Raw genomic sequence first — 94,051 nt, 5'->3', positions numbered from 1 at the left:
AGAGCATCCTGAAAAAAATTCTGACATACTTTACGGGCAGGCATAGCGGTGATCCCATTGAATTTGTGGAAGAATCAGTAGATCACATCTTGCTATGTCTGTCTCATTTTTGTGGGGATTCGTCAGGGCCATGCCCCATTTGGTCAGCCGATAAATATGTTGGTTTTGCAGGCGTAACGCTTCACCCATTTTGCTGTTAAATTCAAACTGATCGCGGTAACTGTTTTTTAGCTGGGTGATGGCGCCGCCAATGCCTTCATCATCACTTAACAGCGCCAGGCTGCGTTCATTCTGATGTGCCCGGGAAGCCGTGAGAAATGCCGGAAGATTTTGTTTAACGGCATCGATTAGCCGCAATGACTTTTCTGTCATCACCCGATCGTCGTCGTTGGTAATATCGTTATCGAAATAATATTTCGTCAGTGTCGAAATGTCCTCAATGCGTTTTTAAATAACCGCTTCGAGACTGGCCAGCTTGCCGCTCTCATCCTCTGTCTGATGACGATATAACGCCACAGAGAGGCGATTACTTTCATCCACCAGCCGGTTTAATACCTTGAGCGAATCAATCGTGTTTACCTGCACATATTCAAATCGCGCCTGAAAACCGGCGAGAAGTGAGAGCGTTACGATCCCCAGAATAATTAATGAACCTGCTAAAAGCGAAAAAGCCAGAGAAAGTCTTTGCGTCATATTCATTAAACCGAGCTCCTTTCTTTCCTCCGAGCCTATTCCCGAAGGAAGCCAGAAATTAATCGGCAATAATAAATAAAAATTTATTTCAATTTTTTTAAACCTGAATTCGATTTCAAGTTTAAATTAATTATTCATTGCAAAAACTTATCGGAATTAAATAAATGACCGGATGAAAACAATAACAAAATAAACTATATTTTTTTGAATAGTAAATTTTTGGTGATACGTCAAAAAGAGACGTAATACCCTTGGGGCCAGCATAAAGGAGAAAAGCGGAACCGCGGGGACAGCGCGCCCCGCGGTTGTTGCATCAGGTGCGGGAAGACGGACGCCACAGCCACAGGAGGGTAATCGCCAGCGCGAACAAGGCGCCAAAGCCAATGCCGGTCGCCACGGCGGGCGCACCGGCGCGAATAGCCAGCGTATACAGCCCCAACATGATGAGCATGGCAGTGTTTTCAATCAGGTTCTGCACTGCAATCGCATTGCCCGCGCCGACGCTCTGTTGACCGCGTTCCTGAAGCAGCGCGTTGAGGGGTACAACAAAGAAACCGCCCAGTACGCCGATGATCATCAGCAGCAGGTAAGCATTCAGCAGGGTATGTTGCAGGGCGAAAATCACCACCATCACGCCGATCAGAACGCCCGCGGGCATACAGCGGAGCACGGTTTCCAGCGTCACCAGCTTTGCCGCCAGTGCCGCGCCCACCACAATCCCTACCGCGACCATAGCATTCAGCATGGTCGGCGTTTTGTTATCGCTGATGCCCAGCGCCACGGGTACCCACAGCACCAGCAGAAAACGCAGCGTTACACCTGCGCCCCAAAACAGACTGGTACCGAGCAGAGAAAATCGGGTTTCGGCATTGTTCCACAGCAGGCGCGTCGCGCGGAGAAAACGGCCCAGCATGGCCGCCACATTCCAGCTCTGCCCCGGACGCGCGGCGCGCAGTCTGGGAATAAACAGGTTCGCCACCACCGCCACCGCATAGGTCAGAGCACAGGCGGCCAGTGCGGCAACCAGATGCCAGTCAGACAGGATGCCGCCCGCCACCGAGCCCAGCAGAATAGCCGCAATGGTGGAGGCTTCCATCAGCCCGTTGGCTTTAACCAGCTTTTCGCCATGCGCAATTTCAACCAGAATGCCATACTTCGCCGGGGAGTACGCGGCAGCCCCGATTCCCACCAGGGTGTAACCCAGGAAAGGATTAAAACCAAAGCAGATCACCATCGCACCGAGCAACTTCAGGCTGTTGGCAAACATCATGGCCCGGCCTTTGGCGATGCTGTCTGCCATCTGGCCGACAAAGGGCGCAAGCAGAATATAAGTGGCAACAAACAGCATCTGCAGTACCGGCTGGCTCCAGTCGGGATAGAACTGGTTTTTCAGCAACGCCAGCGTGGCAAACAGCAGGGCGTTATCGCCGAACGCGGAGAAAAACTGCGCCACGATTACCGCTATCATGCCGCGCGACAGTAACGGCGCATCACGTTCTGGGATCATGCCTGGTCCTCTTCCGCCATTTTCTTCAGGGTGACATAGTCAGGTTTGCCACTGCCCAGCAGCGGCAGCTGTTTGACCACACGGATATCGCGCGGTACGGCCAGATCCGCGGCACCCAGCGACCGGGCCGCCTTTTGCAGATCCTCACGCGCTAAGGCGCTGTCGGTAGTAAACAGCACTAATGCTTCACCCCGATTACCGTCGGGCCGCAGCGAGGCCGCGTGCTGTTTATCCGGCGACGCGCTCAGGGCGATCTGCTCGACCACTTCCAGCGAGACCATTTCCCCGGCAATTTTGGCAAAGCGCTTCGCCCGGCCCTGGATCTAGCAGAATCCGCCGTCATCAAAGCTGACGATATCGCCGGTATCGTACCAGCCCGCTTCCATCTGCCCTTCCCCGTTGTCCGCAGCCGGGGTTTCCAGTACGCCGGGATTCTCCACCCGCAGGTAGCCTTTCATGATATTTGGACCACGCAGTTGCAGCCGCCCGCCCTGTTCAATGCCCGGCACGGACATCAGGCGCGAATCCATTCCCGGCAGAATACGACCTACCGTGTGCGCTTTGGCGGCCATGGGCACGTTGATGGCGACAACAGGCGCGCATTCGGTGACGCCATAGCCTTCCAGAATCCGGATGCCGTATTTTTCCATGTACAGCTGGCGCGTGTTCTCCTGCAGTTTTTCTGCCCCCGCGACCACATAGCGCAGACGGGCAAAGTCATAAGGTTGCGCAAAACAAGCGTAATTCCCCAGGAAGGTTGAAGTGCCAAACAGCACGGTACAGTTGCGGTCGTACACCAACTCAGGCACCACGCGGTAGTGCAGCGGACTGGGATACAGAAAGACCTGCGCCCCGGTCATCAGCGGCGTAAACAGCCCCACAGTCAAGCCGAAGGCATGGAACAGCGGCAACGCTGACATAAAGCGATCGCGTGGCGTAAAGTCGGCCACCGTGCGAATCTGCTCAACGTTCGCCAGCAGGCTTTTATGAGAATGCACCACGCCTTTTGGATGCCCTTCGGAGCCAGAGGTAAACAGCACCATCGCGGCATCTTCCGGCTGTTGCGTCACCTGCGCCTGACGCGGCACCAGCAAATGCGCAAGTATCCAGAGCTTATCCTTCAACGTGACGGTATCTTTCAGATCTTCCAGATAGATCCACTGCACCTCGGTCAGCGCCTGCGGCAGATGCCACAGGTTGCCTTTATCCAGGAACTGCCGCGACGTGAACACGGTCTTTACCTGTGACGCAGTCAGCGCCGCGCGCAGGCCCGTTACGCCCGCAGAGTAGTTCAGCATGGCGGGCACGCGCCCACGTAATGATGCGCCCAGGATCGCCGCCGCCGTGACCGTGGCGTTGGGCAGCAGCAACCCGACGTAATCGCCAGGCTGGCTGTACCGTTCCAGAATGCGTCCAACGCCCAGCGCTTTTTTCAGCAGGCCGGTATAGCTGTCGGGTTTGAAATTCACGTCTTCGATGCACCGCTTAAACGCGCCATAGCGCTGACGGGCACTCAGGAAAGCCTCATACAGGGTTTCCCTGGGTCGTACCGCCATGCGTGCTTCCATCATAATATGGTGCAGGTGCTCTCCGGCCAGCACGCGACGGTCGCGGGCGCGCTTCGCCTCGGGCATCGGAATGTGGGTGCCGGGTAAAATGCTCAGGGTAATACGGGGAAACAGGCGACGCTTGAAAACGCCCGCCAGGCGACCGAACGGCGTAAATTCTGCCCCTTCAATGCGCATCGGCACCACGGTCGCGCCGGATTTTGCTGCGACAAAGCCCGCGCCGCTGTAAATCTTCATCAGCGATCCGGTTACGGTAATGCGGCCTTCGGGGAAAATAACCACCGGGCGGCCGCTGTCGATGAGCCGCACCAGCTGCTTCAGCGCCATCGGCTTCATAGGATCGAGCGGCACGAAATCCGCATAGGGTTTTATCAGGCGTAAAAACCAGTGTTCGCTAATAGACGAGTAGATTGCAAATACTGGCTTAACGGGCAGAAACAGCGCCAGTAGCGCGCCATCCAGGAATGAGGTGTGATTGGGCGTAATCAACACTTTCTGCTTGCGCAGCTCAGCGGTATCGCCCCGCAGTTCAACCCGCCACAGCAGGCGAAAAAGCAGACGGAAAAAAGTGAATAACATGCCGGCTCCTTAGCATGGTGAAAACAGCCACTCACGATGCAGGATTTAGCGGTAATCGACAACTGATTATTGGCGGATGCGCCGGAGAAAGCTGACGCAGATCATGACAAGACCAGGCCAGATTTCAGGCAAAAAAAACCCACGCATCTGCGTGGGTCGGTGTAATAACGACTGGCCTTGCCGGAGCAGTGCCCGTTTTCACACCCATCAATACCTCTGGGATTTCTATCCTCTCACCCTTTAGTCGATCAGAGACAGATGAAAAAAGAAAATGAATTCGCCGAAATGAAACGAGGTGTAAAAACATCCACACCTCGCTTACAGTTTGATTTGATTAGGATTTATCTGAACCGTTATCCACAGGCTTACTGTAGATAGCATCGGGGGCGATATTCATGTGCTTCAGCACCGGCCCCATGATGTTGCCGAATACCGGCGCGGCCACGGAGCCACCAAAGTGATCGCCAGCGGTCGGGTGGTTAATCATGACGACCAGCGCCACTTCAGGATGGCTGGCGGGAGCAATACCAGCGGTGTAGTTCACATAGCCGCCGTCATATTTACCGCTGCTGCCCATTTTCTCCGCTGTCCCGGTTTTGGTAGCCAGACGATAGCCGGGTACCGCCGCCTTCACCCCGGTCCCGCCCGGTAAGACGTCACTTTCCAGCATGTGCACCACTTCTTTCACCGTTTCAGGATTGGCCACCTGCTTGCCCAGCACGGGTGGCGTGACCTTGGTGATCGACAGCGGACGATAAACCCCATAGGAACCCAGCGTGGCATATTCCCGGGCAATCTGTAGCGGCGTCACGCGTAAACCATAGCCGAAGGAGAAGGTCGCGCGTTCGATATCGGCCCAGCGCGTGCGGTGCAGCGGGAAGTAGCCGACGCTTTCGCCGGTTAAGCCCAGTCCGGTGGGTTTACCGAGGCCAAAGGCATAGTAGGTGTTCACCAGGGCTTCCGCAGGCATTGCCAGGGCAATATGCGAGACGCCGATATCGCTCGATTTTTGCAGGATGCCGGTCATCGTCAGACGCGGCCAGTGCCCGACGTCACGGATCAGGTGGCCGTTCACGCGATAAGGCGTGGTATCCAGTACAGAATCCGGTCGCACCAGGTGGCGCTCCAGCCCTTCCATCACTACCAGCGGTTTCACTGTCGAACCCGGTTCATAACTGTCGTTGATGGCGGTATTGCGCATCTGTGCCGGTGTGGCACCCTGGTAGTTGTTGGGGTTGAACGACGGATAAGAGGCCATCGCCAGAATCTCGCCGGTATCAATTTTGACCAGCACCGCCGCACCGGAGTCGGCCTTGTTGAGCAACACGCCGTCACGCAGTTTGCTGTACAGCGTGTACTGGCTGAATTTATCAATGCTGAGCTGTACCGTCGGCGGCTGCGTCGGCGGCTGATAGCTAATCATCGAAATGATATTGCCGGCCGCATCCTGGCGATACACTTCTTTGCCCGGCTGACCCTGCAGCACTTTATCGAAGCCTTTTTCCAGGCCGTTCAGACCGGTGTTGTCAGCACCGACGATGCCGATAAGCGGTGCCGAGGCTTCACTCATCGGATAGAAGCGGCTGTCGTCATAGACCTCACTGATGCCCTTCAGCTTGAGATCTTTGATGTCTTTGGCGATCCCCAGCTCCACTTTACGTCCCAGATAGAGAAAACGACGTTTAGGATTCGCAGTGATCTGTGACGCGACCTCTTCGGGCCGCATGCCCAGCGCCGCCGCCAGATAGGCCCATTTGGCGCTGGTAAAGTCGGGGTTACTTTCCAGTACGCGCTGCGGATCGGCGATCACGTCACGCGAGGGCACACTGAGTGCCAGTGCCTCATCATTGCGATCCAGTAAGGTGCCCCGGCTGGTGGGCAGCGTCACGGTACGCAGAGAGCGCTGATCCGCCTCATGCTCCAGCATCGGCTGATTCAGGAACTGCAAATCGGCCACGCGCGCCAGCAAAACGACCATGCAGGCAAATACGCCCAGACAAATCAGGCGAAAACGAAACGGGTTAAACGGGGCTTTTATCTGGTCTTTACCCAGTAATTTTTTTATCCGGGGCATAGCAATCCGCTGCGCTTAAAAAAAAGAGGTCAATCCAGCAGTTATAATCAAAGCGCGGGTGAAAACACAGGAAAACTGTGTATCAGTTCGTTATTGATCGTTTTCCTCGGGGCAAAAAAAACCTGCGTATCTACGCAGGTAGGTGTAATCAAAAAAATCAGTTGATGTTCACCCATCAATACCTCTGGGATCCTGACTGTAGCAAGCGGCGATCCCGTTCTGCCACGACAGAAACGCAACAGTTACCTGCAAAATGTAACCAGCCGTGTGATCCTTACGTATTTGTGCAAACGACATGTTTTTTGATGTCCACGAGGCAACTCATGGCGTTCGGCCCCTGGGTCAGTGACGAGGTGCCGATATCCAGCGTTAAGACATTGGGATTGCCCGCCCGATCAAACGGCTGCCAGGCGTTGCCAAAGCCGGGATCAAACCAGGCACCGGTAGAGATGATCACCACGCCCTGCTTCAGGCCATCGGTTAAACGCACCCCAGCCAGAATCCTGCCGCGCGCATTGCTGACTTCAATCTCGTCACCATCGACAATGCCGCGCGCGTTCGCATCCTCAGGATGCATGTACAGCGTTTCATGGCCGGCGGTTTTATTGCCCTGCACGGTGGCGGTGGCATCCAGCTGACTGTGCAAGCGATCCGAGGGCTGAATAGAGATCATATGCAGTGGATAGTCCTGACTTGCCGGCGCTCCCAGCCATTCCCGCGGCTCACGCCATTCCGGGTGACCGGCCATATCCTCCAGCTGATAATCCGCAATGGTCTGGCAGAACAGCTCAATTTTGCCGCTGGCGGTCTGGATCGGATGCGCGAGGGGATCGGCGCGGAAGTCCGCCATAAAGACGTAGGGTTTACCGCCTTCGGGGATTTCAACGAAGCCGCGCTGCCAGAACGCCTCAAATTCGGGGAAAGCAATGCCGCGACGACCATGGGCGACGGCGCATTGTTGGTAAAGATGCGCGATCCACTGCATCTCGTTGCGCCCTTCCGTGAAGGTATCCCGATAGCCCAGTCGCTCGGCCAGATCCGCAAAGATATCAAAGTCGTTACGTGCCTGATGCTGGGGTTTAATCGCCTGATGCATCGCCAGCACAAAGCGATCGCGCGACGAGCCGCCGATATCATTGCGCTCCAGCGTGGTGGTTGCCGGCAGTACGATATCGGCCATCTGTGCAGCCGGTGTCCAGACGATATCCTGCACCACGACGGTATCCGGCTTTTGCCAGCCTTCCACCAGCCGGTTCAACTGCTGATGATGGTGGAACGGGTTGCCGCCCGCCCAGTGCACCATGTGAATGTCCGGGTAGTGCAGGGTTTCGCCCTGGAAGCTATAGGGCTGGCCGGGGTTAAGCAACATGTCACTGATGCGCGCCACGGGAATAGAGAGGCCAGACGGATTGGGCCCGGTACTCATCATCGGCGCGGGCCCTTCCTGGCGCGGATTGCCCACGCTGTTCATGGAGCCGTGACCAAATGAGAAGCCCGCGCCTGGCAGGCCTGGCTGTCCGAGCATGGAGGACAGCGCGATCATCATCCAGTAGGGCTGTTCGCCGCGATGAGCACGCTGGACAGAGTAGGAGCAGGTGATAAAACTGCGTTTGCCGATCAGCTGCTGCGCCAGTTGCACAATGCGCTCCGCCGGGACCGCGGTGATCCGGCTCGCCCAACCCGCCGTTTTGGCGATGTCATCGCTTTCGCCCAGCAGATAAGCACGCAGCTGCGGCCAGCCGGTGCAGTGACGGGCAAGGAAATCCTCGTCGGTCGCACCGCGCTGATAAATTTCATAACCGAGCGCCAGCATCAGCGCCACATCGGTATTCGGCCGGATCGGGATCCAGTCGGCGCGAACAAATTCAGGGCAGTCGTCGCGCATGGGGCTGATGTTGATGACGGGCGTGCCTTTCGCGGCCAGCTGTTCCAGCGCCGGTTTCAGGCTGTGCTGACCTGCGCCGCCGGAAGCCACCTGGGCATTTTTTAGCGCCAGTCCGCCAAAGGCGACAAAAATCTCGGCGTGTTCCACCACCTGCGGCCAGTCGGTGACGCGCCCGGTGAGCGGCATGTAGGTGCCCATGACATAAGGGAGGAAAAACTGCGCTGCGCCCCAGCTGTAGTTGCCTTGCTGATCGACACCGCCGCCGCCCTGAAAATAGAAACGCCGTACCAGCGTGCGCGCATGGTTGACGCGCCCTGCCGATGACCAGCCGTAAGAGCCATTAAAAATGCCGGAGGCACCGTAGCGTTCACGAATGCGGCGATTTTCCTCAGCCACCAGATCCAGCGCCGTATCCCAGTCAACGGCGACAAAATCTTCGCGTCCACGCAAGGTGCGATCGCTGTTCTCGCGGGAGGTTAACCACGAACGCCGCACCATAGGTTGGCGGATGCGTTTATCCGAGTAGACCAGTTCAGGAATGGTGTTGAGCATGGGCGACGGATCGGCGTCGGCAAAAAAAGGTTCGCAACCGATGAGACGGTCGTTTTCGCTTACCGCGGTAAAGGCGCCCCAGTGCGCCAGATGTGGCACTTTTATTTTCATGGTCATCGCTTCGGCAGGTGTTGGGATAAGCAGCATATCACGGGCTGTGACCGTAGCAGAAGGCATCACCCCTCGTCTGATTTTGCCCTGTTTGCGACCGCACTGGCATTCTGTTGGCTTGATGTGCGTACGCTTTTCCGTAACACTGGAGCGATGTGTAAACGTTTCCCCAAAATCAGGTAAACCCATGGCTACCATTAAGGATGTTGCCCGGCTGGCGGGTGTTTCTGTCGCCACGGTTTCCCGCGTGATCAACAATTCGCCTAAGGCCAGTGACAGTTCGCGCCAGGCAGTGAATCAGGCCATGGAATCGCTCCAGTACCATCCAAACGCCAATGCACGGGCGCTGGCACAGCAGTCAACCGAAACCCTGGGGCTGGTGGTGGGCGATGTATCCGACCCGTTCTTTGGCGCGATGGTGAAAGCGGTAGATGAAGTGGCAGGTCAGACAGGCAACTTTTTGCTGATTGGTAACGGTTACCATAATGAGCAAAAAGAGCGTCAGGCTATCGAACAACTGATGCGTCATCGCTGCGCGGCGCTGGTGGTTCACGCCAAGAAAATCTCCGACAGCGAGCTGGAAGTGTTGATGAAGCAGATGCCCGGCATGGTATTAGTGAATCGCCTGCTAAAGGGGTTTGAACAACGCTGTATTGCGCTTGATGACCGCTACGGTGCCTGGCTGGCCACGCGCCATCTGATTCAACTGGGCCATCAAAATATCGCGTTTATCTGTTCCACTCACACCATTTCGGATGCGGAAGACCGCCTGCAGGGCTATTACGATGCCCTGGAAGAGCACGGCTTGCCCTGTAACGACAGGCTGGTCGCCTGGGGCGAACCGGATGAAGTCGGCGGCGAGCAGGCGATGACGGAGTTACTGGGACGCGGCAGAAACTTTACCGCCGTAGCCTGCTATAACGACTCCATGGCCGCCGGGGCGCTGGCGGTCTTAAGCGATAATGGCGTACAGGTTCCCGAAGCGATGTCCCTGATCGGTTTTGATGACGTGCTGGTTTCCCGCTACGTTCGCCCGCGCCTGACGACGGTGCGTTATCCCATCGTCACTATGGCGCAGCAAGCCGCCGAACTGGCGCTGGCGCTGGCTCACCACCAGCCCGTTCCTGAAGTGACCAATATGTTCAGCCCGACGTTAGTCCGCCGCCACTCGGTCAGCGGCCCGGCCCCCTCATCCTGAGTTCCTGCTTTGGCGCGGCATATGTTGATGGTGCAGGATGATACCCACCATTTTTTGCATCTTTTCTCTCTCTGCCTGTTCTGCGAAATAAGCCGGGCCTTCGCGCTGCAGGAAGGCGGCAAGATGAGTCATCCCCGGGAACTTACTGTTGTCAGTGACCGTGATGGCGAACCGCTGACAATGCGCCTGCTGTGCGCAGGTCGCCAGCTTATTTGAAAGCATGGAGGAGGCGTTCAAGCGGCCGTACGAGTGCAATGACCGTCTCATTCTGCACCTGTGCCGCTGCATCCAGCTTCGCCTGCATCTGCGCCACCTCGCCCGCCCCAAAGGCCTGGTTACGTACATAGGCATCCACCATCGCCATGCCCATCACGCTCAGTGCATCAACCTGCATGGCGCTGCCCGCCAGCGCATGGAGCGGCTGGGTGGCATTCAGTAGCGGCTGAACCTGCGAATAATTTTCGTGCCAGCGTTGTAACTGTGCACGAATCGCCGTCGCGGCGGCAGGATCGGTCCGGTCTTCAATCAGCAGGGCAACCTGCTTCTCCAGCGCCCGGACAGTATCACTTTCAGCCGGTAAGACGTCCGCCAGGCGATTCAGCGGTTCAAAGTAGTTGTAATGCCCGGCCTGAAACTTGAGATGCTGACGCGTATAGTACTGTGCCGGTTCCAGCGCCTGGGCCAGGACGCGCAGCGACTCGATATGGGTACTGTTGGCCAGCCGCATCATCTGTCGTTCCGTCTGATCGTGCTGTTGCAGGCCGACGGAGATCGTTGTCCAGCGATCCATCGCCGCCAGCCGTTGATACATGCTGTCAGGGTCGGTCACGTTCTGCGCTGACCATAACCGTTCGGCCACCACAAAAGCGCGCGGCCAGAGTTTGGTATCAATGATCGTGCTGTTGACGTTTTCAGCCCACAGCGCGGCCTCGCCGCCCAGCAGGTTTTGCTGCTTCTGCCGCGCATCGGGTAGCACCGGCTGAATACCGGCTGGCACGGCATCAAGGCGTCGGCCTTCGGTGGCATAGCGTACGTTCCCCACCCGCATATACCCGCTGAGCTGGTTACCGGTCAGCGTCACCACGGGCTGGAACGGTCCCATCCACGTATCGACCTCGAACGTCAGACGATCGGGTGCCAGCCACGCAATCCCTTTCACCAGACGGCGCGACTTACCCGCGAAATCAATAAACCCGCGCCAGCCGTCACGACCTTTAATCAGCGTAAAGCTGCCCGTCACCGGACTGCCTTTTAACCGCGGCATAGAGAACGACCAGCTCTGCGCCTGGTCACCCGGCTGAATGACATCTTTGCCCTCAAGCCCCTGGGGATAGATTTCATTGCGATAGTGATAGCTGGCCGGTTGCGGCTGATCCAGATAGAAACCGGTGGAGAGAATGCCGCGATAGCCATTTTTGGCGACGGTACCCAGCGCATCCTGGCCCTGCCAGGACTGGATCAGAATGCTGTGGGGCAGATCCGGATGGGCGATCTCATCCCAGCCCACCATGTGTCGTTGATGTTTTTCGAGAATTTTTTCAAGGCGCTGATTAAAGTACGCCTGAAGCGCGTGACTGTCGGCAAGACCACGATCGTGCATAAATTGCTGAATGCGGGATGATGCCTGCCACTGGCTGGGATCGACCTCATCGCCGCCAATATGCACATACGGATCGGGAAAAATGGCGGCGACCTCCCCGATTAGCGCATCAATGACCTGGTAAACCTGCTCATTACTGGGATCCAGCAGCGGCTTAAAGACACCCCAGCCGCGCTCCATCCGATAAGGACCGGGGGCGCTGATCAGTTCCGGCATCGCCACTGCCAGCGCAGAGGCATGTCCGGGAAAATCGAGTTCCGGCACTACGCGCACGCCACGTTCCGCCGCATACTGCACCACATCGCGCATCTCTTCCTGGGTATAGAAAAGGCCGTCGCTGGCGTTTTGTTGTAGCTGAGGATAGCGGCTGGAGGCGAAACGCCAGCCCTGATCGTCCGTCAGATGCCAGTGCAGCACGTTCATCCGTGCCGCCGCAATGCCATCAATCTGCCGCTTAATCGTTCTGATCGGCATGAAATGGCGGGCACTGTCGATCAGGATGCCGCGCCACGCAAAGCGCGGTTTATCCTGGATCGTCACCCAGGGAATGCGGGTGCCTTCGGGCGTGTTTTCAATCAGTTGCAGCAGTGTTTCCATGCCGCGCATCGCGCCAAAACGGGTAGTGGCCCGTAGCAGAACGCCATCACTGTTGACGTTAAGCTGGTAGCTTTCATCGCTGTCTGGCTGCGGAATGGGATCGGTGACCGTTGCAATCTGCACGCGAATCGTAGGCGGGGTCACGGCCTGATCGATGGGCAGTAAAGGCCAGCCGGTTTGTCGGGCAATGCGTGACAACCAGCGCGTTTCGGCACCGGGTAACCTGTCCCCCTCGATGCGCAAGGTGAGCTGTGGCGTCAACGTCAGCCAGCCTGCGTTGGCAGGTTGCTCTACCTGCTGTGGCCATGGCATTAACGGCAACGTGTCCGCTGCGGCAGAAAAGGACAAAGCACAACAACAGATAAGCACATTTCGGCGTAGCGACATTGGCACGGTACCCTGCAAGTCGATGGCAAAAAAGGTCGGTCACCAGAGTAATGTCATTTTGCGTGGCTGATCAAATCAGTCCGTCCGAAAAGGCGACCCCGGGGCGATTTTTTTGTCGTGCTGATTTTCTGCGCGTGTTTACGGCTTCTTTGTTTCAGGTCAAAACGAGACGAATTAATTCGCTGCAGTCACTACATGTTGAGCCTAAAATCCGAAACAACACCTATATGTAGTTAACGGAGAGAACATGGCAACGGTGGTGATAAAGCGCGACGGATGCCGCGTAAGCTTTGATGCACAACGTATCGCAGCGGCCGTTATGGCGGCTGCGCGGGCAGCGAACGTCGACGATGCCGCCTGGTGCGACGCGGTGGCCGGACAGGTTAGCGCACAACTGGTTGATCGTCAGGACGTCGACATTCAGGATATTCAGTGTGCGGTGGAAGAGACGCTGATGGCCGGACCTTATCCACAACTGGCACGGGCTTATATTGCCTATCGTCACGATCGTGACGTCGAGCGCGAACGCCGCAGCCAGCTGCATCATGCCATCCGTGGCCTGGTCGATCAGACCAATGCCGCCCTGCTTCATGAAAATGCCAATAAAGACAGCAAAGTGATCCCGACCCAACGCGATTTGCTGGCCGGGATTGTGGCGAAACATTACGCCCAGCAGCAAATCCTGCCTCGTGATGTGGTTCAGGCGCATGAGCGCGGCGAGATCCATTATCACGATCTCGATTACTCGCCTTTCTTCCCCATGTTTAACTGCATGCTGATCGATTTGAAAGGCATGCTGACCAACGGTTTTAAAATGGGTAACGCGGAGATCGAGCCGCCCAGGTCGATTGCTACCGCCACTGCGGTGACCGCGCAAATCATTGCCCAGGTTGCCAGCCATATCTATGGCGGAACCACGCTGAATCGAATTGACGAGGTGCTGGCACCCTATGTTGAAAAAAGTTTTGCCCGGCATAAAGAGGTAGCGCAGCACTGGAATATCCCGCAGGCGGAAGCCTATGCCCGCCAGCGTACCGAAAAAGAGTGTTATGACGCCTTTCAGTCGCTGGAATATGAGGTGAACACGCTGCATACGGCAAATGGTCAGACACCGTTTGTCACGTTTGGGTTCGGGTTGGGGACAAGCTGGGCCGCCCGTCTGGTGCAGACATCCATCTTGCGTAACCGCCTGGCAGGACTGGGTAAAAATCGCAAAACGGCCGTCTTCCCGAAGCTGGTGTTTGCGATTCGGGAAGGCGTTAACCGTCGTCCGGGCGATGTGAACTATGACATTAAGCAACTGGCGCTGGCCTGTGCCAGCAAACGAATGTATCCCGATATTCTCAATTATGATCAGGTCGTTAAGGTTACCGGCTCCTTTAAAACGCCGATGGGCTGTCGCAGTTTTCTGGGCGTTTACGAAGAAAATGGCGAGCAGATTCATGAAGGGCGCAACAATATCGGCGTCATCAGTCTGAATCTGCCACGTATCGCGCTGGAAGCACGGGGTGATGAGGCGCGTTTCTGGGCGTTACTGGATGACAGGCTGATGCTGGCGAAACGGGCATTGATGACGCGTGTTGCCCGGCTGGAAAAAACCAAAGCCCGGGTTGCGCCCATTCTTTATATGGAAGGTGCCTGCGGCGTGCGTTTGCAGGCAGACGATGAGGTGGGTTCGATTTTCCGCAATGGCCGCGCCTCCTTGTCTCTCGGTTTCATCGGCTTGCACGAAACACTGAATGCGCTGAGCGGCGCCTCAGTCCATCCTTTTGATGATGCAACCCTGCGCGCCAAAGGCGTGGCTATCGTGGCACGTCTGCGCGCGGCGACCGACGCCTGGAAAGCGGAAACGGGCTATGGCTTTAGCCTCTACAGTACACCCAGCGAAAACTTATGTGACCGTTTCTGCCGTCTGGATGCGGCTGAATTTGGTGTGGTAAAAGGCGTGACCGACAAAGGTTATTACACCAACAGCTTCCATCTGGACGTTGAGAAAAAGGTGAATCCTTACGAAAAAATCGATTTTGAGGCCCCCTATCCGCCACTCTCCAATGGCGGTTTTATCTGTTACGGCGAATATCCCAATGTGCAGCACAACCTTAAGGCGCTGGAAGACGTCTGGGATTACAGCTACGACCGCGTGCCTTACTACGGCACCAACACGCCAATTGACGAATGTTACGACTGTGGCTTCAACGGGGAATTCACCTGTACCAGCCGCGGATTTACCTGCCCGAACTGCGGCAATCACGATCCTGCACGGGTTTCGGTCACACGGCGGGTTTGTGGCTATCTGGGCAGTCCGGACGCGCGCCCGTTTAATGCGGGAAAACAACAGGAAGTGCAGCGTCGGGTGAAACATCTTACTAGCGGCCAGCTGGAATGATGCGCATCCATCGTTACTACGATGTCGATATCGTGAACGGCCCCGGCACCCGCTGTACGCTGTTTGTCTCTGGCTGCGAGCACCAGTGCCGCGGCTGTTACAATCAACGTACCTGGCGGCTGGATTCCGGGGTGCCGTTTACCCTGGCGATGGAAGAACAACTGCTGGCCGATCTTAACGACACGCGCATCCCACGACAGGGCTTATCGTTAAGCGGCGGCGATCCCCTGCATCCAAAGAATGTGCCGCATATTCGTCGTCTGGTGAAACGCGTCAAACAGACCTGCCCGGGCAAAGATATCTGGCTATGGACCGGCTATGAAATGGCGTCACTGACGTCCGCGCAGCGTGAAGTGCTGCCCTGGATTGACGTTCTGATCGACGGGCGCTTTGAAGAGGCCGAAAAAGACGCCACCCTCTTATGGCGCGGCAGTCGTAATCAGCACATCTGGTATTTACGCTGAAGAGCGGGGAATCGCCCCGGATTCAATGATGGTGACGCCGGCTTTATCCATGAAGGCCTGCTGATGCAGACAGCGGGCTACATCCTGTGCTGACACTGCACGCCAGTTGCCGGGCAACCAGGAAAACAACGGTGCCATCAGGCTTTCTCCGCGGCGTTTCTCTTTTCTTTCACCGAGCAATAAAGATGGCCGGACGAAAACCAGGCGTGCCCAGTTCTGGTGGCGCAGCGTATTCTCCATCTCACCTTTTACGCGGCTGTATAATAAGGGCGAATGGCGATGCGCGCCGTGCGCACTCACCGCCAGCATCTGCGTGGCACCCAGTCGTAAGCCATTCAAGGCGGTGTCCACCACCAGCGTGTAATCCACATGAATAAAGGCCGCTTTACTGCCTGCCTGTTTGCGCGTGGTGCCCAGACAGCAAAATACCGTGGTCAGTGGCCCATCCAGGGGCTGAAGCACATCGGTCAGATCGTCCTCAACCGGATTGATCACCTTGTTCATAACAGGCAACGCGCGGCGCGTCGGGGCGATAATCTCATCGATGCGAGGATCATCAACCAGTAAACGCAGCAGATATGACCCGACTAATCCGGTTGCGCCGGTCACTAATACGCGATTCATCTCAGAATTGTCCCTGTTTCATCACCAGCCGTGCAAAATCTGGTCAATGTGCGCCGTCTGGCTTGCTTTCCTGATGTCGGCAGCCAGGCTTAATGCGTATCAGGATAGCGCATTAAGCGCCTAACATGCCTACAGGAGGGTAAAGATGAGCACCAAAATTGCGGTATTGATCACCGATGAATTTGAAGACTCTGAGTTTACCTCGCCAGCGGAAGTGTATAAACGTGCTGGCTACGAGGTGGTGACCATTGAGGAGCAGGCGGGTAAAACCGTTAAAGGCAAACAGGGTGATGCGGAAGTGAAGATTGACCGCAGCATCGACGATGTCAGTGCGGCTGAGTTTGACGCGCTACTGCTGCCTGGCGGCCATTCACCTGACGCCCTGCGCGGCGACGACCGCTTCGTCGCTTTCACCAAAGACTTCGTGGCAAGCGGCAAACCGGTGTTTGCGATCTGCCACGGGCCACAGTTGCTGATCAGTGCCAATGGCGTCCGCGGCCGAAAAATGACCAGCGTAAAAGCCATTGCGGTCGACCTGATTAATGCCGGGGCTGATTTCCGCGATGAAGAAGTGGTGGTGGACAGTGACAAGCTGGTAACCAGCCGCACCCCGGCTGACCTGCCTGCTTTTAACCGTGAGTCCCTGCGCATTCTGGAAGCGCTGTAACGCGTTGGCGCCCTTTTCCGTCAGGGATCAGGGCGCACTACTCTTCCCGCAGCCAGGCAATCTTTTTGCCAAATCCCAGCGAGTTATCGGTCATTTTCAGCTCATCGAGAGTGATTTCCCACAGCGGTGCAGACACGCTGCGTGACATCGGGAAACGTCGCTGATAGGCATGGCGAGCTTCAACCGCCTCCTCCTCACGCAGTTGCCTGATGCGTCCACGATACTGCACCCCTTTTATCAGTAAGACCGTTTTCGGCTGACCATTGATCGTTCCGGCCACGTGAGGATTTTTGCTGGCCAGAAGGCCATGACGTGTATCCGGTTCCGTCATCAACCAGAATGCCATACGTGCCTCATCAAACACGTAGTAACAGTTTGCACACCACAGTTCATTTCCGGCACTGCAGCACAGTGACAGGACATGTTGCTTCTTCAGGTAGCGAATAAGATGGGAAAGATCAGACACAATCAACTCCGGATAAGGGCAACGGATAGCGCACGATGGGGAAGCGCGTTACACTGCCGGGCAGGCATTTCTGGGACAGATTATGAGTCAGCACTGGCAACTTTACCTGATAAAAACGGCCGCCGGTCTGTTATATACCGGCATCACGACCGACGTCACGCGCCGCCTTGCGCAACATGAGTGTGGTCGTGGAGCCCGGGCCCTGCGCGGAAAAGGCCCACTGGCGCTGGTTTATGCCTGCGCGGCAGGTGACCGCGCGCAGGCATCCAGGCTGGAATATCAGGTCAAGCAACTTCCCCGGCAACGCAAACTGCAACTGGTTGCCGAGCAACCGCAGAGTCTCGAGACCTGGCTTAGCGCAGTGCGTTAAAGGGAGCTGCATACTCAATGCGCCCTTCCGCGTCGTCGAAGGCATTATCGGCCAGACGGTAAACCTGGAAAGCGGCTTCACTGTCCGGCCAGCGACAGTGCAATCCCCGGCGCGCCGCAGGTTCAAATCCCAGCGGATCAAACAGCGCAGGCTCGCCAAGTACGACTACCGCGCTGTAACCAAACTCATTGAGCGTATCCAGACCTTCGTAAATGAGGCGTTTCGCAATGCCCTGTCCCCGTAAAGGTTCATCAACGGCCAGCGGCGCAAGGCCGACCCAGCCGCGATCCTCGCCCTGCATCGTGACCGGACTAAAGGCAGCATAACCCAGCACTTGTCCTTCATCATCGGTTGCCACGACGCCAAGCGTTAACAGGCCATCTTCGCGCAGTGCCTGTGTCAGTTCCGCCTCGGCCGATGTAGGGAAACAACGTCGGAGCAGTACATCGATTCCGGCGGCGTCAACGCCAATTTCCGTTCGTATTAACATGAAACACCTGCGCGTGCCTGTGCGGCGTTCGCGTCCTGTTGCATCGTTGTTTCCACAATCGCAGCCATGTGCTGAATGGCGGTACGTAACCCTACGGGCATGGTGTCGAGTTCTATTGCATCCATTACGTTCTTAACCTCCAGTCCCAGTTCAGTATCCCCTTCAATCAGCAATCGACGCTGAAAGAAAAGCATATCAGGATCCGCTTTACGCGCGGCTACCAGCAACAAATCATTGGCATTGCCCCGGAACCAGACATCTGCTTCGGCATGCTGCAACACCTTCAGTCGGCCATCCTCTAGCGTGGTCATCCAGGTGAGATGCATATCAAGGATCTCAATGCCTAAAAAGCGTCCCTGAAGGAAGTCTAACTCACCTTCAGCCAAAACATGACGAAATTGCCAGTTTAAGAGTTGCTGCAAGAGGGGCTTCTTCAAGGTAAACGGGGCAATCTTCGCCGGTAAACCAATAATTTTAGGGCCATTTTTCACTAAACTGGCTGAAAACCGCTGAAGCACGCTCGTCACTCCTGTTAAAAAAATTTTAGCTATATTGCCACAGACACCGGTTATCGCCGTCGGTGAGATCAATAAAACCAACAGCTGACCGATTAAAAATACGCCAGCCTCACGCATCAAAACGGCTTTCACTGCCCCAAATCAAGATTTGCGCAACGCGGCATGACTAGACTCGGGCTCCATCTGTATGTCGAGAGGATTGGGTATGGAGTTGCTGTGTCCCGCCGGGAGCCTGCCAGCCCTGCGCGCCGCCGTTGAGAATGGGGCCGATGCGGTCTATGTCGGGCTAAAAGACGATACCAATGCGCGTCATTTTGCCGGGCTAAACTTTACGGATAAGAAATTACGTGAAGCAGCCTGTTATTTACATCAGCATCGTCGCAAACTGCACGTTGCCATTAATACCTTTGCACACCCTGATAGCGTGCATCGCTGGCAGCGGGCCATTGATGTGGCGGCGGACTGTGGAGCGGATGCGCTGATACTGGCCGATATCGCCACGCTGGCCTATGCCCGCGAACGCTATCCACACATAGCGCGACACTTGTCCGTTCAGGCCTCGGCCACCAATCTGGAAGCCATCCGTTTTTATCACCGTCATTTCACTTTGCATCGCGTAGTGCTGCCCCGTGTTTTATCCCTTCATCAGGTAAAACAACTGGCGCGCAGTACGCCAGTCCCGCTGGAAGTATTTGCCTTTGGCAGCCTGTGTATTATGGCCGAAGGTCGCTGCTATCTGTCCTCCTGGCTCACAGGGGAATCGCCAAACAGCAAAGGCGCCTGCTCGCCGGCGAAGTTTGTGCGCTGGCAGCAAACGCCTGCCGGGATGGAGGTGCGCCTGAATGACGTATTGGTTGACCGTTACGGTGCGGATGAAAGCGCGGGTTATCCCACCTTGTGTAAAGGGCGTTACGAGATTGACGAACAGCGCTACCACGTGCTGGAAGAGCCCACCAGCCTGAATACCCTAGAACTGCTGCCTGAGCTGCTGCAGGCGGGCATTGCCTCTGTGAAGATTGAAGGCCGTCAGCGCAGCCCCGCCTATATTTCTGAGGTGGCGCGCGTCTGGCGTCAGGCGATCAATCGCTGTCAGGCCGCGCCGGATAGCTTTGATGTCAGCGAGAAATGGATGCAGACATTAGGGGCGCTGTCTGAAGGAACGCAAACCACGTTAGGTGCTTACCATCGTGACTGGCAATAAGGAGGCAGCATGAAATATTCCCTTGGCCCGGTGCTGTGGTACTGGCCTGGCGACACACTGCAACACTTTTACCATCTCGCCGCTCAAAGCAGTGCCGACATCATTTACCTGGGCGAAACCGTATGCAGCAAGCGCCGCGCAACCTCGTTTGCCGCCTGGATGGATTTAGCGCGTGAGCTGGCTGCCAGCGGCAAGCAGGTTGTCGTGAGCACGCTGGCGCTGCTGCAATCTCCATCCGAACTGAAAGAGTTACAGCGTTATGTCGAAAATGGCGAGTTTCTTATCGAGGCCAACGATATGGGGACGGTCAACATGGCGGCGGAGCGCAAGCTGCCCTTTGTCGCCGGTCCTACCCTGAACGTTTATAACGCTGACACCTTACATCTGCTGGTGAAAGAAGGTATGACGCGCTGGTGCCTGCCCGTTGAAATGCCACGAGACTGGCTGTTACCTCTGCTGGCGCAGTGCGAAACACGCGGTATTCGCGAACAGTTTGAAGTCGAGGTGCTGGCCTATGGGCATTTACCGCTGGCTCTGTCAGCGCGATGCTTTACGGCCCGCTCGGAGAATCGCGCTAAAGATGACTGCGAAACCTGCTGCCGTCATTATCCGAACGGACGCAGGGTGCTTTCGAAAGAGCAACAACAGGTTTTCGTTCTGAACGGTATTCAGACGCTGAGTGGCTACTGTTACAACCTGGGCAACGATCTGGTAAGCATGCACAACTGTGTCGATATTGTGCGACTTTCACCACAAAGCGTGGAAACCTTAAGCCTTGTTGACCGTTTTCGCGACAACGAAGCGGGCCAGGCCCCGTTAGCGATCGAGAAAAACCGGGACTGCAATGGATACTGGCGTAAACTGCCGGGGATGGTTTTACAGACCACCGACTGAAACGCACATACAGGCAACAGAGAGTGGGCGTAAAGCGTTTTAATATAGCGAATGTTGCGCAATACTTAATAGTGCAGGGTATGAAACCTGCGCTATAACCTCTGGAGTACCCATGTCTGAGAAAAAAAACGTTCGCCTCTCTGTACTCGATCTTGCCCCTGTTCCTCAGGGCGCTACGCCACGTGATGCGTTTCAGAATTCACTTGCGCTGGCACGTCAGGCCGAAGCCCTGGGATTTGAACGTTACTGGTTAGCTGAGCACCATAATATGACCGGCATCGCCAGCGCCGCCACAGCCGTGTTAATCGGCTATCTGGCCGCAAACACCACGACGCTGCGTCTGGGCTCTGGCGGCATTATGTTGCCCAATCACGCGCCGCTGGTGATCGCAGAACAGTTCGGCACCCTGGCATCGCTGTATCCCGATCGCATCGATCTGGGATTAGGCCGTGCGCCAGGATCGGATCAGCGCACGATGCTGGCTTTACGTCGCAACCTGTCAGGCATGCAGGCCGATACGTTTCCGGATGATGTGGCCGAGCTGATTCACTGGTTTGATGCAGAAGCTGGCGCACAGCCGCCTGTTCAGCCGGTACCTGGTTTAGGGATGAAAATTCCCGTCTGGTTACTGGGTTCCAGCCTGTACAGCGCCCAGCTCTCGGCCAAAATGGGGCTGCCGTTTGCGTTTGCCTCGCATTTCGCACCGGACCAGCTGTTCCAGGCTCTGCATGTTTATCGTGAAAACTTTACACCGTCAGCCCGCCTTGCTGAACCTTATGCTACCGTCTGCATTAACATCGTGGCGGCGGACACGGAAAGCGACGCCCGTTTTCTGTTTACCTCAATGCAGCAGCAGTTTATTAATTTGCGTCGCGGCAAGCCCGGTCCGTTACCTGCCCCGGTGCAGAATATGGACAGCCTCTGGTCGCCGTCAGAACAGTATGGCGTCCAGCAGGCTCTGAGCATGTCGCTGGTCGGGGACGTGGATAAAGTGCGTCACGGTCTGGCCTCGCTGCTGCGTGAAACGCAGGCCGATGAGATCATGGTTAACGGTCAGATTTACGATACCGATGCACGTCTGCACTCCTTTAAGCTGGCGATGGAGGCGGCACGCGGGCTGTAAACGCCTCGTTCTGTTTCGCGCCAGGTAAAAGGCAAAGACAAAAAGGGAAGCCTGCTGGCTTCCCTTTACTTATCTTGCTTCCCCGCTGTCTCAGCCGGTCTGCCCTGACATGGATTTACCGCAAGGGCAAAAAAAAGGGAAGCCAGCAGGCTTCCCTTTTTATCATGCGAAATCGTCTCGCTTATGCGTCACGACGACGAGGTGCAGCAGCACCGTCTTCACGACGTGGACCATGACCGCCTTCACGGTTAAAGCTGCGTCCACCTTCACGACCACCTTCACGGCGCTCAGAAGAGAAACGACGGCCCTGACCTTCAGGACGAGGACCACGACGCTCGCCAGAACCTGAACGACGCTCACCACGGCCACTTTCATGCGGCTGTGCATCACCCAGCAGTTGCATATTCATCGGCTTGTTTAGAATACGCGTACGGGTAAAGTGCTGCAGGACATCGCCCGGCATGCCTTTCGGCAGTTCGATCGTCGAGTGCGTACCAAACAGTTTGATGTTACCGATGTAACGGCTGCTGATGTCGCCTTCGTTAGCAATCGCGCCAACGATGTGACGAACTTCAACACCGTCATCACGGCCCACTTCAATGCGATACAGTTGCATGTCGCCAACATCGCGACGCTCACGACGTGGACGATCGCCATCACGGCTGTCACGTGGACCACGGCTGTCGCGACGATCATCACGCTCACGGAATTCGCGGCGCGGAGGACGCGGTGCGTCAGCAGGTACGATCAGCGGACGCTCACCCTGTGCCATTTTCAGCAGGGCGGCAGCCAGCGTTTCGATATCCAGCTCTTCTTCAGGCTGCATTTTGGTCAGCAGTGCACGGTACTGTTCCAGATCGCTGCTTTCCAGTTGCTGCTGAACTTTCGCGGCAAACTTAGCCAGACGACGCTGACCCAGCAGCTCTGCGTTTGGCAGCTCAACTTCCGGAATAGTCAGCTTCATGGTGCGTTCGATGTTGCGCAGCAGACGACGCTCGCGGTTCTCAACGAACAGCAGTGCGCGCCCCGCACGACCCGCACGACCCGTACGGCCAATACGGTGAACGTAAGATTCGGCGTCCATCGGGATATCGTAGTTAACAACCAGGCTGATACGCTCAACGTCCAGGCCACGAGCCGCAACGTCAGTCGCGATCAGGATGTCCAGACGACCATCTTTCAAACGCTCCAGCGTCTGCTCACGCAGGGCCTGGTTCATATCACCGTTCAGGGCCGCGCTGTTGTAACCGCTACGCTCCAGCGCTTCAGCGACTTCCAGAGTGGCATTTTTGGTACGAACGAAGATGATCGCCGCATCAAAATCTTCTGCTTCCAGGAAGCGAACCAGTGCATCGGTTTTACGGCCGTAAGCCGTCCAGTAGCTCTGGCTGATGTCAGGACGCGTTGTCAGGCTCGACTGAATACGCACTTCCTGCGGATCTTTCATGAAACGCTTGGTGATACGACGAATCGCTTCTGGCATGGTGGCAGAGAACAGCGCGGTCTGATGACCTTCCGGGATCTGCGCCATGATGGTTTCAACGTCTTCGATGAAGCCCATACGTAACATTTCATCTGCTTCGTCCAGCACCAGACCACGCAGATTAGACAGATCTAACGTGCCACGCTTCAGGTGATCCAGCAGACGACCTGGGGTTCCCACAACAACCTGGGGTCCCTGGCGCAGAGCACGCAGCTGCACGTCATAACGCTGGCCGCCGTAAAGGGCAACTACGTTCAGACCGCGCATGTGCTTAGAGAATTCGGTCATCGCTTCAGCAACCTGAACCGCCAGTTCGCGGGTAGGAGCCAGCACCAAAATTTGCGGTGCTTTAATAGTCGGATCAATGTTGTTTAACAGCGGCAGAGAGAACGCTGCCGTTTTACCACTCCCGGTCTGCGCCATGCCTAACACGTCACGGCCCGCCAACAGGTGAGGAATACACTCAGCCTGGATTGGGGATGGCTTTACGTAGCCCATGCCGTTCAGTGATTCAAGGATGTCGGCGTTCAGGCCAAGGTCTGCAAAAGTGGTTTGAATATCAGTCATGTAGTACACGTGCCTCGTTGATTGCGGCGGCCAGTCTACATAACTCGTCGTGAAAACTTTCAGTCATTTTCATCAAAAAGTGTGAACCGGCTCAAATTAGAAGTTTTGACGAACAGAAAAGCCCTCATCCCTGAAGATGATGACTTGACAGGTTTACAGGCAAAAAAGTTCGTCAGCTATTGCTGGTCAGATTCTGATAAATCGTCTTGTGCCTGGCCGAGTAGCGCCAGTTCCAACAATGCGTATCGGTGTTCAACAAAGTTATTCACGTTGTTGGCGACCGCCAGTTTGAACAACGCTTCTGCGTTGTCCTTCTCCCCCAGACTTAGGTAATACTTACCTAAATAGAAGTTGGTTTCACTGAGATGTTCAGCGAGCGAGGTGTTATCCGTTGCGTCCGCCTTGAGACGTTCCATCAGTGTTGCTTCGCTGATGTCGCCCAGGTAGAACTCGACAATATTCCATCCCCATTGGTCCTTAACCGCTTTATCGTAACGCTGTTTAAGCGCCACTTTTGCTTTGGCTGCGTCCATCTTGCTTTCAACAAGATAGAGCCACAAGCTACGGAAAGGATCGTTAGGATCGTCTTGATAAAACGCCAGCAGATCATCTTGCGCTAACTTGTATCGACCACCGTAATAGAGGGCGATACCACGATTTAAATGCGCATAGTTGTAAGTTGGATCAATCTCAAGTACAGAATCAAACGCTTCATAGGCGGCATCATAGTTGCCCGCCTGCGTTAAGTATATACCAAGATAGTTAAACACTTCTGGCATATCAGGTCTTATAGACAGCGCTTGCGAAAAATCGTTCCGCGCTAATGCCCTCAGACCCAAACTATCATACAACACTCCGCGCTCATATAACAGCTGTGCGCGTTCATCATCGGTAAGGGCTCGACTGGCAAGAATTTGTTCCATGCGAGCCAGAATCACTTCCTGCTGCAGTGTGGGCTGTAAAGGTACTGCAAGAACTTCGTTCTTACGCCAATTGGAGTTGCTGCATCCTGCCAGCGTCAAAGCTGTCGCAACAAAACACCAGCGCAAAAAAGGCTTCATTTCCAACTCCCGAATACAAACATTGGGACAACCGTCCTGTTATCCGCCTGCTGTGCACAAGGATTCCTGCCCTCGCGATGACACAAAAGCCTCCCCCTGCCAGGCAAGGAGAGGCAAATCAGGAAAGACTTATTCAGCGTCAGGTGCGCTCTCAGCTGCAACAGCCTCAGGCTTGGTTTCTGTCGCTTCTTTGATGCTCAGACGAACACGGCCCTGGCGATCCACTTCCATCACCTTCACCGGTACTTCCTGACCCATCTGCAGATAATCCGTCACTTTCTCAACGCGCTTATCAGCGATTTGTGAAATGTGCACCAGGCCTTCTTTACCGCCGCCGATAGCAACGAAAGCACCGAAATCGACAATGCGCGTGACTTTACCGCTGTAAATGCGGCCCACTTCGATTTCAGCGGTGATCTCTTCGATGCGACGAATCGCTTCTTTCGCTTTCAGGCCATCAGTTGCCGCGATTTTTACGGTACCGTCATCTTCGATTTCGATGGTGGTGCCGGTTTCTTCGGTCAGCGCACGGATAACAGAACCGCCTTTACCGATCACATCTTTGATCTTATCTGAACTGATCTTGATGGTGTAAATGCGCGGTGCGAACTCAGAGATTTCCTGACGCGGCGTGCTGATAGCCTGCTCCATCACGCCCAGAATGTGCAGACGTGCACCTTTGGCCTGATTCAGCGCTACCTGCATGATCTCGCGGGTGATGCCTTCAATTTTGATGTCCATCTGCAGCGCGGTGATACCGTCACGGCTACCCGCCACTTTGAAGTCCATATCACCCAGGTGATCTTCATCACCCAGAATGTCAGACAGAACAACAAATTTGTCGTCTTCTTTTACCAGGCCCATCGCGATACCGGCAACAGACGCTTTAATAGGTACGCCCGCGTCCATCAGCGCCAGAGAAGCACCACAGACGGAAGCCATAGAAGATGAACCGTTTGATTCAGTGATTTCAGACACGACACGAACGGTGTAAGGGAAATCTTCCACTTTTGGCATTACGGCCAACACGCCGCGCTTCGCCAGACGACCGTGACCAATTTCACGACGCTTAGGCGAGCCCACCATACCGGTTTCACCTACTGAGTAGGGAGGGAAGTTGTAGTGGAACAGGAAGCTGTCGGTACGCTCACCCATTAGTTCATCCAGGTTCTGCGCATCACGGGTGGTACCCAGCGTTGCGGTCACCAGCGCCTGTGTTTCACCACGGGTGAACAGGGCTGAACCATGGGTACGCGGCAGTACGCCGGTCCGCACGTCCAGACCACGAATCATGTCTTTTTCACGGCCATCGATACGCGGCTCGCCGTTCAGAATACGGGTACGAACAACCGTCTTCTCCAGGCTGTGCACGATATCACCGATTTCAGCCGCATCCAGGGATTCGTCTTCCGCCAGCAGCGCCGCGATGGTTTCGTCTTTGATGGCGTCAACCTGGGCATAACGCGCTTGCTTGTCAGTGATACGGTACGCATCGCTGATACGCGCTTCAGCCAGGGCCGCGACACGTGAAATCAGTGCGGTATTGGCCGCTTCTGGCTGCCAGTCCCAACGCGGTTTGCCCGCTTCAGCGACCAGTGCATTAATGTTTTCAATCACCACCTGCTGCTGATCGTGGCCGAACACCACAGCACCCAGCATTTGTTCTTCAGACAGGATTTCTGCTTCAGATTCCACCATCAGAACGGCGTTCTGCGTACCAGCAACCACCAGATCCAGACGTGACGTTTTCAGTTCGTCAGCCGTTGGGTTCAGTACGTACTGGTCATTGATATAACCCACACGCGCCGCACCGATTGGGCCATTGAAAGGCAGACCCGACAGCGCCAGCGCGGCAGAGGCACCGATCATCGCAACGATGTCTGGGTGAACCTGTGGGTTGACCGAAACAACGGTCGCAATCACCTGAACTTCGTTAACGAACCCTTCCGGGAACAGAGGACGCACCGGACGGTCAATCAGACGTGAAATCAACGTTTCACCTTCGCTTGGGCGACCTTCGCGACGGAAGAAGCTGCCCGGGATACGACCAGCAGCGTAAGTACGCTCCTGATAGTTAACGGTCAGTGGGAAGAAGTCCTGGCCTGGTTTGGTTTTTTTCTGGCCAACAACGGTGACAAAAACAGCGGTGTCATCCATGCTCACCATAACGGCGGCAGTCGCCTGGCGAGCCATCATGCCGGTTTCCAGCGTGACGGTATGTTGACCATATTGGAATTTGCGTACGATCGGATTAAGCAAAATCAAAGTCCTTAACATCGGGGCAGTGCTATCTTGAGCCTGCCATTAATTACCGATCTCCGTTGCATCCTCGCGACTAATGACAACCCTTAACCGCCCCTGCGGTAAAGCCTCTCATTAGCCGCGCGAACCTCTGCAAACAAAGATCACACCCAACAACAATACATGAGTTTGCTCAGGATTGCTGCGCATTGCTCGAAAAAAGGGGCCATAAAGGCCCCCTTTTCATGAAACTCGCACAAATCTGATCGCCAAAGGGGTTTTAGCACACATTTGTGGCATCCCGGACGATCCGATTTTAAGACTTAGCGACGCAGACCGAGGCTTTCGATCAGGCTGCTGTAGCGTGCAACGTCTTTACGCTTCAGGTAGTCCAGCAGCTTACGACGCTGAGATACCATGCGCAGCAGACCGCGGCGGCTGTGGTGGTCTTTTTTGTGCTCAGAGAAGTGGCCCTGCAGATGGCTGATCTGCGCGGTCAACAGTGCAACCTGAACTTCAGTTGAACCGCTGTCGTTAGCACCACGACCATATTTAGCAACGATCTCTGCTTTAGCTTCTACGCTTAGAGACATAATAAACTCCAGTTAAATGAATGTATGGGCGCCGATCTCTAATTCAGCATCCCGCTTTAAAGCCGCGCTATTCTACTCTTCGCCAGAAGGCAACGCAAATGCCCTTAATGAAAAGCGCACAACTTAATTCTGATACTCAACCACTAAACGGCGTGGAGCAATCCGGCCATCGTCGGCCACTTCTGCCATACCGATAAACTTGCGTGTTTCACCTTCGGTGACGCGAACCAGCCCCTGGTCAGGTGCCTGACTTGCATGCACCGGCTGGCCCTGTTTAAAGTAGGCCGCCACATCCGCTGACAGGTTGACCGCAGGAAAATCCGCAGCCGGACTGTCCATGGGCAGCAGCAGAGGATCGAGCTGTAACGCCAGATCGTCGCCTGAGGCGTTCGCCTCTGCCTGCAACGCCTGAAGCTGCTCCAGCGTGACCATTCTTTCGAAGGGATAGCGTGCTACCTGCAAACGACGCAGCATGATGACATGCGCACCGCAGCCCAGCTTTTCACCCAAATCGTCAATAATGGTACGGATGTACGTACCTTTAGAGCAGTGAATTTCCAGCTCAAGCTCACTGCCCTGCCAGCGAATAAACTGCAAGTCATACACGGTGATCGGCCGGGGCTCACGTTCGATAGTGATGCCTTCGCGGGCATATTCATACAGTTTCCGGCCCTGATGTTTCAATGCTGAAAACATCGACGGCACCTGCATAATGTCACCACGAAAACTGTCCAGTGCGGTATCCAGATCGGCCTGGGTAAAGGTCACGGGACGGGTTTGTACCCGGTTCCCGTCCGCATCGGAGGTATCGGTACGTTCACCTAACCGGGCAATCACGCGATAACGCTTATCGGAATCCAGCAGATACTGCGAGAACTTGGTGGCTTCACCCAGACAGATCGGCAACATGCCGGTTGCCAGCGGATCAAGTGCACCGGTGTGTCCTGCACGGTTAGCGTTAAAAATGCGTTTCACCTTCTGCAGAACATCGTTAGACGACATGCCTTGTGGCTTATCCAGCAACAAAACGCCATGGACGTCGCGACCGCGACGACGAGGACGACTCATTACGCCTCCTCGTCATCATCCGTGGTTTCTGGACCACGACGCTCAACGTCTTTTTTCACCACGTTAGTCACGAGGTTGGACATGCGCATCCCTTCAATCAACGAGTTATCGTAGAAGAAGGTCAGTTCAGGCACGATACGCAGGCGCATGGCTTTACCCAGCAGCGTACGGATATAACCCGAGGCTTCTTTCAACGCTTTCAGGCCATTTTTTACGGCTTCTTCATCTTGATCGTTGAGGAATGTCACAAACACTTTGGCGTAAGCGAGGTCACGTGATACCTCAACACCCGAAACGGTCACCATCATGCCAAGGCGTGGATCTTTAATCTCACGCTGCAGAATCATCGCAATCTCTTTTTGCAGCTCCTGTGATACACGCTGCGGACGGCCAAATTCTTTCGCCATTTTTATTTCTCCCAAATAATTCGGGAGGCCAGCGGCCTCCCAAATTGCATCATCAACGCCAGGACTTAAGCGATGGTGCGTTTAACTTCAATCACTTCGAAGACTTCGATCATATCGCCGACACGAACGTCATTATAGTTCTTCACGCCGATACCGCACTCCATGCCGTTACGCACTTCGTTAACGTCATCTTTAAAGCGACGCAGTGATTCAAGCTCACCTTCGTAGATCACCACGTTATCGCGCAGGACGCGGATTGGGTTGTGACGCTTGATGTTACCTTCCGTCACCATACAACCTGCGATAGCACCAAATTTCGGTGATTTGAACACGTCACGCACTTCAGCCAGACCGATGATCTGCTGTTTGTACTCTGGTGCCAGCATACCGCTCATTGCGGCTTTCACTTCGTCAATCAGGTTATAGATGACGGAGTAGTAACGCAGATCCAGGCTTTCAGCGTCGATGACGCGACGCGCAGATGCGTCCGCACGGACGTTAAAGCCAAGGATAATCGCGTTAGATGCGGCTGCCAGCGTCGCGTCGGTTTCGGTGATACCACCTACGCCTGAACCCACAATCTTCACCTTCACTTCGTCGGTGGAGAGTTTGAGCAGGGAGTCGGAGATCGCTTCCACAGAGCCCTGAACGTCGGCTTTCAGCACGATGTTCAGTTCAGATACTTCGCCTTCGGTCATGTTAGCAAACATGTTTTCCAGCTTAGATTTCTGCTGACGTGCCAGTTTCACTTCGCGGAATTTGCCCTGACGATACAGTGCCACTTCACGGGCTTTCTTCTCGTCACGCACCACGGTCGCTTCATCACCTGCCGCCGGAACACCGGACAAGCCGAGGATCTCAACCGGGATAGACGGGCCCGCTTCCATGACTTCACGTCCCAGTTCGTCACGCATTGCACGAACACGGCCGTATTCAAAGCCACACAGAACGATATCGCCTTTGTTCAGCGTACCTTCGCGTACCAGAACGGTCGCAACCGGACCACGACCTTTGTCGAGGAACGATTCGATCACAACGCCGCTGGCCATACCGGCACGAATGGCCGTCAGCTCAAGCACTTCTGCCTGCAGCAGAATCGCGTTCAGCAGATCGTCAATACCGGTACCCGATTTCGCAGAGACGTTGACGAACATGTTTTCGCCGCCCCACTCTTCCGGAATGATGCCGTACTGTGTCAGTTCATTTTTAACACGATCCGGATCGGCTTCTGGCTTATCGCACTTGTTGACAGCAACCACAACCGGCACTTTCGCGGCTTTGGCGTGCTGAATCGCTTCGATGGTTTGTGGCATCACACCATCATCTGCCGCCACCACGAGGATAACGATATCCGTTGCCTGCGCACCACGTGCACGCATCGCGGTAAACGCGGCGTGGCCCGGGGTATCCAGGAAGGTGATCATACCGTTGTCGGTTTCGACGTGGTATGCACCGATGTGCTGTGTAATCCCGCCCGCTTCGCCAGAGGCGATTTTGGTCGAGCGGATGTAATCCAGCAGTGAGGTTTTACCGTGGTCAACGTGGCCCATAATGGTCACGACCGGCGCACGCGCTTCCTGCGCTGCATCGGTATCACGATCGTCCATTACCGCTTCTTCCAACTCGTTTTCACGACGAAGGGTCACCTTGTGGCCCATTTCTTCGGCAACCAGCTGTGCGGTTTCCTGGTCGATAACCTGGTTGATGGTCGCCATAGCGCCCATTTTCATCATCGCTTTGATGACCAGTGAACCTTTAACGGCCATTTTGTTAGCCAGTTCAGCAACGGTGATGGTTTCGCCAATCACCACATCGCGGTTAACCGCCTGTGCTGGCTTGTTGAAGCCCTGCTGCAGAGCGCTTGGCTTACGATGCTTACCACCTTTACCACCACGAACCTGCGCACGGGCTTCTTCGCGGTCGGTTTTGGCTTCTGAATGCTTGTTGCCTTTTTTCACCGGACGCGCGGCTTTAGCACTGCGCGTGCGGGCACGACCCGCTTCGACCTGACGATCGTTCTCGTCTTCGGCCTGACGGGCATGTGTTGAGGTGGTGACGTGATAGTCGCCCTTATCCTCTTCTTCAGGCTTTTCCCATTCAGCCGCTTTTTCTTCGGCTAAACGGCGGGCTTCTTCCGCGGCGAGGCGGGCAGCCTCTTCCAGCTTACGACGCGCTTCTTCTTCCGCTTTACGCTTCAGTTCAGCGGCTTCAGCTTCACGACGTGCTTTATCGGACTGGGCGGCCTTGGTCACTTCGTCGGTAGGTTGATTAGTCACTTTCTCATTTTCCGCTGCTGCACGCTTAGCCTTTTCAGCGGCTTCGCGCCTGGCTTTCTCTTCGGCTTCACGTTGCGCTTTTTGTTCCGCTTCACGACGCGCCTGTTCAGCGGCCTCGCGTTGCGCCTGCTCTTCCGCTTCACGCTGCGCCTCGGCTTCTGCTTCTGCCTGAGCTTGCTCAGACTCTGCATCACCTTTTACATACGTGCGCTTTTTGCGGACTTCGATTTGCACCGATTTACTTTTACCCCCGGTGCCAGGAATATTCAAGGTACTACGCGTTTTGCGCTGCAGGGTCAGTTTGCCTGAACCGGCCTGACCATGCTTCAGGTGAGACAGTAAGGTTTCTTTCTCATGCTGGGTCACCGCATCATTTTCAGACTTTGGGATCCCCGCATCAGCAAACTGCTGTACCAGGCGATCGACCGAAGTCTGAATTTCTGCTGCCAGCGATTTTACGGTTACATCTGTCATGCTGTTCCTTCCTGTTATTACGCGTCATCGCCGAACCAGCAGATATTGCGTGCGGCCATAATCAGCGCGCCAGCTTGCTCATCAGTCAGCCCTTCAATATCAGTCAGATCGTCAACACCTTGCTCAGCAAGGTCTTCCAGCGTGCAAACGCCTTTGGATGCCAGGCGGAAAGCCAGTGCACGATCCAGACCCTCAAGATTCAAGAGGTCTTCTGCAGGTTCCTGATTCCCCAGACTCTCTTCTTTAGCCAGTGCCAGGGTGGTTAACGCATTTTTTGCTCGTTCACGCAGGGCTTCAATGGTCTCTTCGTCGAGGCCGTCGATTTCCAACAGCTCGTTAATTGGCACATAGGCCAGTTCTTCCAACGATGAGAAGCCCTCTTCCACCAGAATGGTGGCGAACTCTTCGTCGATGTCGAGATGTTTAGTGAACATATCGATCGCTGCATGGGCTTCAGCCTGATGCTTCGCCTGCAGATCATCGACGGTCATCACGTTCAGCTCCCAGCCACTCAGCTGTGAAGCCAGACGCACGTTTTGGCCATTACGGCCGATCGCCTGGGCCAGATTGCCAGCCTCAACGGCGATATCCATCGTGTGGTTGTCTTCATCAACCACGATTGACGCCACATCAGCCGGAGCCATGGCGTTAATAACAAACTGTGCCGGGTTGTCGTCCCACAGCACGATATCGATACGCTCGCCGCCCAGTTCACTGGACACGGCCTGAACACGCGCACCGCGCATACCGACGCAGGCACCCACCGGATCAATACGTTTGTCGTTCGTTTTTACTGCAATTTTAGCGCGTGAACCCGGATCGCGGGCTGCGGCTTTAATTTCAAGCACTTCTTCGCCAATTTCTGGTACTTCAATGCGGAACAGTTCGATCAGCATTTCTGGCTTTGAGCGGGTCACAAACAGCTGTGCACCACGCGCTTCCGGGCGAACGGCATACAGAACACCACGAATACGGTCACCAGGGCGGAAGTTTTCGCGCGGCAGCATATCCTCACGCAGGATTACCGCTTCAGCATTGTTGCCCAGATCCAGTGAAATATTGTCACGATTAACTTTTTTCACCACGCCGGTGATGATTTCGCCTTCCTGCTCACGGAACTGATCCACGACCATTGCGCGCTCGGCTTCACGTACTTTTTGCACGATAACCTGTTTTGCGGTCTGGGTAGTAATGCGGTCAAAGGTGACAGATTCAATCTGATCTTCAACGTAGTCGCCCAGATTGAGGGACTCATCTTCGTAGCGAGCCGCATCCAGCGTGATCTCACGCGTTGGCTGAGTGACCTGCTCTACGATTTCCCAACGGCGGAACGTATCAAAGTCGCCACTTCTGCGGTCGATGCTGACGCGGACGTCAATTTCCTGCTCGTACTTTTTCTTGGTCGCAGTCGCCAGCGCGCTCTCCAGCGCTTCGAAGATTTTCTCACGCGGCAGGGCTTTTTCGTTAGAAACGGCTTCTACAACAGCTAAGATCTCTTTGTTCATCCTGGTTAGCCTCAATCCGGACTTTTAAAAGTGGGGGACCAGGTTCGCTTTCTGAATATTACTCAGCGCGAACACCTCGTCATTACCCTCAACGTTTACCGTTATCATCTCGCCTTCTACAGACTTGATGATTCCCTGCCATTTACGGCGGTTTTGAACGGCCATACGCAGCACCAGGCTCACCTCATCGCCGGTAAAGCGTGCATAATGTTCTGCAGTGAACAGAGGACGGTCGAGCCCCGGTGAGGACACTTCAAGGTGGTAAGGGACGGTGATGGGATCTTCCACATCCATCACGGCACTCACCTGGTGGCTGACGTCCGCGCAATCGTCAACATTGATGCCATCTTCACTGTCAATATAGATGCGCAGGGTTGATGTGCGACCACGAACGAATTCAATTCCGACCAGTTCGTAGCCGAGCGCTTCTACCGGAGCAGATACCAACTCTGTCAATTTTTGCTCTAATGTGGACAAGCCCACCCCCAAGACATAAAAAAAGGGCCTATAGCCCAGTATTACGATTCGCTAATAACAAAAAACCCCGAATAGTCGGGGCTTTTTATCACTGGACCCTGTATGCCGCATTGCGGCCCGGACGCCCATCCAAAAGAATTTTTTTCAAAATTCGCTGCTAATGCGCCCGTCGATGCATACAGTATATTTGAAAAAGAACTCTAAGGGAAAGTGGTTGCGGGGGCCGGATTTGAACCGACGACCTTCGGGTTATGAGCCCGACGAGCTACCAGGCTGCTCCACCCCGCGTCCGAAAACGCGGCGAATGTTACTCCGATCATGCATAAAATGCAAGTCTAACTAAGATTTGGTACCGAGGACGGGACTTGAACCCGTAAGCCCTTTCGAGCACTACCACCTCAAGGTAGCGTGTCTACCAATTTCACCACCTCGGTACTGCACTGACTGCGACGCTGAACTGCCGCTTATGACGCTTAACGCTATTAATGCGGGATATCGTTGCCCGGCGTAGCCGGTTTAGCTGGCTGAGTCTGCTGTTGAGACTGAGCTGGCGCAGTGAGGTTATCCCACTCACTTCCTTTGGCTGTTTTATTACTGTTCAGGTTACCCAGAATCAAGCTGATGACGAAAAACAGCGTAGCCAGTACGGCGGTCATGCGAGTCATGAAATTACCTGACCCGGTTGAACCGAACAGCGTACCTGACGCGCCTGCACCGAATGATGCACCCATATCAGCGCCTTTGCCTTGCTGCAGCATGATAAGACCCACAAGGCCAATTGCTACAATAAGGAAAACAACCAACAGAGCTTCGTACATAATCAACCTGTTTCCTTGCGCGTAATCCGCACAGTTAAAGCTTCAACCAATTTGACGGGGAGTTTCTTCATCACCCATCAGAAGCGGGTGTGAATACTAACCAATGGCGCATACCTCTGCAAGTGCAATTTACATGCGGCACGCTGATTGCAGAAAAAAGCGCCAGTGCGATGATTTTGCAGGCAGGTTCACTGCGATGTCCCCGCCTGCCAGCTGCCTCAGACGGCTTTAACCGCATCGGCAATTCGATTCGCCAGCGCCGTCACCTGGGTTTCATCCTCACCCTCTACCATTACGCGGATTAGCGGTTCCGTGCCCGATTTACGCAGCAGCACGCGTCCTTTTCCGGCCAGGGCTTTTTCCACGTCCTCGGCTACCGCTTTAACGGCATCGCTTTCCAGCGGATCGTGCTCGCCGGCGAAGCGGACATTTACCAGCACCTGAGGCAGCATTTTCATGCCGGTGCAGAGATCGTGCAGGCTCATATGGTTACGAACCATAGCTGTAAGTACTTGCAAACTTGCAACGATGCCGTCACCCGTAGCGATCTTATCCAGCAGGATCACATGACCGGAGTTTTCCGCTCCCAGGCGCCAGCCTTTTTCCTGCATTTTTTCCAGTACATAGCGGTCGCCCACTTTTGCACGAACAAACGGAATACCCAGCTGTTTCAGCGCCAGCTCCAGGCCCATGTTGCTCATCAGCGTGCCGACCACACCACCGCGCAACTGTCCCTGACGCAGACCTTCGCGGGCGATGATATACAGAATCTGGTCCCCATCCACTTTCTTGCCAAGGTGGTCGACCATCATGATGCGATCGCCGTCACCGTCATAGGCCAGACCGATGTCCGCTTTTTCAGCCAGTACGCGTTCCTGCAGCATCCTGAGATCGGTCGCACCGCATGCTTTATTAATGTTCATGCCATCAGGCTGGACGCCAACTGCAATCACCGTCGCACCGAGTTCACGCAGGACATTAGGCGCAATGTGATAAGTGGCACCGTTTGCACAGTCGACGACAATTTTCAGGCCACTGAGGCTGAGTTCGCTGGGGAACGTACCTTTACAAAATTCAATGTAACGCCCGGCCACGTCAACAATACGGCTGGCACGCCCCAACTGGGCGGATTCCACGCAGGTAAGCGGTTTTTCCATTTCCAGTTCGATCGCCTCTTCCACGTCATCGGGCAGTTTCGTCCCTTCGGCGGAGAAAAACTTAATGCCGTTATCATCAAACGGATTGTGCGACGCGGAAATCACGATGCCGGCTTCGGCACGGAACGTGCGGGTCAGATAGGCAATAGCGGGCGTGGGCATTGGGCCGGTAAACGCCGCGGACAACCCTGCGGCTGCGAGACCGGCTTCCAGCGCGGATTCCAGCATATAGCCTGAAATGCGCGTGTCTTTACCAATGATAATTTTTTTGGAGCCGTGACGGGCCAGTACTTTACCCGCCGCCCAGCCGAGCTTTAATACAAAGTCAGGGGTAATCGGTGACTCACCGACTTTGCCGCGAATCCCATCGGTACCGAAATATTTACGTTCGCTCATCCTCTTCATCCTTTCGCTCTTTGTGTCGCTTCAACCACCCGCATCGCTTCGACGGTTTCTTTTACATCGTGGGCGCGAATAATGTGCGCGCCCTGCATGGCGGCAATAACCGCACAGGCCAGGCTGCCCGTCAGGCGCTGGGAAGGCCCCACATTCAGCAGTTGTCCAATCATTGATTTGCGTGACATGCCAACCAACAGCGGCAGCGCAAAACGGTGAAATTTACTGAGGTGGGCCAGCAGTTCATAATTGTGGCTGAGATTCTTACCGAAACCGAAGCCCGGGTCGAGTAACAGATTTTCTTTTTTTATTCCTGCGGCTTCGCAGCGGGCCAGTTGTTCAACGAAGTAAGTGTCCACTTCGCTTACAATATCCTTATAGGCTGGTGCCTGCTGCATCGTACGCGGTTCGCCCTGCATATGCATCAGACAAACCGGTAAGCCCGTTGCCGCTGCCGCTGCCAACGCGCCAGGCTCAGACAGCGAGCGCACATCATTGATAATGTGAGCCCCTGCGCTGGCGGCTTCACGAATCACGTCGGCTTTGGACGTATCGACTGATATCCATACCTCAAAGCGTTGAGCGATAGCTTCGACCACCGGAATCACCCGTTCAAGCTCCTCCTCAACGCTCACTTCATCAGCGCCCGGACGCGTGGACTCGCCCCCCACGTCAATGATTGTTGCGCCAGCGTTCACCATCTCGTTAGTGTGCGTTAACGCATCGACCAGCGCATTGTGTTTACCACCATCGGAAAAAGAGTCCGGCGTGACGTTGAGAATGCCCATCACATGTGGAAATGACAAATCGAGATGGGAATCACGGGCGAACAGTTTCATGGTGAAAAACTCCTTGTGGTTCAATGTATAGATGTAAAAAACCCCGGACCAGCCGGGGTTTTATTAAAAGACCTGACGTCTTATTTGTCGAACTGTTCTGACATGGTATTGCCTGGATTCGGCGTACGCGGTTCATCGACCGGACGCGGGGCCTTTTGCGTACCGTTACTGTCTGAATTGCTGCTGCCCGGATCTTCCCAGCCTGCTGGCGGACGCACTTCACGGCGTGCCATCAGGTCGTCAATCTGCGGTGCATCAATGGTTTCATACTTCATCAGCGCATCTTTCATCGCGTGAAGAATGTCCATGTTTTCGCCCAGGATCTGGCGAGCGCGCTGATAGTTCGTATCAATCAGGTGTTTAACTTCCTGGTCGATAATACGGGCAGTTTCATCTGACATATGCTTGGCTTTTGCCACTGAACGGCCCAGGAACACTTCACCGTCTTCTTCAGCATACAGCAGCGGGCCCAGTTTCTCAGAGAAGCCCCACTGGGTAACCATGTTACGGGCCAGGTTGGTTGCCACTTTGATATCGTTAGAGGCACCGGTAGAGACATGTTCTGCACCGTAGATGATCTCTTCCGCCAGACGACCGCCGTACAGGGTCGAAATCTGACTTTCCAGCTTCTGACGGCTTGCGCTAATCGCATCGCCTTCAGGCAGGAAGAAGGTCACACCTAATGCACGACCGCGCGGGATAATGGTCACTTTGTGCACCGGATCGTGTTCCGGTACCAGACGACCAATAATCGCGTGGCCGGCCTCATGGTAAGCCGTAGACTCTTTCTGTGCTTCGGTCATCACCATGGAACGGCGCTCTGCACCCATCATGATTTTGTCTTTGGCTTTTTCGAATTCCACCATCGACACAACGCGTTTATTGCTGCGTGCAGCAAACAGCGCCGCTTCGTTCACCAGGTTCGCCAGATCGGCACCGGAGAAGCCTGGCGTACCGCGCGCAATGATGGCCGCATCAATGTCGGTTGCCAAGGGTACACGACGCATATGCACTTTCAGAATCTGCTCACGACCACGTACGTCTGGCAAGCCCACGACAACCTGACGGTCAAAGCGGCCAGGGCGCAGCAGCGCAGGGTCAAGTACGTCTGGACGGTTTGTCGCGGCAATCACGATGATGCCTTCGTTACCTTCAAAGCCATCCATTTCAACCAGCATCTGGTTCAGAGTTTGTTCACGCTCATCGTGCCCTCCCCCTAAACCGGCACCACGCTGGCGACCAACGGCATCGATCTCATCGATGAAGATAATGCACGGTGCCGCTTTCTTAGCCTGTTCAAACATGTCACGGACGCGAGACGCACCCACACCGACGAACATTTCAACAAAGTCAGAACCTGAAATGGTAAAGAACGGTACTTTCGCCTCACCGGCAATGGCTTTCGCCAGCAGGGTTTTACCGGTACCCGGCGGGCCGACCATCAGAACGCCTTTCGGGATTTTACCCCCCAGCTTCTGGAAACGGCTCGGTTCACGCAGGTATTCGACCAGCTCACCGACTTCCTCTTTCGCTTCGTCACAGCCTGCTACGTCAGCAAAAGTGGTTTTAATCTGATCTTCCGTTAGCATGCGGGCTTTGCTCTTACCAAAGGACATTGCGCCTTTGCCGCCACCGCCCTGCATTTGCCGCATGAAGAAAATCCACACACCAATCAGCAGTAACATTGGGAACCAGGAAATGAAGATCGACGCCAGCAGGCTCGGCTCTTCAGGCGGCTCACCAACCACTTTAACGTTCTTGGTCAACAGGTTATCGAGTAACTTGGGATCATTGACAGGAATGTAGGTGGTGTATTTATTACTGTCTTTTTTGGTTACGTTAATTTCACGCCCGTTAATACGTGCCTCGCGGACCTGATCCTGGTTCACTTCCGACAGGAAGGTTGAATAATCAACCCTACGGCCATTTGACTCGCTGGGCCCAAAGCTCTGGAAGACTGACATCAGTACAACCGCGATGACTAGCCAGAGAATCAGGTTTTTCGCCATGTCACTCAAGGGATTAACCTCATATTACAACGGTGTTAACAGATAGCGTAGGGTACTATAGATCCTTCGTACATGGAATCGCAGCGGGAAGGCTGGATGATCCACCACGTTGGCTACAGCTTGCGCCCAGTCGCCACAATATAAACTTCACGTGAACGTGAACGTGAAGCGTCAGGCTTACGTATTTTCACTTTCGTGAACAGGGATCGAATTTCACGCAGGTATTCATCAAAGCCATCCCCTTGGAACACTTTCACTACAAAACTCCCGCCGGGAGCCAAAATGTCACGACACATCTCTAACGCCAGCTCAACCAAATACATCGACCGGGGAATATCTACGGCAGGTGTACCACTCATATTCGGTGCCATATCAGACATGACGACCTGGACTTTCTGATCGCCCACACGCTCAAGCAACGCGTTAATCACCGATTCTTCACGAAAATCGCCTTGAAGAAAATCGACACCAACAATAGGATCCATAGGCAGGATATCACATGCAATGACACGCCCTTTGGACCCAATTTGCTGTACCACATATTGCGACCAGCCACCGGGTGCAGCACCCAGATCTACCACGGTCATACCGGGTTTGAAAAGCTTGTCACCCTGTTGTATTTCATCAAGTTTAAACCAGGCGCGCGAACGCAACCCTTTTTTCTGTGCCTGGAGCACGTATTTATCGCTAAAGTGTTCCTGTAGCCAGCGGCTGGAGCTGGCTGAACGCTTTTTACCGGTCATAAAATTTCCAACTAAATCGTCATCGTAGCGATAAATCTGCACGCAGTAGGTTGCGTCGATTTGGCGATATACCCGAGATGGCGGTAGAATGAACCGTTTTCAATCCCCGAGTAAGTAAATAATACGATGAATCTAAGTACCAAACAAAAACAGCACCTGAAAAGCCTCGCCCATCCGCTCAAGCCAGTCGTCATGCTCGGAGGCAATGGCCTGACCGAAGGTGTGCTGGCAGAGATCGAACACGCGCTGGGACACCACGAGTTAATCAAGGTGAAAGTCGCCTCTGAAGATCGTGAGACCCGGCAGCTGATCGTCGACGCTATCGTACGTGAAACTGGCGCCGTCAACGTTCAGTTGATAGGTAAAACGCTGGTGCTGTATCGCCCCGCTAAAGAGAGCAAGATTTCTCTGCCACGTTAAGTGGGCAAAGAAAGTGCCATGCTCTTACATGGGATAAAAGGCCGCAGCGCGGCCTTTTTCCTTTCTTTACATTGTACTGCAACCCGTTACAAAAGGTTGCCACCTGTCAGATGTATTCCACCTTCAGGATTTCGTACTCCACATCGCCGCCCGGCGTTTTGATAATCGCTACGTCATCGGCTTCTTTCCCCACCAGGCCACGCGCCATTGGCGAGTTAACAGAAATCAGATTTTGCTTAAAGTCTGCTTCATCGTCACCTACGATGCGGTACGTAAACTCTTCATCCGTATCCACATTCAGGACCGTCACCGTCGCGCCAAAAATGACGCGGCCGGTTTTAGGCATTTGGGTGACGTCGATAACCTGCGCATTAGAGAGTTTGGCCTCAATCTCCTGAATACGTCCCTCACAGAACCCCTGTTCTTCACGCGCAGCGTGGTATTCGGCATTCTCTTTCAAATCGCCGTGCTCGCGGGCCTCCGCGATGGAGGCAATAATGCGCGGGCGTTTCACCGTTTTCAGCTCATGCAGCTCTTCGCGCAGCCTTTCAGCGCCTCTTAACGTCATCGGAATCTGGTTCATTTTAGCTCCTCGTCATCAATCCTGTTTCACGGTGCATCCTGACCGGTGACTGCAGAAAAAAGCGTTCTGCGGCGCCATGCCTCATTTTGCAAATAAAAGAAGACTGACCCGGAAATGTTCCAGGCCAGAAAAGGTTTTGCAATTTGATACGTATTTTACCCCAGAGTTCCCTGCGGGTCATCGTTTACTTTGCACCGTCCAGGGACGTAGTATTGTCGCCTTCACCTGTCAGTTGCCGCGAGATTATGCGATTTTCACGACTTGTTACCGGATTAACCTGTGCGTTTATGCTGCAGGCACAAGCAGCACCCGTTGATGAATACATGCAGTATCTGCCAGATGGTGCCAACCTGGCTTTACTGGTGCAAAAAGTGGGCGCAACTACGCCGATCATTGATTACCACGGGAAACAGATGGCGCTTCCCGCCAGTACCATGAAAGTCATCACCGCGCTGGCGGCATTACTGGAACTGGGCGGTGATTATCGTTTTCAAACGACCTTTGAGACCAAAGGTGCGCTGATCGATGGCACACTGAATGGCGATCTTGTTGCCTGTTTCGCTGGCGATCCCACGCTGGGCCGCCAGGATCTGCGTAATATGGTCGCAGCCTTAAAAAAACAAGGCATCACGCATATCAAAGGCAATCTGGTCATTGATACCTCGGTGTTTGCCAGCCATGATGCGGCGCCGGGTTGGCCGTGGAACGATATGACGCAGTGCTTTAGCGCACCGCCCGCTGCGGCTATCGTCGATAAAAACTGTTTCTCCGTGTCGCTCTACAGTGCGGATAAGCCCGGCGAAAACGCCTTCGTGCGCATCGCCTCTTATTATCCGGCGCACATGCTGAGCCAGGTGCGCACCATTGGGCGCAACAGTGGCGAGGGTCAGTATTGCGAACTGGATGTGGTGCCGGGTGAGCTGAACCGCTATACCCTGACCGGCTGTCTGCGTCAGCGTAGCGATCCCCTTCCGCTGGCCTTTGCCGTTCAGGATGGTGCCGCCTGGGCCGGCGAGATTCTGAAATCTGAACTGCGTTCCGCCGGTATTGATTACAGCGGACATCTGCTGCGCCAGACACAGGTCACTGAGCCGGGCACCGTGCTGGCCTCAACCCAGTCTGCGCCGCTGCATACGCTGCTGCATATGATGCTGAAGAAGTCCGACAATATGATCGCCGACACGGTGTTCCGCACCATTGGCCATCATTACTTTAATGTGCCGGGCACCTTCCGCGCTGGGTCAGACGCGGTGCGCCGTATCCTGCGTGAAAAAGCGAATATCGATTTGGGTAACAGTATCCAGGTTGATGGTTCCGGCTTGTCGCGCCACGATCTCATCTCTCCTGCCACCATGATGCAGGTGCTGCAGTACATTGCGCAAAATGACAGCAAGCTGGATTATATTTCCATGCTGCCCCTGGCGGGTCATGACGGCACGCTGCAATATCGCGGCGGCCTCCATGAAGCCGGTCTGGATGGCAAAGTCTCTGCCAAAACGGGTTCACTGCAGGGCGTTTACAACCTTGCCGGTTTTATCACCACGTCCAGCGGGGCGCGCGTTGCGTTTGTGCAGTTCCTGTCCGGCTATGCTGTACCGCCTGAAGATCAGCGCACGCGCCGTATTCCACTGGTGCGGTTCGAAAGTCGGCTCTATCGCGATATCAACAAGAACTACTAACTGATGTCGATAAAAGCGCAGTGGGATTAACGCCGCTGCGCTTTTTTATTGGCCTGACAGGCGTTCACCCTTCCCCTTTGCCTCACTGTTTTATTCTTATTGCCATCGCGTTAGTGACGTTCCTCTGACTGACGCCACGGGCCATTAAACACGCCGTGAGCCGCGATACGTTAGCCACGTAAGTGAACCTCAGGCTTTTATGCGAAGGAGGGAAAGCATAGTGAGATATAGGCTGTATGAAGAAACTGGCAGACATACGCCAGGGCTGCGCGGGTGAACCCAGCGCCTGCCCGCTGGATTTCGGCGTATACGTCGAAGCGGGTAGCAGGAGGTTTGTCCCCTGCCTGCGGCATTTGAGTTATCAACGGCAAGGCGTGATAGCGGGCAAAGACAGGCCGGAAAGAAAACTGCCCCCATTCCGGCAGAAGGGGTCAGCAAAGTGTGTTAACGCTGATAAATGATTTCGACGCCTTCGTCGTCATCTTCATCCCAGTCGTCATCCCACTCTTCATCGTCTTCAACAGCCGCGTTCTCGAGGGCTTCTTTGTGGTAGTCGTCCCACATGAATTCCACTTTCTCAGGCTGTTTTTCTTCAACGTCCGCTTCTTTCGGATTGGCGTTGATAAAGCTCATCACATCCCAGCACAGGTCGGTCACGCCCTGACGGCTGGCCGCCGAAATAAGGTAGTACTTCTCTTCCCAGCCCAGCGCCTCAGCAATGGCTTTTGCGCGCGCCTGTGCTTCTTCTTCATCAATCAGATCGACTTTGTTAAACACCAGCCAGCGCGGCTTGTTGAATAACTTATCGCTGTATTTTTCCAGCTCACCCAGAATAATACGGGCGTTCTCAACCAGATCGCTCTCGTCAATCGGGGCGATGTCAATCAGGTGCAACAGAACACGGCAGCGTTCCAGATGTTTCAGGAAGCGAATCCCCAGACCGGCGCCTTCTGCAGCACCTTCAATCAGTCCCGGAATATCGGCGACGACGAAGCTCTGCTCGCTGTCCATACGTACAACGCCCAGGCTGGGTACCAGGGTGGTAAAAGGATAATCAGCCACTTTCGGCTTGGCAGCGGAAACCGCACGGATAAAGGTGGATTTACCGGCATTCGGTAAGCCCAGCATGCCCACGTCAGCCAGCAGCATCAGCTCCAGTTGCAGGTCACGTTTCTCGCCTGCGGTGCCCATGGTTTTCTGCCGTGGAGTACGGTTGACCGAGGATTTAAAACGGGTGTTACCCAGACCGTGCCAGCCGCCTTTTGCCACCATCAGCGTCTGCTGGTGACGCGTCATATCGCCCAGTGTCTCGCCCGTTCCCTGGTCAATAACGCGGGTTCCGACGGGGACTTTAATCGTAATATCTTTGCCGCGTTTACCGGTACAGTCGCGACTCTGACCATTCTGACCACGCTCAGCGCGGAAAGATTTTTCGAAACGATAATCGATCAGGGTGTTAAGGTTTTCGTCAGCGACTAAGTATACGTCACCGCCATCACCACCATCACCGCCGTCCGGGCCGCCTTTTGGGATATATTTTTCACGGCGGAAACTGACACAGCCATTACCGCCATCACCTGCGACGACCAAAATTGTCGCTTCATCAACAAACTTCATTTTCTTTCTCCGTCACACAATCGTCTGCAACAGGCTGCAAACGGGTCCGCCAGGGTCGTTCTGCGCTGACCAGCGGCGGATAAATCAAAACTGGCTCTCGCCAGCATGTACATAAAGTGTACAACACGCAGCCAGGCTATGTCGCCTGTCTGGCGACAGGTCGCAGAATGTAAAAAGCCCCGCAAGAGTTGCGGGGCCTTCAATTCGTGCGTTCAGACGGTAGCCGTCTGCGTCACGACAACCTTACTCAGCAACGATGCTGATGTATTTACGGTTGTTCGGACCTTTAACTTCGAATTTTACTTTGCCGTCTGCGGTAGCAAACAGAGTGTGGTCACGACCACAACCTACGTTGTTACCGGCGTGGAATTTGGTACCACGCTGACGAACGATGATGCTGCCTGCCAGAACAGATTCACCACCGAAACGTTTTACACCCAGACGTTTTGCATTGGAGTCACGACCATTTCGAGTCGAACCACCAGCCTTTTTATGTGCCATTTGTCAGATCTCCTCTTACGCCGTGATACCAGTGATTTTCACATCAGTAAACCACTGGCGATGGCCAGCTTGCTTACGGTAGTGCTTACGACGACGAAACTTAACGATTTTAACTTTCTCGCCACGACCATGAGCAACAACTTCTGCCTTGATCACACCGCCTGAAACCAGTGGCGCGCCGATTTTCACGTCTTCGCCATTTGCAATCATCAGAACCTGGTCAAACTCGATGGTTTCACCGGTTGCGATGTCCAGCTTTTCCAAGCGAACGGTCTGACCTTCGCTTACTCGGTGTTGTTTACCACCACTTTGGAAAACCGCGTACATATAAAACTCCGCTTCTGCGCTTGCCTTTTAGTTCATCAGGCGGCGCGCTAAATATTCACAATAGGGCGCGAATTCTACGCAAAACTCAAACAGAAGACAAGAGCACTTTGCACACTCTTGCAGAAAAAAAACACAGGCTCAATGCAAACGTTTCTCAACCTGAAAATTCAAGTACAATCAGTAACAGATTACTGAACGCTGGCTGGGTAAAACCGCTTACCATGGCAGAGAAACGAGTCATAGCTGAAAAGACGAATGAACTTAGAACAGATTAACGAATTAACCGCACAGGACATGGCTGCCGTTAACCAGACCATACTCGACCAGCTGAATTCAGATGTCTCGCTCATCAACCAGCTGGGTTATTACATCATCAGTGGCGGCGGTAAACGCATCCGGCCCATGATTGCCGTGCTGTCTGCTCGCGCCATGGGTTACCAGGGCGATTTACACGTGACCAACGCGGCGCTGATCGAATTTATCCACACCGCCACGCTGTTGCATGACGATGTCGTGGATGAATCCGATATGCGCCGTGGAAAAGCCACCGCGAACGCCGCATTTGGTAACGCGGCCAGCGTACTGGTCGGTGATTTTATTTATACCCGCGCTTTCCAGATGATGACCAGCATGGGCTCGTTGCGCATTCTGGCGCTGATGTCCGAGGCGGTGAACGTGATCGCTGAAGGAGAAGTGCTCCAGCTGATGAACGTCAACGATCCCGACATCACCGAAGAGAGCTATATGCGGGTGATATACAGCAAAACCGCGCGCTTATTTGAAGCCGCCTCTCAGGCCTCGGCGATTCTGGCGGAAGCGACGCCAGCGCAGGAAAAAGCGCTGCAGGATTACGGACGTTATTTGGGAACGGCTTTCCAGTTAATCGATGACTTACTGGACTACAGTGCCGATGGTGAAACCCTGGGCAAAAATACCGGTGACGATCTCAGCGAAGGTAAACCCACGCTGCCTCTGCTTCATGCTATGAACAACGGATCGCCTGAACAGGCTAAAATGATCCGTGAGGCGATTGAACAGGGGAACGGCCGCCATTTACTGGCTCCCGTTCTGGAAGCGATGAACCAGTGCGGCTCTCTGGAATGGACGCGCAAGCGTGCTGAGCAGGAAGCGGATAAGGCCATCGCGGCATTACAAATCCTGCCTGAAACCCCATGGCGCACAGCGCTGGAATCTCTGGCTCACATGTCGGTTCAACGCGATTTCTAATCGCTGACGGGGCCTGACGGCCTCGTCTTCTTTCTTTCCCCCGCCGCGGTTGCAGTCATTACCATCCTTTTGCGTCAGGCCGCGCAGTTCTGTCTGCTTACGGAAATATTACTGGAACCTTATGGAAATTTTCTGATATAAACCACCATAAGTTTCCAGATGTATTTTAAAGCACGTCAGAATCCCCCCGCGCGCTTCGCACTGACAAGGAGAAAACAGTAATGCAAAAAAGGACAGAGGACTGGCATCCTGCCGATATTATTGCCGCACTGCGCAAACGTGGTACAACGCTGGCGGCATTGTCCCGCCAGGCAGGATTAAGCTCATCAACACTGGCTAACGCCCTTTCACGGCCATGGCCAAAAGGGGAATGGTTGATTGCTGATGCGATCAATGTCCACCCATCAGAGATATGGCCAAGCCGCTATTACGATCCTGAAACGAACAGCCTACTGGATCGAAAAAAACGTGTGCGATCGTCCGATCAGACGACCAAAAACTAACATCGGGTTAGTGCCAGACGAAAAAAAACCAGCCCGTATGCCAGGCTGGTTTTTTACAGGCCTGTCCGAAACATTATTCGCCGCTGACGCGCTCGATGTTTGCGCCCATCGCTTTTAGCTTATCTTCGATATGCTCGTAACCCCGATCGATGTGGTAAATGCGATCGACCAGCGTTGTGCCTTCCGCTATACACCCTGCCAGCACCAGGCTTGCCGATGCACGGAGATCCGTCGCCATCACCTGCGCGCCCGACAAGGTTTCCACACCGTGACAGATTGCGGTATTGCTCTCAATTTCCGCGTGAGCACCCATACGAATCAGTTCAGGGATGTGCATAAAACGGTTTTCAAAAATGGTTTCGGTGATTAGCCCCGTGCCTTCCGCGACCAGATTCAGCAGGGTGAACTGCGCCTGCATATCGGTTGGGAAACCCGGATGAGGAGCGGTACGCACGTTGACCGCTTTAGGGCGCTTACCGTGCATATCCAGGCTGATCCAGTCTTCACCGGTTTCAATGTCTGCACCGGCATCACGCAGTTTCGCCAGCACTGCGTCCAGAGTGTCAGGCTGCGCATTGCGGCACAGCACTTTCCCCCCCGAAATAGCAGCCGCCACCAGGAAGGTGCCGGTCTCAATACGGTCTGGCAGGACGCGATAAACCCCACCGCCCAGACGCTCAACGCCTTCAATGGTGATTTTATCCGTGCCTGCGCCCGAAATTTTTGCACCCAGCGTATTAAGGAAATTGGCGGTATCCACGATTTCAGGTTCACGCGCCGCGTTCTCAATCACCGTGGTCCCGGTTGCCAGCGTCGCGGCACTCATAATGGTCACCGTCGCGCCTACGCTGACTTTATCCATCACGATCAGCGCCCCTTTCAGGCGACCGTTAACTGAGGCTTTTACATAGCCTTCTTCCAGCTTAATCTCGGCACCCAACTGCTCAAGACCCGAGATATGCAGGTCTACCGGGCGCGCACCGATGGCGCAACCGCCGGGCAGTGAGACTTCGCCCTGACCGAAACGGGCCACTAACGGACCAAGCGCCCAAATAGAGGCACGCATGGTTTTCACAAGGTCATAGGGTGCACAAAAAACGTCTACGCCGCTGGCATCGACGTGAACAGAACCGTTGCGCTCAACCTTCGCACCTAACTGGGTTAACAGCTTCATAGTGGTGTCGATGTCACGCAGCTTCGGCACATTCGTAATCTCAACCGGCTCTTCGGCCAGTAAAGCTGCAAACAGAATTGGCAGTGCGGCGTTCTTCGCCCCGGAAATGGTGACTTCACCACTTAAACGGGTGGGGCCTTGCACACGAAATTTATCCATTAACACGGTTCTCAATTAACTGGCTATTAAACGGTCGCGCAGGTGGCGCAGCCCTTGCGGGGATCAGAAACCGTTCAGTTTACGGTCACGCGCCCACTCTGCAGGCGTGTAGGTTTTGATGGATACCGCATGAATGCGGTTATCCGCAATGAATTCCATCAGCGGCGCATAAACAGCCTGCTGTTTCTTAACGCGGCTTAACTCACCAAACAGTTCGCCCACGGCGATCACCTGGAAATGGCTGCCATCGTTGCTCATGACATGAACTTCTTCTAAAGGCAGTGCTGCCATCAGCACAGCCTGAATTTCACTGTTTTCCATTGCTCTTAACTTCACTTAATAATAATAAGGCTGACATAGTAGAGGAAAGTGCCTGATTCTTAAATACGCAAAAGCCCCTGTCGGCGACCGGGGCTAAGGCTGAGAAGGCGAATAGAGCGCTTTAATCCGCAGAAACAATAATTTGTTGCAGGTTGTAAAGGGTGATCAACGACTGCAGTTTGTCACCGATGCCAACAAACTGCAGCGCGCCGCCCTGCTGCGAGACGATTTCCCGCAGGTGGACCAACAGCGCCAGGCCTGAGGTATCCACCCGTTCCAGAGCTGAAACGTCGATCAGCGTCGCCCCGCTAATCAACGTTTCACGCTGCTCCCAGAGATCCAGCAGCGTGTCACGATCCAGCTCACCTTCCAGCCGTAGCGTGTTCGCCTCGCGGCTCCAGTGCAGTGAGGGCTGCATTATTTGTTTTGATCCAGTGTGATTGGCTGTTTCGCTGACGCTTCAAGTTGCGCAGTCAGTGCATCAATCCCTTTCGTACGTAACAGATCGCCCCACTCATTTTGTTTCGTGGTGATCATGCTGACCCCTTCTGCGATCATATCGAACGCCTGCCAGTTACCGGTCTGGCTGTTTTTACGCCACTGGAAATCCAGGCGCACTGGCGGACGGCCCTGAGGATCGATGATCGTCACACGGATGGCGACAATATTGGCGTTGCCCAGCGGTTTCGCAGGTTCAATCTGGTAAGTCTGACCGTGATAAAGCGCTAACGCCTGGCCATAGGCCTGAGCCAGATAATCACCAAAAGCCTTAAAATAGGCTTCGCGCTGTGCCGGTGTGGCTTCCCGATAGAAACGGCCCAGGACTAACGCCCCCGCATATTTAATCTGCACATAAGGCAGCAGCTCCTGGCGGACGATATCACGCAGGTAGTTGGGATCCTGCTTGATTTTCGCCTGCTCGCTTTTCAGGCGGGTAAAAGTTTTATTAGCCGCTTCATTCATCAACGTATAAGGATTGCTTTGATCGGCTGCTGTCGCCGCCAATGGCGCGATCGCCAGCATGGCAATCATCAGAAAACGTTTAAACATCATGTTATCCCTCTGTTAAGGTTGAGCGGCTGCGGGAGCGGCAGTATCGCCACCCTGCGCATCCTTACTGTCACCGGTTTGCTTGTTACCTTTGTTGTCGCCGCTTTTATACAGGAACTGGCCTATCAGGTCCTCCAGTACCATCGCCGACTTGGTATCACGTATCGTGCCACCATCGTTTAACATCGCCGAGCCAAGCTCAGGATCGTCAAAGCCAACGTTTAACGACAGAAACTGCTCGCCCAGCAAGCCCTGAGTACGGATGGCCAGCGAACTGGTGTCCGGAATCTGGTTGGCATACTTGTCGCTGATATCCATCGTGACGCGTGGCAGTAATGTTTTCGGTTCAAGTGAAATATCTGTCACCCGACCAATCACGACACCACCAATTTTAACAGGCGAACTGACTTTCAGGCCGCCGATATTATCGAAGGTGGCATACAGCTTCCAGGTGGGTTCTGTCCCCAGCGATTTAAGATCCGCCACGCGCAGGCAAAGGAACAGCACCGCTAACAGTGCCATGATCATAAAAACGCCAACCCAAATTTCGCTTTTTTTGCTTTGCATCGCATCAATTCCCAAACATCAGTGCTGTCAGCACAAAATCTAAACCGAGGACCGCCAGTGATGCATGCACCACGGTGCGCGTCGTGGCGCGACTAATACCTTCAGAGGTCGGAATCGCATCGTAACCATTAAACAGCGCGATCCAGGTAACCGTGACGGCAAAAACGGCGCTTTTAATAATGCAGTTAACCACATCGCTACGAAAATCGACGGCATTTTGCATCGCCGACCAGAAGAAGCCAGGGTCAATACCTTTCCAGCTCACGCCCACCAGCGCGCCGCCGGTAATCCCTACGGCGGTGAAGATGAGCGCCAGCAGCGGCATGCTGATAAAACCTGCCCAAAAACGTGGTGAGACAACACGGCGCAGAGGATCGACCGCCATCATCTCCATGCTGGACAGCTGTTCCGTGGCCTTCATCAGCCCAATCTCAGCCGTTAACGCCGACCCTGCCCGACCTGCAAACAGCAGGGCTGTGACAACCGGCCCCAGTTCACGTAGCAATGACAGTGCCACCAACATGCCCAGGCTGGTTTCTGCACCATAGGTGTTTAATACCAGATAGCCCTGCAACCCCAGCACCATGCCGATAAATAACCCGGAGACCACAATGATCACCAAAGACAGGACGCCAATGCTGTAGAGTTGTTTGACTAACAGCGGGAAGTGTTTGCGAAACGCGGGTTTACCGACCAGCGCATGAAAAAGCATCAATCCGGCACGCCCAAAGCTGGCGCAGGTTCCAATCCCCCGACGTCCTAATGACGCCAGTGCTTTTAACAACATCAGCTTAGCTTCTCCCTGACCCGGTTAAATCGGCCAAATAATCGCCCGCCGGAAAACGAAACGGTACGGGCCCGTCCGCGATGCCGTCGATAAACTGGCGCACGCGTGGGTCATTGTTGGCACGCAAATCGGGCGTGGTCCCGTGCGCGATAATTTTTTGTCCCGCAACGATATAAGCATAATCGGCAATACTTAACACTTCAGGCACGTCATGCGACACCACAATGCATGTCAGTCCCAGTGCATGGTTAAGCTCATCAATCAGTTTAACCAGTACGCCCATGGTAATAGGATCCTGACCCACAAACGGCTCATCGAACATAATTAACTCGGGCTCCAGAGCAATAGCCCGAGCCAGGGCCACCCTGCGCGCCATTCCGCCCGAAAGCTCCGCAGGTTTCAACTGCGCGGCACCCCGTAACCCCACGGCTTCCAGCTTCATCATGACGGTGCTGTGCAGAAGCGCCGCCGGCAACCGTGTGTGTTCACGAAGCGGCCAGGCCACATTTTCGTAGACGGTTAAATCGGTAAAAAGTGCACCGGACTGAAACAGCATGCTCATCTTTTTACGCGCTTCATACAATCGGGTGCGCGACAATGTCGGAATGTTCTCGTCCCGGAACCAGATCTCGCCGCTGTCAGGCTGAAGTTGCCCGCCAATCAAGCGCAGCAGCGTTGTTTTCCCGATCCCTGACGGCCCCATGATCGCCGTCACTTTGCCTTTGGGTACCGTAAGGGAAATATCGTCGAAAATTTTGCGATCGCCACGTGAGAAACTCACGCCACGAACCTCAACCAGGTTCGTTTTTTGTTGGATCATTATCACCTCTATTACGGATCGGGCGTAAACATAGGGTACGATGGTACCCTGTTAAGGTTAAACGCACGATAGCTTTACAGAAACTTAATGCAAAGATTTGGCGAAAACGGTCATAAAATTTACTTTTGTCGCTCGGACGGTCAAAATCAGCGCCTGTTTTGTCACATCGAACCTGAAGGCAAGCCAACAGGGGTTTTAAGCAAGGATTTTTCATGTTCGTCGCAACCGCACTGCTGATTATCGGACTGCTTTTACTGGCTTATGGTGCCGATCGTCTGGTGTTTAGTGCTGCAATACTTTGCCGATCGTTCGGGATCCCACCGTTAATCATCGGCATGACCGTCGTCAGTATCGGTACCTCGCTTCCGGAGATCATCCTTTCCTTCTCCGCTGCGCAGTATGGCCAAATGGATCTGGCGGTGGGCACCGCGCTTGGTTCGAACATCACCAATATACTTTTGATTCTCGGCGGCGCGGCGCTGTTGCATCCGCTCAGCATCCATTCCAACTTAATTCGCCGTGAACTGCCGCTGATGGTGCTGGTCTCATTACTGAGCGGTATTACGCTGTTTGATAACTATCTTAGTCGACTGGACGGTATCGCCCTGATTGCCATCGCCGCGATTTATCTGATTGTGACTATTCGCATCGCGCGTAAAGCAGAAAATGACAATAACGATACGCTGACGCGTGAACAACTGGCTGAGCTGCCACGCGAAGAGACGGGTAACACCGTGGCCTTTCTCTGGCTGGCTGTCGCCCTGATTATCCTGCCCATGTCAACACACATGGTGATTGATAATGCGACGGTCTTTGCCGACTACTTTGGCGTGAGTGAACTGGTTATGGGGCTGACGCTTATCGCCGTCGGCACCAGTCTGCCGGAGCTGGCCACGGTCATCGCCGGTGCGTTGAAAGGCGAAGATGATATTGCGATAGGTAACCTGATTGGGGCCAATATTTATAACCTCGCTATCGTGTTGGGCCTGCCGGCACTGATTCACCCCGGCAGCGTCGATTATCACGCTTTTGCACGCGATTACTGGATAATGCTTGGCGTAAGCGTACTGTTCGCCATGCTTTGTCTGTTGCGCCACCGCCGCATTGGCCGTACGGCGGGGACGCTTTTACTCTGTGGTTTCTTCGTCTGGGTAACGTTGCTGTGGCTACAGCCAGCGTTTATGGGCGGCTAAAAAGGACAGATTTGCCATGTCACATCAGCAACCAACGGTAGAGTTTGATTTTCAGCGAGCCGGTAAAACGGTTCTGCGCATTGAGCGCGAAGGCCTTGAGCAGCTTGACCAGTATATCAACGAGGCTTTTTCCGACGCCTGCGCCATGATTTATGCCTGTAAGGGAAAAGTGGTGGTTATGGGGATGGGCAAGTCAGGTCATATTGGTAAAAAAATGGCGGCGACCTTTGCCAGCACCGGCACGCCGGCTTTCTTTGTGCATCCAGCGGAAGCCAGCCACGGCGACCTGGGAATGGTGGGTAAAGACGACGTGGTGCTTGCCATTTCCAATAGCGGCGAATCCAGCGAGATTCTGGCGCTGATTCCGGTGGTGAAACGCCAGCAGATTAAACTGATCTGTCTGACCAGTCGACCTGAAAGCGCCATGGCCCGGGCGGCCGATATCCATCTTTGCGTCAAGGTGCCGCAGGAAGCCTGTCCAATGGGCCTGGCCCCTACAACCAGTACCACCGCAGCTTTGGTGATGGGCGATGCACTGGCGGTCTCGCTGCTGGAGGCACGCGGCTTCACGCCTGAAGATTTCGCGCTGTCGCATCCGGGCGGTGCGCTGGGCCGTAAACTGCTGCTGCACGTGAGCGACATCATGCACAGCGGTGATGAGTTACCGCACGTCACGCGGGATGCATCATTGCGGGATGCGTTGCTGGAGATAACCCGTAAAAATCTGGGCCTGACCGTGATTGTTGACGATTTGATGAAGATTGAAGGCGTTTTTACTGATGGTGACCTGCGCCGCATCTTTGACATGGGCATCGATTTTCAAAAAGCGACCATCGCAGAAGTCATGACGCGTGGCGGCATCCGCGTACGTCCGAACGTGCTGGCCGTCGATGCGCTGAATTTAATGCAAACCAAAAACATTACCTCCCTGCTGGTAGCCGATGACGACCATCTGCTGGGTGTGGTACATATGCATGACATGCTGCGCGCAGGCGTAGTGTAAACAGGAAGACACAATGCAGTCTGAGATTGCCGCTATAGAAACATGTTACGGCCCGGTCAGTGCCGACATTATGGCCCGTGCCGGGCACATTCGCCTGCTGATTTGCGATGTGGACGGCGTGATGTCTGATGGCCTGATCTACATGGGTAACAGTGGAGAAGAACTGAAAACCTTTAATGTGCGCGACGGTTACGGCATTCGTTGCCTGCTGACCTCGGACATTGAAGTGGCTATTATTACCGGCCGCACGGCCCGGTTACTGGAAGACCGCTGCAAAACGCTGGGGATTCGCCATCTTTATCAGGGGCAATCAGATAAGCTTTTGGCCTATCGCGAACTTCTGGATACACTGTCGCTCTCTGACGAGCAGGTGGCTTATATTGGTGACGATCTGATCGACTGGCCAGTTATGGCAAAAGTAGGGCTCAGCGTAGCGGTGGCCGATGCGCACCCGCTGCTGTTAGCGCGAGCGCGTTACGTCACACGTATTGCCGCTGGGCGCGGCGCAGTGCGTGAACTGTGCGATCTCATTTTGATGGCGCAAAATAAATTTGAGGATGCCAAAGGGCAATCAGTATGAGTAAAAGCAGGCGTTGGATAACGTTGGGGCTGGCCTTGATTGCGCTGGTGCTCATTGGCTGGAATTTCACTAACCGGGACAGCGACGATGGCGCACCGGTAATGAATAATGATCAAACGCCAACCTACACCAGTGCCAATTCGCATACCGTAGTTTACAACCCTCAGGGTGGCCTGGCTTATAAGCTAATCTCGGACAAAGTTACGTATTTCGAAAATACGGGAACCAGCTGGTTTGATAATCCGGTCATGACAACCTACGACGAGAATAAAATGCCGACCTGGACGGTACGTTCAGATAAAGCAAAGCTCACTAAAGATCGTATGCTGTATTTATATGGTCATGTTGAGCTGAATGCGCTGGCGCCAGATTCTGAACTGGAGCGCATCAAAACGGATAACGCTCAGGTCAATCTTGTCACTCAGGACGTCGCCTCGGACGATCAGGTGACGTTATATGGCCGCAGTTTTAACTCTACCGGCATGAAAATGCGTGGAAATTTACGGACAAAGCAAGCCGAGTTACTCGAAAAGGTCAAAACCTCTTATGAAATTCAAAATGAACAAAAACAGCATTAAGTTTTTACTGGCCAGCCTGCTGCTTGCAGCCAGCCTGCCGGCGCTGGCGCTGACCGGTGACTCGGACAAACCCGTTAATATCGACTCTGAAAATCAGTCGCTGGATCTGCAAGGCAACGTCGCGACCTTTACCGGTAATGTGGTCGTAACTCAAGGGTCGATCAAGATTACGGCAGATAAAGTCGTGGTGACACGTCCGGGCGGCGACAGCAAAAAAACTATCGTTGATGCTTACGGCAATCCGGCGACCTTCTATCAGATGCAGGACAACGGTAAACCGGTACAGGGACACGCGTCCAAACTGCATTACGAGCTTGCTAATCACTTTGTTGAGCTGACGGGCAATGCGTACATTGAGCAGTTGGACAGCAATATTAAAGGCGACCGCATTACTTACCTGGTCAAAGAGCAAAAAATGCAGGCTTACAGCCAGGGCCAGAGCAAGCGCGTGACCACAGTTCTGGTGCCGTCGCAGTTGCAGGACAAGCCCGCGTCAACCAATAGCGAAAAAAAGAGTAACTGATCACTATGGCCACATTAATCGCAGAGAACCTGGCGAAGGCGTACAAAGGCCGTCGCGTGGTTGAAGACGTCAGTCTGCAGGTAAAATCCGGTGAAATCGTCGGCCTGCTCGGCCCAAACGGTGCCGGTAAAACCACCACCTTCTATATGGTGGTCGGGATTGTTCCGCGCGATGCGGGCCGCATTGTCATCGACGATGAAGACATCAGTATTCTGCCGCTCCACGCGCGTGCGCGTCGCGGTATCGGCTACCTGCCCCAGGAAGCGTCAATCTTCCGGCGTCTGAGCGTTTACGACAACCTGATGGCCGTGCTGCAAATTCGTGATGATTTAACCGAAGAACAGCGACAGGATCGGGCGAATGAGCTCATGGATGAGTTCCATATTGCACATCTGCGCGACAATATGGGACAGTCACTGTCGGGCGGTGAACGTCGCCGTGTGGAAATTGCCCGTGCGCTGGCCGCAAATCCCAAATTCATTCTGCTGGATGAGCCTTTTGCCGGTGTTGACCCGATTTCCGTTATTGATATCAAAAAGATTATTGAACATCTGCGCGACAGTGGGCTTGGCGTGTTAATCACTGACCACAACGTGCGTGAAACGCTGGCGGTCTGTGAACGGGCCTATATTGTCAGCCAGGGCAACCTGATTGCTCACGGTACGCCGAATGAAGTCCTTGCAGATGAGCAGGTTAAACGTGTTTATTTGGGTGAAGAGTTCAGACTCTGATAAGGTGTCGTTAATACTGATGGTTACCCGGGAATATTCATCCTGTCTATGAAGCAAGGTTTACAACTCCGGCTCAGCCAGCAACTGGCGATGACCCCACAACTGCAACAGGCGATACGTCTGTTGCAGCTTTCTACGCTTGAACTTCAGCAAGAGCTACAGCTGGCCCTGGAAAGTAATCCCCTGCTTGAACAGACTGAACAGCATGAAGAAATAGACGCAAAAGAGTATCAGGAAGGCGAAGCGGGACTTGATACGCGTGAAGCGCTGGAACAAAAGGATATGCCCGAAGAGCTGCCGCTCGACGCGACCTGGGATGAAATCTATACCGCGGGAACGCCATCAGGAACCGGTACGGACTATCAGGATGACGAACTGCCCATCTACCAGGGCGAAACCACCCAGTCGCTGCAAGATTATCTGATGTGGCAGGTTGAGCTGACGCCGTTTAGCGATACCGATCGGGCGATCGCGACGTCTATCGTCGATGCCATTGACGATACGGGTTATCTTACCGTTTCGCTTGAAGACATTCTCGACAGTATCGGCGATGATGAGCTGGAAATGGACGAAGTTGAGGCCGTTTTAAAGCGCATTCAACATTTTGATCCGATCGGCGTAGGTGCACGTGATTTGCGTGATTGCCTGCTGGTACAGTTGTCGCAGTATGCGCCTGAAACGCCAACGCTCTCTGAAGCCCGCCTGATCGTCAGCCATCATCTTGATCTGCTGGCCAACCATGATTTCCGCAGCCTGATGCGCGTCACGCGTTTAAAGGAAGACGTACTGAAAGAGGCAATGCTGCTGATTCAGTCGCTCGATCCACGTCCGGGCCAGTCGATCAATACTGGCGAACCTGAATACGTTATTCCTGATGTGCTGGTCCGTAAAGCTGCGACGCGCTGGACGGTGGAACTTAATACCGACAGTCTGCCGCGGCTTAAAATCAATCAGCACTATGCCGCCATGGGCGGTGCTGCGCGTAATGACAGTGACAGTCAGTTTATCCGCAGTAATTTGCAGGAGGCGCGCTGGCTGATCAAAAGTCTGGAAAGTCGCAATGAGACGCTGTTAAAAGTCTCACGCTGCATTGTTGAACAGCAACAGGCCTTTTTTGAGCAGGGCGAAGAGTTTATGCGTCCGATGGTGCTGGCCGATATTGCCCAGGCGGTGGATATGCATGAATCCACGATTTCCCGCGTCACCACGCAAAAATATCTTCACAGCCCGCGTGGCATTTTTGAACTGAAGTATTTTTTCTCCAGTCATGTTAATACTGAAGGAGGAGGCGAAGCCTCATCTACTGCGATACGGGCACTGGTAAAAAAATTAATCTCGGCGGAAAATCCCGCTAAGCCCTTGAGTGACAGTAAACTGACCTCCATGTTATCTGATCAAGGGATCATAGTGGCACGTCGTACCGTTGCAAAATATCGAGAGTCTTTGTCCATACCGCCTTCAAACCAACGTAAGCAGTTGGTTTAACAGAGAGAAGGAAGACCTATGCAGCTGAACCTTACCGGGCAAAATGTTGAAATCACCGAGCCACTGCGTGAATTCGTCACGGCGAAATTTGCCAAACTGGAACACTACTTTGATCATATCAACCAGGTATATGTTGTCCTGAACGTTGAGAAGGTGACACAGGTTGCTGATGCCACATTGCACGTTAACGGGGGCGAGCTGCACGCCACATCGGAAGCGGAAGATATGTATGCGGCAATTGACGGGCTGATTGACAAGCTGGCCCGTCAACTGACCAAATATAAAGACAAGTTAAAAAAACACTAACCTTCACGCTGGCAGGCGCGCCGGGCGCGCAGAGCTGAAAGGATGGGGCGGATTAACCGCCCCGTTTTGTCATCTGTGCCAGCGCCATGATTCCGCTACGTGATTACCGCGTACCGGTTTACTGGCTAAGTGAACTCGCAAGTGAAACGAAAATGAACAATGATTTAACACTGGAACTGAGCACAGTGCTTTCGCCAGACTGCACCCGCAGCAGCGTACACTGCCAAAGCAAAAAACGGGCGCTGGAAATTATCAGTGAACTGGCCGCTAAGCAGCTCAACCTGCCGCATCAAACGCTGTTTGAAGCGATACTGACCCGCGAGCGCATGGGAAGTACCGGTATTGGCAACGGTATTGCTATTCCGCATGGCAAGCTGGAGGAGGATACGTTACGTGCCGTCGGTGTCTTTATCAGCCTTGAGCAACCCATCGCATTTGATGCCGTGGATAATCAGCCTGTCGATCTCCTTTTTGCGCTCCTCGTGCCCGCGGACCAGTGTAAAACTCACTTACATACACTGTCGTTAGTCGCCAAACGGCTGACGGATAAAACGGTTTGCCGCCGTCTGCGTGCTGCGCAGAGCGATGAAGAGCTGTATGCCATCATTACCGAAGAACAAACAGAGCAATAAAGCGCGTGATTTACCGGCGTGAGCCGGCTTTAAAACGGGAGAGAAGGTCATGGTGCTGATGATCGTCAGCGGTCGGTCAGGCTCAGGAAAATCAGTGGCGCTGCGCGCGCTGGAAGACATGGGTTTTTACTGCGTGGATAACCTGCCGGTCGTGTTGTTGCCTCAGCTGGCAGAATCACTGGTTGAGCGCAATATCTCTGCGGCGGTGAGTATCGATGTGCGTAACATGCCTGAGTCGCCTGAAATTTTTGAAACCGCGCTCAATAATCTGCCTTCCGGATTCTCGCCCCAGTTGCTGTTTCTTGATGCCGACCGCAATACGCTGATCCGCCGTTACAGTGATACGCGTCGCCTCCATCCCCTGTCCAGCAAAAATCTGTCGCTGGAAAGCGCGATTGATGAAGAGAGTGACCTGCTCGAGCCGCTGCGCTCGCGGGCCGATTTGATCATTGATACGTCAGAGATGTCGGTGCATGAACTGGCTGAGATGTTGCGTACCCGCTTACTGGGTAAACGCGAGCGGGAGCTGACTATGGTGTTTGAGTCGTTTGGCTTCAAACATGGTATCCCCATTGATGCGGACTACGTCTTTGACGTGCGTTTCCTGCCCAATCCACACTGGGATCCCAAACTGCGCCCGATGACGGGGCTGGATCGTCCCGTCGCGGCTTTTCTGGATCGTCATACCGAAGTCCATAACTTCATTTATCAGACACGCAGTTATCTGGAACTCTGGCTGCCCATGCTGGAAACGAACAACCGCAGCTATCTCACCGTGGCGATTGGTTGCACCGGTGGCAAACACCGCTCGGTGTATATTGCAGAACAGCTCGCTGATTATTTCCGCTCCCGGGGTAAAAATGTACAGTCCCGTCATCGCACACTGGAAAAACGTAAATCATGACCGTTAAGCAAACCGTGGAAATCAGAAACAAGCTGGGCATGCATGCACGCCCCGCCATGAAGCTGTTTGAACTGGTGCAAAGTTTCGATGCCGAAGTGCTGTTACGCAACGAGGCCGGCACAGAAGCCGAAGCCAGCAGCGTTATCGCGTTGCTGATGCTGGATTCCGCCAAGGGCGGCCATATTGAGATCGAAGCCAGCGGCCCCCAGGAAACTGACGCGCTGGCCGCCGTCATTGAACTCTTCGAAGCCGGTTTCGACGAAGAGTAACATCAGTCCAGATGATTGCGCTGCAGGAAGCCCTCTCCTCCCAGTTGGCGCATCTGTCGGAGTATCCATTGCTGGCGCTGGCGCACATAGCCTGACGGCGCGTCGGCACGAAAGCGCAGCGGGTTAGGTAAAACGGCCGCCAGTAACGCCGCTTCTGACATGCTTAAGCGACTGGCAGGCTTGTTGAAAAAACGCCGGGACGCAGCCTCAACACCAAAGGTCCCTTTACCAAACTCCGCGATATTCAGGTAAACCGTTAAGATACGGCGTTTAGTCCAAACGGTTTCCAGGCCGACCGTCAGACCCGCTTCCAGTCCTTTACGCATCCAGCTACGTCCATCCCACAAAAACAGATTTTTAGCCGTTTGCTGTGACAGCGTTGACGCACCGCGCATCCGGTTATCATCGCTGTCCAGTACAGACTGAATGGCTGCCACATCAAAGCCCCAGTGGTGAGGAAAGTTTTGGTCTTCCGACGCGATAACGGCCAGCCTTATCCAGGGCGACATCGCCTGTGTCCCCACCCAATCCGAATGTGAGACATAGCTGAAATCGCCACGCAGCCAGGCACCGATCTGGCGTTCAGCCATCACGGCAGAGAAAGGCACCGGGAGAAAGGAAAAAAGTAAAATACCTGCCAGCCACAGCCCTGCCCAAATCAGCAGAATGCGCAGCACAATGCGCTTTACACCCTGCCAAAGCTTCCCTTTATGCTTACTCATACAATCGTCTCATCATTATGTCGTTTTTTAATTAATTTCAGGTGTAATCACCCCTGATGATAAAAAGCGTTCCTGAAAAATTCGCCGTCCGGGCCTGTCACCTTTATGATATGGCAAAGAAAATGCATCTGCGATGCAACAATAGTATGAATGAGTTCAATAAGTTCCCTTAAAAAGGAATCGGTTCCATTTACGAAGTCTCACACCATTCCTTGCAGGGCGATGAGACTAATTCGTGATAATTGCAGCCATCAATGTTCCATAAAACTTATATTTTATTTCGGGCGCGCCTGAATACAGGTTGCAGCAATGCTGCAGGCATTAACGTACTTATGTCATTTCTTAACCGCAATGCATGTTTTTTTATTAATATGTTTCCCCAAACATTACAAACTTTTCTATTGATAAAACCTTTTAAGCGCAAGGGCGGATGACGTTTTCCGAAACGTTTTGGACCTTCCTGACCCGATCCTTTCATTATTCTTTATTATCATAAGTTTATAGTCAATTCAGTTCGCATCAGTGACGAATCATTTGTGTTAAGAGGCTTAACACAGGCTTTGTTAACAAATTTGGGTTAAACCCGTACAAAAAACAGAACTTTTGTTCAAAAAAACAACCAATGTAACGGTAAAATTGATTCCTTTCTTGACTATGTTGGCAAATTAATGTTTCCTGTATTTAAACGCTGTTCAACATCACAAATTTTAATGAATCTTGTCACAAGCTAATTCGAATTTGATAAGGTGTTGCATGTGTTAACCAATACCCGTTGTTGCCTTGAAAAACACTAAGCATAGCAGCAGCGACTTTTTCCCTGGTGTTGGCGCAGTATTAGCGCACCCCGGCCTCGGCTGGGGTCATTTTTTTTGGATCACCGCTGTTTCTCAGCCACCCACTCGCGCAATATCTGCACATCGTGCCGCCATTCACGCTTCAGCTCTTCCACCCATTCGCCCACGTTATCCCACCAGGCCGGTAATTCTGGGCTTTGAATTTGTTTCGCGATCTGTTGCAGATGCTGTAAGCCAACGGACCCTGCGGCACCTTTGATTTTATGGCCCTCTTCAGCAATGCCTTTTTCGTCGCGTGCCATCAGGTTGGAGTCCAGTACATCGAGGTAGCCCGGCATCATCTGTTCGAAGATGGTCAGGCTTTGCGTAATCAGACCGGGTCCCACCAGTTCCAGATACTGTTCAAGCATTGGAATGTCCAGCAAGGTATCGGACTGACGACTGCCCGGCGTCATAACGGCCTGATCATCGTTTCCGGGTTGGTCATCCCAAAACTTTTTGATGATGGCCGTTAACGCAGGTACGGCAAGCGGTTTACTGAGCACATCGTCCATGCCCGCGTCAAAATACTCTTTTTTGTCTTTCAATACGTTGGCGGTTAAGGCAACCAGCGGCGGCAAATGCGCATCAGGATACCGTTGACGAATGGCACGCGACACGTCCATGCCGGTCATGTCCGGTAACTGAATATCCAGCATCACCAAATCGAACTCCAGCGGGTCAAACATCTCAAGCGCTGCTTGCCCCGTCATGGCAACGTCAACGCTGCATCCCAGTTTTTCCAGAACCGAGCGTGCCACAATGACGTTCAGCTCAATGTCTTCCACCAACAGCACGTGCAGGGCCGGAAGCGGCAGCGTATCGTCAACGCCTTCATCTTCTACTTCCTCGGCAATACGCGGCGCTTTAATCACCACGGTAAAACAGGAGCCCTGGCCCGGTGCACTACTGACGCTGATATCCCCGCCCATCGCCTGCGCCAGACGGCGGGAGACCGCCAGGCCGATACCGGTTCCGGTTGCCGGTTTGCCGCCATGCTGATCGGTAACCTGATAATACATGGCAAAAATTTTGTCCTGCTCTTCCTCGCGAATGCCCTGCCCGGAATCCTGTACCTCAAAGCGCAGCGTTTCATCCTGTTCATAGGCGATACGCACGATGATTTCACCCTGCTGAGTAAACTTCACGGCATTGCCGATCAGGTTCCACAGGATCTGCCGTAGTCGTGTACCATCCGTTGAGATTTTATGAGGCAGCGGTAACTGCGGGGCCATGACAAACTTCAGGCCTTTTGGCTGCGCCAGCAAGCCAGAGAGATTCTCCAGATCGGCCAGGAAACTGGTGAAATCCAGCGGCTGGTTGTCCAGCTGTACCTTGCGTCGCTCGATTTTGTCCACTTCGATGACGTCGTTAAAGATATTGCCCAGGGTGATGGCAGAGACATGGATGGTTTTCAGGTACTTGAGCTGCTCCTGATTCAGATCGGTATCCAGCAAAATGCGGCTCAGACCGACAATGCCGTTAAGCGGCGTACGAAGCTCGTGGCTGATCGTAGAGATAAAGGTGGTCTTTTCCCGGCTCGCATTCTCCAGCGCGTCCTGATAGCGTTTACGTTCGGTTATATCGCGGCCAAAGCCCATCAGGCCGCTGCGCTTACCGACCCGGTCGTAATAGGGCACTTTACGAATTTCAAAACAGGCTTTCCGCCCATCGGGATACTGCAGCCACTGCTCATAGGTGAGCGAGACGTTATGACGAAAGACTTTTTCATCGGTTTCCAACACTTTAGTCGCCGTGTCATTGTCATAAATATCATGTGGCGTGAGCCCGATAAGCTGTTTTTCACTTTTACCGGTCAGCAGCTCCATGGCGCGGTTACAGCCTGAGAACTGCTTGTCGATATTGCGATAAAAGACCAGATCTGGCGATGCATCCAGAAAAGAGCGCAGGAAAGACGACTGTTGTTCCAGCTCTATTTGCGCCTGCTCGCGCCGCGCCACCTCTTCGCGTAGCTTAGCCATGACCTGCTCACGTGCCTGCTCCGCTTTTTTACGATCGGCAATTTCCTGATTGAGTCGGGAAATGGTCTCTTTCATCTGCTGATTCAACTCAAGATCGCGCGTACGCATTTCTTCCAGCTTATCCACCAGCCTGGCAAGACGCTGGCGTGACTCTTCCAGCTGATCGACCACCACGGAAAGAAAATAAACCGCCCAGGGCGTGATCAACAGACCGAAAAAGACCGATCGCACCATATCAATACTTTCGACATGACCACGCAGTACCATGGTCACCGCCATCTGCACAATCATGGCCAGCACGACCAGTGCAGACGCCAGCAGCAGCGAAAAACGGATCAGGCCAAGCTTGACCATTAAATCAACATAATATTGCGCCAGCAGGCGAATCTGTTTCATAAACACTCCCTGGGTGAGAACAGCCACATGATAGCGTATTTAGGTCACCGTCGTCTTAGTGCATCCGGCGAGATCGCGACCGTCATGCACTTATATGGTGCAAAACGCCGTTGCTTCGCCGACGTTTGCCCCATTATTGCTAAAACCCTTGACTAATTGTGCTAACTCAATGAATCTGTAGGGCCGTCTGCTAAACAGACGCGCGTATCCAACCTCTTCTTTTCCGTCTGACAAGGCTTTATTGTCACGACGCCCTGTTTTTCATGCATAGCCATTCACATTATTCGAAGTTTTAAGCAACGCGACCTGATTAATTTTACTAATCACATGCCTCTTATTGATTCAAATTTGCTGCTATAAGAAAAACAGATACATCCTGCGCTTCCACTGCCTGTAGCAGCATTTGATGCTGTTTAGTACCCTGTCGCCAGCATACTTCAGCGATTTCACGCCACTGGCACAGTGATAGAGTTCACATTTCCCTCTCTGCCGCTTAATGAAAAACTGACACAATTTAGACACAAAAGCATAATAAATTCATTTGGTTATCGACATAAAGACGTGATTAAACTGTGTCAGGCTCGCTATTTGACCTTGATTCGCTTTCCCGATAAGTTGGAATTCCGCTGAAAGCTTTCATGATGGGCAAGCGTCACGGCATATCTATGCAACATGACGCCCGCATGGTTTGAGTCATCTCCTTTCGAGAACGGAAACACCACGCGCTACACATCCACGGACTTATCCTCCTGCCGATGAAAAGTGCGTAAAACGAAATCGCGCAGGCTGTCAGGCGCGGGAATAAAAGAATGCGCGCTGGGAAAAGTGTTTAACCAGGCTCAGTGCCTGAAACAATGCAGGTAATGTCAAAAGCAGTTTAAGGAGACCCTCAATGTCCACTAAAAAACCTGAATCCTATGGCTTATATAACCCAGCAGCAGGAAGTGACAGCTGTGGTGTAGGTTTCATTACCCGTAAGGACGGCGAGCAGACCCACGACATTCTGCGTATGGCGCACAGTGCACTCTGCACGGTTCCGCACCGTGGTGGCATGTCCGCTGAAGGCGTGGGTGATGGCGCGGGTGTCAACGTCGATCTTTCACTGCACTTTTTCCGTAAAATTACCGGTCAGGCGCTGGAAGCCGGTCGCTTTGGCGTGGGTAACTTCTTCGTTCCTAAAGATGCTGAACTGCGTGCCAATGCGGAGCGCCTGGTAGAAGAGACGCTGCGTCATTTTAATCTGCCGGTGATCATGAAACGCGAAATGCCGCTGGATAACAGCGTGACGCGTCCAGCCGCTGTCCAGTTTCAGTTGCCCATCGTGCAATGGATTTTTGCTGCGCCTCAGGATGTCAGCCACCAGAACGATTTTGAAAAACGGATTTATCGCGCCCTGCTGGCGATTGAGGCAGAGGCCTTTACGAAAAGTGAGTTTGGCGGTTTGTATCCGCTGTCGCTTTCGTCCCGTACCCAAGTATTCAAAGCCCGTCTGAATTCCAATGAGGTCATTCCTTATTTCAAAGATCTGACCGATCCCGATCATCAGGTCCGTGGGCTGTTTTTCCATACCCGCTTCTCAACCAATACCGATCCGCACACCACTATGGCGCAACCTTTCCGGTTAATGGCCCATAACGGTGAGCTGAATACCGATCGTAAAAACCGGATTGCTGAATCCGCGCTGGCCTCTGCGCGTGGAAAAACTATCGTTCGCCCGAAAGGTCAGTCAGACAGTTCCCGTCTTGACCAGAGCATTCACAGCCGCCTGATGGAAGACGATCTCGACTTAATCACCGCCGTAGTGTCGATGATGCCACCTGCATGGGAAAATGACACCGCGCTCTCTCCGGTGGTGCGTGACATGCTGGAATATTTCTCACTCTATGAAGAGAAGAACGACGGCCCTGCGGCGTTGATCTTTGGTAATGGGGAAGTGATTGGCGCACGTCTTGACCGTCTGGGTCTTCGTCCACTGCGTTCGGTTGAAACCGCCGAGTATATTGGTGCCATGTCGGAAGCCGGCCAGATTGCCTTTCCCCCGGAAAGCGTACTGCGCCGTGGTCGTATCGAAGCCGGCGGCATGCTCTATTTTGATCATCGCGAAAAACGCAGCTATACCACGCATGAAGCGCTGGAAAAGCTGGCTGCGGAAAAAGATTACGCTGCACTGCTCGGCAAATCTCGTTTCGATCTCAATGAGTTGCCTGTCATCCCTGCTGAGAAACAAGGGTCGCCTCTGCGCTATCGCGGCGATCTGAAAACCTATCAGCGCTTTGTGGCTTACTACTATAACCAGGAAAGCTTCAAATTCATGATGGACCCGATGCTGAACACCGGGGCCGAGAAAATCTCTGCTATGGGTTACGGCAACGCGATCAATGGTCTGTCCGATCACGAAGGCGGCATGGCGCACTACTTTTCGCAGCGTTTTGCACAGGTCACTAACCCACCGCTGGACTCCATCCGTGAAGCGGACGGTATGACGCTGCGCGTGGCACTGGGAGCCAAACCGCACCTGGGACGCAGTAAAGGCCGTCAGATTATTGTGCCGACGCCTATTCTGACGCACCTGGACATGCTACAGCTGCGCGAACAGAACGTCGCACCTTATGCCCGTTTTGACATGCTGTACGAACCTGTCACCGGCAAAGACCTGCTCAGCCGTACGGCCAACGCCACTGCGCTGGAGAAGGCGATTGACGATCTGGCTCAGCAGGTCGTGGATTTCGCGCGTTCCCAGGGCGGGATCGCCGTCCTGACCGACCGCCACATCTCGTCCACCCATGCCGCCCTGCCCATGCTGTTGGTGGTTTCTGCGGTGAACCAGCGCCTGGTCCAGGAAGGATTACGTCTTGACGTGTCCCTGGTGGTGGAGAGTGGGCAGATTATCTCGTCGCATCACATTGCCGCGACGCTGGGCTTTGGTGCCTCTGCTGTCTATCCGCTCGGCGTACAGATGCGTGCCGAAGAGAAATTTGGTGAAGGTGAAGAAGGCAATAAAGCCTTTAAACGCTATGCCAAAGCCGCCGAAAAGGCCCTGATGAAGACCATGGGTAAAGTGGGCCTGTGTACCGTTGAAAGCTACAGTAGCGGTGAGTTCTTTGAACCTAACTTCCTTAACACTGACGATCCGGTGCTGAAGAAGTATTTCCCGAATATCAAAACACCTGTTGGTGGCGCGGGCTTTGCCACCATCGCGCAAATGGCAGTGGACTGGCATCAAAGCGCGCTGAAAATTCAGGGCGAATCAGAAGTGCCATTGCTGGGGCTGTTTAAAGAGCGCGCAGAGGGCGCAGGCCACTCCTACGGCACCATTGCCGTGCGTACCTTTATTGATATGACGGAAGAGCCGATTCGCTTTGCGGACAAAGCGCGCGAAGAGGACAATTTCATTCGTCTGATGACGCTGGCCCGTCTGGATAATGCGTTTGGCATCAAGCCTGACACGTTCAAGGACAGCAGCTTTGAGCGCATTCCTGATGACGTGATGAATAACTTTACCATCACAGCCGATTACCGTCAGTTCTCCAGCCTGATGTATGAAGAGCGTAAACGCCGCCCTGCTGCGCTGCGTGACATTCTGGCCTTCCCGGCCGATCTGACGCATATCGACAGCGAAGCGGAATTCCGCCGTAAACTGGGCCGTTATTCGCTGACCAACAACGGATTTGCTACTCGCGGCCTGGAATGCGAGGCCATCGAAGGCAGCCCGAACACCTTTATGCTGCGGCTGACCGATGCCATCGCTGGGCTGAAGCCGGAAAGCGAACGTCTGCTGAATCTGTCACGGGCTCTGAAAGCCCGCTTCAGTGACGAAATCGAATCGGCGGACGTGGTCGCAGGCGGCCTGAAAATCACCGCCGTAGGTAAAGCTGCCGACTATCTGTCGCGCATTTTTACTGCGCTGCCCTCACTGCCGTTAAGCGAAATTCAGCCTGCCTGTGAAATCACTCGCACTTTCGCCTCCGGGGCGATGAGTCACGGCGCGCTGGTGGCTCCGGCACATGAAGCTGTCGCACATGGCACCAACATGGTCGGCGGCATGAGCAACTGCGGGGAAGGCGGCGAGCATTATTCCCGTCATGGCACTATCCGTGCGTCCCGTATCAAGCAGCTGGCGTCAGGTCGTTTCGGCGTCTGGGCGGCGTACCTGGCCGATCCGATGCTGGAAGAGCTGGAGATCAAAATTGGTCAGGGTGCAAAGCCTGGTGAAGGTGGCCAGTTGCCTGCGGCTAAAGTCACCGTCGAAATCGCGGCGGCACGTGGCGGCACACCGGGCGTTGAGCTGGTCTCGCCACCACCGCACCACGACACCTACTCTATCGAAGATTTGGCCCAGTTGATTCACGACTGCAAAGCGGCGCGTGTTCGCGTCATTGTGAAGCTGGTGTCCTCTGAAGGGATTGGCACCATTGCCGTGGGCGTAGCGAAAGCCGGTGCTGACGTTATTAACGTCGCCGGTAACACGGGCGGTACGGGCGCCGCCTCGGTGACCAGTCTGAAATATACCGGTCGCGTCGCGGAAATCGGCATTGCCGAAGTTCATCAGGCGCTGTGTGCGAACGGCCTGCGCGACAAAGTCCTGCTGCGCTGTTCAGGTGCACAGCAGACAGGCAGCGACGTGGTGAAATCCGCGCTGCTGGGCGGTGACAGCTTTGAATTCGGTACGACTGCGCTGATGATGCTGAAATGCGTGATGGCGAAGAACTGTAACGTCAAATGCCCGGCAGGGTTAACCACGAACGCCGAAGCCTTTGATGGCGATCCGCGTCAGCTCGCACAGTATTTCCTGAATGTGGCGCACGAAGTCCGCGAAATCCTGGCGCGTATGGGCCTGCGCTCGCTGCGTGAAGCCCGTGGGCGCGCTGACCTGCTCCATTTGATGGTTCACCCGCTGGAAGTCGGCAAGCTGGATCTGCGCGCCATGCTCACCGTGGTGCCAGAGCTGAAAATCGACAAGCCGGTTTATCTGGAAAAAGATTTTGAGCTGGATGATGGCTGGGTAGAAGAACTCAACCAGCAACTGGTGACAGCGGGCAAGACATCGCTGCAGTTAGGTCACGATGTCGTCCTGAACAACCGCAATAAAAGCGTGGGCGGTCAGTTGGCGATCGATATCGAGCGCATGCTGAATCATACCCTGACAGCAGAGCAACTGCAGGCGATGCCCTCTGTGCTGCAGGACGATCGCGGTCGTCGCTATCTGGCGCCGGCCACGGTGCATATTACGACCACCGGCTCAGCCGGTCAGTCCTTCGGTGCCTTCTGCAATGACGGCATGCTGATGCAACATCGTGGCACCTGCAACGATGGGGTGGGCAAAGGCCAGTGCGGCGGCGAGCTGGTGGTGTTATCACCGGGCGGCGGCGCACAGGACAGCGATGGCAACGTCCTGATCGGTAACTTTGCTCTGTTTGGCGCAACGGGCGGCCGCCTGTTCGTGCAGGGCCAGGCGGGTGACCGCTTCGCAGTGCGTAACTCTGGCGCCACTGCGGTAGTGGAAGGCGTCGGTGACTTCTGTTGCGAATACATGACCAACGGTGCCGTGTTGAACCTGGGCACCTTTGGTAAAGGCTTCGGTAACGGCATGAGCGGCGGCTTTGCTTACCAGTACGATCCGTACGGCTCACTGGCCAACCATGCAGCGGGCGATTCCGTTCTGTTTGGTTCCATTGCCGATGCCGATGAGCTGGCACAGATTCATAAGCAGGCCGTGCTGACCATGCTGAACTGGCATCTGGACGCCACGCAGTCACCACGTGCGGCCTGGCTGCTGGAGCACTGGGAAACCGAATGTCAGCACTTCGTGTATGTAATGCCGCGCTCTCTGCTGCTGTATCAGGATGGCGGTGAAATCCTGAAGGCGAAATCCCGTAAGGATTTGCTGGAAGAACTCTCAACCGCGCTGGCAGCGCATCAGGTGGCAAAATTCAAAGCCGCGTGGCGTGAGGGCAAAACCATTGCAGACGGTGCCGTACCGGCTTATGGCGCGACAGATACGGTCGAGATGTTTGTATTGCTCAATAACTACACCGTATTGAGCTTCGCGCAGCAGCTGGCTCTCGGCAAGTTACCGAAAGGCACCCACGTTGAGGATCCGGCGGTCGAGAAAGCGGTTCGTAATTTACTGATGACAGAGGACTTTTCGCTGGTCAGTAAACTGCAGCGCCATGCGCGGGCAGCCATTGAGAACTACAGCGACAGCGAATTAGCCAGCCTGATCGGTTCAAAACGTATGTCCGATTACAAAGCGGCACTGACGCAACGCAACATCCGTTCCATGGACAGCCTGGCCACCTATGGCTGGATCATGTATCAGGATGCCTGCAACCGTGAAATCCTTGGTCGTCTGCCTGATTTTGAAGAGTTGTTTGCACGTGCGGCATTACCTGAAATTGCGGCGGCGGTAGGGAAACTGGCCTGACAGCTGCGTCTGTAAACTGAACTGTGTTTAATCATGATTACCCGGAGGGTTTCGCGGTACCGGGCGGAGGTCAATCCCGAGCCTCTCTGTGGCAGACGGCCGCTGAGAGGACGGGTTTCGCCACACTCACGGCGGTGCGAAACATGACGGTTAAGAGCGGGATTGAGTAAAGGTATCCATGAAAATTCCATACATTCCTGAAGATGCACCTTTCAATGGTGATCAGAAATACTGGCTGGCGGGCTTTCTGGCTGGCCTGCACTCCCGTTTGCTGGTGTTAGAAGACAAACAGCAACCTGCCGCGGGCAACGCCGCCGCTGCAACGACCCAACTGCACATTCTTTATGGTTCGCAGACCGGTAACGCTGAAGCTCTGGCCCAGTCTGCGGCCAAATCGGCCCGTGCTAAAGGCCTGGTGCCTGTCGTTCAGGCGCTGGGCGATGTGGATCTCGACGTGTTTGCCACAATGCGCCACGTGCTGATCGTCACCTCGACCTACGGTGAAGGTGAAATGCCGGACAATGCCCAGCTATTCTGGGACGCCATCTCCGCCAGTACCGCACCGCGTCTGGAGCAGATGCACTTTGCCGTTCTGGCTATCGGCGACACCGGCTATGACGGTTTCTGCCAGGCCGGTAAATTCCTGGATATGCGCCTTGAACAGCTGGGAGCCAAACGTGTTGTTGATCGTATTGACTGCGATATTGATTATGAAGAGCCTTCGCATGCATGGCTGAACAGCACGATGCCACAGTTCGCCAGCAGCGCAGGCAGCAGCGGCACGGTTCTGGAGAGCGCACCGGAAGCCCCGGTCATCCCCGGCAGCAACAAATCCAATCCCTATGCCGCAGCACTCATCACCAACAAGCGCCTGTCGAGTGAGCAGTCTGCGAAAGACATTCGCCATTTCGAATTTGATCTGACTGACAGCGGTCTGAAGTACGAAGCGGGCGATGCGCTGGGTGTGATCCCGGTGAACGAACCGTCGCTGGTCAGCCTGCTGCTGACACAGCTGAACGCCGATTATCAGACGCCCGTCCCCGGCTTCGACAGAAGTCTTGGCGATCTGCTGACCTACCAGTTTGAAATTTCTGAGCCTTCACGCAAGCTGATTGAGTGGGTTGGACAGAACACCACGAACCAGGAACTGCGTCACGTACTTCAGCACGATGATAAAGATGCCCTGGGTGTCTGGCTGTGGGGCAAAGATACGCTGGACCTGCTGCAACTTGAGCTGACCCGCAGCCTGAGCGTGCCTGAGTTCGTCGCCCTGCTGCGTCCGCTGCAGCATCGTGCCTACTCCATTTCGTCCAGTTCCAAAGCGCATCCTAACCAGGTTCACCTGACAATTGCGGCTGTGCGCTATCACAGTGGCGGCCGCAACCGTAGCGGAGTCTGTTCAACCTACCTGGCCGAGCGCGTGCGTCGTGGCGAAAAGCCGGCGATCTTTATTTCGCCGAATAAATCCTTCCGGGTTCCGGCCAACGGCAATGCGCCCATGATCATGGTCGGCCCGGGTACCGGCATCGCCCCTTTCCGTGCGTTCCTGCAGGAACGTCAGGTGACCGGTGCGCAAGGCAAAAACTGGCTGTTCTTTGGCGATCAGCATCAGGAGCATGACTTCATTTACCGTGAAGAACTGACGGCCTGGCATGAGAGCGGTTTGCTGACGCGTCTCGATCTGGCGTTCTCACGCGACCAGGACAAAAAAGTCTACGTGCAAAACCGCATGCTGGAACAGGGCGCAGAACTGTACGCCTGGTTGCAGGAAGGTGGGTATTTCTACGTCTGTGGTGATGCCTCACGCATGGCGAAAGACGTGGATAATGCACTGTATGAAATCGTACGCCAGTTTGGTGGCCTGTCCAGCGAGCGCGCGGCGGACTACATCGATCAGTTGAAGAAAGAAAAACGCTACCTGCGCGACGTGTACTAATCTCAGCCGCAGAAAGCAAAAATCCGGGTACGCTGTGCGCCCGGATTTTTTTTCGCTCATCATTCTGACGATCAAAAAAATGCCTGTCGGCTGACAGGCATTCTGATTTATTTCACCACACGCAGTGCGGGACGACCGCCGCGCGGTGGCGGATCGTCATCAGGTGAGTTGTCGTCATCGCTGGCATCGTCAGGGCGATCGCCATCAATCACTGACATGACCGTCTCTTCCTGGTTTTCCGGGAACGCCTGGGATGCCCCTTCATAAGCCGGTTCAGGCTCAAACATGGTTCCCGCACCGTTTTCACGCGCATAGATGGCCAGAATGGCCGCCATCGGCACGTTCACCTGGCGCGGCACGCCACCAAAGCGGGCATTAAACGAGACTTCCTCGTTACCCAGCTCAAGATTGCCTACAGCGCGCGGCGCAATGTTGAGGACGATCTGACCGTCCCGTGCATATTCCAGCGGAACCTGAACGCCCGGCAGGTTGATATCGACCACCAGATGCGGCGTCAGCTGGTTATCCAGGAGCCAGTCATAAAAAGCCCGCAGCAAATAGGGGCGACGGGCCGTAAGTTGCGACATTTCCATAAATCAGCCCCGGGCTTGCAGGCGCATTTCACGTTCAGCTTCAGTCAGTGAAGCAAGGAAGGAGTCACGTTCAAATACGCGGTTCATATAGCCTTTCAGCTCTTTTGAGCCCGATCCCAGCAGATCGATGCCCATTGACGGTAAGCGCCACAGCAGCGGTGCCAGGTAGCAGTCAACCAGGCTGAACTCGTCGCTCATAAAGAAAGGTGAACCTCCAAACAGGGGGGCAATCGCCAGTAACTCTTCACGCAGCTGCTTACGCGCCGCTTCGGCTTCCTGAACGCTGCTGTTCTCGACCTTTCTCATCAGGCTGTACCAGCCTTGCTCGATACGGTGCATCATCAAACGGCTTTCGCCACGCGCAACCGGATAAACCGGCATCAAAGGCGGGTGTGGGAAACGCTCATCAAGGTATTCCATGATGATGCGTGATTCATACAGTGTCAGTTCGCGATCAACCAGCGTCGGCACAGTACGGTACGGATTGAGGTCAATCAGATCCTGCGGCAGGTTATCCATTTCGACCTGCTCGATCTCTACGCTGACACCTTTCTCGGCCAGCACAATACGCACCTGATGGCTAAAAATGTCAGTAGGACCAGAAAACAGCGTCATTACCGAACGTTTGTTGGCAGCGACAGCCATGAAAACCTCCCAGTTTGTTCACAAAAAGTTACTGCGAATGGCCAACCACACGGCGACTCACCTGCTCATAGAACTCGCTCGCAATCCGCGCTAACCACTCCCGACTGATGCCAGGCGCATAACGCGCCAGCTTGCGGGCGCAAAGTGACAGGGAGTTTACCAGATTTTAGGCAGCTTGTGGGCGGGGGAATGCATTTTTGCGGGTAAAATGCGAACAGCATTGTTGTTTTCTGTGACTGCGCCGCCTGGCATGAAAAGCAAAAAACCCGCCGAAGCGGGTTTTTTGTGCCAACTGTGACTGCCGAAGCAGCAACAATTAACGTTTGGAGAACTGAGGACGACGACGTGCTTTACGCAGGCCGACTTTCTTACGTTCAACCTGACGAGCATCGCGAGTAACGAAGCCTGCTTTACGCAGTTCGCCACGCAGTGACTCATCATACTCCATCAGAGCGCGGGTGATACCGTGACGGATCGCGCCTGCCTGACCAGAGATACCACCACCTTTAACGGTGATGTACAGGTCCAGTTTGCCAACCATATCAACCAGTTCCAGAGGCTGACGCACGACCATGCGTGCAGTCTCACGACCGAAATACTGCTCCAGAGAGCGTTGGTTGATGACGATGTTACCGCTACCCGGCTTGATGAAGACGCGTGCGGATGAGCTTTTGCGGCGACCAGTGCCGTAGTTTTGAGTTTCAGCCATTGCCTTTAATCCCGATTAAATGTCAAGAACTTGCGGTTGCTGTGCCGCATGGTTGTGCTCGTTACCTGCGTAAACTTTCAGTTTACGGTACATAGCACGACCCAGCGGGCCCTTCGGCAGCATGCCTTTAACCGCGATCTCAATCACGCGCTCAGGACGGCGAGCAATCATCTCTTCAAAGGTCGCCTGTTTGATACCACCGATGTGACCAGTGTGGTGATAGTAAATCTTGTCAGAACGCTTGTTGCCGGTGACAGCAACTTTCTCAGCGTTCAGAACGATGATGTAATCACCTGTATCAACGTGCGGAGTGTATTCCGCTTTATGCTTACCACGCAGACGGCGTGCCAGTTCAGTCGCCAGGCGACCCAAGGTTTTGCCAGTTGCGTCAACAACATACCAGTCACGTTGGACGGTTTCTGGTTTAGCTGTAAAAGTTTTCATCGAAAAGCTTACCCAAATTAAGTTACACGTTGGTGAAATCCCAAACGCTTAAGTAAACGAATGAGGCTCACACGACCATTTTGACCAGCAAGCCACCCCTTCGGATAGCGTTACCGGCGCGCAGAGGATTTGGGAAAAAAATCCAGTGCCGTAACGTGGGGTCGCAAGATTATAGAGAAGTCGATTACAAAAATCGAACTCTATTTTCATTTATTACCCGGAATCTCAGGGTAAATGCGCCAGCCGCAGATACTCTTCGCTCTGCATTTCCTGCAAACGCGACAGGCAGCGCTGGTATTCAAATTTCAGGCGCGTGCCCTGATAAATTTCGAACAGCGAGGTTTCCGCGGCGACGACCAGTTTGACATGGCGCTCGTAAAACTCATCCACCAGCGCCAGAAAACGCCGCGCCTGATCTTCCGTTTTATAAATCATGACCGGCACATCAAACAGCAGCACGCTGTGAAAGCGGCGCGACAGTTCGATGTAATCGTGCTGGCTGCGCCCTTCCCCACACAGGGTTTTGAAGTCGATTGCCACCACGCCTTCACTGACACCCAGCGTGGGCATTTTGCGATGGTTGATCTCCAGCACCGGTGCGCTGTCGCGTTTTTCCCCTGACAGCGCCTGGAACATGCGATCCATATCGGCGTAGGTTTCTGGCCCTAAAGGAGACTTCCACAGATGCGCCGACGTCAGCGTGCGCAGACGGTAATCAATGCCCGCATCAACGTTCATGACGTCACAATGTTGCTTGATCTGCTCAATGGCCGGCAGGAAACGCGCGCGCTGTAAACCGTTTTTATAGAGGTTATCGGGCGGAATATTCGAGGTGGCGACCAGGCTGATGCCCCGTTCGAACAACGCTTCCATTAACGTGCCCAGCAACATGGCATCCGTAATATCGGACACGAAAAATTCGTCAAAGCACAAAATATCGGTTTCGGCTTTGAAGCGATCGGCGATGATCAGCAGCGGATCGCTGTGCCCCTGCAGTTCGGTCAGCTCTTCGTGCACGCGCAGCATAAAGCGGTGAAAGTGTAAGCGCAGCTTGCGGTTGCCAGGAATAGACTGAAAAAACAGATCCATGACCCAGGTTTTCCCGCGCCCCACGCCGCCCCACATATACAAGCCACGTACCGGCGTTTTGAACTGGGATTTCTCTTTACCCATCAGCTTCGACAGACGACCAAACAACCCCTGCGAGGCAGGTTCAGTCGTCTGCTGGCGGGCGATGAGCCCTTGCTGGATAGCATCTAAGCGGGTGATCGCTTCACGTTGTACATCGTCGGGCTTAAAATCGCCCTGCGATAGCGCCTGCTCATAGCGGGCAAGCGGAGATGAGGTTTGCATGGTTCGCTCAGTGTCCCTGAATGTTGTCTTATTCACACATCGTTTGTCGAAAAAAAGGCCGCTCTACACTAAGGCATGGCGCTCCAGAGTTCCACATCCATAAGATTAACGGGTATAGTGACTATTATTAAGTGGTGCAACGCCCTACGGAACAACGGAAATAACACGGGAGTCATTATGACCTGGGAATACGGGCTAATTGGTTTAGTGGTAGGTATCATTGTCGGCGCAGTAGCCATGCGTTTTGGCAACAGGAAACTGCGCGAGCAGCGCAGCATGCAGTATGAGCTGGATAAAACGAAAGCCGAACTGGCTGATTATCGTGAAGAGCTGACCAACCACTTTGCGCAAAGCGCCGAGCTGCTTGACAACATGGCACGCGATTACCGTCAGCTTTACCAGCATATGGCGAAAGGATCTAATGACCTGCTGCCAAACATGCCTGGCGACAAAAATCCCTTTGCCTGGCAACTAACCGAAGCGGAAGCCGATAACGATCAGGCACCGGTTCAGATGCCACGCGATTACTCAGAAGGCGCTTCCGGTTTACTGCGCGGTGAACGCGCCGTGCGCGACTAAGCGCATCGGGCACAGCCACGCTGTGCCCGCTGTTTTTGCGAACCCCGGCCGCAAACGGCTGTCTCACTGATTTATTCCCCCCACTTTTTGCAGCGAGAGCGTTGTAGCAATGAAAAAACAAGCACGACTGTTAAGCGCGTTAGCCTTGAGTATTGGAATGAGTCTTGCCGCTGCGCCCGTCGCAATGGCGACGCTACCTGCACAGATTCAGGGGCAGCCACTGCCCAGCCTGGCACCGATGCTGGAAAAAGTGTTACCTGCCGTGGTCAGTGTGCATGTTGAAGGCACGCAGTCGGATTCACAGGCCCAGGATATTCCTGAACCCTTAAAGCGTTTCTTTGGCCAACTGCCTGGCGGCGGTCAGTCTCAGCCACAACCGTTTGAAGGCCTGGGTTCCGGCGTCATTATCGACGCCGCGAAGGGCTACGTGTTAACGAACAACCACGTGGTCAACGGCGCCGATAAAATCAATGTCCAGTTGGGCGACGGCAGTGAATATGACGCCAAACTCATCGGTCACGATGAACAAACGGATATTGCCCTGATTCAGATCCAGGGCGCTAAGAACCTGACGCAGATTAAAGTCGCGGATTCCGACCAACTTAAGGTGGGCGATTTTGCCGTCGCTATTGGTAATCCCTTTGGGCTGGGCCAGACGGCTACGTCCGGGATTATTTCGGCACTGGGCCGCAGCGGACTGAATCTTGAGGGGCTGGAGAACTTTATCCAGACGGATGCCGCCATCAACCGCGGTAACTCCGGCGGTGCGCTGGTGAATTTAAACGGCGAACTGATTGGTATTAACACCGCCATCCTCGCCTCCAGCGGAGGTAATATCGGCATTGGCTTTGCGATTCCAAGCGATATGGCAATCAACCTGGCCGATCAGTTGATTAAGTATGGCGAAGTCAAACGCGGTCAGCTTGGCATTAAAGGCACGGAAATGACTGCGGATATGGCCAAGGCGTTTAACGTCGATGCCCAGCGCGGTGCTTTCGTGTCTGAAGTTCTGCCGCAGTCAGCGGCACAGAAAGCCGGTATTAAGTCGGGAGATATCATTGTTTCTGTGAATGATAAACCCATCACCAGTTTTGCTGAGTTGCGCGTAAAAATCGGCACCACGGCACCCGGCGAGAAAGTGAAGCTGGGCCTGCTGCGTGAAGGCAAACCCGTCAGCGTTGAGGTCACTCTTGAGCAGAGTGCTCAGACAACCGCCAGCGCACAACTGCTGTCACCGGCTCTTCAGGGTGCCACGCTAAGCGATGGTCAGACGAAAACCGGTGATAAAGGCGTGAAGATTGACGGCATCGAAAAAGGCACGCCGGCTGAACAAGTGGGCCTGCAAAAAGATGATGTCATCATTGGCGTTAACCGCACGCGCGTCCAGAATATTGCCGAAATGCGCAAAGTGCTGGAAGCTAAACCACCTGTGCTGGCGCTGAATGTCGTGCGCGGTCAGGAAAGCATCTATCTGTTATTGAGATAAACCACGCATAATGGCGGACACAAGCACGTGTGTGTCCGCCCCGCGCATGGTATTCTCCCCAACGTTCTCCCCTGACGTGATTTAACACCATGTTTCTTAAACTTTTGCGTTCAGTGGTGTTGGGACTGATTGTTGCGGGCATCTTGCTCGCAGCGTTGCCCGCACTGCGTTTGGGCGGTGCTGCCCTCTATAGTCAAAATGACAGTAACGATGAAACGCCCTTTGGCTTCAATCAAGGGGTGCGCCGCGCTGTGCCTGCCGTGGTCAACGTTTATAACCGCAGTACGCAAGGGAACAATAACCGTGGTATCACCACGCTGGGTTCCGGCGTGATCATGAATGCCAAAGGCTATATTCTGACCAACAAGCACGTCATTAATAATGCCGATCAAATCATCGTCGCTCTGCAGGATGGCCGCTTCTTCGAGGCGACGCTGGTTGGGTCGGATGCGATGACCGATTTAGCGGTGCTGAAAATCACCGCGCCGAATCTGCCGGTGATCCCCATTAATCCCAAACGTGTCGCACACATTGGCGATGTCGTGATGGCCATTGGTAACCCCTATAACCTTGGGCAAACGGTCACGCAGGGCATTATCAGCGCAACGGGTCGGGTCGGACTGAGCTCGTCAGGCCGCCAGAATTTCCTGCAGACCGATGCCTCTATTAACCAGGGCAACTCCGGTGGCGCGTTAATCAATTCGCTGGGCGAGCTGATGGGAATTAACACCCTGACCTTCGACAAAAGCAGCGACGGTGAAACGCCCGAGGGAATCGGTTTTGCCATTCCCACCGCACTCGCGTCGAAAATCATGGATAAGCTGATTCGCGATGGCCGGGTTATACGTGGCTACATCGGTATCACAGGGCGCGAAGTGCCCCCGCTGCACGGTCAGGGAAACAGTCTGGACAGAGTTCAGGGGATTATCGTCAGCGTCGTTAGGCCCGGCGGTCCGGCGGATAAAGCCGGTATTGAGCCTAACGATGTGTTGCTGAGCGTAAACGGAAAACCGGCTATATCGGCACAGGAAACCATGGACCAGGTTGCCGAAATTCGTCCCGGCTCAGTGATTGATGTCCAGGTGCTGCGTAATGATAAGAAGCTGACCCTGCCGGTGACGATTCAGGAGTTTCCGGACAACAGTCAGTAGGCAAAATATTTTGACGGGAACGCCCGTCCCAAGGAAAAAAACAGACAAGGCCGCGCATTGCGCGGCCTTGTCTGTTTCTGGCTCAGGTCAGTAGGCTTCTCAGCGTAAGCTGGCGCGAAGCCTTGACTAGCAGCGGTCTACCGGAAAGGCGATAACCTCACTCAGCGAGTCGGCCTTCAGTGCCAGCATAATCAACCGATCTATGCCCAGCGCTACGCCTGAACAGGCTGGCATGCCATGTTCCAGCGCCGCCAGCAGGTAATGATCAATCGGGTGCTGCGGCAGCCCGCGTGCTGCACGGCGGCGATTATCCTGTTCAAAACGCTGACGCTGTTCACGGCTGTCCGTCAGTTCACGGAAGCCGTTCGCCAGTTCAATGCCCTTGTAATAAACCTCAAAGCGTTCGGCAACGCGATGGTCTTCTGTGCTGATCTCCGCCAGTGCCGCCTGGCTGGCCGGAAAGTGATAGACAAAACAGGGCTTATCCTGACCAATTTTGGGTTCCACGCCCAACATAAACAGCAGCATCAGCAAGGTATCGCGATCCTCTTCCCGATTCGCCAGCTCGCCCTCACCCAGCTTTTCTGCGGCCTCCCGCAATTGCGTTTTATCCGCAGAAAGCGGGTCCAGATCAAGATGACGAATAAACGCCTGCTGATATGAGAGGGATTCCGCGCTGTCGCACTCCAGCACCTCCTGAAGCAAATCGTCCACTTCGTTCATCAGCCGGTACATATCATAATGGGGGCGATACCACTCCAGCATGGTGAATTCAGGATTGTGGTGCCGTCCGGCCTCTTCATTGCGGAAACAACGTCCCATCTGATAAATCGGCCCGCTACCGGCTGCCAGCAGGCGTTTCATATGGTATTCCGGGCTGGTCATCAGCCAGAGGTCGCATCCGTCGGACATGCCGGGGCCGACAAACCGCGTCTGGAAAGGCACCAGATGGATATCGGTGACGGTCGCCTGACTCATGGCTGGCGTATCCACTTCCAGTACGCCACGATCGGCAAAGAAACGACGCACTTCAGCCACAATGCCTGCGCGTTTAATTAAATTGGCAATGGACGCGCCCGGTTGCCAGCTTGCCGTTTCACTCATGGTGATGACTCCTGATACAAATAAGGGTGGGAAGTCTACTCGCAATGGCGGTGCCAGACAATCGTGGCGCAAAACTGTCCAATAAACTGGCCGGGTTCTATAATTAACAGGTTAAATAACAAAGGAATCTTTTTATGTCTCCATGGAAAACACTGGTCGCCAGCCTGAGTACCTTCTTGTCCGTTGCCTGCTCAACCATACCGCCGAAGAATGTTACCGTCGTTGAACACTTCGACAGTGAGCGTTATCTCGGTCAATGGTATGAGATTGCCCGGCTGAATCACGGCTTTGAACGCGGTCTTGAACAGGTGACGGCAAACTACAGTCCTCGGGAAGACGGCGGCCTCAAGGTGGTTAACCGCGGCTATAACCCGAAAAAGCAGCGCTGGCAGGAGAGCGTGGGCAAAGCTTACTTTACCGGCGACAAACAACGCGCCGCGCTCAAAGTTTCTTTCTTTGGCCCCTTTTATGGTGGCTATAACGTTATTGCGCTGGATCCCGACTACCGCTATGCGCTGGTCTGCGGACCTAACCGCCACTATTTATGGATTCTGTCCCGCACGCCACAGCTGGACAACGACGTGAAGCAAAAGCTTGTACAGCAGGCACGTCAGGCCGGTTTCCCGGTAGACGAGTTGATTTGGGTAAAACAGGGATAGAAGAGAAAATAAAGCCGGTACGAAAGAAGTTCGTACCGGTTTTTGGAGCTTACTGCGCGCTACGTTGAATCGCCTGACCGCCTGCTTCAACGTCTTCGCCAACGCCACGCGTGGTATTACAGCCTGACAACAATGCTGATAACATCACCACAGAAAAAATCGCAACAATACTTTTCTTTAACATAAGCCAGTTCCTTTTTTACGTTGCATTAAAAGTACAGCTTTTAAAGCATAGACCGATTACGCCACGCTGCGAGCCTAACCCGCTGAAAAAAGGAAATTCTGCCGTGTTACTTCGCGGCGCGAGAAATAGCCCCACCCAGGTGAGAAACATCCTCGCCAAAACCGTGAAAGGTATTACAGGCGCTCAGTCCAGAAGAGACCAGCAACGCCAGCGCGATAAGTTTTGCCAGCTTTTTCATTGTTGAAACTCACATAAAAAAGGCGCATCACAGGATGCGCCTCTCAGGATTATTTTACGCGTGAAACGTATTCGCCAGAGCGGGTGTCCACTTTCACCACCTCGCCAATCTGAACGAATAAAGGCACTTTAATGACGGCGCCGGTAGACAGCGTGGCAGGCTTGCCACCTGTACCCGCGGTATCGCCTTTCAGGCCTGGGTCAGTTTCAATCACTTCCGCTTCGATAAAGTTCGGTGGCTGAACTGCAATCGGTTTATCGTTCCACAAGGTTACGATACACTCCGCATTGTCCTGCAACCACTTCTGTACTTCATCCAGCACTTTAGCTTCAACCTGGTACTGCTCAAAGCTTTCCGGGTGCATGAAGTAGTAGAAATCGCCGTCGTTGTAAGAGTACTGCAGCGTCATATCCTTCACGTCTGCGCCTTCGGCAGAATCGGTTGATTTGAAGGTTTTCTCAACGCGTGAACCGGTCAGCAGACGACGCATTTTTACACGTGCAAACGCCTGACCTTTACCCGGCTTAACAAACTCGCTTGATTCGATGGCATAAGGCTCGCCTTCGAACATGATTTTAAGACCGGTACGGAAATCGTTGCTAAGATAAGTCGCCATAAAGGCCCTCTGTAGATATTAACTGGTAATAGCCAAAAAAATGGCACACATTGTAACCCTAAATTCTCCTTCCAGAGAAGATTGGTTGCAGCAACTTGCTGATGTTGTCACTGATCCTCATGAATTACTGCAACTTTTAGCGCTCGATCATCTTCCGGATCTGGCTGCTGGCAGCGATGCACGTCGGCTTTTTGCCCTGCGCGTGCCGCGCGCATTTATCCAGCGGATGAAAAAAGGCGATGCGCAGGATCCCCTTTTGCTTCAGGTATTGACCAGCCGCCAGGAATTCATTGAAGCGCCAGGTTATAGCACCGATCCGTTAGATGAGCAAAACAGCGTGGTGCCGGGATTACTGCACAAATACCAAAACCGGGCCTTGCTGCTGGTCAAAGGTGGCTGCGCCGTGAATTGCCGTTACTGCTTCCGCCGTCATTTTCCTTATCAGGATAATCAGGGCAATAAGCGTAACTGGCAGGCAGCGCTTGATTATATTGCCGATCACCCTGAACTGGATGAGATTATCTTTTCTGGCGGCGATCCGTTAATGGCGAAAGATCATGAGCTCGCCTGGCTGATTGAGGCGCTGGCTGCCATTCCCCATCTGAAACGGTTACGCATTCACAGCCGACTGCCGGTGGTGATCCCTGCGCGCATTACGCAGGCGCTCTGTCAGACGCTGGCGGAAACGCGCCTTCAGGTACTGAAGGTCACCCACATCAATCATGCCAACGAGATCGATGACGCCCTCTGCGACGCCATGACGCGCCTTAAGCGCGCTGGCGTAACGTTACTCAATCAGAGCGTGTTGCTGCGCGGCGTGAACGATCGGGCGCAATGCCTTGCGGCATTGAGCAACGCACTGTTTGATGCGGGCATTCTGCCCTACTACCTGCACGTACTGGATAAAGTGCAGGGCGCGGCGCATTTCTATGTTTCGGATCAGGACGCGCGTGCCCTGATGCGCGATCTGCTGCCTTTGGTCTCCGGTTATCTGGTACCGAAGCTGGCGCGCGAAATCGGGGGGGAGCCCAGTAAAACCCCCCTGGATCTGCAACTTCGGCAGGAATAATCCGGCCCTGACAAGCCCTGTTTCGGCACTGAAGCAAAGCCTCGCGGAACGGTTGCACTTCAAACAAATACAGCCTCTTTCATTTCATCAGCGCATAAAAAAACGACCGGCACGCGGGCCGGTCGTCTCAGAAATCTTGCCAGTTCATTGCCCGATCAGTTAGGGCACTTATAAACCTGGCCGGTCATTTTACTGTCGAGTGGTGCAAACGCTGAAAGCAGGTTTTGTGTCGGGCTGGTCGCACCGTAAATCACGTTACCGCCCATTTCTGCTGCACGGTTACGCAGATCGTTAGCCGCACCACGCAGTGCGCTGGTTTCACCACCGGCTCCGCTTAACCAGTTACTTTGTGAGCCGGTCAGGGTGCCCAGAAGCTGACACTGTTTGCCAGGCTGCTGATCGGTAAAGGTGACGCGCTGACCTGCAGAAGAGAGTTCGGTTGAGCTGCTGCAGCCCGCAAGCAATAACGCGCCAGCCGTCAGACCGAGCAAGAGGTTAATCCGCATTATAATCCCCATTTATTATCATCAGAGTCGGATGGCAGCGTAGCAGAAAAACACGCATTTTTTCTGCACATTCATTGCCCTAATCCGTGCCAACGTAACCGTTGCGCCACTACTTATACCTTTTCCTCAGCAAAAGAAAAACCCCCGACCGTTTCCGATCGGGGGTTCCTGTGACGCAAGGGTCAGGGGGCAATTACATCATGCCGCCCATTCCGCCCATGCCACCCATACCGCCAGCGCCTGCACCTAAATCTGGCGCATCGCTTTTCGGCAGGTCAGTGACCATACATTCGGTGGTGATCATCAGGCCAGCAACCGACGCCGCGTACTGCAGTGCAGAACGGGTCACTTTGGTTGGGTCCAGAATACCGAAGTCGATCATGTTGCCGTATTCTTCAGTCTGCGCGTTGTAACCGTAGTTACCGTCGCCCGCTTTCACGTTGTTGGCAACAACAGAAGGCTCTTCACCGGCGTTAGAAACGATTTGACGCAGCGGAGCTTCCATTGCGCGCAGCGCAACTTTGATACCCACGTTCTGGTCTTCGTTCTGGCCACGCAGTTCTGACAGCTGTGCTGCCACACGAACCAGCGCCACACCACCACCTGCAACCACGCCTTCCTCAACCGCAGCACGGGTTGCGTGCAGGGCATCTTCAACGCGCGCTTTCTTCTCTTTCATTTCAACTTCAGTCGCTGCGCCTACTTTCAGTACGGCTACGCCGCCTGCCAGTTTAGCCACACGCTCCTGCAGTTTTTCTTTGTCGTAGTCAGAGGTCGCTTCTTCGATCTGCTGACGAATCTGGGTAACGCGGCCCTGGATGGTGCTTTCTTCACCCACGCCATCGATGATAGTGGTGGTGTCTTTATTGATAACCACACGCTTCGCCTGACCCAGATCTTCCAGCGCAGCTTTTTCCAGCTCCATACCGATCTCTTCAGAGATAACGGTACCGCCAGTCAGGATAGCGATATCCTGCAGCATCGCTTTACGACGATCGCCGAAGCCAGGTGCTTTAACCGCAGCCACTTTCACGATACCACGCATGGTGTTCACCACCAGGGTAGCCAGCGCTTCGCCTTCTACGTCTTCCGCGATGATCAGCAGCGGTTTGCCTGCTTTCGCAACGGCTTCCAGCACTGGCAGCATTTCGCGAATGTTAGAAATTTTCTTGTCAGCCAGCAGGATGAACGGGGATTCCAGTTCTACTGCGCCTGTTTCTGGCTTGTTGATGAAGTACGGAGACAGGTAACCGCGGTCGAACTGCATACCTTCAACCACGTCCAGCTCGTCTTGCAGACCGGTGCCTTCTTCAACGGTGATAACGCCTTCTTTACCCACTTTTTCCATCGCCTGCGCGATCAGGGTACCGACGGTTTCATCAGAGTTTGCAGAGATGGTACCCACCTGCGCAATCGCTTTAGAGTCTGAGCAAGGCACAGACAGTTTTTTCAGTTCTTCAACTGCAGCAACAACCGCCTGGTCGATACCGCGCTTCAGATCCATCGGGTTCATGCCCGCCGCAACGGCCTTCAGGCCTTCGGTGATGATGGACTGCGCCAGTACGGTTGCCGTGGTGGTACCGTCGCCCGCCGCATCGTTGGCTTTAGAGGCAACTTCTTTCACCATCTGCGCACCCATGTTTTCGAACTTGTCTTCCAGCTCGATTTCACGCGCAACAGAAACGCCATCTTTCGTGATGGTCGGTGCACCAAAAGATTTATCCAGAACTACGTTACGGCCTTTAGGACCCAGGGTAACTTTTACTGCATCTGCCAGTACGTTTACGCCACGCAACATTTTTACGCGTGCGTCATTACCGAATTTTACGTCTTTAGCTGCCATTTCAAATTTCCCTTAAATTCGTTTCGTTCAGTGAATTACGCGTAAAACTTACGCTTCAACAATCGCCAGAATGTCGCTTTCAGAGATGATCAGGACTTCTTCATTGTCGATTTTCTCAGTTTTGGCACCGTAGCCTTCGCTGAAAATCACAACGTCACCCACTTTCACATCCAGCGGCTTCACTTCGCCACTTTCAAGAATACGGCCTTTACCCACAGCCAGCACTTCACCGCGCGTGGATTTGCCTGCAGCAGAACCGGTCAGCACGATGCCACCCGCTGACTTAGCTTCCACTTCTTTACGCTTCACGATTACGCGATCGTGTAATGGACGAATTTTCATTTGATAGCTCTCCTTTGAGAAGTCCAATCATTCATTTTTGGGTTGAATACCGGGCTGTGTGGCTTCCGGCCTCGTGACCAGAGAGATAGGGCCGCGCTTTCCCTCTTTCAAGGGGGGAACCTACAAATTTTTTTGCCTGATGATGCGACTGATGACTTTTTGAACAAAGGTGGCAAACGGGCGGGTGAACAAACAAAAAGCGCGACCCGACGTCGCGCAGGGTGGGGATTAACGATCCTTAGGATCGTCATGGTGTTCAAGACGATCGGTATCTTTACGTTCGTACTCGCCATCCATGGTATAGCCACTGTCCGGGCCCGCTCCCGGCCCGCGCCAGACGCGCAAATGCGGCATCAGCTTCAGCGTGAGGTGCTTTTGCACCGGTGGCAGCAGCAGAAGCAGCCCCAGCATATCGGTAAAGAAACCAGGCAGCAGCAGCAGGAAACCGGCAATGATCAGCGAAACGCTTTTGATCATCTCCTGTGCCGGGCTTTCATTACGTGCCAGCTTCTCCTGCATCAGCATAAAGTTTTTCATGCCCTGATTTTTGACTAAAGACACGCCAATGCAGGAGGTGAAAACCACCAGCAGCATGGTGAGCAGCACGCCCAGGACGTGTGCAACCTGAATGAAAAGTGAGATCTCAATCCAGGCCAGTACGAAAAAGATCACTAACGGTAACCAGCGCACCGGATTCTCCTGTGAGTCAGGCTGCCCGGTCGTTAACCCGACAGCGTGGAAAATGAATGTGAAAAAGGTAAAAAACAGAGATGGTTATTCTGATCGTCAATTTCAACCGCACCCGGCAAATTTTTGCTTACGGGTTATTTTTGTGAGCGATTTCACATATTGTTAACGTAACGCGGCCAGACAGGTGATCTCTGTTCGCGCTTTGCGTCTCTGTCAGAATAGGATCGTGCTCACCTGCCTGAATACGGATAAAATAGCGGTTCTGGCGCTTCCCCACAAAACAAACACATCATCTGCGATGGTTAGCAGTGACAACAAGAAGGTTATCATGGCGAACAACATTCGTATCGAAGAAGACCTGTTAGGCATGCGTGAAGTTCCGGCGGATGCTTACTATGGCGTTCATACTTTGCGTGCGATTGAAAACTTTTACATCAGCAACAGCAAAATCAGTGACATTCCTGAGTTTGTTCGCGGCATGGTGATGGTGAAAAAAGCCGCGGCGATGACAAACAAAGAGCTACAGACCTTACCGCGTGATATCGCCAACACCATTATTCAGGCCTGCGATGAAGTGCTGAACAACGGTCGCTGCATGGATCAGTTTCCGGTTGATGTTTATCAGGGCGGCGCAGGCACCTCGGTGAATATGAATACCAATGAGGTACTGGCGAATATTGGTCTGGAACTGATGGGGCATCAAAAAGGCGAATATCAGTATCTGAACCCGAACGACCACGTGAATAAATGCCAGTCCACTAACGATGCCTATCCGACGGGTTTTCGTATTGCCGTGTACAGCTCACTGCTGAAACTGCTCGACGGTATCAGTCAGTTAGCGGACGGGTTTCAGCGTAAAGCCGATGAATTCCAGACCATTTTAAAAATGGGTCGTACCCAGCTACAGGATGCGGTGCCGATGACGCTGGGCCAGGAGTTCCATGCCTACAGCGTTCTGCTGAATGAAGAGACGAAAAGCATTTTGCGCACTGGCGAACTGCTGCTGGAAGTGAACCTGGGCGCAACCGCTATCGGTACGCGCCTGAACACGCCGGACGGTTACCAGCAGCTGGCGGTGCAGAAACTGGCGGAAGTCAGCAACCTCGCGGTAGTGCCCGCCGAAGACCTGATCGAAGCCACTTCAGACTGCGGCGCCTATGTCATGGTGCATTCATCACTCAAACGCCTGGCTGTCAAACTGTCGAAGATCTGTAATGACCTGCGCCTGCTTTCTTCCGGCCCACGCGCGGGCCTGAACGAGATTAACCTGCCGGAGCTGCAAGCCGGTTCCTCCATCATGCCTGCCAAAGTGAATCCGGTGGTGCCTGAAGTCGTCAATCAGGTGTGCTTCAAGGTGATTGGTAACGATACGACGGTCACGATGGCGTCGGAAGCCGGCCAGCTTCAGCTCAACGTCATGGAGCCGGTCATCGGTCAGGCGCTATTTGAATCGATCAGCATTCTGACCAACGCCTGCTATAACCTGCTGGAAAAATGCGTCAACGGTATCACGGCGAACAAAGCGGTCTGCGAAGCCTACGTGTTTAACTCCATTGGGATTGTGACCTATCTGAACCCTTATATCGGCCACCACAATGGTGACATCGTGGGTAAAATTTGCGCCGAAACCGGCAAAAGCGTGCGCGAGGTGGTGCTGGAGCGCGGCCTGCTGACCGAAAGCGAGCTGGATGATATTTTCTCTGTGCAAAACCTGATGTATCCGGTTTACAAGGCGAAACGCTATACCGATGAAAACGAACAGTAAGGCGTAATTGCGCTTACTGGTGTAAAAGGCACATCGTAATCAAAACGATGTGCCTTTTTGTTTGTTAAAAGGATGGGTTTGCTTTCGGCTCATCATCATTTCGGGAGTGACACATGTTCCTGGTTGAACTGTTTATCGTGGTACTGGCGATCTGGCTGGACGCGCGTCTTGGCGGGATCGGTATTGGCTTTGCGGGCGGCATGGGCGTGCTCATCCTGACGCTTGGCTTTGGTATGAAGCCAGGCGCCATTCCGTTTGATGTGATTGAAATCATCATGGCGGTCATCGCGGCGATTGCGGCCATGCAGGTTGCTGGCGGCATGGACTACCTGGTCAGCCTTGCCGAACGCCTGCTGCGTCGTCATCCCCGTTATGTCACCTTTCTTGCCCCGCTGGTCACCTATGTGATGACGCTGCTGGCGGGCACCGGTCATACCGCCTTCTCTACCCTGCCGGTCATCGCCGAGGTGGCGAAAGAGCAAGGCGTGCGTCCTTCTCGTCCGCTGTCGATGGCGATTGTCGCATCTCAGGTTGCCATTACCGCCTCGCCAATCTCGGCGGCGGTCGTCTTCTTTGCCACGCTGCTCGAACCGCGCGGCGTAAGCTATATCATGCTGCTGGCCATCGCCATTCCGGCTACCATGGTTGGGCTGTTTCTTGCCGCGCTGGTCACTAACTTCCTGGGAAAAGAGCTGAAAGATGACGCCGTTTATCAGGCTCGCCTGGCGAAAGGCGACGTGGCCCTGCGTGGGGAAACCGTCTATCACGCCAGACCTGGCGCCAGAAAGTCTGTCCTGCTGTTCCTGATCGGGATTGCTGCCGTGGTGATCTATGCGACCATTACCAGCGAAAGCGTAAACCTGATCGTCAATCCGCCCCTGCCGCGCAACGAAGCGATTGTGGTGTTTATGCTCACTATTGCCACGTTGATTAGTCTGACCTGTAATATTGACAGCGGCGCGATTCTGAGCGCCAGTACGTTTAAATCCGGTATGAGTGCCTGCGTCTGCGTCATGGGCGTAGCCTGGCTCGGCGATACCTTCGTCAAAGCCCATCTGGCTGATATCCAGATGCTGGCGGGGGATACCTTAAAAACCTATCCGTGGATGCTGGCGCTGGTATTGTTCTTTTCTTCGATGCTGCTCTATTCTCAGGCAGCAACCGCGAAAGCCCTGCTGCCTGCGGCGTTAGCCCTTGGCGTCACCCCTTTGACAGCTATCGCTTCTTTTGCCGCCGTGTCAGCGCTGTTTGTGTTACCGACCTATCCCACACTGTTAGCCGCCGTTGAGATGGATGACACTGGCTCGACCCGAATCGGTAAGTTCGTGTTCAACCATGCCTTTATCATTCCCGGCGTGCTGGCCATCACCCTGTCTGTCGTGTTCGGCTTTATTTTTGGTGGGCTTCTGCTGTAGTCCCGGCCGCACAGTGAACGTGCTATCATCGACGCGATTTTCAACAGGAGCCTCATGATGAATGCCGTTGTCATCCTCTGCACCGCCCCTGACCAGGCGTGCGCGCAGCAGCTTGCCACCCAGGCGCTGAAGGCCAGACTGGCCGCCTGTGTCACCCTTTTACCGGGTGCCACCTCGTACTACGTCTGGCAGGGCCAGCTGGAGCAGGCCAGCGAAGTTCAGATGTTACTCAAATGCGATACAGCTCATCAGCAGGCATTGCTCGATCTGCTTAAGCGCTCACATCCTTATGACGTACCAGAACTGCTGGTGCTTCCGGTTCAACATGGAGACAGTGAATACTTGTCATGGCTGCACGCATCGCTCGCTTAATTACCCTGATACTGGCCCTGTTTATCTGCCTGCAGGCGCAGGCTGACCTGTTTGCCCCCAAAACCACCAGCCGCTTTTTGCCCGTCGACCAGGCTTTTGCTTTTGATTTCGACCAACAGGGCGCACAGCTCAATCTGCACTGGAAGGTTAAAGACGGCTACTATCTCTACCGCCAGCAAATCAGGGTCGTCGCCAACAATGCGCGTATCGCGCCTGTGGCCTTGCCTGCGGGTCAGCCACACGAAGATGAATTTTTTGGTAAGAGCGAGATTTATCCGCAGAACCTGAACGTGCCCGTCACGCTACAACAGGCTGCCAGGGGCAGTACGCTGAGCGTGACGTATCAGGGCTGTGCTGCCGCTGGCTTCTGTTATCCACCTGAAACGCGCAGCATTCCACTCACACCCGTTGTCGCCAGCGAGGATGCAGACTCAGGGGAGCGCCCGCCCGCCACCGCCAGCCCGCTCCCCTTTTCGCCATTGTGGGCGTTGCTGATTGGTATCGGTGTGGCATTTACGCCCTGCGTCTTACCGATGTATCCCCTGATTTCGGGCATTATCCTTGGCGGTAAGCGTAACAACTCGCTGGGTCGCCTGTTCGCGCTGGCCCTGGTTTATGTGCAAGGAATGGCGCTTACCTATACCTTGCTCGGCGTGACAGTCGCCGCGGCTGGCCTGCGTTTTCAGGCGGCCTTACAGCATCCCTATGTCCTGATCGGTTTATCCGTGCTGTTTGTAGTGCTGGCCATGTCGATGTTTGGCCTGTTTTCGCTACAGTTACCCGCCAGCGTACAAACCCGTCTGACGCTGTGGAGCAACCGTCAGCAGGGCGGCTCACTGCCCGGCGTTTTCCTGATGGGCGCGCTGGCAGGTTTAATTTGTTCCCCCTGCACCACCGCGCCGCTCAGTGCCATCCTGCTCTATATCGCACAGAGCGGTAACCTGCTGGCGGGTACCGGTACATTGTGGCTGTATGCCATCGGTATGGGCTTACCGCTGATTGCCGTGACGCTGTTCGGTAGCCGCTTCCTGCCTAAAAGCGGCCCCTGGATGCAGACCGTTAAGGAAGGGTTTGGGTTCGTTATTCTCGCGCTGCCGGTTTTCCTGCTGGAACGGGTGCTGGGTGAGCTATGGGGCGTGCGCTTATGGAGCCTGCTGGGCGTCGCCTTTTTTACCTGGGCCTTCAGTGCCAGCCTGAGCGCCAGCGGCGGCAAATGGCGCATCGTGCAAATGCTCATGCTGATCGCCGCCCTGATCAGCGCTCGCCCTTTGCAGGACTGGGCGTTTGGCAATGACGCGCCACAGCAAACTGTCGCGCACCTTCCCTTTCAGTCTGTTCAAACGGTTAGCCAGTTAGATCAGGCGCTGCAACACACACAGGGCCGCATGACGATGGTGGATTTGTACGCGGACTGGTGCGTGGCCTGTAAAGAGTTTGAGAAGTATACCTTTAGCGACAGTGCGGTACGTGCCAGTCTTAAGGATGTCCAGCTGTTACAGGCTAACGTCACGGCGAACACGGCTACCGACAATGCGCTGTTGCAGCATCTTCACGTGCTGGGGCTGCCCACGATTTTATTCTTTGATGCTCAGGGAAAAGAAATTCCCGGTTCACGTATCACCGGTTTCCTGAAGCCAAAGGATTTTGACGAACATTTGCAGAAACTGCGTGAGTAAACAACACTGGAACCTGGACACAGCCCGTTGACCTGAACGGGCCTGCATCGCAGAGGAGAACGGTTTGCAACGTGAACAGATACTTGACCATGCATTAAACGTGCTTGAACAAAATGGCTTAGCGTCCACCTCGTCGCTGAAAATCCTGGCCGAAGAGATGCGACTCAGCGAGCAGCAACTTGAGCAGTTCTGGGCTGACCGCGACGCACTGCTCTATGACGCATTGCAGTTTCATGCCCAGCAAATCGACAGCTGGCGACAAGAGGTATTACAAAACAGCGCACTGCGACCCGAACAGAAGTTAATGGCGCGCTACGAAGGGTTAAATGAGCATGTCACCAAGGGACGCTTTCCCGGCTGCCTGTTTATCGCCGCCTGCAGCTTCTATCCGCATCCCGATCAACCCATTCATCAACTGGCAGAAAAACAGAAGCGCGCCTCCTGGGAATTTACCCACACTATTTTAAATGCGCTGGGTCTGGATAACCCGAGTATGGTGGCCGATCAAATGGAGCTGGTGCTGGAAGGCTGCTTAAGCAAGCTACTGATCAAGCGCAATGTGCAGGATGTGGATGTCGCCAAACGTCTGGCGGAAGATATATTAAGCATTGCCCTGTGCCGTAAAAATGGTGCACTGGCGTGAGTTTCAACGCCTTTGACTGAAATTCAGGCAATCAGTCACGTTTTACAGGGTTTTTTCATGAAAGCCGTTGACGGCCTGCGGCCTTTACGGTTTAATGCGCCCCGTTGCCCGAATAGCTCAGTCGGTAGAGCAGGGGATTGAAAATCCCCGTGTCGGTGGTTCGATTCCGCCTCCGGGCACCACTCTTCAGAGCCTGTTCGTTAGGGGTTGAGATCCTTAACGGGCATGACAGTGGTCCCCAGCATGATGTTGGTAGTTTGCTTACCGCACCATTGTTGAACACGGGACTTAAAGTCCGGAGGATGTTGTAGCATCCTCTGGACTTCTCACATCCTTAAAAAATACTTCAGCATCGTATTTACCTTTAGAAAAGTTTTCTGTCAATCTTTTGTAAAGGTTTCCATCCCTTTTTTTCCTCTTTTAGAATCATATCGTTAAGATTTGACTTAAGATTACTCTTAGGCCACCTCCAGCTGTTCGAGAACGCTCCTGACCTTGTTGATGTCGCTCTCAACGTATTGCAGAGTGACTGCAGGCGTTGAATGGCCCAGAAGATCCTGAGCCATTTTCAGGTTTCGTTCAGGCATACTCATCAGATTTGTAGCTATGGTGTGCCGGAATCGATGAGGACTCACAACAAAGCCACATTCATTTGAAAGCCGGCGAAAAAATGCACGCAATGGTGGATTATCCATGTTTTCACTTGTCTCATTTCTGCGACCATCAAATCGGGATAAATTGAAAAGCTGATCCTCCATCTTTGCTCCTCTTTCCAGAGAACGGTTGTAAAGCATTTCTAATCTTGGCCTCAGATGACGCGTGATCGGAACAAGATGCTCGCGATGGTTTTTTGCTCCTTCCGGTCGAAGGCTTATCCAGTTATGCATAAAATTAACGTCACATAATCGTATATGTAGAAGCTGATTCTGCCTCATCCCTGTCCTTCGTAAAGCATCCAGCACGGTAAGCCAGAACCATGCAGGCCTCAATGCCGACCTGTAGTTATAGTTTTTACCATACTGTTCATCCGCCTCCCTGGCCTCCATTAAAAGATATATTTTATTAATCTGGATATCAGTCAGGGTTTTCTTTCGCTTTACATCTGGCCGTGCAATCTTGCCATTAAAGGGATTTCTGGTTGCCGAAATATAACCTTCTTCAATCGCAAAGTTGAATAATGCTCTCATGTGTGTGAGCTTATTGTTCCATGTTGTTTTTGTCAGACCCTCCACATTAATCACATGTCTGCGCCAGTTTAAAACCAACCTGTCATCAACATCAGCAGGAGATATGGCTGCTCCAGCAAAGTTTAGGAAAGTCTTTAATACTTTTCTGTAACTCCATTCAGTTGCAACTCGAAGAGTTTTACTAAAAAAATATCCTTCTATAAGTTCATCAAATGAACATGAATCTTTCATTTTAACCTCAGTTTGGCTTTGTTGAATAAATCAGATTCGGGGCGAGTGTCCCTGTAGCAGGGCAGAGTTTCAGGCAATACGGACACTTTCTGGCATTCCTGCCTTTGTCATTCTGTTCAGCGCCCGAACCATGGCCAGAGCCTCTGCCACCTGCACATCATAATCACGCAGCGTCAGTGAACCTCCGAACAGCTGTTTTATCCGATACATCGCCGTTTCCGCTATCGAGCGACGGTTGTAATCTGTTGTCC

88 protein-coding genes, 3 tRNA genes and 2 pseudogenes are annotated in these 94,051 nt (G+C 53.9%); 37 read left to right on the top strand and 56 right to left on the bottom strand.

What is annotated here, in order from left to right:
- Positions 1-30: 30 nt before the first annotated feature.
- The 6 genes and pseudogenes from F7Q90_RS27035 to F7Q90_RS02055 form a co-directional block, all read right to left on the bottom strand.
- Positions 31-372 carry a hypothetical protein gene (locus F7Q90_RS27035; RefSeq protein WP_237166104.1) on the bottom strand — a complete coding sequence of 114 codons (342 nt, stop codon included), beginning with the start codon at positions 370-372 and terminating at the stop codon, positions 31-33.
- Positions 373-447: 75 nt separating this feature from the next.
- Positions 448-699: a hypothetical protein gene (locus F7Q90_RS27030; protein WP_006121787.1), complete on the bottom strand. Its 252-nt coding sequence runs from the start codon at positions 697-699 to the stop codon at positions 448-450.
- Between the two features lie 307 nt (positions 700-1,006).
- Positions 1,007-2,200 (bottom strand): lysophospholipid transporter LplT, encoded by a 1,194-nt coding sequence (lplT, locus tag F7Q90_RS02070; protein WP_006121786.1) that lies wholly within the window; start codon positions 2,198-2,200, stop codon positions 1,007-1,009.
- Positions 2,197-4,347, bottom strand: a pseudogene (gene aas, locus F7Q90_RS02065) (bifunctional acyl-ACP--phospholipid O-acyltransferase/long-chain-fatty-acid--ACP ligase). The gene lplT and the pseudogene aas overlap by 4 nt, the downstream one beginning before the upstream one ends.
- 334 nt (positions 4,348-4,681) lie before the next feature.
- The gene (locus F7Q90_RS02060) at positions 4,682-6,421 is read right to left on the bottom strand and encodes a penicillin-binding transpeptidase domain-containing protein (protein WP_006121785.1); all 1,740 of its coding nucleotides are present in this window, start codon (positions 6,419-6,421) and stop codon (positions 4,682-4,684) included.
- Positions 6,422-6,695: 274 nt separating this feature from the next.
- A complete protein-coding gene (locus tag F7Q90_RS02055) occupies positions 6,696-8,969 on the bottom strand; it encodes a molybdopterin guanine dinucleotide-containing S/N-oxide reductase (RefSeq protein WP_006121784.1) in 2,274 nt (757 codons plus the stop codon).
- A gap of 187 nt (positions 8,970-9,156) precedes the next feature.
- On the opposite strand from F7Q90_RS02055, the gene galR reads away from it, so the two are divergent.
- Together galR and F7Q90_RS02045 are read left to right on the top strand one after the other, a co-directional pair.
- Positions 9,157-10,167, top strand: a complete 1,011-nt coding sequence (gene galR / locus F7Q90_RS02050; protein ID WP_006121783.1) for an HTH-type transcriptional regulator GalR — start codon at positions 9,157-9,159, stop codon at positions 10,165-10,167.
- Positions 10,168-10,188: 21 nt separating this feature from the next.
- Positions 10,189-10,383, top strand: coding sequence for a hypothetical protein (locus F7Q90_RS02045; protein ID WP_151160778.1), 195 nt, complete (start codon positions 10,189-10,191; stop codon positions 10,381-10,383).
- On the opposite strand, the gene F7Q90_RS02040 is transcribed toward F7Q90_RS02045, so the two are convergent.
- Complete coding sequence (locus F7Q90_RS02040) at positions 10,376-12,751, bottom strand: beta-N-acetylhexosaminidase (RefSeq protein ID WP_006121781.1); 2,376 nt, start codon at positions 12,749-12,751, stop codon at positions 10,376-10,378. The two genes, F7Q90_RS02045 and F7Q90_RS02040, sit on opposite strands and share 8 nt — an antisense overlap.
- Before the next feature lie 247 nt (positions 12,752-12,998).
- On the opposite strand from F7Q90_RS02040, the gene nrdD reads away from it, so the two are divergent.
- The gene (nrdD, locus tag F7Q90_RS02035) at positions 12,999-15,137 is read left to right on the top strand and encodes an anaerobic ribonucleoside-triphosphate reductase (RefSeq protein ID WP_006121780.1); all 2,139 of its coding nucleotides are present in this window, start codon (positions 12,999-13,001) and stop codon (positions 15,135-15,137) included.
- A complete protein-coding gene (nrdG, locus tag F7Q90_RS02030) occupies positions 15,134-15,601 on the top strand; it encodes an anaerobic ribonucleoside-triphosphate reductase-activating protein (protein ID WP_044242934.1) in 468 nt (155 codons plus the stop codon). Before nrdD ends, nrdG begins: the two co-directional genes overlap by 4 nt.
- On the opposite strand, the gene F7Q90_RS02025 is transcribed toward nrdG, so the two are convergent.
- Positions 15,593-16,225 (bottom strand): NAD-dependent epimerase/dehydratase family protein, encoded by a 633-nt coding sequence (locus tag F7Q90_RS02025; RefSeq protein WP_006121778.1) that lies wholly within the window; start codon positions 16,223-16,225, stop codon positions 15,593-15,595. The genes nrdG and F7Q90_RS02025 overlap by 9 nt on opposite strands.
- Before the next feature lie 145 nt (positions 16,226-16,370).
- Between F7Q90_RS02025 and F7Q90_RS02020 the strand changes: the two genes are divergently transcribed.
- Entirely contained in the window at positions 16,371-16,892 is a 522-nt protein-coding gene (locus F7Q90_RS02020) for a type 1 glutamine amidotransferase domain-containing protein (protein WP_006121777.1), read from the top strand.
- A gap of 37 nt (positions 16,893-16,929) precedes the next feature.
- Here the strand turns inward: F7Q90_RS02020 and F7Q90_RS02015 are convergent, their stop codons facing one another.
- A complete protein-coding gene (locus F7Q90_RS02015; RefSeq protein WP_006121776.1) occupies positions 16,930-17,358 on the bottom strand; it encodes a YhbP family protein in 429 nt (142 codons plus the stop codon).
- A gap of 82 nt (positions 17,359-17,440) precedes the next feature.
- Between F7Q90_RS02015 and F7Q90_RS02010 the strand changes: the two genes are divergently transcribed.
- Positions 17,441-17,728 carry a GIY-YIG nuclease family protein gene (locus F7Q90_RS02010; RefSeq protein ID WP_006121775.1) on the top strand — a complete coding sequence of 96 codons (288 nt, stop codon included), beginning with the start codon at positions 17,441-17,443 and terminating at the stop codon, positions 17,726-17,728.
- On the opposite strand, the gene F7Q90_RS02005 is transcribed toward F7Q90_RS02010, so the two are convergent.
- Positions 17,712-18,218 (bottom strand): GNAT family N-acetyltransferase, encoded by a 507-nt coding sequence (locus tag F7Q90_RS02005; protein ID WP_006121774.1) that lies wholly within the window; start codon positions 18,216-18,218, stop codon positions 17,712-17,714. The two genes, F7Q90_RS02010 and F7Q90_RS02005, sit on opposite strands and share 17 nt — an antisense overlap.
- Positions 18,212-18,736 carry a ubiquinone anaerobic biosynthesis accessory factor UbiT gene (ubiT, locus tag F7Q90_RS02000; protein ID WP_006121773.1) on the bottom strand — a complete coding sequence of 175 codons (525 nt, stop codon included), beginning with the start codon at positions 18,734-18,736 and terminating at the stop codon, positions 18,212-18,214. Before ubiT ends, F7Q90_RS02005 begins: the two co-directional genes overlap by 7 nt.
- A gap of 205 nt (positions 18,737-18,941) precedes the next feature.
- Between ubiT and ubiU the strand changes: the two genes are divergently transcribed.
- The 3 genes from ubiU (at position 18,942) to F7Q90_RS01985 (ending at position 21,954) form a co-directional block, all read left to right on the top strand.
- Positions 18,942-19,937 carry a ubiquinone anaerobic biosynthesis protein UbiU gene (ubiU, locus tag F7Q90_RS01995; RefSeq protein ID WP_006121772.1) on the top strand — a complete coding sequence of 332 codons (996 nt, stop codon included), beginning with the start codon at positions 18,942-18,944 and terminating at the stop codon, positions 19,935-19,937.
- Between the two features lie 9 nt (positions 19,938-19,946).
- Complete coding sequence (locus tag F7Q90_RS01990; RefSeq protein ID WP_006121771.1) at positions 19,947-20,831, top strand: U32 family peptidase; 885 nt, start codon at positions 19,947-19,949, stop codon at positions 20,829-20,831.
- Between the two features lie 112 nt (positions 20,832-20,943).
- Positions 20,944-21,954, top strand: a complete 1,011-nt coding sequence (locus F7Q90_RS01985; RefSeq protein ID WP_006121770.1) for a luciferase-like monooxygenase — start codon at positions 20,944-20,946, stop codon at positions 21,952-21,954.
- Positions 21,955-22,135: 181 nt separating this feature from the next.
- Here F7Q90_RS01985 and F7Q90_RS01980 read toward each other — a convergent pair whose 3' ends face one another.
- From F7Q90_RS01980 to rlmE, 17 genes are all read right to left on the bottom strand, one after another.
- Positions 22,136-24,004, bottom strand: coding sequence for a DEAD/DEAH family ATP-dependent RNA helicase (locus F7Q90_RS01980; protein ID WP_006121769.1), 1,869 nt, complete (start codon positions 24,002-24,004; stop codon positions 22,136-22,138).
- Positions 23,997-24,071: a protein YrbN gene (yrbN, locus tag F7Q90_RS27790; RefSeq protein ID WP_226374622.1), complete on the bottom strand. Its 75-nt coding sequence runs from the start codon at positions 24,069-24,071 to the stop codon at positions 23,997-23,999. The genes F7Q90_RS01980 and yrbN overlap by 8 nt, the downstream gene beginning before the upstream one ends.
- 109 nt (positions 24,072-24,180) lie before the next feature.
- Positions 24,181-25,065, bottom strand: a complete 885-nt coding sequence (gene nlpI, locus F7Q90_RS01970) for a lipoprotein NlpI (RefSeq protein WP_006121768.1) — start codon at positions 25,063-25,065, stop codon at positions 24,181-24,183.
- Between the two features lie 129 nt (positions 25,066-25,194).
- On the bottom strand, positions 25,195-27,324 hold the full coding sequence (gene pnp, locus F7Q90_RS01965) for a polyribonucleotide nucleotidyltransferase (RefSeq protein WP_006121767.1): 2,130 nt from the start codon (positions 27,322-27,324) through the stop codon (positions 25,195-25,197).
- A gap of 305 nt (positions 27,325-27,629) precedes the next feature.
- Positions 27,630-27,899: a 30S ribosomal protein S15 gene (gene rpsO / locus F7Q90_RS01960; protein WP_006121766.1), complete on the bottom strand. Its 270-nt coding sequence runs from the start codon at positions 27,897-27,899 to the stop codon at positions 27,630-27,632.
- 123 nt (positions 27,900-28,022) lie between these two features.
- Entirely contained in the window at positions 28,023-28,967 is a 945-nt protein-coding gene (gene truB, locus F7Q90_RS01955; RefSeq protein ID WP_006121765.1) for a tRNA pseudouridine(55) synthase TruB, read from the bottom strand.
- Complete coding sequence (rbfA, locus tag F7Q90_RS01950) at positions 28,967-29,374, bottom strand: 30S ribosome-binding factor RbfA (RefSeq protein WP_006121764.1); 408 nt, start codon at positions 29,372-29,374, stop codon at positions 28,967-28,969. Before rbfA ends, truB begins: the two co-directional genes overlap by 1 nt.
- Positions 29,375-29,439: 65 nt before the next feature.
- Positions 29,440-32,124: a translation initiation factor IF-2 gene (gene infB, locus F7Q90_RS01945; protein ID WP_006121763.1), complete on the bottom strand. Its 2,685-nt coding sequence runs from the start codon at positions 32,122-32,124 to the stop codon at positions 29,440-29,442.
- A gap of 17 nt (positions 32,125-32,141) precedes the next feature.
- Positions 32,142-33,629, bottom strand: a complete 1,488-nt coding sequence (gene nusA, locus F7Q90_RS01940) for a transcription termination factor NusA (RefSeq protein WP_006121762.1) — start codon at positions 33,627-33,629, stop codon at positions 32,142-32,144.
- Between the two features lie 24 nt (positions 33,630-33,653).
- Positions 33,654-34,106 carry a ribosome maturation factor RimP gene (gene rimP, locus F7Q90_RS01935; protein WP_006121761.1) on the bottom strand — a complete coding sequence of 151 codons (453 nt, stop codon included), beginning with the start codon at positions 34,104-34,106 and terminating at the stop codon, positions 33,654-33,656.
- A 211-nt stretch (positions 34,107-34,317) separates the two neighbouring features.
- Positions 34,318-34,394: transfer RNA gene (locus F7Q90_RS01930), tRNA-Met, on the bottom strand.
- Between the two features lie 59 nt (positions 34,395-34,453).
- Positions 34,454-34,540: transfer RNA gene (locus tag F7Q90_RS01925), tRNA-Leu, on the bottom strand.
- Positions 34,541-34,588: 48 nt separating this feature from the next.
- The gene (secG, locus tag F7Q90_RS01920) at positions 34,589-34,924 is read right to left on the bottom strand and encodes a preprotein translocase subunit SecG (RefSeq protein ID WP_006121760.1); all 336 of its coding nucleotides are present in this window, start codon (positions 34,922-34,924) and stop codon (positions 34,589-34,591) included.
- A gap of 218 nt (positions 34,925-35,142) precedes the next feature.
- Positions 35,143-36,477: a phosphoglucosamine mutase gene (gene glmM, locus F7Q90_RS01915; protein ID WP_006121759.1), complete on the bottom strand. Its 1,335-nt coding sequence runs from the start codon at positions 36,475-36,477 to the stop codon at positions 35,143-35,145.
- 5 nt (positions 36,478-36,482) lie between these two features.
- A complete protein-coding gene (gene folP / locus F7Q90_RS01910) occupies positions 36,483-37,316 on the bottom strand; it encodes a dihydropteroate synthase (protein ID WP_006121758.1) in 834 nt (277 codons plus the stop codon).
- 80 nt (positions 37,317-37,396) lie between these two features.
- Entirely contained in the window at positions 37,397-39,325 is a 1,929-nt protein-coding gene (gene ftsH / locus F7Q90_RS01905) for an ATP-dependent zinc metalloprotease FtsH (RefSeq protein WP_006121757.1), read from the bottom strand.
- Positions 39,326-39,438: 113 nt separating this feature from the next.
- A complete protein-coding gene (rlmE, locus tag F7Q90_RS01900) occupies positions 39,439-40,068 on the bottom strand; it encodes a 23S rRNA (uridine(2552)-2'-O)-methyltransferase RlmE (RefSeq protein WP_006121756.1) in 630 nt (209 codons plus the stop codon).
- A 126-nt stretch (positions 40,069-40,194) separates the two neighbouring features.
- On the opposite strand from rlmE, the gene yhbY reads away from it, so the two are divergent.
- The gene (gene yhbY / locus F7Q90_RS01895; protein ID WP_006121755.1) at positions 40,195-40,488 is read left to right on the top strand and encodes a ribosome assembly RNA-binding protein YhbY; all 294 of its coding nucleotides are present in this window, start codon (positions 40,195-40,197) and stop codon (positions 40,486-40,488) included.
- Between the two features lie 106 nt (positions 40,489-40,594).
- Here the strand turns inward: yhbY and greA are convergent, their stop codons facing one another.
- Entirely contained in the window at positions 40,595-41,071 is a 477-nt protein-coding gene (greA, locus tag F7Q90_RS01890) for a transcription elongation factor GreA (protein ID WP_006121754.1), read from the bottom strand.
- A 245-nt stretch (positions 41,072-41,316) separates the two neighbouring features.
- On the opposite strand from greA, the gene dacB reads away from it, so the two are divergent.
- Entirely contained in the window at positions 41,317-42,750 is a 1,434-nt protein-coding gene (gene dacB, locus F7Q90_RS01880; protein WP_006121753.1) for a serine-type D-Ala-D-Ala carboxypeptidase, read from the top strand.
- Positions 42,751-43,194: 444 nt separating this feature from the next.
- On the opposite strand, the gene cgtA is transcribed toward dacB, so the two are convergent.
- From cgtA to rplU, 3 genes are all read right to left on the bottom strand, one after another.
- Positions 43,195-44,367: an Obg family GTPase CgtA gene (gene cgtA, locus F7Q90_RS01875; protein ID WP_006121752.1), complete on the bottom strand. Its 1,173-nt coding sequence runs from the start codon at positions 44,365-44,367 to the stop codon at positions 43,195-43,197.
- Positions 44,368-44,610: 243 nt separating this feature from the next.
- Positions 44,611-44,868: a 50S ribosomal protein L27 gene (gene rpmA / locus F7Q90_RS01870; protein ID WP_006121751.1), complete on the bottom strand. Its 258-nt coding sequence runs from the start codon at positions 44,866-44,868 to the stop codon at positions 44,611-44,613.
- 15 nt (positions 44,869-44,883) lie between these two features.
- Positions 44,884-45,195: a 50S ribosomal protein L21 gene (rplU, locus tag F7Q90_RS01865; protein ID WP_006121750.1), complete on the bottom strand. Its 312-nt coding sequence runs from the start codon at positions 45,193-45,195 to the stop codon at positions 44,884-44,886.
- Between the two features lie 255 nt (positions 45,196-45,450).
- On the opposite strand from rplU, the gene ispB reads away from it, so the two are divergent.
- Positions 45,451-46,422: an octaprenyl diphosphate synthase gene (gene ispB / locus F7Q90_RS01860; protein ID WP_006121749.1), complete on the top strand. Its 972-nt coding sequence runs from the start codon at positions 45,451-45,453 to the stop codon at positions 46,420-46,422.
- A gap of 221 nt (positions 46,423-46,643) precedes the next feature.
- Entirely contained in the window at positions 46,644-46,925 is a 282-nt protein-coding gene (locus F7Q90_RS01855; RefSeq protein WP_006121748.1) for a helix-turn-helix domain-containing protein, read from the top strand.
- Between the two features lie 73 nt (positions 46,926-46,998).
- On the opposite strand, the gene murA is transcribed toward F7Q90_RS01855, so the two are convergent.
- The 7 genes from murA to mlaF form a co-directional block, all read right to left on the bottom strand.
- The gene (gene murA, locus F7Q90_RS01850; RefSeq protein ID WP_006121747.1) at positions 46,999-48,258 is read right to left on the bottom strand and encodes a UDP-N-acetylglucosamine 1-carboxyvinyltransferase; all 1,260 of its coding nucleotides are present in this window, start codon (positions 48,256-48,258) and stop codon (positions 46,999-47,001) included.
- A gap of 63 nt (positions 48,259-48,321) precedes the next feature.
- On the bottom strand, positions 48,322-48,579 hold the full coding sequence (gene ibaG / locus F7Q90_RS01845) for a BolA family iron metabolism protein IbaG (protein WP_006121746.1): 258 nt from the start codon (positions 48,577-48,579) through the stop codon (positions 48,322-48,324).
- Between the two features lie 121 nt (positions 48,580-48,700).
- Positions 48,701-48,997 carry a lipid asymmetry maintenance protein MlaB gene (mlaB, locus tag F7Q90_RS01840; protein ID WP_006121745.1) on the bottom strand — a complete coding sequence of 99 codons (297 nt, stop codon included), beginning with the start codon at positions 48,995-48,997 and terminating at the stop codon, positions 48,701-48,703.
- Complete coding sequence (mlaC, locus tag F7Q90_RS01835; protein WP_006121744.1) at positions 48,997-49,629, bottom strand: phospholipid-binding protein MlaC; 633 nt, start codon at positions 49,627-49,629, stop codon at positions 48,997-48,999. The genes mlaB and mlaC overlap by 1 nt, the downstream gene beginning before the upstream one ends.
- Before the next feature lie 15 nt (positions 49,630-49,644).
- Positions 49,645-50,196, bottom strand: a complete 552-nt coding sequence (gene mlaD, locus F7Q90_RS01830) for an outer membrane lipid asymmetry maintenance protein MlaD (RefSeq protein WP_006121743.1) — start codon at positions 50,194-50,196, stop codon at positions 49,645-49,647.
- Positions 50,197-50,200: 4 nt separating this feature from the next.
- Positions 50,201-50,983, bottom strand: coding sequence for a lipid asymmetry maintenance ABC transporter permease subunit MlaE (mlaE, locus tag F7Q90_RS01825; RefSeq protein WP_006121742.1), 783 nt, complete (start codon positions 50,981-50,983; stop codon positions 50,201-50,203).
- Between the two features lie 4 nt (positions 50,984-50,987).
- Positions 50,988-51,803, bottom strand: a complete 816-nt coding sequence (gene mlaF, locus F7Q90_RS01820; RefSeq protein WP_006121741.1) for a phospholipid ABC transporter ATP-binding protein MlaF — start codon at positions 51,801-51,803, stop codon at positions 50,988-50,990.
- 212 nt (positions 51,804-52,015) lie between these two features.
- On the opposite strand from mlaF, the gene F7Q90_RS01815 reads away from it, so the two are divergent.
- From F7Q90_RS01815 to npr, 11 genes are all read left to right on the top strand, one after another.
- Positions 52,016-52,996 (top strand): calcium/sodium antiporter, encoded by a 981-nt coding sequence (locus tag F7Q90_RS01815; protein ID WP_006121740.1) that lies wholly within the window; start codon positions 52,016-52,018, stop codon positions 52,994-52,996.
- A gap of 16 nt (positions 52,997-53,012) precedes the next feature.
- Complete coding sequence (gene kdsD / locus F7Q90_RS01810; RefSeq protein WP_006121739.1) at positions 53,013-53,999, top strand: arabinose-5-phosphate isomerase KdsD; 987 nt, start codon at positions 53,013-53,015, stop codon at positions 53,997-53,999.
- Between the two features lie 13 nt (positions 54,000-54,012).
- Positions 54,013-54,579: a 3-deoxy-manno-octulosonate-8-phosphatase KdsC gene (kdsC, locus tag F7Q90_RS01805; RefSeq protein WP_006121738.1), complete on the top strand. Its 567-nt coding sequence runs from the start codon at positions 54,013-54,015 to the stop codon at positions 54,577-54,579.
- Positions 54,576-55,157, top strand: coding sequence for an LPS export ABC transporter periplasmic protein LptC (gene lptC / locus F7Q90_RS01800; RefSeq protein WP_006121737.1), 582 nt, complete (start codon positions 54,576-54,578; stop codon positions 55,155-55,157). Before kdsC ends, lptC begins: the two co-directional genes overlap by 4 nt.
- On the top strand, positions 55,126-55,680 hold the full coding sequence (lptA, locus tag F7Q90_RS01795; RefSeq protein WP_006121736.1) for a lipopolysaccharide ABC transporter substrate-binding protein LptA: 555 nt from the start codon (positions 55,126-55,128) through the stop codon (positions 55,678-55,680). Before lptC ends, lptA begins: the two co-directional genes overlap by 32 nt.
- A gap of 5 nt (positions 55,681-55,685) precedes the next feature.
- On the top strand, positions 55,686-56,411 hold the full coding sequence (gene lptB, locus F7Q90_RS01790; protein ID WP_006121735.1) for an LPS export ABC transporter ATP-binding protein: 726 nt from the start codon (positions 55,686-55,688) through the stop codon (positions 56,409-56,411).
- Between the two features lie 48 nt (positions 56,412-56,459).
- On the top strand, positions 56,460-57,896 hold the full coding sequence (gene rpoN, locus F7Q90_RS01785) for an RNA polymerase factor sigma-54 (RefSeq protein ID WP_006121734.1): 1,437 nt from the start codon (positions 56,460-56,462) through the stop codon (positions 57,894-57,896).
- 18 nt (positions 57,897-57,914) lie between these two features.
- Positions 57,915-58,202 (top strand): ribosome hibernation promoting factor, encoded by a 288-nt coding sequence (gene hpf, locus F7Q90_RS01780; protein ID WP_006121733.1) that lies wholly within the window; start codon positions 57,915-57,917, stop codon positions 58,200-58,202.
- A 152-nt stretch (positions 58,203-58,354) separates the two neighbouring features.
- A complete protein-coding gene (gene ptsN / locus F7Q90_RS01775; RefSeq protein ID WP_006121732.1) occupies positions 58,355-58,834 on the top strand; it encodes a PTS IIA-like nitrogen regulatory protein PtsN in 480 nt (159 codons plus the stop codon).
- Between the two features lie 49 nt (positions 58,835-58,883).
- Positions 58,884-59,738, top strand: a complete 855-nt coding sequence (gene rapZ, locus F7Q90_RS01770) for an RNase adapter RapZ (RefSeq protein WP_006121731.1) — start codon at positions 58,884-58,886, stop codon at positions 59,736-59,738.
- Complete coding sequence (gene npr, locus F7Q90_RS01765) at positions 59,735-60,007, top strand: PTS phosphocarrier protein NPr (RefSeq protein ID WP_006121730.1); 273 nt, start codon at positions 59,735-59,737, stop codon at positions 60,005-60,007. Before rapZ ends, npr begins: the two co-directional genes overlap by 4 nt.
- A 2-nt stretch (positions 60,008-60,009) precedes the next feature.
- On the opposite strand, the gene mtgA is transcribed toward npr, so the two are convergent.
- Both mtgA and arcB read right to left on the bottom strand, forming a co-directional pair.
- On the bottom strand, positions 60,010-60,729 hold the full coding sequence (gene mtgA / locus F7Q90_RS01760) for a monofunctional biosynthetic peptidoglycan transglycosylase (protein WP_006121729.1): 720 nt from the start codon (positions 60,727-60,729) through the stop codon (positions 60,010-60,012).
- Between the two features lie 874 nt (positions 60,730-61,603).
- Complete coding sequence (gene arcB / locus F7Q90_RS01755) at positions 61,604-63,940, bottom strand: aerobic respiration two-component sensor histidine kinase ArcB (protein WP_006121728.1); 2,337 nt, start codon at positions 63,938-63,940, stop codon at positions 61,604-61,606.
- An 892-nt stretch (positions 63,941-64,832) separates the two neighbouring features.
- Between arcB and F7Q90_RS01750 the strand changes: the two genes are divergently transcribed.
- Positions 64,833-70,364, top strand: coding sequence for a glutamate synthase-related protein (locus tag F7Q90_RS01750; RefSeq protein ID WP_006121727.1), 5,532 nt, complete (start codon positions 64,833-64,835; stop codon positions 70,362-70,364).
- A 178-nt stretch (positions 70,365-70,542) separates the two neighbouring features.
- Positions 70,543-72,300 carry a sulfite reductase subunit alpha gene (locus tag F7Q90_RS01745; RefSeq protein ID WP_006121726.1) on the top strand — a complete coding sequence of 586 codons (1,758 nt, stop codon included), beginning with the start codon at positions 70,543-70,545 and terminating at the stop codon, positions 72,298-72,300.
- A 107-nt stretch (positions 72,301-72,407) separates the two neighbouring features.
- Here F7Q90_RS01745 and sspB read toward each other — a convergent pair whose 3' ends face one another.
- The 5 genes from sspB to zapE form a co-directional block, all read right to left on the bottom strand.
- On the bottom strand, positions 72,408-72,893 hold the full coding sequence (gene sspB, locus F7Q90_RS01740; protein WP_006121725.1) for a ClpXP protease specificity-enhancing factor: 486 nt from the start codon (positions 72,891-72,893) through the stop codon (positions 72,408-72,410).
- Between the two features lie 3 nt (positions 72,894-72,896).
- Positions 72,897-73,538, bottom strand: coding sequence for a stringent starvation protein SspA (gene sspA, locus F7Q90_RS01735; RefSeq protein ID WP_006121724.1), 642 nt, complete (start codon positions 73,536-73,538; stop codon positions 72,897-72,899).
- A 316-nt stretch (positions 73,539-73,854) separates the two neighbouring features.
- Positions 73,855-74,247 (bottom strand): 30S ribosomal protein S9, encoded by a 393-nt coding sequence (rpsI, locus tag F7Q90_RS01730; protein WP_006121723.1) that lies wholly within the window; start codon positions 74,245-74,247, stop codon positions 73,855-73,857.
- Between the two features lie 15 nt (positions 74,248-74,262).
- Positions 74,263-74,691 carry a 50S ribosomal protein L13 gene (gene rplM / locus F7Q90_RS01725; protein ID WP_006121722.1) on the bottom strand — a complete coding sequence of 143 codons (429 nt, stop codon included), beginning with the start codon at positions 74,689-74,691 and terminating at the stop codon, positions 74,263-74,265.
- Between the two features lie 225 nt (positions 74,692-74,916).
- Complete coding sequence (zapE, locus tag F7Q90_RS01720) at positions 74,917-76,044, bottom strand: cell division protein ZapE (RefSeq protein WP_006121721.1); 1,128 nt, start codon at positions 76,042-76,044, stop codon at positions 74,917-74,919.
- A gap of 177 nt (positions 76,045-76,221) precedes the next feature.
- Here zapE and zapG point away from each other — a divergent pair, with 177 nt between their 5' ends.
- The 3 genes from zapG (at position 76,222) to degS (ending at position 79,260) form a co-directional block, all read left to right on the top strand.
- Positions 76,222-76,623, top strand: a complete 402-nt coding sequence (gene zapG / locus F7Q90_RS01715) for a Z-ring associated protein ZapG (protein WP_006121720.1) — start codon at positions 76,222-76,224, stop codon at positions 76,621-76,623.
- A 109-nt stretch (positions 76,624-76,732) separates the two neighbouring features.
- Complete coding sequence (degQ, locus tag F7Q90_RS01710; RefSeq protein WP_006121719.1) at positions 76,733-78,109, top strand: serine endoprotease DegQ; 1,377 nt, start codon at positions 76,733-76,735, stop codon at positions 78,107-78,109.
- Between the two features lie 89 nt (positions 78,110-78,198).
- Positions 78,199-79,260: an outer membrane-stress sensor serine endopeptidase DegS gene (gene degS, locus F7Q90_RS01705; protein WP_006121718.1), complete on the top strand. Its 1,062-nt coding sequence runs from the start codon at positions 78,199-78,201 to the stop codon at positions 79,258-79,260.
- 126 nt (positions 79,261-79,386) lie between these two features.
- Here degS and epmA read toward each other — a convergent pair whose 3' ends face one another.
- Entirely contained in the window at positions 79,387-80,364 is a 978-nt protein-coding gene (gene epmA, locus F7Q90_RS01700) for an elongation factor P--(R)-beta-lysine ligase (RefSeq protein ID WP_006121717.1), read from the bottom strand.
- A 134-nt stretch (positions 80,365-80,498) separates the two neighbouring features.
- On the opposite strand from epmA, the gene F7Q90_RS01695 reads away from it, so the two are divergent.
- Positions 80,499-81,023 carry a lipocalin family protein gene (locus F7Q90_RS01695; RefSeq protein ID WP_006121716.1) on the top strand — a complete coding sequence of 175 codons (525 nt, stop codon included), beginning with the start codon at positions 80,499-80,501 and terminating at the stop codon, positions 81,021-81,023.
- A gap of 49 nt (positions 81,024-81,072) precedes the next feature.
- On the opposite strand, the gene F7Q90_RS01690 is transcribed toward F7Q90_RS01695, so the two are convergent.
- The 3 genes from F7Q90_RS01690 to efp all read right to left on the bottom strand — a co-directional run bounded on the left by F7Q90_RS01690 (position 81,073) and on the right by efp (position 82,061).
- Complete coding sequence (locus tag F7Q90_RS01690; RefSeq protein ID WP_006121715.1) at positions 81,073-81,207, bottom strand: entericidin A/B family lipoprotein; 135 nt, start codon at positions 81,205-81,207, stop codon at positions 81,073-81,075.
- Between the two features lie 106 nt (positions 81,208-81,313).
- Positions 81,314-81,445 (bottom strand): entericidin A/B family lipoprotein, encoded by a 132-nt coding sequence (locus F7Q90_RS01685; RefSeq protein ID WP_006121714.1) that lies wholly within the window; start codon positions 81,443-81,445, stop codon positions 81,314-81,316.
- A 49-nt stretch (positions 81,446-81,494) separates the two neighbouring features.
- A complete protein-coding gene (gene efp, locus F7Q90_RS01680; protein ID WP_006121713.1) occupies positions 81,495-82,061 on the bottom strand; it encodes an elongation factor P in 567 nt (188 codons plus the stop codon).
- A 40-nt stretch (positions 82,062-82,101) separates the two neighbouring features.
- Here efp and epmB point away from each other — a divergent pair, with 40 nt between their 5' ends.
- The gene (epmB, locus tag F7Q90_RS01675; RefSeq protein WP_006121712.1) at positions 82,102-83,130 is read left to right on the top strand and encodes an EF-P beta-lysylation protein EpmB; all 1,029 of its coding nucleotides are present in this window, start codon (positions 82,102-82,104) and stop codon (positions 83,128-83,130) included.
- A 155-nt stretch (positions 83,131-83,285) separates the two neighbouring features.
- Here epmB and F7Q90_RS01670 read toward each other — a convergent pair whose 3' ends face one another.
- The 4 genes from F7Q90_RS01670 to F7Q90_RS01655 all read right to left on the bottom strand — a co-directional run bounded on the left by F7Q90_RS01670 (position 83,286) and on the right by F7Q90_RS01655 (position 86,511).
- Positions 83,286-83,636 carry a DUF4156 domain-containing protein gene (locus F7Q90_RS01670; protein ID WP_006121711.1) on the bottom strand — a complete coding sequence of 117 codons (351 nt, stop codon included), beginning with the start codon at positions 83,634-83,636 and terminating at the stop codon, positions 83,286-83,288.
- Between the two features lie 193 nt (positions 83,637-83,829).
- Positions 83,830-85,479 carry a chaperonin GroEL gene (groL, locus tag F7Q90_RS01665; protein WP_006121710.1) on the bottom strand — a complete coding sequence of 550 codons (1,650 nt, stop codon included), beginning with the start codon at positions 85,477-85,479 and terminating at the stop codon, positions 83,830-83,832.
- A gap of 48 nt (positions 85,480-85,527) precedes the next feature.
- Positions 85,528-85,821, bottom strand: coding sequence for a co-chaperone GroES (locus tag F7Q90_RS01660; protein ID WP_006121709.1), 294 nt, complete (start codon positions 85,819-85,821; stop codon positions 85,528-85,530).
- 228 nt (positions 85,822-86,049) lie between these two features.
- Entirely contained in the window at positions 86,050-86,511 is a 462-nt protein-coding gene (locus F7Q90_RS01655; protein ID WP_006121708.1) for an FxsA family protein, read from the bottom strand.
- A 328-nt stretch (positions 86,512-86,839) separates the two neighbouring features.
- On the opposite strand from F7Q90_RS01655, the gene aspA reads away from it, so the two are divergent.
- The 6 genes from aspA (at position 86,840) to F7Q90_RS01625 (ending at position 92,564) form a co-directional block, all read left to right on the top strand.
- The gene (gene aspA, locus F7Q90_RS01650) at positions 86,840-88,276 is read left to right on the top strand and encodes an aspartate ammonia-lyase (RefSeq protein ID WP_006121707.1); all 1,437 of its coding nucleotides are present in this window, start codon (positions 86,840-86,842) and stop codon (positions 88,274-88,276) included.
- Between the two features lie 113 nt (positions 88,277-88,389).
- Positions 88,390-89,691, top strand: coding sequence for an anaerobic C4-dicarboxylate transporter (locus F7Q90_RS01645; RefSeq protein ID WP_006121706.1), 1,302 nt, complete (start codon positions 88,390-88,392; stop codon positions 89,689-89,691).
- 57 nt (positions 89,692-89,748) lie between these two features.
- Complete coding sequence (gene cutA, locus F7Q90_RS01640; protein ID WP_006121705.1) at positions 89,749-90,063, top strand: divalent cation tolerance protein CutA; 315 nt, start codon at positions 89,749-89,751, stop codon at positions 90,061-90,063.
- A complete protein-coding gene (locus tag F7Q90_RS01635; RefSeq protein ID WP_006121704.1) occupies positions 90,039-91,739 on the top strand; it encodes a protein-disulfide reductase DsbD in 1,701 nt (566 codons plus the stop codon). The genes cutA and F7Q90_RS01635 overlap by 25 nt, the downstream gene beginning before the upstream one ends.
- 64 nt (positions 91,740-91,803) lie before the next feature.
- Entirely contained in the window at positions 91,804-92,382 is a 579-nt protein-coding gene (gene dicD, locus F7Q90_RS01630) for a division control transcriptional repressor DicD (protein WP_006121703.1), read from the top strand.
- Between the two features lie 106 nt (positions 92,383-92,488).
- Positions 92,489-92,564, top strand: a tRNA-Phe gene (locus F7Q90_RS01625).
- A gap of 276 nt (positions 92,565-92,840) precedes the next feature.
- Here the strand turns inward: F7Q90_RS01625 and F7Q90_RS01620 are convergent.
- On the bottom strand, positions 92,841-93,800 hold the full coding sequence (locus F7Q90_RS01620) for a tyrosine-type recombinase/integrase (RefSeq protein WP_006121702.1): 960 nt from the start codon (positions 93,798-93,800) through the stop codon (positions 92,841-92,843).
- Positions 93,801-93,869: 69 nt separating this feature from the next.
- Positions 93,870-94,051, bottom strand: a pseudogene (locus F7Q90_RS01610) (IS5/IS1182 family transposase); the annotation flags it as partial.

Origin of the sequence: Pantoea stewartii subsp. stewartii (genome assembly GCF_008801695.1) — a bacterium.
GTDB classification, from domain to species: domain Bacteria; phylum Pseudomonadota; class Gammaproteobacteria; order Enterobacterales; family Enterobacteriaceae; genus Pantoea; species Pantoea stewartii.
Note: the sequence above shows the minus strand (reverse complement) of the source record. Positions and strands in the feature narration are given on the sequence as shown.

Excerpts from the sequence above, each read along its gene's own strand:
- F7Q90_RS27035 (WP_237166104.1), bottom strand. The coding sequence starts at position 372 with ATGACAGAAAAGTCATTGCGGCTAATCGATGCCGTTAAACAAAATCTT.
- F7Q90_RS27030 (WP_006121787.1), bottom strand. The coding sequence starts at position 699 with ATGAATATGACGCAAAGACTTTCTCTGGCTTTTTCGCTTTTAGCAGGT.
- lplT (WP_006121786.1), bottom strand. The coding sequence starts at position 2,200 with ATGATCCCAGAACGTGATGCGCCGTTACTGTCGCGCGGCATGATAGCG.
- F7Q90_RS02060 (WP_006121785.1), bottom strand. The coding sequence starts at position 6,421 with ATGCCCCGGATAAAAAAATTACTGGGTAAAGACCAGATAAAAGCCCCG.
- F7Q90_RS02055 (WP_006121784.1), bottom strand. The coding sequence starts at position 8,969 with ATGAAAATAAAAGTGCCACATCTGGCGCACTGGGGCGCCTTTACCGCG.
- galR (WP_006121783.1), top strand. The coding sequence starts at position 9,157 with ATGGCTACCATTAAGGATGTTGCCCGGCTGGCGGGTGTTTCTGTCGCC.
- F7Q90_RS02045 (WP_151160778.1), top strand. The coding sequence starts at position 10,189 with ATGTTGATGGTGCAGGATGATACCCACCATTTTTTGCATCTTTTCTCT.
- F7Q90_RS02040 (WP_006121781.1), bottom strand. The coding sequence starts at position 12,751 with ATGTCGCTACGCCGAAATGTGCTTATCTGTTGTTGTGCTTTGTCCTTT.
- nrdD (WP_006121780.1), top strand. The coding sequence starts at position 12,999 with ATGGCAACGGTGGTGATAAAGCGCGACGGATGCCGCGTAAGCTTTGAT.
- nrdG (WP_044242934.1), top strand. The coding sequence starts at position 15,134 with ATGATGCGCATCCATCGTTACTACGATGTCGATATCGTGAACGGCCCC.
- F7Q90_RS02025 (WP_006121778.1), bottom strand. The coding sequence starts at position 16,225 with ATGAATCGCGTATTAGTGACCGGCGCAACCGGATTAGTCGGGTCATAT.
- F7Q90_RS02020 (WP_006121777.1), top strand. The coding sequence starts at position 16,371 with ATGAGCACCAAAATTGCGGTATTGATCACCGATGAATTTGAAGACTCT.
- F7Q90_RS02010 (WP_006121775.1), top strand. The coding sequence starts at position 17,441 with ATGAGTCAGCACTGGCAACTTTACCTGATAAAAACGGCCGCCGGTCTG.
- F7Q90_RS02005 (WP_006121774.1), bottom strand. The coding sequence starts at position 18,218 with ATGTTAATACGAACGGAAATTGGCGTTGACGCCGCCGGAATCGATGTA.
- ubiU (WP_006121772.1), top strand. The coding sequence starts at position 18,942 with ATGGAGTTGCTGTGTCCCGCCGGGAGCCTGCCAGCCCTGCGCGCCGCC.
- F7Q90_RS01990 (WP_006121771.1), top strand. The coding sequence starts at position 19,947 with ATGAAATATTCCCTTGGCCCGGTGCTGTGGTACTGGCCTGGCGACACA.
- F7Q90_RS01985 (WP_006121770.1), top strand. The coding sequence starts at position 20,944 with ATGTCTGAGAAAAAAAACGTTCGCCTCTCTGTACTCGATCTTGCCCCT.
- F7Q90_RS01980 (WP_006121769.1), bottom strand. The coding sequence starts at position 24,004 with ATGACTGATATTCAAACCACTTTTGCAGACCTTGGCCTGAACGCCGAC.
- nlpI (WP_006121768.1), bottom strand. The coding sequence starts at position 25,065 with ATGAAGCCTTTTTTGCGCTGGTGTTTTGTTGCGACAGCTTTGACGCTG.
- rpsO (WP_006121766.1), bottom strand. The coding sequence starts at position 27,899 with ATGTCTCTAAGCGTAGAAGCTAAAGCAGAGATCGTTGCTAAATATGGT.
- truB (WP_006121765.1), bottom strand. The coding sequence starts at position 28,967 with ATGAGTCGTCCTCGTCGTCGCGGTCGCGACGTCCATGGCGTTTTGTTG.
- rbfA (WP_006121764.1), bottom strand. The coding sequence starts at position 29,374 with ATGGCGAAAGAATTTGGCCGTCCGCAGCGTGTATCACAGGAGCTGCAA.
- infB (WP_006121763.1), bottom strand. The coding sequence starts at position 32,124 with ATGACAGATGTAACCGTAAAATCGCTGGCAGCAGAAATTCAGACTTCG.
- nusA (WP_006121762.1), bottom strand. The coding sequence starts at position 33,629 with ATGAACAAAGAGATCTTAGCTGTTGTAGAAGCCGTTTCTAACGAAAAA.
- secG (WP_006121760.1), bottom strand. The coding sequence starts at position 34,924 with ATGTACGAAGCTCTGTTGGTTGTTTTCCTTATTGTAGCAATTGGCCTT.
- glmM (WP_006121759.1), bottom strand. The coding sequence starts at position 36,477 with ATGAGCGAACGTAAATATTTCGGTACCGATGGGATTCGCGGCAAAGTC.
- folP (WP_006121758.1), bottom strand. The coding sequence starts at position 37,316 with ATGAAACTGTTCGCCCGTGATTCCCATCTCGATTTGTCATTTCCACAT.
- ftsH (WP_006121757.1), bottom strand. The coding sequence starts at position 39,325 with ATGGCGAAAAACCTGATTCTCTGGCTAGTCATCGCGGTTGTACTGATG.
- rlmE (WP_006121756.1), bottom strand. The coding sequence starts at position 40,068 with ATGACCGGTAAAAAGCGTTCAGCCAGCTCCAGCCGCTGGCTACAGGAA.
- yhbY (WP_006121755.1), top strand. The coding sequence starts at position 40,195 with ATGAATCTAAGTACCAAACAAAAACAGCACCTGAAAAGCCTCGCCCAT.
- greA (WP_006121754.1), bottom strand. The coding sequence starts at position 41,071 with ATGAACCAGATTCCGATGACGTTAAGAGGCGCTGAAAGGCTGCGCGAA.
- dacB (WP_006121753.1), top strand. The coding sequence starts at position 41,317 with ATGCGATTTTCACGACTTGTTACCGGATTAACCTGTGCGTTTATGCTG.
- cgtA (WP_006121752.1), bottom strand. The coding sequence starts at position 44,367 with ATGAAGTTTGTTGATGAAGCGACAATTTTGGTCGTCGCAGGTGATGGC.
- rpmA (WP_006121751.1), bottom strand. The coding sequence starts at position 44,868 with ATGGCACATAAAAAGGCTGGTGGTTCGACTCGAAATGGTCGTGACTCC.
- rplU (WP_006121750.1), bottom strand. The coding sequence starts at position 45,195 with ATGTACGCGGTTTTCCAAAGTGGTGGTAAACAACACCGAGTAAGCGAA.
- ispB (WP_006121749.1), top strand. The coding sequence starts at position 45,451 with ATGAACTTAGAACAGATTAACGAATTAACCGCACAGGACATGGCTGCC.
- F7Q90_RS01855 (WP_006121748.1), top strand. The coding sequence starts at position 46,644 with ATGCAAAAAAGGACAGAGGACTGGCATCCTGCCGATATTATTGCCGCA.
- murA (WP_006121747.1), bottom strand. The coding sequence starts at position 48,258 with ATGGATAAATTTCGTGTGCAAGGCCCCACCCGTTTAAGTGGTGAAGTC.
- ibaG (WP_006121746.1), bottom strand. The coding sequence starts at position 48,579 with ATGGAAAACAGTGAAATTCAGGCTGTGCTGATGGCAGCACTGCCTTTA.
- mlaB (WP_006121745.1), bottom strand. The coding sequence starts at position 48,997 with ATGCAGCCCTCACTGCACTGGAGCCGCGAGGCGAACACGCTACGGCTG.
- mlaC (WP_006121744.1), bottom strand. The coding sequence starts at position 49,629 with ATGTTTAAACGTTTTCTGATGATTGCCATGCTGGCGATCGCGCCATTG.
- mlaD (WP_006121743.1), bottom strand. The coding sequence starts at position 50,196 with ATGCAAAGCAAAAAAAGCGAAATTTGGGTTGGCGTTTTTATGATCATG.
- mlaE (WP_006121742.1), bottom strand. The coding sequence starts at position 50,983 with ATGTTGTTAAAAGCACTGGCGTCATTAGGACGTCGGGGGATTGGAACC.
- mlaF (WP_006121741.1), bottom strand. The coding sequence starts at position 51,803 with ATGATCCAACAAAAAACGAACCTGGTTGAGGTTCGTGGCGTGAGTTTC.
- F7Q90_RS01815 (WP_006121740.1), top strand. The coding sequence starts at position 52,016 with ATGTTCGTCGCAACCGCACTGCTGATTATCGGACTGCTTTTACTGGCT.
- kdsD (WP_006121739.1), top strand. The coding sequence starts at position 53,013 with ATGTCACATCAGCAACCAACGGTAGAGTTTGATTTTCAGCGAGCCGGT.
- kdsC (WP_006121738.1), top strand. The coding sequence starts at position 54,013 with ATGCAGTCTGAGATTGCCGCTATAGAAACATGTTACGGCCCGGTCAGT.
- lptC (WP_006121737.1), top strand. The coding sequence starts at position 54,576 with ATGAGTAAAAGCAGGCGTTGGATAACGTTGGGGCTGGCCTTGATTGCG.
- lptA (WP_006121736.1), top strand. The coding sequence starts at position 55,126 with ATGAAATTCAAAATGAACAAAAACAGCATTAAGTTTTTACTGGCCAGC.
- lptB (WP_006121735.1), top strand. The coding sequence starts at position 55,686 with ATGGCCACATTAATCGCAGAGAACCTGGCGAAGGCGTACAAAGGCCGT.
- rpoN (WP_006121734.1), top strand. The coding sequence starts at position 56,460 with ATGAAGCAAGGTTTACAACTCCGGCTCAGCCAGCAACTGGCGATGACC.
- hpf (WP_006121733.1), top strand. The coding sequence starts at position 57,915 with ATGCAGCTGAACCTTACCGGGCAAAATGTTGAAATCACCGAGCCACTG.
- ptsN (WP_006121732.1), top strand. The coding sequence starts at position 58,355 with ATGAACAATGATTTAACACTGGAACTGAGCACAGTGCTTTCGCCAGAC.
- rapZ (WP_006121731.1), top strand. The coding sequence starts at position 58,884 with ATGGTGCTGATGATCGTCAGCGGTCGGTCAGGCTCAGGAAAATCAGTG.
- npr (WP_006121730.1), top strand. The coding sequence starts at position 59,735 with ATGACCGTTAAGCAAACCGTGGAAATCAGAAACAAGCTGGGCATGCAT.
- mtgA (WP_006121729.1), bottom strand. The coding sequence starts at position 60,729 with ATGAGTAAGCATAAAGGGAAGCTTTGGCAGGGTGTAAAGCGCATTGTG.
- arcB (WP_006121728.1), bottom strand. The coding sequence starts at position 63,940 with ATGAAACAGATTCGCCTGCTGGCGCAATATTATGTTGATTTAATGGTC.
- F7Q90_RS01750 (WP_006121727.1), top strand. The coding sequence starts at position 64,833 with ATGTCCACTAAAAAACCTGAATCCTATGGCTTATATAACCCAGCAGCA.
- F7Q90_RS01745 (WP_006121726.1), top strand. The coding sequence starts at position 70,543 with ATGAAAATTCCATACATTCCTGAAGATGCACCTTTCAATGGTGATCAG.
- sspB (WP_006121725.1), bottom strand. The coding sequence starts at position 72,893 with ATGGAAATGTCGCAACTTACGGCCCGTCGCCCCTATTTGCTGCGGGCT.
- sspA (WP_006121724.1), bottom strand. The coding sequence starts at position 73,538 with ATGGCTGTCGCTGCCAACAAACGTTCGGTAATGACGCTGTTTTCTGGT.
- rpsI (WP_006121723.1), bottom strand. The coding sequence starts at position 74,247 with ATGGCTGAAACTCAAAACTACGGCACTGGTCGCCGCAAAAGCTCATCC.
- rplM (WP_006121722.1), bottom strand. The coding sequence starts at position 74,691 with ATGAAAACTTTTACAGCTAAACCAGAAACCGTCCAACGTGACTGGTAT.
- zapE (WP_006121721.1), bottom strand. The coding sequence starts at position 76,044 with ATGCAAACCTCATCTCCGCTTGCCCGCTATGAGCAGGCGCTATCGCAG.
- zapG (WP_006121720.1), top strand. The coding sequence starts at position 76,222 with ATGACCTGGGAATACGGGCTAATTGGTTTAGTGGTAGGTATCATTGTC.
- degQ (WP_006121719.1), top strand. The coding sequence starts at position 76,733 with ATGAAAAAACAAGCACGACTGTTAAGCGCGTTAGCCTTGAGTATTGGA.
- degS (WP_006121718.1), top strand. The coding sequence starts at position 78,199 with ATGTTTCTTAAACTTTTGCGTTCAGTGGTGTTGGGACTGATTGTTGCG.
- epmA (WP_006121717.1), bottom strand. The coding sequence starts at position 80,364 with ATGAGTGAAACGGCAAGCTGGCAACCGGGCGCGTCCATTGCCAATTTA.
- F7Q90_RS01695 (WP_006121716.1), top strand. The coding sequence starts at position 80,499 with ATGTCTCCATGGAAAACACTGGTCGCCAGCCTGAGTACCTTCTTGTCC.
- F7Q90_RS01690 (WP_006121715.1), bottom strand. The coding sequence starts at position 81,207 with ATGTTAAAGAAAAGTATTGTTGCGATTTTTTCTGTGGTGATGTTATCA.
- F7Q90_RS01685 (WP_006121714.1), bottom strand. The coding sequence starts at position 81,445 with ATGAAAAAGCTGGCAAAACTTATCGCGCTGGCGTTGCTGGTCTCTTCT.
- efp (WP_006121713.1), bottom strand. The coding sequence starts at position 82,061 with ATGGCGACTTATCTTAGCAACGATTTCCGTACCGGTCTTAAAATCATG.
- epmB (WP_006121712.1), top strand. The coding sequence starts at position 82,102 with ATGGCACACATTGTAACCCTAAATTCTCCTTCCAGAGAAGATTGGTTG.
- F7Q90_RS01670 (WP_006121711.1), bottom strand. The coding sequence starts at position 83,636 with ATGCGGATTAACCTCTTGCTCGGTCTGACGGCTGGCGCGTTATTGCTT.
- groL (WP_006121710.1), bottom strand. The coding sequence starts at position 85,479 with ATGGCAGCTAAAGACGTAAAATTCGGTAATGACGCACGCGTAAAAATG.
- F7Q90_RS01660 (WP_006121709.1), bottom strand. The coding sequence starts at position 85,821 with ATGAAAATTCGTCCATTACACGATCGCGTAATCGTGAAGCGTAAAGAA.
- aspA (WP_006121707.1), top strand. The coding sequence starts at position 86,840 with ATGGCGAACAACATTCGTATCGAAGAAGACCTGTTAGGCATGCGTGAA.
- F7Q90_RS01645 (WP_006121706.1), top strand. The coding sequence starts at position 88,390 with ATGTTCCTGGTTGAACTGTTTATCGTGGTACTGGCGATCTGGCTGGAC.
- cutA (WP_006121705.1), top strand. The coding sequence starts at position 89,749 with ATGAATGCCGTTGTCATCCTCTGCACCGCCCCTGACCAGGCGTGCGCG.
- F7Q90_RS01635 (WP_006121704.1), top strand. The coding sequence starts at position 90,039 with ATGGCTGCACGCATCGCTCGCTTAATTACCCTGATACTGGCCCTGTTT.
- F7Q90_RS01620 (WP_006121702.1), bottom strand. The coding sequence starts at position 93,800 with ATGAAAGATTCATGTTCATTTGATGAACTTATAGAAGGATATTTTTTT.